Genomic DNA, 107,986 nt, shown 5'->3' with positions numbered 1-107,986 from the left:
TCAAGATGAGATTTCCCAGTATGTAAGACCCCTTGAAGACGACGAGGTTGATAGGTTCGGGGTGGAAGCACAGCAATGTGTGGAGCTGACGAATACTAATCGGTCGAGGGCTTATCCTACACGCTTGATCCGCTCATACAAGCGACAAGCAACAGCTAATAAGGTTCAGCAAACCTTTCGTATCCAGTTTTCAGGGCGCAATCCTTTATAGGATGAAATCCCCCACAGCATGTGGGTTTTTTATTGGCCTTTAGCTCAGCTGGTTAGAGCGCACCCCTGATAAGGGTGAGGTCGGTGGTTCGAGTCCACTAAGGCCAACCATCCATTTTCCCTGATAGCTCAGTTGGTAGAGCACTCGACTGTTAATCGAGTTGTCACAGGTTCGAGTCCTGTTCGGGGAGCCATACAGAGAGGTGTCCGAGTGGTCGAAGGAGCACGATTGGAAATCGTGTATACGTTAACCGCGTATCGTGGGTTCGAATCCCTTCCTCTCTGCCAGTAAGGCCCGTTGGTCAAGGGGTTAAGACACCTCCCTTTCACGGAGGTAACAGGGGTTCGAATCCCCTACGGGTCACCATGATGTGGAGCTGTGGTGTAGAGGCCTAACATGCCTGCCTGTCACGCAGGAGACCGCGGGTTCGAATCCCGTCAGCTCCGCCATTATTTCCCATGAACGATGGGGAATAGACGAAAGTTTCAAATCAAATATGCCGCTGTAGCTCAATTGGTAGAGCAACTGACTTGTAATCAGTAGGTTGGGGGTTCAAGTCCTCTCGGCGGCACCATGTGGCGGTCGTGGCGAAGGGGTTAACGCACCGGTCTGTGGCTCCGGCATTCGTGGGTTCAAGTCCCATCGATCGCCCCATAAATACCTTTTCATATGCGGTTGTGGTGGAATGGCAGACACGCTATCTTGAGGGGGTAGTGGGCGTACGCCCGTGGAGGTTCGAGTCCTCTCAACCGCACCATCATAGTTATGCGGTCATGGCGGAATTGGCAGACGCGCTAGATTCAGGTTCTAGTGGTGTAACAGCCGTGGAGGTTCGAGTCCTCTTGACCGCACCACTAGCGGAAGTGGCTCAGCGGTAGAGCATCGCCTTGCCAAGGCGAGGGTCGCGGGTTCGATTCCCGTCTTCCGCTCCATTTTTTTATTTGCGGCCTTAGCTCAGCTGGATAGAGCGTTTGACTACGAATCAAAAGGTCAGGAGTTCGAATCTCTTAGGCCGCGCCATATCTCGTGAAGTACGAAAAAAAATAAATTGGTCATGTCATCCGACAATTGACCGCCTGACGTCAAAGCTGCCGGTACTACACGGCAGCTTTGTTTAATTTTATTTGTATTTATTGGTCATTGTATTTGAGCTATGATAAATCAAAGAAACATGCGATCATCTATGATAGACGTTAAAATAATGGTAAGACGGAGGAATGAAGGAAATTGGAAGATTTGTTAAGGGAAAAGAATGGTTTGTACGTTTTACCATTGAACCAAACGGCCAAATTAAAGTGGTCTCTCCACTTTCTATTTGGATTCATGGTAGTCGTGTTTCTTGGTTTCATCATGATACCTGGCGATGGCGTGGAAAAAATGATTTTGAACATTTTGTTTCTTGTGTTAGCTTTCTTGATCGGATACCTTTGGCTTGCTATGGCGGTTATTAGAAAGCCTCAATTAACGATTACGAACGAATATCTCGAATATAAATGGTTATTTGGACACAAGGTTATCTTCTTAAAGAGCATCTACAAAACTGAGCTTTTTTCTGAAAGTGGAATTGTAAAATTTGGGATTTGGTCTAATGAAGAGGGGAAAATGTCATTTTGGGAGATCACAGACCGAATGTTCGGCAGGGACTATTCGGTTAGTATCGTTCTTTCTACATTTCAAAATCTAGACTTTGAAAAGTTGGCTCTAACGATAATGTCGAAAGCTGAATCAAATGAAAAAAAGGATCAACCAGATGGAACTGGTTGACCTCATCATGAGAAAAAGTAATTAAAAGCGCAAGTAAACAGCGTTAAACATGCTTAGGCTCGGCAATCTCCAGGGAGCCCGAGGACAACGTTCCTTTGTGGAACACGGCGGTACGTTCTGGCAGACGGGCTACGGCTTCGGCGGAGCAGCTTGCCGGAACGAGCACGCCGGTAGCCTCGTCGCCGATTTTGGGCCAAACCTGCTTGCCGGCTTCGTCGAGCGGCGTAATGCCGCCGGTCGCCAGCGCCAAGGCTCGCGACAAGTTGTATTCGCTGGACCAGCCGTACAGCTGCGAAGCCAGATGCGCCTTTTGCAGGATATCCCCGATGCCGAAAGGCGACCAGTGATCCGTAATGCTGTCGTTGCCCAGCAGGACGTTTACCTTTTGCTTCTGGAGAAGAGGGATTGGCATGACTCTTATTCCGATCGGCACGGATGAAGCGATCGAGATGCCGAGGGAGGCAAGCCGATTGAACAATTCGATGTCGGCGCCTGCCGTAAGCGATGCAAGGGAGAAAGCGTGACTGACCGTTACTTTGCCCTGCAGTCCGGCTTCCTCGGTAAGATCGGCCAGCCGCCAGATCGCTTTATGTCCCGTTTCTCCTCCCTCATGGAGATGAATATCGATTCCCGCCTTGTAATCTACTGCAATTTGTACCATCGTTTGAAGCGACTTCTCCATATCCGCGTCGACCAGCGTCGGATCGAGGCCGCCGACATGCGTTACCCCTAGTTGCATAGCCTCGCGAATCAGCCCGGCCGCATTGGAGCGCAGCAGGCCATGCTGTGGGAACGCGACGATTTCATGAGAAATTTTGTCCGAGTAGTTAGCCAGCGCCTTTTTCAACTGTTCAAGATTGCTGAGTCCAACGATCGGATCGATGTTGCAGTGGCTTCTGACATAGGTAGAGCCGTAGCCGAGCATAAGCTCGATTAGTTTCTCCGCGCGTTCCTGAGCGGTAGGGAGGAGCTCGAGCAGCAACGTTTGCTCCTCGGCGATTCGGTCGAAAATACCGTTATTCGTCGGCCGGACCGCCCGCCAAGGGCCGCCGTAAAAGGTTTTGTCCAAATGGATGTGCATGTCCCGGAAGGACGGCAGGAGCAGCATGCCCTTTGCGTCATAACAATGGATCCCGTTGGAGACCGGTGTTTTAGTATCGGTTATTTTCGCGATTTTCCCGTTCTCGATGAACAGATTGCGCAAAACGCTTTCGGTAGCGGTGACTTGCCCGTTTTCGTATGTGTAGCCGCTTTCCAGGCGGACATTTAGCAGCATATACGAGCTGTCCCCGCCTGGTTTTGCGCTGTTCTGATCGGACAGCTTCTTGCCGTTCTCTTCAAGCTCCATGTTCATAACCCCCCTCGGATTTTCTTCTTCATTCTAATAACCGAAAGTGGATATGTCATTAGATGATCCGTCTATTTATTATCATCTAAATTAGACGATTCGTATAACTAATCCCAGTTTCTTAATCATTCAGAAGGCGTCCATGATCATGCCATTGACCGTACATTTTATTTTCTTTCGTATTCGTAATGAATTTGTCTAATCGACTCTGAAATAATTCTGGCTGATTCTTAACGCTTTGGATTGTGTCGATCCGGACTCTTTGGTAAAGAACAGGAAATGCCATAAAATGCTCATAGGTTTCCTTTTCTTCATTTAGCCGTTGCTCGATAACATGATCTATTTTAAACGAATCATGACCCATATCGGGAAGTACTTTTCTTCCTTCGTCCCTCATCAACCCCAGCTTTTCGAGGCGGCGGACACGTTCTTTATTCAATTCGGTCCATGAGCTTTTTTTGCTTCTGGGAGAGAGTCTCTGCGCCAGCTCCGTTTCGGATACTTTCTTTTTGACGCCATCGATCCATCCAAAGCACAAACATTCTTCAACCGCGTCCAAATATAACAGCGTATCGGGCTTTGGCGTCATACTGACGACGACCCAACAAGATTTTTCGGTCGTACTATTTTCCTGCAACCACCTCCTCAATTCTTCTCTCGATTTTACTTTAATGAAATTTTCCATTTCCATAATCGATTCCATTCTCCCTTCAGACATGAGATTCTGCAGGCTCCTGATACCAAAAAAGCGCATAGTCGGTCATGGTGGAGGCGTAGCCCAGCTGGCGAAACATGGTCGAGACGTTGCCCCGATGATAAGTCCCGTGATTGACCGTATGCAGCACAATCTCCGATAAGCGGGTCCGGCGGGTACCGGCGTACGGATTTTCAAGGAGAATGGTCTGCTCCATATCGGTTTGGCTTCGGAACCATTCTCTGTATTGTTCCGCTAACCTGGCGAAGCGATCGGCGAATTCATCCACGGAATACAAGAGCGTCTCTCTTTCAAGCGGCATGCTTGTTTCCAACGCCTCACGCATACCCGTGCCTTTGAGTACCTGAAGCCAGGAGCTATCAACCGCATAAATATGACCGAATGCTTGGGCGATCGTAGGGAACGAAATGTTCACTTCTTGACGCAGTACAGAGGAAGGAAGTTCTTTGATTTTCCCCAAGAGGGTTTGGTTAGCCCAGGCGTGATAATTAAACATTTGAACTGGATGATTCATTCGTAACGTCTCCTTTGACTTGCAATGGATTTGGGTTGTTACTGATCTCATTATAAAAAAAGAAATATGACAACAGTCTGTCATACTTCCCCATAAATTTTGAGCGTTTTTTGAAGCTGTTCTTTTAAGATATCTCGAAGCGCTGGAGGTTCGAGGACTTCGGCGCCGCTGCCGAAACTCAACAGAATAGACCACAGCCAGCGCGCTTCCAATGGCCTGCAGACTGGAATTCTCATGGTCATACTGCCATCTGGATGAAATTGTTTGTCGACCTGATGAAACTGATCTAATGCTTCCGCCAAAGCCTCCGGTCCCACATGGATCACGACATCCTCTACCTGATCTTGACCTGCTCTGTCTGGATAACCAGCCTCTTCCGGTTCGTGATGCGGCTGAAAGGTTGTTTGTGCCAGCGACAAATCCAACATCCGGGATAGGCGAAACTCCCGATATTCCTGTTTTGTTCGGCAATACCCATAGATGTACCAGTTGCTATGTTTAAAATGAAGCCTTACCGGTTCCAAGTCACGGGTTGTACGTTCGTTTTTTGCATTGATGTAATCAAAACGGACGACATTTCGCTCCGTAATGGCCGTGCGCAAATGACGAAGCGCATCGGGATCCGTACGGCGGGTTTCAAAGTCCACCGTGAGACTTGGAGTCTGATGCTCCGTTCCAATCGTTTGCAGACGTTCAATGGTCCCTTGCGCGCGCTCGTCTTCAAACACGGAGGAGAGGCTGCTGAGCACGGTGATCAGGGAAGTGACATCATAAGAACCGAGCAAGCTTTTATCCATTTTGTAACCTTCCATCATGCCATATCCGCCTTTGTTTCCTTGATACGAGATGACCGGGAAGCCTGCGGCGCAGATCACGTCGATATCCCGATAGATCGTTCTTTGGGATACTTGAAACTCATCAGCCAACATGGAAGCGGACAAAACTTCGTGGTTTAGCAGCTTAAAGATGATTGAAATCATTCGTTCCAGTTTGATAAGTATCCCGCCCGTTATTCGATTTGACTGTTTGGTTATATGAAAACATTACCAGTAGCCATCGATTTCTCGATGGTAATATAGAAGTATAAATGATTATCTCAAAAGGAGCTAAACAATGAAAGCAGGATTGACCATTGAATGCAAGGATATTATTTTGGGCGTATTGGACAACTTCGATTGCGATTAGGCATCACTTCGAAAGCAACAGGGGAGTTTATCGGCTGGTGTTGTACAGGAATGAAAGACGAATTGCCCTATCCCAATAGAGAAATTATGTTTGGAATATCAAACAAATTTACAAATAGAGGGTACACAACACAAGCAGCACAGGGGCTAATCCATTTTTTATTTGAAAATACTTGTGTGAAGGAACTCCTCGCCGTAGCTCTAATTCGTAATCTGCCATCCAATCGTGTATTACAGAAATGCGGTTTCGAATTTCTAGAAACAATTGAGATCGAAAACGAAAAATATCATTACTATAAACTTACGCGAGCAGGAGTGGAGAAGAATGGAATTACATATTTCATACGAGTTGAATAACGATGGCAAAACATATATCAGAAACAAGATGTTTGAGTTCAACTCCATGCACTTCCCTGATCGATTAAAAGGCAGATATCAGGAGGTGAATTTGTTTCTGAAAACTGCTGATGGTCAAATCGTTGGCGGTCTGCTCGGCGAAATATGCTGGAATTGGATGGAGATCCACTACTTATTCGTTGAGGAAGCGTTTCGCAAGTTTGGATATGGAAACAAGTTGTTGGCTGAATCGGAAAAAATCGCAAAGGAAAAAGGCTGCGATTTCATTAAGCTTGATACGTTAAGTTTTCAAGCCTTGGATTTCTACAAAAAACTAGGCTTTGAAGTGTATGGAACGATTCAAAATGCAGGTGGCTACACCCATTCTTATTTAAAAAAAGATATGTAACATAGCGATGATCAATCGCAAAAAAAACCAGCGCCGAGATCCGGGGCTGGTTTTGCTTTTGAACGGAGGAATAGAAAAATATCTGCCGATCCCGCTCATCCTTTAGAATCTCGACTGCTTCGCGGAAGCGCTACGAATGCACGATCTCGCGTTCGCGCAAAAACTTCAGGCTGTCCTGCAAATCCACGTCATCCGTCAAGTCGATGAGCCATTGATAGGTGGCCCGCGCTTTCTCCTCCGCCGTGATGTCCTCGTACAGATCCGCGATCGGATCGCCTTTGGCCTGGATGTAAGCGGCCGACCATGGAACGCCGGAAGCGTTCTGATAGAACAGGGCGTTGTCGTGCCCTGCGTAATGGTCGCCAAGCCCCGCGGCTCTCATCTGCTCCGGCGTCGCGTCTTTGGTCAGCTTGTAGACCATCGTCGCGATCATCTCGAGGCGGACGAATTCCTTGGTTTTTCTAAGATATCAGTCATTTTTTGCCATGGAGTTACTTCATAATATTAAATTAGCGGGCAGGATTGATTGCGTGTTGAAATAAAAGAGACAGTCGGATTACAAAGAACATAGATGTTCTTCAAAGCTAAGTAATGTCGTTTTACAAACCTTTACGGGGTGGACTATACCACCTCACACAACCCCTTTGCAGGACTTTGTTGCGCCATTAGAGTCATCTTGCTCATGAAAAACCTTTTTATTGAAAAAAGGTAATCTCTTAAATAAAGAACCGAATAATCCGATACAAGAGGAGACAAAAAGATCATAAAAAGGGAGAACAAAGATATGACAGAAAAACAAAAGGGTAATAAAAACAACCGGCAGGGGAATCAAGGCAGCCAGCTATTTGCGTCAATCATTACTGCAATCATCTCGGCAGTCGTCTCGGCAGTCGTCGTTGGTTTAATTTCACATTTTTCTTGGAGTGCCCAGTACAAAACTACGTTAGAAGAGAAAATTGACGATAAAAAATTCGAAGTATATAAACAAGTATCTTCAAACATGGCCAAGCACCAATTGCTGCTTTATTCTAAACTGAAAGTAAAACTGACTGCGTATTCGGAGACTATTGGCAAATCTTTAACGGTTGAAGAGTATAAAGCACTAGATGAAAGATTACAAGAGAATTTGCCACTCGAGTACACGGACATGTTAGAGTATGATAAAAACCTACCTGAATTATATGGTTCATTCTATATGGCAGAGGCTATGTTCGGAGACTCAACCGATAAAGCGTTGATAAATTATATGAACAACATTCTAAATAAATCCCCTGAGCAGTATTTGAACGAATTTATTTCGGCTCATAATTTGAAAGCTGGCGAAACGTACACGATAGCTACAAAGGATTTTATTGATTTTGTTGAACCTGTCGTGAATAGTGCTAGAGAACAAGTTATGGAATCGATGAGAGATGATATTGGAGCGTTTAAGTAGAAGATTACATCAGTAGACCATAGGTATGAGAGCGGTAACCATAAGATACAGACGATCCATTCATGCGGATCATGGGACGGAATAAAAGTGGGTAAGGCTGCGGTTTGTGTGTACATTTATGAATGGCAAAAGCTAGTCAAAAATGAGCCGGAATTATTTGGTGAAGATATCCAAGATCTCATGAGGCTGATCGAACGTCTGCTTCGAAGCAAGGTGGTTTATTACGATCCGACGGACGTAGATGGTCAATACCTGTTCAGATAACGAAGCGCGGCCGCAAGCTCGCCGTCGGCGCCCCCGTATTGCTCCATCAGAAACTTGGCCCATAAGCGATTGCATTTGCTTACTTTTACGGGATACTGCAGCTTCTTCTCGTTGACCTACATCGGATCGTTTTCCTCGCGTGTGGGAAGCCTTGTCCGTCCTGTCTGGGTGAATACTGAGGCTAAAAAGTGATTAAGGAGGATTCAAGATGTATGAAGAACTAGATGAATATTTTTCTGGGGTATTTACTGAGGATTATTGGTATGATGAAGGTTTTTCAATAGCTAGAGAGATGCTAGAATCATTCAATATTTATGATTGGGAGAAGCTTTCAAAAAACATATTCTCAAAACCAATAGATTGGCAAATAAAATTTGCTTACAGTACAGACAGAGGTATTAACGATATTGTCATAATTGAGATTTTAACATTGTTATCTAACACAACTGATGAGGAATTATTCGAAAAGTGCGTTGATTCCCTTAGAGTGATTATTGATTCAGAGAATGTTGAATTGTTTTCAAATAAACATACAATTGTACAACGAATCGAAAAAATTCTTCCAAAGTGTGGTGTCCCTACGCGAAAGATATTTGAGGATTTTATAAATAAACTATAGATTCGGCGAAGGACTCCGGACTCAGAAGACCGTCGGAGGCGAGGCTTATTTTATTGCTTCGTACGCCGAGTTTTGCGGCAGATTGGGAGGCTGGAACGTGATGAATAGCTGCGGGGGCACATTATAGCGTTTGACTTTAATCGGCGGGCTTGGATCGTACGGTCCCCTGAAGGGGCGGTGCGTCCGGTATTGATCGCTCGCCCTCATGGGCATGCACCTTTCCTATCGTTCCTCGCCTCACTATATGTGGTGCTGCTTGAGCGATATACAGCAAAACTGAAAAACGAGATTAGCAGGATTTTCCTCGCTTGCCGTCGAAATTTGTGGAGATACATTTTCGAAACGGGGGAGAACATGCTTTGAAGCTGCGAAATGCGATAATGGGCGGGGCTGCCGCCATCATGTTGTTGTCGGGAGTGGGAGATGTCGCAGATGCCGCCACAGTCAGGGCCGGTTCGACGCTCGCCGCCGATGCGGAATCCAGTCAGGATGTATGGAAGCAAGCAAAGGTTGTACATATCGTCGCTGTAACGAACCTGCGCAAGGGGCCGGGAATGGATTACAAGGTTGTGGCTAAGGCGCAAGCCGGAGACAGCTTTACGATAGAAGGCATCGAAGGGGACTGGTTTCAGGTTGCGCTTCCCAGAGGCGGCAAGGCTTACGTCGCCAATTGGGTCGTGGAAACGGATGCACCGGAGCAAGTCGAAAATCCGGGAAGCGGCGGAGGGCAGCAGGCCGACAACAGTCCGGCGGCGACCACGGTTCATATAGTAGGGGTCACCAATTTGCGGAGCGGGCCAGGGATGGATTACAGCGTCGTGGCAAAAGCGCAAAGCGGAGATACCTTCCGAATCGACGGCTCGGAAGGCGAATGGTATCGCATCGTTCTGACGAACGGCGGCAAGGCTTATGTCGCCAAGTGGGTGGTCCAAACGGGAGAGGTGCCGGATAGCGACAGCAAGGTCTATATCTATCATTCCCATAATCGAGAATCTTGGAAAAACGTCGCGCGCAACACCGGCGGCAATGCATATGACGACAAAGAAATCAATATTACGCTGGTAGGCAAACATTTGGCGGACGTCTTGGAGCAGAGAGGCATTTCGTCCATCGCGGAGAACGCGGATATTGCCGCAAGACTGACGGAGCAAAATTTGAACTATTCGCAGTCCTACGCGGAATCCGGCAAAGCCGTAGCCAATGCGATTAGCGCCTATGCCTCCTTGTCTTATTTTTTGGATATCCATCGGGATTCGGATGTGCCGCGCAGCGCAACAACGGTAACGATCGGCAAGACGACTTACGCCCGTGTTATGTTTGTCATTGGCACGGCCAATCCCAAATACAAGGAAAACAAAAAGCTTGCAGATGCTTTGAACGCGCTGTTGAACAAAAAATATCCCGGCTTGTCGAGAGGCGTGTTGCTCAAAGGCTCGAATCAGGGGAACGGCGCGTACAATCAATCGGTATCTAGCGGCAGCCTGCTGCTTGAATTCGGGGGCGTCAACAATACGCTCCAGGAAAATCTGAGTACAGCCGAAGCGTTTGCGGATGTTTTTGCCGACTATTTGAAAAAGTAATACTGAGAACCTCCGGTTTAGTGCCGCGGTCCGACGATTCGGATTGCGGCGCTTTTTTGATCGCAAGAATGGTTTTATGTTCTTATTTATGTTTATTATTTGTTCAGAACAATCCGGTATAATAAGCGTTGATCAAGGAAGCATCATGCAAGTCAAATCGGTTATAATAAAAAAATGTCGAACAATAATGATTGTTCGACATCAATGAGTCCATGTACCTATTTATTTATCGATTATAAACCAATATCGCTGTCAAAACAATACATTTTTCATCATATTTTGCATGCTTTCCGCAACGAAATCGGTCGCGCTTTTTTTCATGAGCTCCACGGTGTGCAGATAACGTTGTGTCGTGTTAATTTGCGCATGGCCAAGCGATTGCTGAACCTGTTGCAGCGAAGCGCCGTTCAGCAGCGCCAATGTGGCGTTCGTATGTCTCAACCAATGAGGCGTAACGTTTTTCGTAATCCCGCATCCTCTGCAGGCCTGATTGACAATCCGCTCTACCTGGCGGCTCGTTATGGCGAAAACCCGGTTATTCCGTTCTCCGCTCGCATTGCCGATCCGCAAGCATTGACGAATGACAGGGTCGTTATGAAGCCTCCAAAGTGCCTCCGGCATTTTTACTTGCCTTGTTTTTCCTCCCTTGCCATTGACGATCGTCAACCATGCGTTCCTTTCCGAAATATCGGTATGAAAGTCGCTCCACCTCATCTGCACCAGCTCCGAAACGCGCAATCCCAATATGACCATGTACAGAACCATCATCCATTCACGCGTGCTCTTCCTGCTTAAAAAAGTCAATAAATTCATGAGCTCCCGTTGGGTCAAAAAGTGGTTGCCGCTTGTGACTTGAACCTTCGGCAAACGAATGCACGAGGCAGGGTTATGTTCGAATAATCCAATATTGACGTTGCTTCCCCACTTATAGAACGAACGCAAAGGGGAGATCAAGGTAGCGATAGCCGAAGCTGAGAGCGGCTTGTTCACAGCTGTTCCATGCTGCAATACCGTCTTGTACAGCTCCAAATCATGCCAGGTCACCTCGGCGAAAGACTTCGCGCCGATGTACATCCGGAAACTGGTAAGCGCTCTCTCGTAGTTACGAATCGTATTGGGACGATGATAACCAGCCAGAAAGCTTTGAACGATGTGCTCATCGCTCATTACGGGCTTATTGCTCGAAATCCGATATGGTTTGGTTTCCGCATTCATGACTTTTCAGTCTCCTTTCGGCTTGACTTCGAACAATCATTATTGTTCGACCTCCAATGTCCGGGCGAATATGCCGCTATGTACACAGGAACAGGATGTGATCATACTATGGCAGAATTGATGTCCGCCGAGCTATTCGCTTTGGGTTTACGCTTAGACCCCGTTACCTTCGATCATTGCGTACGGGTTGGCATGCATGCGAGAGACATGGCCAGGGCCGTCGGAATGTCCGATGCGGAGGAACGGTTGTTCACGGTCGCTTGCTGCTTCCACGATATCGGCAAGCTGCTTATCCCGCATGAATTGCTTGCAAAGCGGCTTCCTCTTGACGTGGACGAGATGGCTCTTATTCGCGAACATCCCGTACTTGGCGTCGAGATGCTGCGAAGCTTGCTCGGATGGCGCGATCCCGATATGCTTGCCATTGTCCGGTCCCATCACGAGCGATGGGATGGAAGAGGTTATCCCGACGGCCTGCGCGGCACGGCAATCCCCGAGTGGGCGCGCATGTGTGCGGTCATGGATGCCTATGACGCGATGACTCGGCATCGTTCGTACAACCGGGTGAAGACGGATGCAGAAGCGAGGGAGGAGCTTAGAAGTCAACGCGGCATTCAATTCGACGGCGTCTATGTCGATCTGTTCCTGGAGACTTCAACCAGTTCTGTTGTCATGATATAGCAAGGCCAGTATAACGATCTTAAAAGGCGGGATTACAATGAAATCTACTACTGCTTACGCGCTTCTACCGGGACAGACGCTTGCCATGCCGGTACTGAATCATAACGGTGTGATCATGCTTGGAGCCGGAACCCGGTTAACCGAAAAATACATAGAACGTCTGCTCAAATTAAACATTACGGAAGTGTATGTGGAGGAAGACGCCTCTGCTGCTGAGATTGCAGCTGCCAACCGGCCAGGCCTCGCGATCACTCCCGCAATACCTTACGAGCAGCTAGCGCACGAAACAAGCTGGCATGATTCCAAGTCCGTCGTGAACGAGATGCTGTCGGATCTTAAAAACAATTCGATGATTCGAGGGCGATTGTCGGTGCCAACACTTGGCGATAAATTTCACCGAATCTATCAAAGCCTGATCGGCGAATTGTCCCGACAAGAGTTTATCAAAGAAAGCCTCGCCCGCATGCATCGGAAAGATCCGTCTCTGTTCGAACACGCTCTCAACGTGGCGACATTGTCCGCCATTATCGGATTTGCGAATAAGTACAGCGAAAGACAACTGTACGAACTGACTACAGCGGCTTTGTTATACGATATAGGCATGCTCGGTCTTCCGAGAGGGATATTGACCAAAAAAGGAAAGCTTACTCTAATAGAGAAAAAACGAATCGAGCAGCATACGATTGAAGGTTATCAAATACTGATCAACCACAGCGATATTCCCAATTCGGCGGCCATCTGTGCCTTGCAGCATCATGAGCGCTACGACGGTTCCGGTTATCCATACAGGAGCAAACATCCCGATATTCATGAATTTGCCGAAATCGTATCGATTGCCGATATCTACGATGCCCTTGTATCGGAACGCTATCATCGCCATTCCTATGCCAGGGGCAACGCCGTCGAATTTCTGCTTGGATCCGGCGACCGATTATTTAATTTATCGCTGGTCAAATTGTTTGTCAGCCACATATCCATCTACCCAATCGGGAGCAAGGTCATGCTGAATAGCGGTCAAATCGCAGTTATAACATCAGTAGATTCCTCCTTTGTTCAACGTCCCGTAGTCAGAATCATTCGGGAAAGCGATGGCAGCCGCGTCACCTCTCCATACGATATCGATTTGAAGGTCCAGCTTGAGCTGGTAATTGTGAATACTATCGTGTAGGTAACGCATTAGACGAAAGGAAACGCCAAAAGACCGTTCCGAATATGGAACGGTCTATTACTCATGCTGTCAATAATCACGTTGAAGGATCCGATCACGTTCGGCGGCTCAGCCGCCATGGGAAACTACCTTTAGGCCTGAAGCTTTGCGTCCCCGACTTTCGTACGGGTTTGCCATTGTCGATATGAATGGTCGTACATAACAGGAATATTATACCTGCAATAATGCAATAAATCAATACTTTAGCACTAGGGACCATAGAACCACGTTGTCTGCACTGGCCCATGCCAAGCTGAAATAGCCTCTTCGACGTTGCTTGGGCGATATGCGATTTTTCGCAATCCGTGGGACTTGCCAACTTAGCAGATATCGAATTAAATAAGAAATGTGATAGGATTCATGACGTCGCCATGAGACTGCTAGCGTTTTCAAATCATAGGCTCGGAATGGGGGAGATGAATTGTCTGCAAAAGAACAATCGTACGTCATCCCGAAGGAAAAAGTGATATTCGCCCATAATTATCCGCTCATCGTCGTCGAGACTATAGGAGTGACAAGCCTCTATCAGCGGATGCATTGGCATGACGTTCTCGAGATCAATCTGATCAAGTCTGGATCGGGCTATTACATTATCAACGGTCAAACGTACGAGTTCGAGCAGGGCGATGTGTTCCTCATCAATTCCAATGACCTGCACTGTGCCTACGAGACGGAGGATCTGGTCATGCTGGTCGTCACCTTCGATCCCAGCTGGCTCGCGCACGGGCTTCGGATGGATCCGGAGCTGCTCAGCCCGTTCCGCGAGATGGGAAAACATTATACGAACCGGCTCCAGCGGGACCACTCGTCCATCGGGCATCTCCGGTCGCTGCTCATGGAGCTGCAGGAGGAGCACGAGGGACAGCGCCGATCTTACAGCACGATGGTGCATTCCTTGCTGCTCCGGTTTCTGGCGACGGTGAATCGGGAGTTCCGCAGCGCCAATCCGCGCAAGAACGGCGGGAACATTAGCGCGCGGCAGCTGGAGCGCATGAGGCAAGTCATTATGGTCATGGAGGAGCGCTACGCGCATCCTTGGACCCAGGAAGAGCTGGCGGCGCTTGTTTTCCTTAGTCCGTCGAGGTTCAGCGACATTTTCAAGCGAGCCGTCGGCATGCCGCCGATGCTGTATCTCATCCATATCCGACTCGAGCGCGCCTTGGCGATGCTGGAGAAAGGCGGGATGAAGATTACGGATATCGCCCTTGAATGTGGGTTCCAAACGTTAACCAACTTTAATAGGCTCTTCAAGAAGCATATCGGGATTACGCCCGGGGCAACGAGGAAGGGCAATGTTAAAAACCAGTGAAATTGTGCTGGTTTTTAATTGTTTTAGCAGAGAAAACGCTCTCTCTGGAGCTTTACAATAAATCTATGGATGTTGCGGTTCGCGTCAACAATTGTTACGCGTAAAAGACTGGATTAAAAGAGAGAGGGGGAACACAATGCCACAGCCCGAATTGCAAAGCGAGAATCGTCCCTATCGCAGACGAGGACCGGTCATTCGATTCATGAAGCAGTGGGACATTCAGCTTATGGCCATACCGGCGTTATTGTTCATTGTGGTCTTCAGCTATATTCCGATGTACGGATTGCTGATGGCTTTCCAAGATTACAGCTTGTTTAAAGGGGTTCTGGACAGTCCATGGGCGGGCTTCAAACATTTCGAAATGTTTTTTGCGGCTCCGGAGTTTTGGAACGTCATGCGCAATACGCTCATCATCAGCATGCTTAAGTTATGCATCGGCTTCCCGGCACCGATTCTGCTTGCTTTAATGCTGAACGAGGTGGGAAGGAAAACCTTCAAACGGTTGGTGCAGACGATCAGCTACTTGCCGCATTTCTTATCCTGGGTCATCGTGTCGGGCTTCGTGCTCTCGATTCTGTCCACGGACAACGGCAGCCTTAACATTCTGCTGCAGAAGCTGAACCTGATCGACGAACCGATCAACTTCATGTCCGAGCCAAGCTACTTCTGGAGCATCCAGGTCGCGACGAATGTATGGAAGGAAATCGGATTCTCCTCCATCGTTTATCTCGCCGCGATCGCCGGCATCAATCCGCATCTGTACGAAGCGGCATCCATTGACGGGGCCAGCCGGATCAGGCAGATTGCCGCCATTACGATCCCGTCGATCATGCCCGTTGTGATCGTGTTCTCGATTCTGGCGATCGGCAACTTCCTGAACGCGGGCTTCGAGGATATCCTCCTGCTGGCGGGCAACCCGGTGCTTCGCGAAGTGAGCGACGTCATCGATACGTACGTGTACCGGATCGGCATCCAGAATAGCCGCTATTCGTACGCGACGGCGGCGGGATTGTTCAAAGCCGTCATCAGCGTGGTGCTGCTCGCCGGAGCGAACTACTTGGCAAGGCGATCGGGGAACAGCTTATGGTAACCGGAAGGAGTGATCGGCTTTGAAGCTTTCGAATGGCGATCGGATGTTTGTAGGCGTCAATTACGTATTGCTGTTTCTGCTAGGGTTCGTCGCTTTTTATCCGTTCTGGAACGCGGCGGTCATCTCGTTTAACGCCGGCAGTGACACGATGCTCGGAGGCATTACGTTCTGGCCGCGCGAGTTCACGCTGTCGAACTACGAGGTCGTATTCAAGGACAAGCGGTTGATCGACGGATTCATCATTTCCGTTCTCCGGACCGTGACGGGTACGGCGCTCTCCATCGTGGCCACCGCGATCTTCGCGTACAGCATGACGAAGCGCGAGCTTATGGGACGCAAGCTGTACATGATCATGTGCATCATCACGATGTATTTCAGCGGTGGTCTCATCCCGAGTTATCTGCTCATTCGCGAGCTCGGACTTATGGATTCGTTCTGGGTCATGGTCATTCCCGGCCTGATCAGCGTTTGGAACATGATTATTTTCCGTACCTTCTTCAAAAGCATTCCGCAAGGGCTGGAGGAATCGGCCCATATTGACGGCGCTTCGAACTGGGGCGTACTGTTCCGGATCGTCTTCCCGCTGTCCGGCCCGGTTATCGCGACATTGGCGCTGTTCACGGCCGTGTACCATTGGAACGACTGGTTCGCGCCAAGCATCTATATTTCGAATATCGATCTGTTGCCGATCCAGACGAAGCTGCAGCAAATCCTGAACTCCAACATTATGCTGGAGCAGATGCAGAACATGGATTCGGCGGCCCAAGGCAGGCTGAACAAGATGAACGCCGTCACGACCAAATCGCTCTCCATGGCGACGATGATGGTGGCCACGGTGCCGATTCTATGCGTGTACCCGTTCGTGCAGAAGTACTTCGTGAAAGGCGTCATGATCGGTTCGTTGAAGGAATAGGCGCGGGGATAAAGCCGCTGGCGGCTTTGACCATAGATAAGAGATCGAAGGGAGATCGAGCTATGAAAAGGTGGAACAAACGGCTTCTTGCTTCAATGTCAGTCACACTAGCGATCGTAACGGCGATGACGGGGTGCTCTGATTCCGGCAACAACGGCAACAAAGGCAATGACGGGGGTAACGATCCTGCGCCTACGGCAACCGAGGGCGAAGTGTCCAACGTATACGAGCTTGGCAAAGAACCGCTCGAATTTTCGTTCTACGGTCACTACGACTGGTACACCATGCCGGAATGGGGCGGCGATCTTGCGACGAAGTGGATCAAAGAGAACAAACAGGTCAACGTCGTTCCGGTCAGCTCTGGCGGCAACGCCAAAAACAAAATGAGCACGATGATCGTCTCCGGCGAGCTTCCGGACGTCATCTGGATGGAGCGGGGAGCGGATGTGGAGAAGCTTCGCGCCGAGGGCATGCTCGTTCCGTTCGACGATTATCTCGACAAATATCCGAATTTGAAAAAATGGGCTGGCGAGTCGACGCTGGACATGCTTCGTTCGCCGGACGGCAAGCTGTATCAATTCCCGAACTGGTATACGACGCAGCCGAACGGCAACGCAGGTTACCTGGTCAACAAAAAGATTTACGAAGAGCTGGGTTCGCCTAGCCTCGAAACAACCGACGACCTGTATGCCTACCTGAATCAGGTTAAGGCGAACTATCCCGACGTTGTGCCGCTCGAAGTAGGCCAAACCGCTGCGGGCGTGGACATTATGGTATCGGCGTTCGCGGAAAACAGACCTTATCTATTCAACCAAATGATCGCCGTGCCGAAAGAGAACGAGCTTGTATCGCTGTTCACGGACCCTGTTTACCGCGAATTGCTGCAATATTCGAGCAAGCTGTACCGGGAGAAGCTGATGACGCAGGATGCGTTCACGCAGAAGCGCGAGCAGGTGGAGCAGAAGGTCGTAACGGGCAAGATTGCCGTATACGTGGCTTCCAGCCCGACGGAATTCGGCGCGATCGGCAACTCGAAGCTTAGCGAACAAGATCCGAATGCGGGATACATCATGGTATGGCCGGTTCATAAGGAAGGGCTCGACCGTAACAAAATTTTCCCTGGCGATTACAAGCAATTGGGCTGGAACGTCAACGTCATTACGAAATCGGCCAAAAATCCGGAAGCGATCTTCGCATTCCTGGATTGGTTCACGGGACCGGAAGGACAGCGCACAATTATGTGGGGACCGGAAGGTCTGTACTGGGACGGCGTGGACAGCGAGGAAGCGCCGCTCTTCACCGAGGCGTTCACAACTGATCTCAAAGGCCGCGACGAGCTGATGAACTCGACCGTCAACTTCCAATGGAACGGCAACACCGTTTATGTTGACAATTCCAAAATAAAATTCGAGTCCACGCTTCCTGAAGAGAAGCGGAACTGGGAAACGCGCTGGCAATCCGAGATTACATGGAAAACGCAATACAATACGACTGAATTCGTGAATCTCGATCCGGCGGGCGATACGGAGGAAGGCATCATCGCACAAAGCGTATTCGAAATCTACGAGCAGGCTAGAGCAAAGGCGATCACGACCGCCAAGACTGACGAGGAAGTGGTCGCGATTCTGGACAAGGCGGAGCAAGACGCCATGAAAGTCGGTTACGAGAAGCTGCTTAAGTTCAAGACGGAGAAGTGGCAAGAAAACGTAAGCAAACTAAATTCCGCGAAATAATCGCCGAAGACAGAGCCGGACCACGACAAGCGCCATGCCGGATCCATTCGTGCATGGAGGGAGGTCGGGGGCCGGCTTCTCCGGTCATGAGGCAAAGGAGAGATCAAACTTGGGTTATTACTTGGGAGTCGACGGAGGCGGCAGCAAGACGCTCGCCATCGTGTCTGACGGGATGGGTCGCATCCTGGGCCGAGGCAGGAGCGGCTGCGGCAATCATCAGGTCGGAGCCGCCTTGGCGGACCGGAATATCCGCAAGGCCGCGGAAGACGCGTTGGCCGAAGCAGGTATAGGCAAAGAAGAGATCAATTTTGCATTGTTCGGCCTCGCCGGCGCGGACCGCGAAGCGGACTTCCGGATTCTGCGACCGATGATAGCGTCTATGGGGTTCGCGAAGACGGACATCGTCTGCGACACGGTCATCGGCATGCGCGCGGGAACGAAACAAAGCGACGGCGTCGTGCTGATCTGCGGCAGCGGAACAAATTGTTACGGCATGAATTCGCGCGGCGATGAACTGCAGGTTGGAGGCTTCGGTTACGCCTATGGCGACTTTGGCGGCGGCAACGAGCTTGCGGTGGAGGTGTTCCGCTCGGTCATACGTTCCTGGGAAGGAAGGGAAGCGGAGACCGCGCTTACGCAATTGACGCTGGAAGCGCTAGGATATCCCGACGTGGAGCGGATGTTCCACGGCACGCTCGACGAATGCGGACGCCCGCCGCATACGCTCGCGAAGCTGCTGTTCGAAGCTTCTCCAACGGACGCGGTTGCCAGGGAAATCCTGCAGCGTCAAGGCACGGAGCTTGGCAAGGCGGCAAGCGCCGTCATCCGGAAGCTAGGCATGGAAGAGGACGCATTCGACGTCGTGCTGGCGGGCAGCGTGCTGTCCAGAGGGAAAGGCGACTTCGTGGTTCCGTTCGTGGAACGCGAAGTGAAGGCGGCGGCTCCGCGCGCCCGGATGCGCGTGCTGGAACTGGAGCCTGCGGCGGGAGCGCTGCTGCTCGCCATGGAGCGTGACGGATTGATAGTCGAAGCAGAGGTGTACGAACAGTTGGAACAATCTTTATCCGTGAAGGCGAGGGACATCGAATGGGCAATGGACTAAAGGTAGCCGTAATTGGCGGAGGTTCTTCCTACACGCCGGAGTTGATCGAAGGCTTCATTAAGAGGCATGAGACATTTCCGGTATCCAAAATCGTGCTGACTGACATCGAAGCAGGCAGACATAAACTCGTAATTGTAGGCGGACTCGCTCAGCGAATGGTGGAGAAAAGCGGTTTGCCGATCGAAGTTGAGCTGACTTTGGATCGCCGCAGGGCGCTGGAAGGGGCGGATTTCGTCTCGACTCAGATGCGCGTCGGTTTGTTGGAGGCAAGGGGCTGGGACGAATCCATTCCTGTCAAATACGGGATGCTCGGTCAGGAGACGACCGGCGCCGGGGGCATGATGAAGGCGCTCCGGACGATTCCGGTGCTGCTGGACATCTGCAAGGACATGGAGGAGCTGTGTCCGGAAGCGTGGCTGCTCAACTTCACGAACCCGGCCGGCATGGTGACCGAGGCGATCATAAATCATTCCGGCATCCGTTCCATTGGCCTCTGCAATTCGCCGATCGCGGCGTACAAGTGGCTGTCCGGATTGTACGGCGTTCCCGAGAGCCGCATCTACTGCGAGTTCGCGGGTCTGAACCATCTGCACTGGATTAGCCGCATCGAGATCGACGGCATGTCGAGGCTGGAGGAGCTGCTCGATAGACAAGGCTCGTACAGCGCGAGCAACGTGCCGCAGCTGGCCTGGAACGACACGCTGATCAGGTCGCTCGGCGCGATCCCGTCCTATTACTTAAAGTATTTTTATCTGCACAGAGAAATGGTCGAAGAAGGCAAAGCCGCTGCCGCAAGGGGAGAGAACCGCGCGGAGACGGTGAAGCGGCTGGAAGAGGAATTGTTCGAAATCTACAAGCAGCCGGAGCTGGCGGAGAAACCGAAGCAGCTGGAGCAGCGCGGCGGCGCCTATTATTCCGAAGCCGCCGTTAAGCTGATGCACTCCATCTATAACGATACGGGGGATGTGCAGGCGCTTAACGTCCGTAATGGAAACACGCTCGACTTCCTGCCGCCGGAGGCGGCGATCGAAGTCAACTGTACGGTCACGCGCCACGGCGCGACGCCCGTTCCCGTCCAGCGCGTGCCGGAAGCCGCCAAAGGTTTGATCAAGGCGGTCAAGACGTACGAAAGCCTAGCCATCGAAGCGGCCGTAACCGGCAGCCGCGATAAGGCTTTGCTTGCGCTGGCGAGCCATCCGCTCATCGATTCGGCGAACGTGGCGGAAGCGATGCTGGAGGAGATGCTGGAGCGGAACAGACCCTTTTTGCCTAGATTTTTTCAAGCCTAATGGCTTCCCCGGTTACACCTTCGAAGAGCCCGCCGCGATCCCGCAGCGGGCTGAACTTCGTTATTCGGCCGCAGCATCCGCGCCGAAGCCGAGCAGCCGCGGCTGCCGAAGCAAGCCGCTGTCCGTAAATTCCAAAGCCGCCACTCGGCATGGGAACGGGACGGAGAGCCAGGCAACGTCGGATTTGCGCATGCCCGGCGTCAATTCGGCGAACGGGCAGATGCCCGTGTTATCCTTCGCGAATCGGTCGAGCAGCGACTTGGACGCTTGATCGAGTCCCGATACGTGACCTATATAGGTGCCGCTTAAGCTGAGCACGAGGCTTGCAACCTGGCCGTTATTCCTCTTAAGGCCGACAACATCGGCAACGAGCCGGATTTCCTTCCGTTTCTTGAACCAATCCTGATGCCGTTTGCCTTCCGTATAAGGGCTGTCCGCGCGTTTCGAGACGACGCCTTCCCATTCCTTCTCGTTCACCCAATCCCACAACGCATTGCCGTCGGCATACAGCTCGGTGACGAATAACTTGGGCTGCTTATCCGGAAATTTGGCGGTCAGCCGTTCGAACCGCTTCAGGAACGGGCGTCCTCGCCAATCACCCCCATCGTCGTGGAGCAGATCGAACAGGACTAGCAGCAGGTTGTCCTTAGCGGAATGCGTGCCTACCGCCAGCTTGCCGCGCTGGAAGTTCGGCCTCTTCCCGTCGAAATAAACGATCTCGCCGTCCAGCACGCAAGGACCGACACCTAGCGGCTTCAGCAACTCCACGATTTCCGGGAACGCGCCGTTCCTCAGCTCCATCTTCTTGGAGAACAGCTCCACGCCGCCGTTGCCGTCCAGCCTCGCGATCGTGCGCACGCCGTCCCATTTGATCTGGTACACCCATTCCGGTCCTTCGGGAATTTGGGGCGAGGCGATCGGCGACATCGGTACTTTGGGCAGCGCCATGGATTCCGGGCCAGGTGATCCGGTTTCTCGGGTCACGCCCGATCGAGTTAACTGCGTTGCGGCATCCGATGTCATGAAGCCGTTCCTTTTTTCGCGGCTTTGCTCGTTTTCGCCTTAGCCGGCTTGGTTTTGGTTTCGGCCTTCGATTCTTTTGCGGCCGGTTTTTTGTCCGCCTTGCCGGAATCCGTCGGAATTTTGACGGCATCCAAGCTGGCCTGCAGCGCGGCCATCAGATCGATGACGTTGCTTCCTTTGTCAGCCGGCGCGGCTACGATATCGATGCTCTCGCCGCTGATCTTATGTTCGATGGCTTCTAGGAGCGCCGAGCGGTAATCATCCGTGTATTTCTCCGGGGAGAACGGCTCGGAGAGCTGCTCGATCAGCAGCTTCGCGACTTGCAGCTCCTTCTCGTTCACGGCCTGCTGCTCGGGCAGATTGGGAACCTGCGAGATGGCCCGGATTTCGTCGGGGAAGTGCATCGTCTCCAGGCATAGGCAATTGTCGACGACGCGTATGGCGGCAAGGCTGCTTTTGCTGCGGATCGAAATTTTGGCGATGCCGATTTTGCCCGTCTGCTTGATCGCTTCCAGCAATAGGCCGTATGCGCCGCCGCCGGCCATGTCGGGCGAGAGATAATAAGGTTTGACGAAATAGATCGGATCGATCTCTTCGAGATTGACGAAGTCCAAAATTTGAATGACGCGCGCCGAGTCCGGCTTCAAGGCGTCGATTTCTTCTTCGCTGAATAAGACGAACTTGCCTCTTTCGTATTCGAAGCCTTTCGCCAGCTCCTCAGGCTCCACGTCCTGATCGCAATGCGCGCATCGGCGCGTCTGCGAGATGGGGGTGCCGCATTTTTTGTGAATCGTACGGAACCGGATGTCCTTGTCTTCCGTCGCCGTGAACATTTTGACCGGGACATGCACGAGGCCGAAGCTGATGGCGCCTTTCCAGACGGTATGCATGAATGTAAGACTCCTCCTTAAGACGGTTATCGTAAGGTTAGGATAACCACCTGTTGGCAAGGAGATGCCTGATGCGCATTTGGGCGATATATCCATTTCGAAACATCTTGGGATAATCGTTGACAGGTCATGCGCCATTTGCTACGTTTAATTCATATAATTCCCATGCGTATACTAAGATATTAATAAGAAGGGGTGGAACATGAATATCGAGAATATAGAAGCCTTTGTGTATGTCATTCATTTCGGAGGCTTTAATAAGGCGGCAGAAGCGTTGTTCCTGTCGCAGCCGTCCGTCACCGCTCGAATTAAGTCACTGGAGCAGGAGCTGAATTGCAAGCTGTTTGAACGGGCAGGCAAACAAGTTCAAATCTCGGAGGATGGCAAGCGGTTCCTGCCTTATGCCCAGCAATTGCTGCTCGTCTACAAGACGGGCAAGCTGCAAATCCATCAGAAGAAATCGCAGCAGAACGAATATCGGATCGGCTGCACGGTGTCCGCGGCCAATTACGTCATTCCCGATCTTCTTCCTTACCTGAACGAAAGATTCCCGCTGGCGAGCTACAAGCTTGTCACGGGAACGTCGGACGATATCGTAGCTAAAGTGCTGAACAAGGATGTCGACATCGCGCTTGTGCGCAAGGCCCATCATCCCGGTCTGCAGTCCGTCAAATTTTACGTGGATCCGATCCGGCTGTACGTTTATCAAGATCATCCGTTTCTCCGACAGGAGCGGATTACCGTGGAGGAGGTCGCCGAACAGCCGCTTGTATTCTTCGAATGCGGATCGCTCGATTGGCTTCGCATTCACCGGGTATTCGAGTCGCTGGAGCAGCCGCCGAATATCCGCATTCAGACGGACAATTCGGAGATGGCGAGGAAGCTCATCGTACGGAAGTCGGGCATCGGCTTCATGCCCGGACTAAGCGTTAGACAAGAAGTCTCGGCGGGTATGCTATATCCGTTATTGCTGCCCGAAACAGAAGGAATCGCGCTGCAGACGAACGTGGTCGTTCTACCCGGAGAACATGCTGAGCTCTTCGAAGCGGTCACTCAATTCGGCAAAATCATTGGTACATTAGATTTTTGAATGTTTATATAGAACTTCTCTATTAGGCAACCCATTGACGCTGGTTAAGGCGGGGTGCTAAAGTTTAGTCATCGCATAATTCACACTTATCAGGTAGGAATTATATGAATAAAATTATGAGTCGAATGCGAGGGAACGACGATGAAAAAAACGACGAAAAAATGGCTTGCTTTATCCATGATGGTTACGCTGGCGGGGGCGCTGGCAGGATGCGGCACGAACGGGGACAACAGTGCGGAGACCGCTCTCGGAAATTCGCAGGCCGCCGAGCCGATCAAGATTGTGGTCGGCACGGGCACACAGTTTCCGAATGTATGCTTTATCGACGAGAATGGCAAGCTGACGGGTTACGACGTGGAATTGGTCCGCGAAATCGATAACCGTCTTGAGGATTACGAATTTGAATTCCAGACGCTGGAGTTCACAAACTTGCTGCTTAGCCTGGAAACGAAGAAAATCGACATGGTCGCGCATGAGATGGAAAAAAATCCGGAGCGCGAGGCGAAATACTTGTTCAACAAAGAGCCTTATTCGCACTGGAAAAACAAAGTCGCTGTCGCAAAAAGCAACGACACCGTGCAAACGATCGACGATCTGAAAGGCAAGAAGGTATTAACGACAGCGACGAGCGCGCAAGCCATCATTCTGGAGAAATACAACAAGGAGAACAACAACGCCATTGAAATCGTGTACCAGAACGGCGGCGCCAATGATACCATTCAGCAGGTCCTAACCGGCCGCGTAGAAGCGTTCTTGTCTGCAGATTTTACATTGCCATTGATTGATCCGAACGGCGACCTGAAGCTGGTCGGTCCTCCTCTTAGCGAATCGAACACGTTGTTCATGTTCCGCAAGGACGATGCGGAGCAGCAGAAGCTGGCCGACCGTGTGGACGACGCTATCAAGGAGATCAAAGCCGACGGCACGCTGAAGAAGCTGAGCGAGCAATGGCTTGGCGCCGACTATACGACTTCGGAAGTTCAATAAACGGGAGAGAGAGAAAGGAGGGCTGCGGCGATGGGAGCGCCATTCGAATTCGGCTTTGTCCTTGACTATCTCGTCAAGCTGATGCCGGCGATCAACATCACGTTAGTGATCGTGGCGTCCTCCATTGTACTCGGGCTGGGCATAGGCTTCGTCGTCGCCCTTCCCCAGCTGTACAATATACCGGTCTTGAAGCGGCTGTCCCAGATCTATCTGTCCTTCTTCCGCGGAACACCGGTCCTCATTCAATTGTTCCTGTTCTACTACGGTCTGCCAGAAATGCTGAAGCTGGTCGCGATTGATGCCGCGAAGGTGCCTGCGCTTTATTTCGTCATCCTGACCTACGCGCTGCATAGCGGTGCATTCATGGCGGAGATGATCCGGGCGGCAGTTGCTTCCGTGGACCGCGGGCAAGTGGAAGCCGCGTATTCCGTCGGGATGTCGGGGCGGCAGGCCTTCGTACGAATCGTACTGCCTCAAGCGCTCGCGACGGCCCTTCCGGTATTCGCCAATCTGGTCATCGCCAATCTGAAGGATACCTCACTGGCGTTCACCATTGGCATCATGGAACTTACGGGCAAGTCCCAGACGCTTGCCGTCATGTCCCGGCATTTCCTCGAGACGTATATCGCGCTTGCTATGATCTACTTCCTAATCAGCTTCGTGCTGGAGAAGCTCTTCCTGCTGCTTGAGCGCAGGCTGCAGAGAAGGGGGCTGGCTGCGATATGAAGCTGGATTTCCAATTTATCTGGACGGCGTTCGTGGCGCTGCTGGGAGCGGTTCCCACGTCGCTCGCGATTACCGTCGTCTCCGTAGGCTGCGGCTTCTTGATCGGAACCGCCGTCGCGCTGTCGCGCCACTTCCGGGTGCCCGTGCTAAGCCAGCTCGGCACAGCCTACGTGACGTTCATCCGGGGAACGCCGATGATTACGCATCTGCTGCTCATTTATTTCGGCTTGCCGGTCCTCGTAGACGCCGCCGCGGAAGGGCTTGGCATCGGATTCCGGTCCGTCTCCATACCGATGATCGGATTCGCTTATATCGCTTTCTCCATTACGGCGGGCGCGTATATGTCGGAGGTCGTGCGCTCCGGTCTGCTCGCGGTGAATCGCGGTCAGTTGGAAGCCGCCTATTCCGTCGGGATGACGACACCGCAGGCGCTGCGGCGGATCGTGCTTCCGCAAGCGCTCGCCGCCAGTCTTCCGAATCTGTCCAACATGCTGATCGGGATGCTTCACGGGTCGACGCTCGCCTTCACGGTTTCGGTCGTTGAGATCAACGCCAAAGCGCAGATCGTGGCGACGACCAACTGGAAGTTTTTTGAGGCTTATCTGGCTGCGGCTCTGCTATTCTGGGGACTCACATTTCTAATCGAGCGGCTGACCGCACTCGCGGAGAAGCGCTTCAGGCTACACGACCAGGGAGGCGTATCATGATTACACTGCGGCAAATACGCAAGAGCTTCGGACGCAACGAAGTGCTGAAGGGTATTGATCTGACGGTAAAGCGCGGCGAAGTGGTCGCGATTCTTGGGCCGAGCGGCTCCGGCAAGACGACGCTGCTGCGATGCATCAATTATTTGGAGAAGCCAGGCTCCGGACACATTACGATCGGAGACTTCCAGTTCGATTGCAAGCATCATAGCAAAAAGGACGTCCATGCGCTTCGGCAAAAATCGGCTATGGTGTTCCAGCAATACAATCTGTTCCGCCACAAGACGGCGCTGGAGAACGTGATGGAAGGTCTCGTCGTCGTTCGCAAGGTGCCCAAGGAGGAAGCGCGCGAGCGAAGTATCGCGTTGCTAGAGAAGGTCGGGCTGGAGAGCAAGCTGAATGCATACCCAAACGAGCTGTCCGGCGGACAGCAGCAACGCGTGGGCATCGCTCGCGCGCTGGCGCTGAACCCGGAAGTTATTCTGTTCGACGAACCGACGTCCGCTCTGGATCCCGAGCTGGTCGGCGAGGTGCTCGCGGTCATCCGCCACATTGCGCAGGAAGGCATCACGATGATCATCGTGACGCACGAGATGGGCTTCGCCCAAGAAGTAGCCAATCACGTTGTGTTCATGGATGGCGGCGTCATTGTGGAAGAGGGCGATCCCAAGCAGCTGTTCCGATCGCCGAAGGAAGAGAGAACGAAACAATTTCTGAAGCGGATTACGCCGGAGAGCGCATATTCGATTTAACGTACAGGGAGGGAACGCCATGTCTTATTCGTTTGGCATATTGGATCAAAGTATCGTTTTTCCAGGGTATACCGCCTCTGAGGCATTAGAGAATACCGTCAAGCTTGCGCGTCTTGCGGAACAGCTTGGTTACGATCGCTTCTGGGTAGCTGAGCATCACGATTCGCCGAGTACGGCGGGGTCGTCGCCGGAAGTTCTTATTTCATATTTGCTGGCGCAAACGGAGAGCATCCGGATCGGCTCGGGCGGCGTCATGCTGCAGCATTACAGCCCTTACAAGGTGGCGGAAAACTTCAATCTCCTAGCCACGCTCGCTCCAGGCCGCGTCGAGCTGGGCATCGGCCGCGCACTCGGCGGACTTCCGCGCTCGACCAAAGCGCTCCAGAAGGGCGTGACGGAGCATGACAGTCTCGAAGCGAAGCTCTCGGAGCTGCGTTCGCTGCTTGTCGGACCAACGGATGAGGGACATCCCCTCGCCGGTTTGACTGCCAGTCCGCTGCCGGCAACGCCGGCAGACGTCTATCTGCTCGGGACCAGCCTATCCAGCGCGGAGCTGGCGGCGGAGCAAGGGCTGCCGTATGCGTTCGCGCTCTTCATTAATAACGATCCAGAAACGGCTGCTGCGGCGTTAGAGCTATACAAGACGCACTTCAATCGCGAAAGGGGCGGCGAACCTAAGCCCATTCTGGCGTTGTCGGTTATCGCGGCGGACACGGAGGCGGAGGCGAGCGAGCTTGCAGGTCAACATAAGAGCGTTCGAGTGACGCTTGGCAGCGGCAAAACGGTTAATGTAGCTACGCTGGAGCAGGCGGCGGAATTCGCCAAGCAAGCCGGCGAAACCTATACGGCAGTCGAACGCGAAGCGGATATTACGCGCGGCACGAAGGAGACGGTACGAGCGAGGCTGGTCGAGCTATCTCGGCAATATGGCGTGGATAGCTTCGTCTTCACGACGATCATTCCGGATTACGCCAAACGGGCACGTTCCTTCGAGCTTCTGAAGGAAGCGTTCGCGGAGGAGTTCGTATGAGCACGTCGGCGACGAGGGAGAATTTGGCGCAGCGTTTGATCGCGATCAGACGGCGTCTGCACGAGTATCCGGAATTGTCCGGTGAAGAGCGCGCGACGACGGAAGCCATCAAGCTGTGGTTATCCGAAGCCGGTATTCGCATCGTCGATTACGGACTCCCGACAGGTGTCATCGCGGAGATCGGCGGCAGCGCCGGGGCTGCTTTTGATGGTCAAGCCGTTGCCCAAGGTTCGGGCACATCGGTGCCGCGGTTTCCCGTCGTTGCGCTGCGAGCGGATATCGACGCGCTGCCGATCCGGGAGGAGACGGGGCTGCCCTATGCATCGAAGGTGGACGGCAAGATGCATGCTTGCGGCCATGACTTTCATACCGCGGCATTGCTTGGAGCGGCATTCGGACTGAAGAAACGGGAGAGTGAGCTGCCTGGCGTCGTTCGGCTTCTGTTCCAACCAGCCGAAGAGAAAGCGAAGGGAGCGCAGCAACTCATTGCCGCCGGCGTTCTTGAAGGTGTGAACGCCATCTACGGCATCCACAATAAACCGGATTTGCCCGTCGGGACGATCGGCGTTCGGGGCGGTCCGCTTATGGCGGCCGCCGACGGCTTCGTCGTCGAGGTTGACGGCATCGGCACGCATGCCGCTTCGCCCGAAGCCGGCTCGGATCCCATCGTAACGGCATCGCATATCATTACGGCGCTGCAATCCATCGTCAGCCGCAATGTCAGCGCGCTCGACAGCGCGGTAATCAGTGTGACGAGACTACACGCAGGCAGCGCTTGGAACGTCATCTCTGAGAAAGCCGTCTTCGACGGAACGATCCGCACGTTCACGGAGCATGTACGCGGAACCGTCCTGCAACGCTTCGAGCAAGTGGTGGCCGGCGTGGCGTTGGCATTCGGCACGACCGCCCGCGTGAAGTGGATCGAAGGTCCGCCCGCTGTCGTGAACGACAATCGCTGGGCGGAAATCGCCAGCAGGACTGCCGCGGCCCAGGGGAACACGGTCGTTGAACCGGCATTGTCTCCGGCCGGAGAGGATTTTGCATTTTATTTGCGGCAAACACCGGGAGCCTTCTTGTTCATTGGTGTCGATGGACCGCAGCAATGGCATCATCCCGCCTTCGATTTGAGCGAGGAAGCGCTGCCCGTCGCCGCGAAGCTGCTCGAAAACTTAGCCTTGGATGCCCTTCGGGAGCTTACTGTGACGGAAGACGCGAAGCAGGAAGACGTCGGCGATTAAGACGCCGGAGCCTGAATCAATTATTTTCAGAATATTGAGGCATTTATTGATGCTTATGACGATTGTTATCGAATAGGGAGGCGGATACGATGGGAAACACGGCAACATCGGCACAATCGACCATCGCGGCATACGTGAAGGCGTACGAGGAGATCGAGAGGGAGATCGCCGGACTGACGGTGGAAGAATTGAGGTGGAAGGCTGCACCTGCTTCTTGGAGCGTTACGGAGGTATTCTCGCATCTGGTGGACCACAGTATCGTCGTATCGTTCCGCATAAGGGAAATATTGGCGGGTTCGACGGTTCGGCTGCCCGCCTTCGATCAAGACGCTTGGGTAGCGGGGCAGAAAGCGAACGAGGAGCATGTCGCGCATATCGCAGCGGCGGCGCATTCGCTCGTGGCGTACAATGCCCGCTTGCTCGCTCGTCTGACGAAGGAAGAATGGTCTGCGGCCGGCGTGAATGCTAAGGGCGACAAAGTGACGATCGCGGACATCATCCCCGCGTTCGTGGCGCATGTGGAGAGACATCTCGGCCAAATTCGCAGAATCAAGGAGCAGGCGGCAAGCGGAAAGGACGTGCGCTGATGGGAGAAAGTGCGATCAGCGGAGCTGGGGAGCTTCAAACGTCCACGCCCACTCATGAGCGGCGTATCGTCATCCGGAACGTATCTGCCGATGATCGTCAGGCACTAGAGGACGTTCTGCTAGACGCATACGGCGAATACGAGCAGAAGCTGTCCGAACAGAAGTGGTCGGAATACAAGGCGAGCATCTTGCATGCGATCGAAGAAGCGCCGACGAGCGCCAGGCTGGTAGCGGAGCTGGACGGCGAAGTAGTTGGCAGCGTGTTCCTGTTCGACTCGGCCGAGAAGGCTTACGGTCATCCGGAGCTGGGCATCGAAACGCCTATCCTTCGGCTACTCGCGGTGTCGCGCAAGGCGCGCGGCGCGGGCGTAGCTACCGAGCTGATCCGGGCAAGCGCCGTCCATGCCAAGGAGCAAGGTGCGGCGACGCTCCATCTGCATACTTCCGATCTGATGGACGCGGCGATCCGCTTGTACGAGCGGCTCGGATTCGAGCGGGCGTACGACAAGGAATTCATGAACGGAGATATTCTGGTGAAGAGCTACCGGCTGCATTTGGCGGACAGTACGCTGTTGCAGCAACATTAAGGAAGCTCAGCACAATTAGGTGATAAGACATGGATAGGGAGGAATTACGATGAGCAATCGAAAACAAATCAAGTTCGGCGCCATCATTCACGGCGTGGGCGGCAATATATCCGGTTGGCGCCATCCTGAGGTGCCCGCTGATGCAAGCGTTAGTCTCGACTTCTACAAACGGCAGGCCGCTACCGCCGAGAAGGGCAAGTTCGATCTTGTATTTATTGCGGACGGCTTGTACATTAACGAAAAATCGATCCCTCACTTTCTGAATCGCTTCGAGCCGATCACCATTTTGTCGGCGCTCGCGACGGTCACGTCCAAGATCGGGTTGGTCGGCACGTTGTCGAGCTCGTACAGCGAACCGTTTAACGTGGCGCGCCAATTCGGTTCCTTGGACCATATCAGCGGCGGCCGCGCAGGCTGGAACGTCGTTACGTCTCCGCTGGAAGGCTCGGCAGGCAACTTCGGAAGGGTCCATCACCCGACTCACGACGAACGTTACGAGATCGCCGAGGAATATCTGGAGGTCGTTCGCGGATTGTGGGACTCCTGGGAGGACGACGCCTTCGTGCGCGACAAGGCATCGGGCGTCTTCTTCGACCCTTCGAAGCTGCACCGCCTCGATTATAAGGGCAAGCACTTCTCCGTGACGGGACCGCTTAATATTGCGCGCTCCAGTCAAGGGCATCCCGTCATTTTCCAAGCGGGCTCGTCGGAGAGCGGCAAAAAATTGGCGGCGAAGGAAGCGGACGCCGTCTTCACCGGCCACGAGAGCATCGAAGAAGCCAAGGCGTTCTATAAGGATGTCAAGGATCGTACGGCGGCAGCTGGCCGCTCGGCGGATGATATCGTTATTTTGCCCGGCATCGGACCCATCATTGGCAGGACGGCGGAGGAGGCCGAGCGCAAGTATGAGGAGTTAGCCGGTCTCGTATCCATCGAGAACGCATTGAACTACCTTGGACGATTTTTCGAGCACCACGATTTCTTGCAATATCCGCTCGACGAGCCGTTCCCGGATCTCGGCGATCTCGGAAGCAACAGCTTTCGCAGCGGCACCGACAAAATCAAAAAGACAGCGAAGGAAAAGGGGCTTACGCTCCGCCAAGTTGCACTACAATCGGCAACACCTCGCACGCCGTTCATTGGCACTCCGGAGAAGATCGCCGATCTCATTCAGCAGTGGCATGAGGAGGAAGCCGCAGACGGATTTATCGTGCATACTCATATCCCAAGCGGGTTGGAGGATTTCGTAGAGCTCGTCGTACCGATCCTGCAGGAGCGCGGCTTGTACCGCGAGGATTACGAGTCGGCCACCCTGCGCGGCAACCTTGGTTTGCCGATTCCAGAGAATCGGTATGTCAAGAACGGGGCTGAGGCGAAACAGATCTAATTAGAGAAAGATGCGCAGACGTCCCGATGGGGGCGTCTTTTCTTTCTTTTGCAGGAAGAGTAAGTTGAAAAAAAATCGGGCGCCCCTTTCGGGACGCCCTTTTCATGGGAGAGGAGAAACCGGACGAAGAGCTTATGGGGAAACGTAAGTCTTCTCCGCGGTTGTCTACGGCATCTTGCGACGCCGATGATTTTATCTTGTCCGCTTTCGGAAAGATTATACATTGCCCTCCGAAAAAAACTTGTCCATGTGAGCTATTCTTTCTTCCCGCAGGGAATGTATGGTACGATAGGCGGAATAGCATTGAAAGGGGTAGTTGCAGTGAGAGTCATCTCCGGAGCGGCCAAAGGCCGCCCGCTCAAAGCCGTGCCCGGCAACAATACGAGGCCGACGACGGATAAAGTGAAGGAAGCGATCTTCAGCATGATCGGTCCTTATTTCGACGGGGGAGCTGCACTCGACTTGTTCGCGGGAACCGGCGGACTCGGCATCGAAGCATGGAGCCGGGGCGTGGAACGGGTCGTATTCGTCGACAGGGAGAAAATCAGCATCGATATCATACGCCATAACGTTGCGGCTGCAGGCGCGGAGCGGGCCGCCGAAATTTATCGCAACGACGCCGAACGGGCGTTGAAGGTGCTTGCGAAACGAAGCTTGAAATTTGATCTCGTTTTCCTCGATCCGCCATACCGAATGACGACAATGGACCAGCTGATGACGGAGATGGCAGAGAAGGACATGCTGGAGCCGGATGCGGTCGTCGTGGTGGAGCACGACGCGGAGGTCGATTATCCGGAGGAGTTGGTTTCGTTCCGTCAAATCAGGCAGGCCAAATACGGTGATACCGCCGTTACCATATATGAATACATAAACAATGAAGACAGCCTTGACAGGAGAGATTCCAATGGTGATGAACAATAACAACGGACAAACGAGCGAAGTGCAACCCGGAACGGGGGACCCGGTAAAAAAAGAACGGATCGCTGTTTATCCCGGCAGCTTCGACCCGGTTACGTTCGGGCATCTAGACATCATCAAACGCTCGGCGAAGCAGTTCGACCGGCTGATCGTCGCCGTCCTTAACAATACGAGCAAAAACCCGCTTTTTACAGTTGAGGAGCGCAAAGAGCTGTTGGCCGAGGTGACGAAGGATATTCCGAACGTGGAGATCGATAGCTTCCGCGACCTGCTCGTCCGTTTTATGCGATCGAAGCAGGCCGACGTTATCATTCGGGGCATCCGTTCGGTGACGGACTTCGAATACGAGCTGCAGCTAGCCTCGACGAACCATCTGCTCGACCAAGATATCGACACGATGTTTATGATGACGAATCCGAAATACTCTTATTTGAGCTCCAGTATCGTCAAGGAAATCGCGATGTTCAGAGGCGAAGTGCACGAGCTGGTGCCGCCAGAGGTCGAGGTTCGGCTCAAGGCGAAGATCGATTCGCGGAAGTAAACGGGCGCAGCAACAGATAAGCCATGATCGCCAGCGAGAATAGAACAACGAAAGTTCCCGCGGCGTAAGGCCATAAGCCGTGCAGTTGTCCGGCGGTAACGGCTTCGGCCGGAAACCGGATGCCGAACGATGAAGCGTGATATTCCCCTCCCGAGATGACGGGGAAGCTTGCGTTCGGCGCCAGCCGCCCGACGAGCGAGCCGACAGGCTTCCAGAGGAGCAGCGTGAGCAAGAACGCGTGCAGGGCATGGTTCAGTCGGTGCAGGGCAAACGGAAGCAGCTTCAAGCCGGTGCCCGCGACGGAATAGCCGGTCTGCAGGATGCCGCTCAGGCCGCCCCAAGCGAGGACGGCGGCGATGACCGCGCATACCATCGCGACGTCAGTGCCCGGCAGCTCCCATACCGCTGCCGCGTAAGCGCCGAGATGTCCTTCGAAGAAGGCGGGGCCGAAGAAAGTTAGCCCAAGCTTGACGGCTGGGGCGTAGAGCGGCTCGGCGAGCTTGGCCAGCATGGAAGCGATGATCATAAACCCTCCGATCATCATCAGCTTCTGGACGCCGACGGTAACGGAATCTCCCAGAACCTTTCCGAAGCTGCGGCCGTCCCGTTCCCTGCCTTCCTGCATGGCCGAGGCCGCCGCGCGGAGCAAGCCTCTCTTCGGCGGCGCGGTTGGTTCCATCGCGGCATTGGCTGATTCCTTCGGAGCTTGATCCGCGAGAGACACTGCCGATCTTCTTATCCTGAACAAGGAAGAGAGGAAAAGCAGCCAAAGCGCGGACACCCAGACGGCTCCGGCGACAAGTACGCCGGCTAGCGGCTTGTGCAGGAAGCCGGCTCCGACGATGACGAGCATGAAGAGCGGGTTCGGCATATGCGCGTACGCGAGCAGCTGCTGGCCTTGGCTGCGGCTGATCAGATCCCGCTTGCGCAGCGAAGCGACGGCCTCGGCGCCGGCCGGATAACCGCCGAGCCAGCCTAAGACGACCGGCAAAGCGGCTTCTCCGGGCAGGCGGAATAGACGGTTCATGGTCGGACGCAGAAGCGCCCCCATGCCGTGGGCAAGCCCGAACGCAAGCATGATTTCATAGAGGACCAGGAAGGGCAGCAACCCAGGGAAGACGATATTCCACCAGACGGTAAGCCCCTTCAGCGATGCTTGGAAGGAAGCGTCCGGCTGCGTGATGATGGAGCCGACGAGCAGGATGGAGAGGATGGCAAGCGTGATCGTTTTGGCCAATGCCGTTCAACTCCTCTTGGACAAACGTATACGTTAATGTGTACGCCGGCCATGGACGAGTTAGACCTGTTGCCGCATATGGCGATTGGGATGGGAAATGAGGGAGAGCAGGATGGGGGAGAAGTGGCCCGCGGCGAGGAGAATGCTGTTGTCGGCGGCCGCGACGGCATTCGCGATGTGGCTGCTGCTGTACGCGCCGTCCCCGTATGTCGTCTACGAGCCCGGCATAGCGGTTCCCGTGGAACCGATGGTCGCATTGGCGGATACGAACGCGCATGCGGATGACGATGAAGAGAAGCCAGGCACGTTCGTACTGACGGCGGTCCGGCTGACGGATCCGAACCTTTGGGGCGTCATTCGGGCCGGCGCCGACCGGAACAAGGACGTGCGTTGGAAGCAGGACGTGTTCGGTGGACGATCGAAAACGCAATATGTGGAACGACTGAACGCGGTGATGAGCGGCTCGCAGGAAGCGGCGGTACAAGCCGCCTATTCCTATGCGGGGGTTCCGTTTCATGTCGATAAAGGCATGGCGGTGCCCGAAAGGGCGGATAAAAGGTTACGGATCCACGCGGATGAAATCGGCGGGCCTTCCGCCGGGCTCGTCTTCGCGCTGCAGGGGGTGGACCTGCTTACGGAAGGCGATCTTGCGCAGGGGCTCCGAATAGCCGCGACGGGCACGATCGATGCCCATGGGAAAGTAGGCGCGATCGGCGGCGTGAAACAAAAGGCGGTCGCCGTAAGTCGCGAGAACGTGGACCTGTTCCTCGTCCCGCAAGCGAACGAGTCGGAAGCCCGGAGGACATCCGGGCGGATGGAAGGCGGCCCCGCGGTCGTAGGCGTCGAGACGCTGGATGAAGCCGTTCGGGCGATTGCCGACTTCGCGACCGCTGGTCGCGGCTAAAGACAGCCAGTCCGATCGGCGCTATACGATGACCGGCATGTCTCTGAAGTCGCGGAATAGATCCACCGCGTTGGCTCCCGGAACGCCGAGCAGGTAAGCGGCGCTGGCGGCCGTGTCGAGGTCGAGGTAGCGGAACCGTTCCGGGGGTCGCGCCGCGCTGAGCAGGACGGGCATGGTCGCGGTTTTCTTCATCTGTTTGAGCAATTGCCGGCCTTTATCGGTGAAGCCGAGTATGCGCAAGTATCCTGCGCCGGAACGTAGCTTGTCCGCGGTGAAATCCGATTTGGCGTGACCGAGCAGCACGGACAAGAGCGCGCGCTGCAGCTTCGTGCGGGTGTATCTTTTTGTTTTGAGCTGAGCCAGAAGCGATTCGAAGCTGACTGTTTCGAGATTCGGCAAGCTTTGAAGAAGACGATGCTCAAGCCCTTCCGACAGCTCGTGCAGCTGGCCCAACTGTTCGGCGCTACTTGTCAGCATGCCGTGCAGGAGCGGATGCATATAATGATCCCATCCGATCGGGGCAAGCCTTTTCTCCACGCAGTCGGACAATAGTTCATAAGTAGAAGCCGGGACGAAGGGTAGAATATCCGTCAAAGAGAGCCCCTCGAACAGTCGTTTTCGGATGGCGGTGGCGCTTGCGATCCGGATGTCCGTAATCGTAGTCTGATTGTATTCCGCTTTCTCCCTGGCGATCGTGAACGGTTCCATACGCCCGCGCAGCCGTCGATGGGCGATCAGGTAATGCAGGCCGAGCGTATGGTTTGGCTGGTCGAACGGGAACGACGAAGCGTCGGCATCGCCTTGCTCCGCCGTATATGCGGCGATCGCCCCGCTGTAGGCCTGCGGATAAGCCATGCCGGTCTCAAGCCGCTGTTTCAGCAAACGCTTGAACGCCTCCGGTTCATCCGAGGCCAGCTCCGCCGCCCGCAGCAGCGGGGAGAGCAGGCCGCTCTCGGTGCCGAAGCAGAACGCATCCACGACGCCGGTCGCTTCGAGCAGCGAGACGGCTCCGTAGGCGAACCATTCGGCGGCTTGGGTCGCATACGCGACGGGCAGCTCGATGACGAGATCGCAGCCTCCTGCGAGCGCCATGCGCGTCCGAGTCCACTTGTCGACGAGGGCTGGCTCTCCGCGCTGCAGGAAGTTGCCGCTCATGACGGCGACGACCGCTTCGGCTCCCGTTATTTTGAGCGATTGCTGCAAATGATAAGAATGTCCGTTGTGGAACGGGTTGTATTCTACGATCAGACCTACTGTCCGCATGATTCCGATCCTCTCTGTTATTGGATGTTCCTTCCACTATAGCACAGAGGCGGCTATTCGATCCAAGAAGCCCGGGTAACGCAGCGCATCTATCGGTTTCCCTAAGGTGCACAACGTGAAATTGTTGACAAAACGATAGGCGAATAGATATAATAATCTTTGTTTGTTTGGGGTGATGATATGTTGTTTCGTATGCAAGAGATGATGTCCAAAGGCTTGAAAGCATCGGTTAAGGAAGAGTTGGATGTAAGCGACCTGTTCAAGGGACGTTCGGACGTGATTCAAGCGGGACCTCTGTCCGTATCGCTTGAAGTGACTGGCCACGACGGATATATCACCGTGGAAGGCGAGATGTCCGCCGATCTAGAGCTGGCTTGCTCGCGTTGCCTGGAGCCGACGAAGGAACATACAGTCATTCCTTTCTACGAGCAGTTCAAGCCAGCGACGAGTGATACGCCAGGCGATGAGGAATCCGATGAAGAAGAAGACGATGAGTTCGTGGAAGTGGCAGGGGATAAGCTGGACCTGAAACCGTACCTGGAAGAATCGCTTCTGCTGTTCATGCCTTTCGCTCCGCTATGCGCGAAGGATTGCAAGGGACTTTGCCAGGTATGCGGGCAGAACCTGAATGAGCACACATGCAGCTGCAAGAACGAGAAGATCGACCCTCGCTTCGCGGCGCTCAAGGATTTGTTTAAGGAGTAGTTTGATTTTGAAATGGAGTATCCCGGATTTCAGCACCGAGAAGGTTGGACGAAGCCGAGAACTGAGGAACGGAGCGTAGCAGAGCTACGTGAGTACCGGAAGTTCCGGCTGAGTTCAAGATTCGACGTCGAGTAAGCTTCCCGAGTTACTTCGTGATCAAATTTGGAACTTCAATTTGTGAAGGAGGTGGGAAAGATGGCAGTACCACAACGTAGAACATCCAAGACTCGCCGCGACAAACGTCGCACGCATTTCAAGCTGGCAGTACCGGGCATGGTGAAATGTGAGCAGTGCGGAGAGCTGAAATTGGCTCACCACGTATGCAAAGTGTGCGGATATTACAAAACGAAAGAGATCATTTCCCAATAGGACGGATCTCGGCGACGGTAGCACTTCATCTCGCGATGGGGTGCTATTTTTTTTGCCGCATTGCGCATGGAGCGTTTTTTTTATATACTGTCTTAGTACCAGGTGATAAAATGTGCTCCTATACATATCCTATAATGAAGCGCAAAGGCGGTGCCGAGCATGGATCGAATGACCAAACGACAGCGGCATCAGCAGCTGGCCCAGCATATAGAAGACAATCCTTTTATAACGGATCGCGAGCTTACCCGCTTGCTCAAGGTCAGCATCCAGACGATCCGGCTCGACCGGATGGAGCTCGGCATTCCGGAGCTAAGGGAAAGAATGAAGCTGATGGCGGAACGTTCTTATGATTCCGTCAAATCGCTTCCGCTACACGAGGTCATCGGCGAAATCGTCGATCTTGAGCTCGACAAGAGCGGCATTTCCATCTTCGAAATCCGCGAGGAGCACGTGTTCTCCAGAACGTCGATCGCGCGGGGCCATCATGTGTTCGCGCAGGCGAACTCGCTGGCGGTCGCCGTTATCGACGACGCCATCGCGCTGACGGTCACGGCGGACATCCGCTTCATTCGGCCGGTGCGGCTGGGGGAGAAGTGCATCGCGAAGGCTTACGTGCGCTCGATCTCGGGCGAGCGAAGCAAGTCCAAGGTGGAGCTATTCACGTACGTGGGCGACGAGATGGTATTTCAGGGGAACTTCGTCATCTTTAGATCGGCAGGAAATTCAGACAATAAAGGAGGCGAGGCACATGCGGATCGCGATTGATGCCATGGGCGGCGACCATGCGCCTGGGCTAATCGTAAAAGGCGCGCTGGAAGCCGCCGCCGAATGGCCGGATACGGAGCTGTTGCTGGTCGGCGACCAGGCGGCGATCGAGCCGCTGCTCGAAGGCGCCAAGCCTTCCAACATTACGATACATCATGCCGACGACGTGATCGGGCCGGACGATGAGCCGGTCCGCGCGGTAAGGCGGAAGAAAGGCGCTTCGATGGTCGTGGCCGGCACGCTCGTGAAGGAAGGCCGCGCGGAAGCGATGCTCTCTGCGGGCAATACGGGCGCGCTTATGGCAACCGGCTTGCTCGTGGTAGGGCGCATGGAAGGTATCGAGCGCCCAGCGCTAGCGCCGATGATGCCGACCATGGACGATAAAGGCGTGCTCGCGCTCGATCTGGGCGCCAATATGGACGCGAAGCCGGAGCATTTGCTCCAGTACGCGATCATGGGCAGCATTTACCGTTCCAAAGTTCATGGCATGGACAAGCCGCGCGTCGGACTACTGAACGTGGGCACGGAAGCGATGAAGGGCAACGAAGTGTCCAAAGCGGCGTACGAATTGCTGGAGAAAGCTCCGATTCATTTTATCGGCAACGTAGAAGCGAGGGACGTGTTGTCCCGCAATTGCGATGTACTCATCTGCGACGGCTTCGCAGGCAATATTATGCTTAAGGCGATGGAAGGAGCCGCAGGAACCATCTTCTCTTCACTGAAGGACGCGTTCGGGCATTCGGTGCTGACCAAGATTGCCGCAGCCATCATGCTGCCGCGGCTCAAGCAATTGAAGAAGAAAATGGACTACAAGGAACATGGAGGCGCTCCGCTGCTTGGCTTGAACGGCCTCGTGGTGAAGTGCCACGGTTCATCCGACGTCGTCGCGGTCAAGAACGCGGTCCGTCAAGCGAGATTGGCTCTACAAGCGAAATTAATCGACTCGATTACCGCAGAAATCAACGGGAAGTGAGTGTTTACCTATGAGTTTGCATCCTGTCGGCATTATCGGCACGGGCAAATATGTGCCCGAGCGCATTCTTACGAATCATGATTTGGAACAAATGGTGGAAACGAACGACGAGTGGATCGTCACCCGGACCGGCATCCGGGAGCGCCGCATGGCAGCGGCGACGGAAGCGACGTCCGATCTAGCCTACGAAGCGTCCAAGCGCGCGCTTGCCGCCGCGGGGCTCACGGCCGAGGATCTTGATTTGATCCTCGTAGCGACGATTACGCCCGATATGTTTTTCCCGTCGACGGCATGCCTGCTCCAGGACAAGCTCGGCGCGAAGAAGGCGGCGGCTTTCGACCTGTCGGCAGCTTGCTCCGGCTTTATTTACGGCCTTGCGACGGCTTCGAACATGATCGCGACCGGCATGTACAAACACGTGCTCGTCGTAGGTGCAGAAACGTTGTCCCGCATCACCGATTATACGGACCGCAACACGTGCATTCTGTTCGGCGATGGCGCGGGCGCCGTCGTGCTAGGACAAGTCGAAGAGGGACGCGGCTTCCTCTCGTTCGAGCTGGGCGCCGACGGAAGCGGCGGAGAGTTGCTGAAGGTCGGCGGCGGCGGGTCGCGATTGCCGGCATCCGCGGACACGATCAGCGAGAAGCAGCATTATATTTACATGGCGGGCAACGATGTGTTCAAATTCGCGGTCCGCATTATGGGCAGCGCCGCCGAGGACGCGCTGGCGAAAGCCGGCAAAACCAAAGAAGACGTGGATTTGCTCGTGCCGCATCAAGCGAATATCCGAATTATCCAATCCGCGCTGAACCGGCTCAACCTGCCGGAAGACAAAGCGATGATCAATCTGGACAAATACGGCAACATGTCCGCCGCTTCGATTCCCGTCGCGCTCGCTGAAGCCGTGGAGCAGAACCGGGTGAACCCTGGCGATTGTCTCGTGTTGGTCGGATTCGGCGGAGGCTTGACTTGGGGATCTTCCGTCCTTATTTGGTAAACAAGATAGAGTTTTGTCATGGGGGGAACTGGCATGGGGAAGACGGCATTTATATTTCCGGGGCAAGGCGCCCAGGCTGTCGGAATGGGCAAGGACGCGTATGAGTCGAGCGAGATTGCTCGATCCGTATTCGAACGCGCGAACGAAGCGTTGGGCTTTGACCTTTCGGGGATGATCTTTGAAGGACCCGACGAGAAACTGAAGCAAACCGCGAACACGCAGCCGGCGCTGCTTACCGTCAGCGTTGCCTATCTGGAGCTACTCAAGGATAGCGGCCTGTGGGCGGATTACGTGGCGGGCCATAGTCTTGGCGAATACAGCGCGCTTGTCGCGGCAGGCGTGATGGGATTCGAGGACGCGGTTCGTACCGTGCGCGCACGCGGCGAGTTCATGGAGCAAGCCGTTCCGGGCGGTCTTGGCGCAATGGCGGCGGTACTGGGCGCTGATCGCGAAGAGCTGGCCAAGCTGTGCGCCGATATTTCGGCGGCAGGTACGGCCGTGGAGCTTGCGAACGTCAATTGCCCGGGCCAGATCGTCGTATCCGGCACGGCAGCCGGCGTTGCGGCCGTAGGCGACAGAGGCAAGGAAGCCGGCGCGAAACGCGTCATTCCTCTTGAAGTTAGCGGACCGTTCCATTCTTCGCTTATGCGGCCTGCGGCCGATCGCCTCAGCGAGAAGCTGGCGGACGTTGCGCTCAGCGATGCGGAGATGCCGATCGTAGCGAACGTAACCGCCAGCGGCACGACATCCGCAAACGATATTCGCAGCCTGCTCGTCGAGCAAGTCTATTCGCCCGTCCTCTGGGAGGACAGCGTGCGTTACTTGATCGGCCAAGGCGTCGATACGTTCGTGGAGATCGGCTCCGGCACGGTGCTCGCCGGCTTGATCAAGAAGATCGACAGGGACGTGCGCGTGTTGTCCGTCAACAGCTTGGCATCCCTCGAGACGCTGCAAGTGAATCAATAACGGCAATCGTTTATTTCGTAAAGGAGGGAAAGGGATGTTTGCAAGCTTGGAAGGCAAAAAAGCGCTTGTGACGGGAGCTTCCCGCGGCATAGGCAGGGCGATCGCGATCGCGCTGGCGGAAGCCGGCGCCGATGTAGCCGTGAACTATTCGGGCAGCGAAGCGGCCGCCGCCGAAACGGCGCAAGCGATCGAAGCGCTGGGACGCCGCGCCGTCATCGTGAAAGCGAATGTCGGCAAGGCGGACGAATTCGACGCGATGGTCAAGGATACCATCGAGAAGCTTGGCGGCCTCGACATTCTGGTGAATAACGCCGGCATTACAAGAGATAATTTAATTATGCGTATGAAGGAAGAGGAGTTCGATCAAGTGATCGAGACGAATCTGAAGGGCGTGTTCAACGGCGTGAAAGCCGTTACCCGCCACATGATGAAGCAGCGTTCCGGCCGGATCATCAACATCTCTTCCGTCGTAGGCGTGCTCGGCAATCCCGGCCAAGCGAACTACGTGGCCGCGAAGGCCGGCGTGATCGGCCTCACCAAAGCAAGCGCGCGCGAGCTCGCGTCGCGCGGCATTACAGTGAACTGCGTGGCGCCGGGCTTCATCCAGACGGATATGACGGACAAGCTGCCGGAAGAGATGAAGGCGTCCCTGTCCGGCCAAATCCCGCTTGCGCGCCTCGGCGACGCTTCCGATATCGCGAATGCGGTAAGGTTCCTCGCGTCCGACGCGGCCGCTTACATGACCGGCCAGACGGTTCACGTCGACGGCGGCATGTATATGTAGGTCAAAAGCGATTTTTTGAACATCATCTAGAGGTAAAGATGGCATTTTGCTTGTAATTCTCGTATAATACGGTGGAGGAGGTGAACCGGATGTCCGAAGTAGTAGATCGCGTAAAACGTATTGTCATCGACCGCCTTGGCGTAGACGAAGCAGAAGTAACGCTTGAAGCTTCCTTCAAAGATGACCTCGGCGCTGACTCTCTTGACGTAGTTGAATTGGTCATGGAGCTGGAAGACGAGTTTGATATGGAAATCTCTGACGAAGACGCAGAGAAAATCACGACGGTGGGAGAAGTTGTAACTTACATACAATCTCATACCTAAGGAAGGACAAGTCCCGTTTCAAGGAGCGGGACTTCTCTCCATGTTAAGCGCTTTTATCTTCCGATTTTCCATGTCAAAGCTGCCGAAGAGACGCATCGCTTTGCTCTAACCGTTACGATTGGCTTAATCGCTATTTATATAGAACGAAACGGCAGGTTGCCGTTATATCGCTGTTTGCAGAGGTGAATGAAGTGAAACATAGAGTAGTCGTGACAGGCATGGGGGTAATGACCTCGTTAGGTTCGAACATCGAACAATTTTGGAACAATCTGCTCGAAGGCAAATCCGGCGTTTCCGTCGTTGAGGCTTTCGACTTCTCCGAATATCCGACGCGCATCGCCGCGGAGGTCAAAAACTTCAATCCGGAAGATTACGGCATCGAGCGCAAGGAAGCGCGCAAGATGGACCGCTTCGTCCAATTCGCGTCCGTAGCCAGCAAGCTGGCCGTCGCGGATGCCGGCCTGGATATCGGCAACAATGCCGACGCTGAACGCGTGGGCGTCATGATCGGTTCCGGCATTGGCGGACTGGGTACATGGGAAGACCAGCATAACGTGTTGCTGGAGAAAGGCCCGAAACGCGTGAGCCCGTTCTTCATCCCAATGATGATCGCGAACATGGCCTCCGGCCAAGTATCGATGCTGACGGGCGCGAAGGGGCCGAACAGCACGGCGGTTACCGCCTGCGCAACCGGTACGCATTCCATCGGCGACTCGTACAAAATGATTCAAAGAGGCGACGCCGACGTGATGATCGCGGGCGGCGCGGAAGCGACGATCCGTCCTACGGGCATGGCGGGCTTCTGCTCGATGCGCGCGATGTCGACGCGCAACGATGAGCCCGAGAAAGCAAGCAGGCCGTTCGACGTAGACCGCGACGGCTTCGTCATGGGCGAAGGCGCGGGCGTGCTCGTGCTGGAGTCGCTGGAGCATGCGAAAGCGCGCGGCGCCAAGATCTACGCCGAAGTGATCGGCTACGGCATGAGCGGCGACGCGTTCCACATGACCGAACCGGATCCTGACGGCGCGGCTCGCTGTATGGCCAAGGCGATCAAAGATGCCGGCATCCAGCCTTCCGAAGTGGATTACATTAACGCGCACGGCACGTCGACGCCGGTCGGCGACCGCTCTGAAACAACGGCGATCAAGCGGACGTTCGGCGACCATGCCTACAAGGTAGCGGTCAGCTCGACCAAGTCGATGACCGGGCATCTGCTCGGAGCGGCAGGCGGCGTGGAGGCGGTCATTCTGGCGCTTACGCTGCAGAATGGCGTCATTGCCCCTACGATCAACCTGGACAACCAGGATCCGGAGCTCGATTTGGACTACGTGCCGAATAAACCGCGTCAAGCGGACGTTCGGGTCGCATTGTCCAATTCCTTCGGCTTCGGCGGGCATAATGCCACGATTGTGATGAAAGCGTATGAAGCGTGATAATTTCGACGAGCTGCAGCAGAAGCTGCAGCTCGATTTCAAAAGAAGCAGGCTGCTGAGGCAGGCGTTCACCCATACGTCTTACGTGAACGAGCACAAACGCGGCTCCGTCCAAGATAACGAGCGTTTGGAGTTCCTTGGCGATGCCGTCCTCCAGCTGCTCGTATCCGAGTATCTATTCGCGACGTATCCGAAGCGGCCGGAGGGCGAACTGACGCGGATGCGCGCATCCGTCGTTTGCGAGCCTTCGCTCGCGTTTTTCGCCGAACGGCTGGAGCTCGGCAAACATGTATTGCTCGGCAGAGGCGAAGAGCAGCTCGGCGGCAGACACCGTCAAGCGCTGCTTGCCGATCTGTTCGAATCGTTTATCGGCGCGCTCTTCCTGGATTCAGGCATTGACCGTACGCGCGAATTTTTGGAGGAGCATATGTTCCCGCATATCGAATCCAACGACTTCGGCCTGCTCATGAAGGACGCCAAGTCTAAGCTTCAGGAGCGCGCGCAGCATTACGGTCTCGGGCCTGTCGAATACCGGATCGTCGAAGAACGCGGTCCTGCCCATGACCGGGAGTTTATCGTCGAGGTATACCTCGGAGAGGAACGTTACGGGCTCGGGGCGGGTCGCACGAAGAAGGAAGCCGAGCAGCGTTCGGCGGCCGAAGCTTGGAACAAGCTGGCTCCGGAATCATGAGCAAAAAACCTTTGGACTTCGCGGTCCAAAGGTTTTTTGTCTTACAAGCGAAGATTAGGTGAATGAGGGCGGCCGGGGAATGTATGCGAGGCGTAGAATGGCGGGAGAAGACCGCCCGAAATGATTAACGCAAATAACGATTATGTGTTACAATGTGGGGTGAGGTGAAAACCAAGACATGTTTTTGAAACGTATCGAATTAGCGGGATTCAAGTCCTTCGCCGATAAGACCGAAATGGAATTTGTAACCGGTATTACGGCGGTGGTAGGGCCGAACGGCTCGGGAAAAAGCAATATCTCCGACGGCATCCGCTGGGTGCTTGGCGAACAAAGCGCGAAGAGCCTTCGCGGCGGCAAGATGGAAGACATCATTTTTGCCGGGAGCGACGCGCGCAAAGCGGTCAATTACGGCGAGGTATCGCTGACGCTCGACAACGCGGACGGCGCACTCCCGCTGGAATATAACGAGGTTACGGTCACGCGGCGGGTTCACCGTAGCGGAGACAGCGAATATTTGATCAACAAACAGCAATGCCGTCTCAAGGATATAACGGAGCTCTTTATGGATACCGGGATCGGCAAGGAAGCGTATTCGATCATCGGCCAGGGCCGGATAGAGGAAATCTTGAGTACGCGCTCCGAGGATCGCAGGGGTATCTTCGAGGAAGCATCGGGCATCGTGAAGTACAAGTCGCGGAAGCGGGAAGCCCAGAAGAAGCTTGACGAGACCGAGCAGAACCTGCTGCGCATCCATGACCTCGTCTCGGAGCTCGAAGATCAAGTGGAGCCGCTTCGCAAGCAATCGGAGAAGGCGATTCACTTCAGGGCGCTAAAGGAAGAGTTGAAGACCAAAGAGATATCCATGTACGTACATAATATCGAGACGGTTCACCGTGCATGGTCGGAAGCGACGGACAAGCTCGAGAAGCTGCAAGAGGAACAGCTGAAGCTGTCGACGGTCGTCAGCAAACACGATGCCCACTTGGAGCAGGACCGGCAGCAGCTTCGCGACATCGAGCTGGAGCTGGACGAGCTTCACGGGGCGATGCTTCAGCTCAGCGAAGACGTGGAGAAATGCGAAGGTTACGGCGAGGTGCTGAAGGAGCGCAAGCGCAACCTGGAGCAGAACAAGCGAGGTCTTGAAGAATCGATGGTCGCGCAGGATGCCCGTATTGCCGCGCTGACGAAGGACGAGGCTGAATTCCGCAGCAAGTCGGCGGCTCTTGAGCTGACGCTCGCGGATCTGCGCGTCAAGCTTGCCGCAGAGGAGTCGAATCTGCTGGGCGTTGCCGGCGGAGCCGTGGTCGATGCGGAAGAGAAACTCAAAAGCGAGCTGTTGGACGTGCTTAGCGCGATGGCGCAGACGCGCAACGAGATCCGGTACGCCGCGCAGCAGCAAGAGACGTTGCAAAGACGCATGGAGCGCATCAGCGACGACGAATCGAAGCGCGCCGAGCAGCAAGCCCGGCTTGACGAGCGGAGAACGCAACTGGAGCAATCGCTGCAGGCGACGCTGGCCGCGCTTGAGAATGCGCGCGGACGTATGCTGGCGGAGACGGAAGGCGGCCGTTCCGTCGCGGCCAGTCTCGAAGAGGTGACGGCCGCGGTTCGGAAGTGGGAGCAGCGGCTCGATAGCCATATCTCCAGACGCGACACGATGAAAGAAATGCAGGATGCGCTCGACGGTTTCATGCAAGGCGTCAAGGAAGTGCTGAAGGCGGCTCGCCGCGGATCCGGCGGCATAGCCGGCGTACACGGCGCGGTCGCGGAGCTGCTTCGCGTGCCGCAGCGCATCGAAGTCGCCGTCGAGACCGCGTTAGGCGGCGCGCTGCAGCATATCGTCATGGAAGACGAACGTTCCGCCCGAGCGGCGATCGGCTTCCTGAAGCAACGCCAGCTCGGTCGGGCAACGTTCTTGCCGCTCGACGTAATCAGAGGCCGCATGGTGCCCGAGAACGACAAGCGGACGGCTTCGTCCGAGGACGGTTTCGTCGGCGTGGCGGCAGACTTGGTCGGATGCGACGAACGTTACCAAGCCATCGTGAACAATTTGCTTGGCAACGTGCTGTTAGCGGAGACGCTGGAGCAGGCGAACCGCATTGCATCGAGATGCCAATACCGTTACCGTGTCGTAACGCTCGAAGGTGACGTCGTTAACGCGGGCGGTTCAATGACGGGCGGCAGTCTGCAGAAGCGCGGTGCGAGCCTGCTCGGGCGCGGCCGTCAGATCGAAGCGCTGGACCAAGAAATCAAGGAAGCGGAATCGACGGTGCAGCAGTTGAAGGCGAAGCTCGGCGATCTCCGCAAGGAGCAATCAATCCGGTCCCAGAACGTTGAGGAGCTTCGCTCCCAGGCGGAGAAGTGTCGCATCGACGAGCAGGGCATTCGGGCCGAGTTGCAGCAGATGAAGTCCGAGGAGAAGCTGCTCACGGAGCAGCGCGAAGTATCATCGTCCGAGAAAACGTCGCAGACGAACGAACGAGAGCTGCTCGCCAAATCGGCCGAGGAAGCGGAGAAGCGTCTCGAGACGTTAATCATCGACGAAGCGCGTCTTCAGGAAGCGATCCGGATGGCAGAGGAGCGCCGCAAGGCAAGCGAATCGGCCAAGGAAGAGCTGCAGGGCCAATTGACCGATCTGAAGATCGCCGTTGCGAAAACGGATCAGGAGAAGCTGAGCTTCGAGGATCAGGCGAATCGCGTCAGAAGCGATATCCAGCGCGCGAAGAATGAGCTGGCAAGTCTGCGAGCGGTGTCCGCGCAGCAGGAGGAAGAGCTGACGCGACACGGCGAAGAAAGCGTGAACCAGATCGCGCAACTCAACGATCTCCGCATCAAGAAGGCGAACTGCGCCGAGCAGACCGATCTGAAGCGCGCCGCGCGCGCGCATCGCATCGCCGAGCTCGACAAGGGCGAAAGCGAGACGAAGGAGCAGCGGGCGCAGCTTCGCGTCGTCGAGGAAAACATGCGGCAGACGGAGATCGCCTTGAACCGGCAGGACGTGGAGCTGGACAACCTGTTGCGCAAGCTGAGCGAAGAATACGAGCTCAGCTACGAGCTGGCCAAGGAACATTATCCGGTGCCTGAGGACGTGTCCGGCACGCAGAACGAGGTCCGCGAGCTGAAGCGCAAGATTACGTCGCTCGGCGACGTCAATCTGGGCGCGATCGAGGAATACGAACGCGTGAAGGAACGATATGAATTCCTCTCCGAACAGAAGGACGACCTGATCGAAGCCAAGACGGCGCTTTATCAGGTCATTAAGGAAATGGACGACGAAATGTCGAAGCGGTTCCGTACGACATTCGAAGCGATCCGCAAACATTTTGTCGTCGTGTTCAGCAAGCTGTTCGGCGGCGGACGAGCCGATCTTGTCCTAGTGGAACCGGACCGCGTGCTCGACACCGGCATCGACATCGTCGCCCAGCCTCCGGGCAAGAAGCTGCAGAACCTGCAGCTTCTCTCCGGCGGCGAGCGGGCGCTGACGGCGATCGCTTTGTTATTCGCGATCCTGCAGGTGAAGCCGGTGCCGTTCTGCGTGCTGGACGAAGTCGAAGCGGCGCTCGACGAAGCGAACGTCGCGCGGTTCGCCCAATATTTACGCGAATTCTCAGGGCTCACCCAGTTCATCGTCGTTACGCATCGCAAGGGCACGATGGAAGAAGCCGACGTCCTCTATGGCGTAACGATGGAGGAAGGCGGCGTGTCGAAGCTCGTATCGGTTCGCCTGGAGGAAGACGGCGGGGACGAGGAGCCGGTTTCCGCATAAAGCTGCTTTGGCGAGCGGAAGCGCGCTGATTTGGGGCATTTGATTAGAATGGATTGTTGAATAGATAGAAAACGGAAGGCAAGGATGGAGGACGGCTCGTATGAGTTTTTTTAAGAAGCTGAAGGAAAGCATCGCCGCCAAGACGGAGGCGGTTACGAACGTATTTAAAGAAGGGTTGACGAAGACCCGGACGGCGTTCGTGGAGAAGGTCGAAGAGTTAATTACCCGCCGCAAAAAAATCGACGAGGAATTTTACGAGGAGCTTGAAGAAATTCTGATCGGCGCGGACGTTGGCGTGAATACGGTCATGACGCTCATCGACGAGCTGCGCGCCGAAGTGAAGAAACGGAAAATCGAGGAAGCGTCCGATCTGCAGCCCATATTGTCAGAGAAGCTCGTCGAACTGCTCAAAGGCGACGACCATGCGGAGCTTCGGATGGCACCCGATGGCCAAATTACGGTCATTCTGTTCGTCGGTGTCAACGGCGTCGGTAAAACGACAACGATCGGAAAGCTGGCGCATAAGTTCAAGAGCGAAGGCAAATCGGTTCTGATGGCGGCTGGCGACACGTTCCGCGCGGGCGCGATCGAGCAGCTCGAGGTATGGGGGCAGCGTGTGGGCGTCGACGTCATCAAGCAGTCGTCCGGCTCCGATCCGGCGGCCGTCATGTTCGATGCCGTACAGGCAGCCAAGCAGCGCAAGGTGGACGTTTTGCTGTGCGATACGGCCGGCCGTCTGCAGAACAAATCGAACCTAATGGAAGAGCTGAACAAAATTTTCCGCGTCATTCAGCGGGAGTTGCCTGAAGCGCCGCACGAAGTATTGCTGGTTCTGGATGCGACCACAGGCCAGAATGCGCTTAGCCAAGCGAAGCTGTTCGGCGAGAAAAGCGGCGTGACAGGCCTCGTGCTGACGAAGCTGGACGGGACGGCCAAAGGCGGCATCGTCGTGGCGATCCGAAACGAACTGAACCTTCCGGTGAAGCTGGTCGGCCTAGGCGAGAAGATGGGCGATTTGCAGCAATTCGATTCAGAGCAGTTCGTGCATGCGCTGTTCGCGGGTCTGATTAGCCGCGACGAAGAACAATCCAGAAGCGCGAATGAATAACTGAGCGTAATGCATGATGGGATGGGGACCGAACGATGGCCCTCGTCCTTTTTTTTCACATTTGCAGGGGCGTGCGTTCTTGTTTGAAGTGACAAGGAAATTAACTTGACAGCGCTTTGGGCGATCGTGTATGATAAGGGACGTTGACATACTGTAAAGGTTTATTCCTTTACGGACGCGAATCGGGATCAGCAAAGGAGGCCTCGGCGATGGGGACGGAACAATCGGATGCCTTAGCCCGAACGACGAGAGTGAATCTCCTCTTCGACTTCTATGAGAGCCTGCTGACCGAGAAACAACGGACCATACTTACGTTTTATTACCACGACGATTTCTCGCTCGGCGAGATCGCATCGGAATTCGGCATAAGCCGGCAAGCCGTATACGACAACATTAAACGTGCCGAAGGCGCGCTCGAGAGTTACGAGGACAAGCTTCTCCTGCTCGAGAAACACGAACGCCTGATGAAAGTCGCGGAACTGTTGGAACGCGGCGTCGAAGAGATCGTAATGAATGATTCAGATAGAAGCAAGCTAATGGCAGCCATCGAACGGCTGAAGGCTGCAGAAGGAACGGCGAGAGAGGGAGGCGAGGATTCATGGCAGCATTTGAAAGCTTGAGCAGCCGATTGCAGAATGTGTTCAGCAAGCTGAAGGGCAAAGGCAAAGTATCCGAAGCCGATGTCAATGAAGCCATGCGCGAAGTTCGGCTGGCCCTGCTGGAAGCCGACGTTAACTTTAAAGTCGTCAAAGACTTCATTGCTAAAGTAAAAGAACAGGCCATCGGCATCGAAGTGTCGAAGAGCTTCACGCCGGGCATGGTCGTCATCGATATCGTCAACAAGGAACTAACCGAGCTCATGGGAGGCACGCAGGCGAAGCTTGCGAAGGCGAACAAGCCGCCCACCGTCATCATGATGGTCGGCTTGCAAGGCGCCGGCAAAACGACGACTTCGGGCAAGCTGGCGAAGTTGCTCCAGAAAGGCAATCACAAGCCGCTCTTGGTCGCCTGCGATATTTATCGTCCTGCCGCCATTAAACAGCTGCAGGTGCTCGGAGAGCAGATCAAGGCTCCGGTATTCGCGCTCGGAGACCAGACGTCGCCGATCGAGATTGCGAAGCAAGGCCTGCAGCATGCCAAGGAGAACGGCAATGACTACGTGATCTTCGATACTGCAGGCCGCTTGCATATCGATGAAACGCTGATGGATGAGCTGAAGCAAATCCACGCGAACGTGAAGCCGGACGAGGTGCTGCTCGTCGTTGACGCGATGACGGGACAAGATGCCGTCAACGTGGCGCAGAGCTTCCACGAGCAGCTCGAGCTGACCGGCGTCGTCTTGACGAAGCTGGACGGCGATACGCGCGGCGGCGCGGCGCTTTCGGTCAAAGCCGTCACGGGACGTCCGATCAAATTCGCGGCGATGGGCGAGAAGATCGATTCTCTCGAGCCTTTCCATCCCGAACGGATGGCTTCCCGCATACTTGGCATGGGCGACATGCTGTCGCTGATCGAGAAAGCCCAGTCGAGCATCGACGCCGAGAAAGCCGCCGAGATGGAACGCAAGATGCGCACTGCGGAATTTACGTTCGACGACTTCCTGGAACAGATGGAGCAGGTACGCAAGCTTGGTCCGCTGGATCAGATCATGGACATGTTGCCCGGGATGGGCAAGATGAAGGGCAACATGAAGGATCTCAAAGTCGACGAGAAACAGATCGGCCGCATCGAAGCCATCGTCCGCTCCATGACGAAGGCAGAGAAACAGAAGCCGGAGCTGCTTAACCATAGCCGCCGCAAGCGCGTCGCGGCAGGCAGCGGAACTACCATCGTCGAAGTGAACCGTTTGATCAAGCAGTTCGACGACATGCGCAAAATGATGAAACAATTTTCGTCCATGATGGGACCGAAAGGTCCCAAAGGCTTGAAGGGCGGCAAGAAAGGCCTGAAAGGCATGCTGGGCAAAAATATGAAGTTCCCGTTCTAATCGGAACCCTAGCTTGATTACTCGAAGGAGGTGAATTGATCATGGCAGTACGTATTCGCTTGAAACGTATGGGCGCTCACAAAGCACCATTCTACCGCGTTGTTGTATCGGATTCCCGTTCGCCGCGTGACGGACGTTTTATTGAAGAAATCGGCACTTACAATCCGGTTGCAGTTCCGGCTCAAGTAACGATTGACGAAGAGAAAGCATTGAAATGGCTGCAGACTGGAGCGCAAGCTTCGGATACTGTTCGCAACTTGCTTTCCAAAGCTGGAGTTTTGAAAAAATTCCACGAACTGAAGCAACAGAAATAATCGTTCAGAGAAGCGGAGGGCTTTGTCATGAAAGATTTAATTCTTGTCATAGCGAAGGCTTTGGTGGATCATCCGGACGATGTGCGCATCCATATGAAGGATGATGACCGCACGACGATTTACGAGCTTTCCGTTCATCCCGAGGATGTCGGCAAAGTGATCGGGAAACAAGGACGCATCGCCAAGGCGATGCGTACGGTCGTAACTTCGGCCTCCGTCAAATCGAGCAAGCGCGTCATTGTCGACATTATTTCATAGGCAGCACGAAGCGGAGGGTCGGGACGAATGTCCTGGCCCTCTTCTGCATGTTATAATAGGGATATTCAACGTGGAAAAGGAATGATGGCATGAACGGCAAATGGTATACGGTCGGCAAGCTTGTGAACACGCATGGTATTCGCGGCGACGTGAAGGTGCTGCCCCAGACGGATTTCGCGGAACAGCGCTTCGCTCCGGGAAGCAAGCTCATGCTTGTGAACGACGAGAACGGCGATCACATGCAGATCAAGGTGACCGGTTCAAGGCTCCAGAAGAACGTCTATGTCCTGAAGTTAGAAGGATTCCAATCGATCAACGAGATCGAGAAATATAAGGGCTGGTCGCTCAAAATTTCCGAAGCGGATCAAGGAAAGCTGGACGAAGGCGAATACTATTATCATGAAATTATCGGCTGCCGCGTAGTGACGGAGGATGGCGAAGCGCTGGGCGAGATTACGGACATCTTAAGTCCCGGAGCCAACGATGTTTGGGTCGTGAAACAAACCGGCGTAAAAAATAAAGAAGTGCTGCTCCCCGTTATCGACGAAGTAGTGTTGAAGGTCGATACGGCGGACAAGCTGGTCACGGTTCGGCTGATGGAAGGATTGATCTGAGCGCATGAGAATCGATGTATTGACGTTGTTCCCGGAAATGTTCGAAGGCGTGTTCGGCGCCAGCATTCTCGGCAAGGCGAAAGAGAAAGGCCTCGTCTCGCTGCAGGCCGTCAACTTCCGCAACTACTCGAACAACAAACATAATACGGTGGACGATTATCCTTACGGCGGAGGCGGCGGGATGGTGCTGAAGCCCGAGCCGGTGTTTGCGGCCGTCGAGGACCTGCAGCTCGATCCCGGCATTCGTCCGCGCGTCATCCTGATGTGCCCGCAAGGAGAGACGTTCACCCAGCACAAGGCGGAAGAGCTGTCGGGTGAGAAACATATCGTGCTGATCTGCGGCCATTACGAAGGGTACGACGAACGGATCCGCGAGCATCTCGTTACCGACGAAATTTCGATCGGTGACTATGTTCTGACAGGAGGCGAGATCCCCGCCATGACCGTCATCGACAGCGTCGTACGGCTGCTGCCAGGCGTGCTTGGCAACGAATCCTCCGCCGTGACCGACTCTTACAGCACGGGACTGCTGGAACATCCGCATTACACGAGACCTCCGGAATTCCGCGGCTGGGGCGTTCCGGATGTATTAATATCGGGGCATCACGCGCGAATCGAGGATTGGCGGCGGGAGCAGTCGCTGCTTCGCACGTTGAAGCGCCGGCCGGAGCTTCTCGAGCGCGTCGAGCTCAGCAAGAAGGAGTGCGTTTGGCTGGAGCAACAGAAACAATCGATGGTCGACAAACAGGCAAACGAATAAGGGAATGCGGCTTCCTGTCGGAGGCTGCATTCCCTTATTCGCATTGACGCGTTAGGACATCTAATCGCAGATTAAGCTTAAGGCGTGTAATAGTCCTGGGTATAATAAATGCCGTATGAACCGCCAAACGCGACGCCAGTTCCAAGTCGTCCGAACTTGCCGTTCAAGATCGTCTCCCGATGGCCGGTCTTCGAATTGAGCAGCATGTAATGGGCGAAAATGCTGTTCGGAAATCCTGCGGCGATATTTTCGGCCGCCAGGGTGTATTTGATGCCGACGGCTTTCATCCGGTCAAAGGGCGATTTGCCGCTTAAGCTTTTGTGGCTGAAGTAGTTTTTTTTCATCATGTCCGCGCTATGCGCCCTGGCGGCCGAACCCGCGAGCGAATCCCACTTCAGTACGCCGATTCCGCGCTGCGCGCGCTCCGCGTTGACCAGATCGAACAAACCTTGCTCCATCGCGGTACGCTCCTTCTCTCCTAGGGCCGATGCTTTGCGCGCGGCTAACGAATCAAGCTGCAGGAGTGAAGCGGCGATGCGATTATTCTCGTGTCCGTCCAGGAATAACACGTGGCGTACGCCGTCCGATCTGTAGTCATAATAGTGATCAGCTTGTTTGGCGTTGCCGGCGGTACCTGCCGGCAACGCGGGAAGTACGGTTGCGAGCGGCTTGTCGACAACGACTCCGTCCGCGTCCCGCCAGCTCCCGGCGTCGTTCGAGAACATCGCCACGATGCGATCGTTGCGAACGCCGAACATCACGAACGCGGAGTAGTCTTTCGGATAGACGTACCATTGGTAGTCGTATTCGCTCGCGTCAATCCGGCCTGGAGCGCCGAGATTGAAGAGGAGTTCCTCGACATAGTCGTTTAACGAGATTCCTCGAAGCGTCGTTCCTGCCGAAGGAATCGTTTTGGGCGAGGGGGAGGCGACTTTTTCCTTCATCATATAAATAAAGGTCAATGCCTCCGCTCTGGTGACTCCGCCGCCGGCTTCGAAGCCGTAGATCGTGGCGGTTGATCGGCCCCGCGAGATGCCTTGATCCAGCAGCCATTGAATCGCGTCGTTCTCGCCGAATGCCCGTCCGTTCGAGGCTGACGCGATCAGCAACGCGGCTTCTCCTCTGCGGAATCCGCCGCGTTTGTTATCGAAGTTGACCGGCCAGCCTAATCGGTAGGCATGGTCGTAATAGCTTTTTTTCCAGTCGGCCCGCTGCTCGTCCTTCTGCGATACGATGCCGTAGGCGCGCAGCATCAAGGCAAGGAATTCGGCTTCGGTGACCGGCTCATCCGGCCGGAAGCTGCCGTCCTCGTAACCTTGGGCCAGACCTTCCTTCACCGCCCAATCGATATAGCCGTTTCCCCAATGCGAAAACGTATCGGGGAAGGAAGCCGCCGATGCCGTATAACCGGTTTGCGGATTGGCAAGAATGAGTATAATAATGAAATGCCATATTCTTAACTTCAAAACGAACCCCCATTTCACATTTATGCCTGCTGGCAATCATAGTCAGTATACCCGATACAGGCATGCATGAGAAATAGGTTGATTTGTGCGCCTAACTATGGTAATATTTCTAATGTTGTTCGTAAAGTCGGACGGTCCGCTATAAGTGTCGAGCGGCTCCGAGGGAGCCAGGAGCTTACATGAACGTCTATGGTGGAAGGAGTGAACTCAATGAATATCGTACAAGCAATTACACAAGAGCAATTGCGTAAAGATCTTCCTAACTTTCGCCCAGGCGACACGCTGAAGGTGCATGTTAAGGTTATCGAGGGTTCGCGCGAGCGTATCCAGTTGTTCGAAGGCGTCGTAATCAAACGTCGCGGCGGCGGAATCAGCGAGACCTTCACGGTTCGTAAGATCTCTTACGGCGTAGGCGTGGAGAGAACGTTCCCGCTTCATTCGCCTAAGATCGACAAGATCGACGTAGCACGTCGCGGTAAAGTGCGTCGCGCTAAGCTGTACTACCTTCGCGAACTGCGTGGTAAAGCTGCTAGAATTAAAGAAATTCGTTAAGATGAAACGACAAGAGGGGCTTGCGCAAACAAGCTCCTTTTCGTTTTCCACGAAGATCCATACATAATACCAGGGACGAAAGAAGGCTGAGCTGATGGATTCGCAATATCGCAATGACGATGGGAACAAGGAGTCGGAAACGGCCGGTTCGCAAGACGAGCGCGTTTCCGCCCCTGAGACGATACAAGGCCGTTCGGCGAGGCATGGTGCGGGAGCAGCCAAAAATAGCGGCGCGTCCAAAGAAATCGTCGAGTGGATCAAAGCGCTTGTCATTGCCGTCGTGCTCGTGTTTATTATTCGCATGTTCTTGTTCGAGCCGTTTATCGTGGACGGGCCGTCGATGCAGCCGAACTTCGAGACTGGCGAACGACTTATCGTAAATAAAATTTTGTATTCGATCAGAGAGCCGAAGTTCGGCGAAGTCGTCGTATTCGACGTGCCGGAACAAGGCCGCAAATTCATTAAGCGCGTCATCGGCGTGCCCGGCGACAAAATCAGGGTGGAAGGCGACGATCTTTACATCAACGACGAGAAGGTCGAGGAGCCGTATATCGCCGAAGCGATCGCGGCGGCCAGGGCCGAAGGCGGCATGTACAACGGCGACGGGCCAAGATACAACTTCCCGAACGACACGGTTACCGAAATGACGGTGCCGGAGGATACGATCTTCGCGATGGGCGACAATCGGAGCAACAGCACGGACAGCCGGATGATCGGTTTCGTCAAGGACGACGAGATCGTAGGCAGGGCCGACGTGATTTTCTGGCCGCTGAACAAAATCGAGTTTATTAAGCATAACTACTAAGCAATCGGGAAGCAACTGAGGTGACAGCATGACCATTCAATGGTTTCCGGGTCATATGACCCGCGCCAAACGGCAGATTCAAGATAAATTAAAGCTGATCGACATCGCGATCGAATTGCTAGATGCCAGGGTTCCGCTATCAAGCCGAAATCCGATGGTGGACGATATTTTGCAAGGGAAACCAAGACTGATCGTCTTGAATAAGTCAGACCTTGCCGACCCGCGCGCGACGGAGCAGTGGATGGCGTATTTCGCCCATGAAGGGCATGAATGCGTATCCGTCGACTCGCAGACGGGCACGAGGGTGAACGAGATTCCGGCGAAAGCGAAGCAAATCCTTCATGAGAAGATCGCCAGGCAAATCGCAAAAGGAATGAATCCGCGCGCGGTTCGAGGATTGATCGTCGGCATTCCGAACGTCGGCAAATCGACGCTCATCAATCGGCTCGCCGGTCGTAACATCGCGGCGACGGGAGATAAGCCGGGCGTGACGAAAGGCCAGCAATGGATCAAAATCGGCACCGAGATGGAATTGCTGGACACGCCGGGCATTCTATGGCCGAAGTTCGAGGACCAGCTCGTCGGGTACAGGCTTGCGATGACCGGAGCGATTAAGGAACAAATACTAAACGTGGACGACATCGCCTTTTTTGCCGTTCGCGAGCTAGTCGGCCGTTATTGGCCGATTATGGAAGAACGATACGGCCTGGAGAAACCTCCGGCGGATATCGAGGATAATGAAGAGATCGTTCGGGTCATGGAGGATATCGGAAGGAAACGCGGCTGCTTGATGGGCGGGGGACGAGTGGACCTGGAGAAAACCTCAGGGATCATCTTGCGCGATTTGCGGGCAGGCAAGCTTGGGCGCATCACGCTTGAAGCGCCTTATGACGATATGCCGTCAAGGGAACCGAGAAGTTAACTCGACCGATCGAGATCTGGACAAGCGATGAACATGGGAGTTTGGGGAAACGGGGGAAGTTGCGGCATGCTGCATTACGAGCAACAAGCATGGGGAAACGGTTACTCCGCGATTGCCGGCGTGGACGAGGTCGGGCGCGGTTGTTTGTTCGGCGACGTGGTCGCGGGAGCGGTCATTTTGCCTCCGCAGCTCGTCATTGAAGGAATTGACGATTCCAAGAAGCTGTCGGAGAAGAAACGTGATCTCTTATACGACATCATCGCGGAGAAAAGCGTCGCTTGGTCGGTTGCCAGAGTCGACGCGTCGACGATCGACAGGCTAAACATTAAGCAAGCCTCGAGACTTGCCATGAAGATGGCGGTCGAAGCGCTGGCGATACCGGCCGATTACATACTGGTGGACGCGGAAGTCGTGGATGTGAACTTGCCTCAGGAGTCGATTATAAAAGGAGACGCGAACAGCCAGTCGATTGCCGCGGCATCCATCATGGCGAAGGTGACGAGGGACAGACTTTGCCTCACGGATTGGGAAGAGAAGTATCCGGCGTACGGCATCGCGATTCACAAAGGCTACGCGACAAAGCTGCATCGCGAGATGCTGCTCGAGCACGGCCCAAGCGAACTTCACCGGCGCACGTTCCTTAGGAAGCTACTGGGAGAGGACGTTTTGTTGGCAGCCCAGTAGCAAGTTTATGATCTAAAGGCATCAGAGACGAACGTTGCGCTCGCGCAACCGCGGAAACGGCCGATCATGGCGATTCAGCGGTTTGGCGGGCGTTTTTTAATGATAAGAAAGTATAAGTTTTGATTCGCTTTCATTGCTCCGATCCATGATTGCCCCTTCACCATAAGCCGTTTAAGGCCGATATAAATCATATCGTAACAAGCGCGGCTAAACCGGATGTACAGTCAGAGGAGTGTTGCTAGTGAATATCGGCCAAATGATGAGGGGCTTGCTGGGGGATGCGACGAGCGGAGAATCCCGGGCGATGGAGCTGAAGGTCGGCCAGATCGTACGCGGCGTCGTGCTGCAGGCGCTGGACAATAACGAAGCGATCGTGAATATTAACGGTGTTCATGTAAGGGCGAAGCTGGAGATGGCGCTCCAACCCGGACAATCGGCGATGCTACAGGTGCAGCCGGAATCGGACGGCTCGCTCGTGCTGCTGAAGGCTGTCGACCTTAGCGCTTCCGGGCTGCTCGACGATACCTTCCGCGATTATGCCAAACTGCTTGGCTTGCCTGATCAGAAGTGGGCACTCGCGATCATTAAGAGCTTGAGGCAAGACGGGTTTGCCATTAACCGTACGACAGCCGCGGTCTTCCAGCAGGCAGCGACCGTTATGCCGAAAGGAGCGGATGCTGAGCAATGGATGACGGCCGCGGCAACCGCCTTCAAGCGAGGGTTGCCGGTGACGCAGGAGACGATCGCTTCCATGAGGCAAGTTATGTTCGGCAAGCCGGCGCATGAGCTGTTGGATACGCTGCGGGCGCAGCTGACGGGAATGGGGTCCAGCGGCGCGGCGGATGGTAATCAAGAAGGAGCTGGGCAGACCTCATCGCGCTTGCTCGGGCTTTTACAGCAGGGAGCATCGCTGTTAGATGAAGCGATAACGACTCCACAGTCTGCCAGAGCGGGTGAGGTTTCGCAGTCGCGGACCGACAGCGTTCATTCGGATGAGACAACAAGCGGCCGATCGCGTACTGACAGCGCTCGGTCGCAGGCGGCGGGAGTAGATGAACCGGCGCAATCCCCGATAGCAAAGGGGGGGGATGTCCGAATCGCGGCAACGCCTGCGAATTGGCTGGGACAGATGATGAAGTGGCTGGGCGTCGACCATGAGCTGCAGCTAGCGAAGGCGGCAACCGAAGCGACGAATCCGCCTCTTTCGGGGGAGCCCCAAACAAAATCGAGTGATAGAACGGCAACGGTTTCCGGGTTGTCGGTTCAGGCCGAAACTTCGGCAACGGCAAAACTAGCCGCTTCGCCTGCTTCCGTTCAGCAGCAGGGAACGGCTTCCGTGTCCTTGTCGCCGGCACAAACATCAAAGTTGACGGCGAACGGATCTTTAGGTGACGCTGACATGCCATCAACCGCGGATGGAGCTGAAGGATTTGTCGCTCCCGTCAAGCCCGATCAGCAGCAAGGAGCTGGAGCGACAGTGAAAGTTCTCGGAGCGATCGCGCAAGACGGACCGGCCGGGCAAGACCTTGCGCAGCCCGGGCAAGGAACGGGATTGGCTAGCGGCCCGGGGCAAGCCGGCGGCGGAATGCAGCAGGAATCGCTGAAGAGCGCGCTCATGAGCCTTGTGAACGGCAGCGACGCGCTGCCGCCGCAAGTGAAGGAAACGGCGCAACAGCTCATCCATCAAATTACGGGGCAGCAGCTGCTTCTCTCGCCGGAGCGCAACAACTCCGTATTTACGCATGTTACGATGTTCATACCGCTCAAGGACGCAAGCGGGGAACAAACGGCATCCGTTCAAATTCAAACAAGACGGGGGCGCAGGGGAGAGCTTGATGCGGATAACTGCAGGCTGCTATTCAATCTGTCGATGCGTTCGCTCGGGGATATGCTCGTGGACGTGCAGGTCACTGACAAGATCGTCAGCCTGAATTTGTGGAACGATCATCCGGCTATCGCCGGACTGATCGAGGGCTCGCGCGAGGAGATGTCGGCAAGGCTGAGCCAAATGGGATACCAGCTGCTCTCGATGCGGACGAAGCCTATGCCGAAAGGCGATGGAGAGTACCAAAGCGATGCGTCTTCCGCAACGAATAAAACGAAACAGTCTTCGCCGCCAAGCTCGGCATTGCTCACGGCCGCTCGTTACAAAGGAGTCGATTATCGGGCATGAACAATGATTGGACGAAAGCCGGGAAGCGGATGCCGGTGCGCAAGGCAGTCGCTCTCAAGTACGAGCCGGGGGATCGGCATGCTCCCGTACTCACCGCCAAAGGAACGGGGCTTATGGCCGAGAGGATCTTGGACAAGGCGAAGGAAAGCGGAGTTCCCGTTCAGGAGGATGCATCATTAGTCGAGGTGTTGTCCAAGCTGGATATTGATCAAGAGATCCCTCCGGAGCTCTATACGCTAGTTGCCGAAATTTTAAGTTTCGTCTACCAATCGGATCGGATAGCGAGGGACTACCGCCATGACGAGTGAACGGTTGCGAATCGGCAAGCTGGGAGAAGCGGAGGCGGGACGCCGTTTGGAGCAAGCGGGTTATGAGATTCGCTCCCGCAATTGGCGCTGCCGAAGCGGAGAAATCGATATCGTTGCGAGACAAGGCGACACGTTTGTATTCGTCGAAGTGAGGAGCCGAGGAGTGGCTAGCGGCGCGCGTTACGGCACGGCCGCGGAATCCGTCGACTTTCGCAAGCAAGCGAAGGTCAGGGGAATTGCCCAGCTCTATTTGCAGCAGCATCGCCTTCACGATGTCCGCGTCAGATTCGATGTGATCGCGATCACGGTCGGCAAGGATGAGGGGATCGAGTCGTATACCCATTACGAAGCCGCTTTCTAGCTTGCCGATTAAGATTGCTGCATATCCAGTCTGCGATATTGGATCGCTTCCGCCACATGCTCCTCCTCAACGCCATCCGAGCCTTCCACGTCGGCGATCGTGCGTGCCAGCTTCAACAACCGATCGTAGGCGCGCATGCTGATTCCGAGCGCGAGGAACGCATCCTCCAATAGTTTGCCGGCTGATGGCCGCAGCTTAGCCGCTTCCCTGAGACTTCTGCCCGACAATTCGCTATTGCACAAGACACCGTAAGGCGCGTTGCGTTCGTGTTGCCTAGAACGGGCTTCCAGGACTTGCTGACGCAGATCCGCCGTTGTAGCGTCCGCCCGATCATGCGAACGGTTAAGGGATAACGGCCTCGGTATTTCGAGCTGCAAGTCGATCCGGTCGAGCAACGGGCCGGACAGCTTGGAGCGATAACGGCTGACGGCAGCCGCGCTGCAGGTGCAGCGTTTCTCTCCGTACTCATGCCCATAATAGCCGCACGGACATGGGTTATAGGATGCCGCGAGCAAGATGCTCGCCGGGAAATGTACGGTCGCTCTTGCCCTGGCGATCGAGACGACCCGGTCTTCGAGCGGCTGCCGGAGCAATTCCAGCACCGACCTTGGAAACTCGGGGAGCTCGTCCAAATATAAGACGCCCCGATGCGCAAGCGTCACTTCGCCCGGCTTTGGCACCGATCCGCCGCCAATCAAACCGCCTGTCGAAATGCTGTGATGCGGAGCGCGGAAAGGGGGATGAACCATCAGCCCACGCGCGTCTTCATGAAGCTTTCCTGCCACACTGTAAATTTTGGTCACTTCAAGCGCTTCTCGCTCGCTAAGCTGGGGTAGTATGCCAGGCAGCCGCCGGATCATCATCGTTTTGCCCGTGCCGGGAGGGCCGCTGAGCAAAATATTGTGTTTCCCAGCAGCTGCGATCAGCATGGCTCGTTTCCCTTGATGCTGGCCGACGATATCCGCGTAATCCTCTGCTTCTTCCGCATGTTCGCGCCGTCTGAGGTTTTCATCCAAACTTCCGTCCCCGATCCGCACGCCGCGCAGCCTGTCCCATGCCGAATCGGCATCGGACGGGTCTCTCAGTTCCTTCAAATGCGAGATGGCGAACAGCTCCATCCCGGATATCCATTCCGCCTCCGCCCGGTTGGGATGCGGGAGCAGAACGCGGCGGATGCCGCAGCGCTTGGCTTCCTCCAGCATCGCCAGGACTCCCGTTACCGGCCGTACCGCGCCGTTCAAGGAAAGCTCGCCAATCAGCAGCGTGCCTGAGAACGGATTCCCATCGAGCTGCCCGCTCGCCGTTAGAATGCCGGCCGCGATCGCTAGGTCGAAGGCAGTTCCTTCCTTGCGCAGATCGGCTGGCGCCAAATTGACCGTGATTCTTTCCATCGGGAATTGAAAACCGCTGTTTTTGATCGCAGCCCGCACGCGTTCGACGGATTCACGTACCGCCGGATCCGGCAATCCGACCACATTGACCTGAGGCAGGCCGTTGCATAGATCGACCTCGACCGAAATTCCCTTGCCTTCCACACCAAATACGCTAGAGCTATGAATCATCGTGAACATAAAAAAAGCACCTCCATAGGCTGATCGAACGAGCCGTCAATGGGGTGCTTCCCTACATTCGCGCATCTATATTTTTAGTAAAAAGAATCAAACGGACAACGTTACGAATTCGTTGATTCGGAGCAATTACCTAACATCATAGTCGCTATACTGAACCGTGTCAATCCTTGCAGCGACAAGGCGATTAATTCTTTAGCAATGGGTCATACTAGTTGGCGTAGCCTGCCTTTAATCTCATTTTGAGATGATATCCATATCAAAAAAGCTTGCGCTTTCAACAAAGAAAAATGCTACAATGAAAAAGGTTTGTGTACATATGACTGATTTGAGTCTGTGAAATGGAGGATTTCAACAATGAATATCCATGAGTATCAAGGCAAAGCGGTGCTGAAGCAGTACGGGGTAGTCGTACCGGAGGGCAAAGTGGCTTTCTCCGTCGACGAAGCCGTCGAAGCGGCACAATCGCTCGGAACGCCAGTCGTCGTCGTGAAGGCGCAAATCCACGCGGGCGGACGCGGCAAAGCGGGCGGCGTTAAAGTCGCGAAAAACCTGGACGAGGTTCGCGCTTACGCTAGCGAAATTTTGGGCAAGGTGCTCGTTACGCACCAAACAGGCCCTGAAGGCAAAGAAGTAAAACGCCTTCTGATTGAGCAAGGCTGCGATATCAAGAAGGAATATTATATCGGCGTAGTACTCGACCGCGGCACGGGCCGTGTGACGATGATGGCATCCGAAGAAGGCGGCACGGAGATCGAGGAAGTTGCCGAGCATTCCCCGGAGAAAATCTTCAAAGAAGTAATTGATCCTGCGGTTGGCATGCAGCCGTTCCAAGCCCGCAAGCTGGCTTACGCGATCAATATCCCGACCGAGCTGGTGAACAAGGCGGTCAAATTTATGCTGGCGCTGTACGCGGCGTTCGTGGAGAAAGACTGCTCCATCGCCGAGATCAACCCGCTTGTCGTGACCGGCGACGGCAACGTCATGGCGCTTGACGCGAAGCTGAACTTCGACTCCAATGCGCTTTACCGCCACAAGGACATCATCGAGCTGCGCGACCTCGACGAGGAAGACGCGAAAGAAATCGAAGCGTCCAAATACGACCTGAGCTACATCGCGCTCGACGGCAACATCGGCTGCATGGTTAACGGCGCAGGTTTGGCGATGGCGACGATGGACATTATCAAATACTACGGCGGCGACCCTGCCAACTTCCTGGACGTAGGGGGCGGCGCTACCAAAGAGAAAGTAACGGAAGCGTTCAAAATCATCCTGTCTGACGAGAAGGTCAAAGGCATTTTCGTCAATATTTTCGGCGGCATCATGAAGTGCGACGTTATCGCGGAAGGCGTAATCGCGGCTGCGAGAGAGCTGGGTCTGGACCGTCCGCTGGTCGTACGCCTCGAAGGCACGAACGTCGAGTTGGGCAAAAAGCTGCTCAACGAATCCGGCCTGAACATCGTTGCGGCCGATTCCATGTCCGACGGCGCTCAGAAGATTGTCGCTCTAGTGAAATAAAGCTGCGATAGCGGCTGACAATAATTTAGAGTTCAAAAAGTTCGGTTTTCAGTACCGAGAATATTGAAAGAAGCTAGAACTGAGGAGCGGAGCGTAGCAGAGCTACGTGAGCACCTGCAATGTTTCCGAAGGAAACATACTTCGAAAGCATAAGCTTAGGTTCGGCTGAGTTCAAGATTCGATGTCGAGTAGGCCACTTGTGTTACTTCGTAATGGGAAGCGGACTTTTTGAACAACCTCGATAAGCATTGAATTCAATCAGGGGATGTGAGTTAAGTTGAGTATTTTGGTCAATAAGGATACAAAGGTCATCACTCAAGGCATCACGGGCAAAACGGGCATGTTCCACGCAAAAGGCGCACTTGACTACGGCACGCAAATGGTAGGCGGCGTAACGCCTGGCAAAGGCGGAACAACCGTGGACATTACGCTGGAGAACGGCTCCGTGGCTACTTTGCCGGTATTTAATACGGTTCTTGAAGCGAAAAACGCAACGGGCGCAACAGCATCCGTTATTTACGTACCGCCGGCATTCGCTGCCGATTCCATCATGGAAGCGGTAGATGCCGAGCTGGATCTCGTCATCTGCATCACGGAGGGCATCCCTGTCCTCGACATGGTTAACGTGAAACGTTACATGGAAGGAAGCAAAACGGTATTGATCGGGCCGAACTGCCCGGGCGTTATCACGCCGGGCGAGTGCAAAATCGGCATCATGCCAGGTTACATCCACACAGTTGGCCATGTAGGCGTCGTGTCCCGTTCCGGGACGTTGACATACGAAGCGGTTCACCAATTAACGACTCGCGGCATCGGTCAATCCTCCGCGGTCGGCATCGGCGGCGACCCTGTCAAGGGTTCCGAGTTCATCGATATTCTTAGCCGTTTCAACGATGATCCGGACACATACGCCGTTATTATGATCGGCGAAATCGGCGGCACGGCCGAAGAAGAAGCGGCCGAGTGGATCAAGGCGAACATGAAGAAGCCTGTCGTCGGCTTCATCGGCGGCGCGACGGCGCCTCCGGGCAAACGGATGGGACATGCTGGCGCCATTATTTCCGGCGGCAAAGGCACGGCGGCAGAAAAGATCGCAACGCTTGAAGCTTGCGGAATCAAAGTCGCTCCTACGCCTTCCGACATGGGCTCCACGCTCGTGAGCGTGCTGGAAGAGCAAGGCCTCCTGGAAAAATGCATCACGCGCAAGTAATCGAATAACTAACGATACAGGTAAGCAACCTTTCTGCCCAATTGGGTCTTGAAGGTTGCTTTTTCTTTTGCTTTCCCAAGCGGCTTAAGCTCAAAAATAAAGGGCGACTTGCATTCTTCCTCCATGTGAAGCAAAATAGATAAGGATGTGAACCTGCCCTAACCATGAGAGGGTTATGGTCAATGAACGATAAACGGAATCGAATACGAACGATGGTACTGGCGTTATACGAGATACCGGGCATAGGTTGGCATGCGATAGACAGGGCAGTGAAGCATAGACTTTGGGCAAAAGAGCGGTGGACGGGCGAAGAGCTGCTGGCTGCCGGCTTCCGCAAGGATCAGGCGGACAGAACGGTTGAGCTATTCCGGAATCGCTCATGGCATTCCGCATTAGATGAAGGAAGGTCTGCCGGAGCCGAGGCGAGAACTTCCGACGCGGGGGCCGTCCTGTTGACGCCCTTCGATGAGGCGTACCCGTTCGTGCTTGGACAAATCGCCCAGCCGCCGTGGGTATTGTACGCAAAGGGACGATTGGAATTGCTGGAACGCCCTGCGGTCGCCATCGTTGGCACGCGTATGCCGACGGCATATGGCAGGCAAACGGCATCTAACATCGCTCAGGAGCTCGCAGAAGCCGGTATTACGGTCGTTAGCGGATTGGCTAGAGGAATCGACAGCAGAGCGCACGAGGCGGCTCTGAACGGCTCTGGGAGCACGATAGCCGTGCTGCCTACCCCTATCGATACCTGTTACCCGCCGCAGAACGAATCCTTATTTCGCAGCATAGCGGAGAGAGGACTGCTGTTATCAGAGACGCCACTCGGGACGAAGCTTCACCCAGGCCAATTCCATCAGCGTAATCGGATCATCGCGGGGCTCGCCTGCGCGACGGTCGTCGTGGAGGGAGCGCAGAAGAGCGGATCCCTTATTACGGCGAAATTCGCATTCGAGATGAATAGGGAATTGTTCGCGGTTCCCGGCCATCATTCATCCCCGAAGAGCGAGGGGCCAAATGCGTTGATCCGCGAGGAGAAAGCTAGGATTCTTACGGGTATCGACGATATTTTCGAACAGCTGCTATGGCTTCGCGAAGCGGCGAAACCATGGGCTAAGATTTCGATGATTGACGAGCCCGGGAAGGATCGGCCTGCCGAACTGACCACGCCCGAAGAGGTCAAACTGCTGGCCCTGCTTAGAGACCGGCCCATGTCGATCGACGAACTTCACGAGCTGTCTGCTATTCCGTTTGGACATTTGAACGCACTTCTGCTAAATTTATGTATAAAACGGAAAATCGAGCTACAGCCTGGTTCCATATATATGATCCTGTAACTTGTCGCAAAGAGAGGAGGCACCTCGCATGGCTGATTCATTAGTCATAGTAGAATCCCCGGCCAAAGCCAAAACGATCGGCAAATACTTAGGCAGCAAATTTATCGTAAAAGCCTCCATGGGCCATATTCGCGATTTGCCGAAGAGCCAGATTGGCGTCGAAGTCGAGAACGACTTTAATCCCAAATATATTACGATCCGCGGCAAAGGCAGCGTGCTGAAAGAACTGAAGGACGCCAGCAAAAAAGTGAAAAACGTTTATCTGGCGGCCGACCCCGATCGCGAAGGCGAGGCGATCGCCTGGCATTTGGCCCATTACCTGGAGCTGAACGAAGGCGATACATGCAGGGTCGTCTTTAATGAAATAACGAAACAAGCGGTCAAGGATGCGTTTAAGCATCCCCGCAAAATCAATATGGACCTGGTCAACGCCCAGCAGGCGCGCCGTATACTTGACCGTCTGGTTGGCTACAAGATCAGCCCGCTTCTCTGGAAGAAGGTGAAGAAGGGATTATCCGCCGGCCGCGTACAATCGGTAGCGGTGAAGCTCATCATCGACCGGGATAACGAAATCGACGCGTTCGTGCCCGAGGAGTATTGGTCCATCACGGCCAAGCTGAAGCAGAAGGGCGTATCGCTCGAATCCAAATATTATTCCGTGAACGGCGAGAAACGGGAGCTAGGCAAGGAAGCCGACGTACAAGAAGTATTAGCCGCAATGAAAGGCGAATCGTTCACCGTCCTGGAAGTGAAAGAGAAGGAAAGACTGCGGAATCCCGCGCCTCCTTTCATTACAAGCTCCTTGCAGCAAGAAGCGGCACGCAAGATCGGCTATCGCGCTTCCAAGACGATGTCCGTCGCCCAGCAGCTGTACGAAGGCGTTGAGCTTGGCAAGGAGGGCACGGTCGGTCTCATTACATACATGAGAACGGATTCGACACGCATCTCGCCGGTCGCGCAAGACGAGGCGAAGGAATATATCACCGAGAAATACGGTCCGGATTACGTGCCGGAGCAGCCGCGGGTGTACACGAAGAAAAACAGCAACGCGCAGGATGCGCACGAAGCGATCCGTCCAACGTCGATCTATCGCGATCCCGAATCGATGAAGCCTTTCCTCTCGCGTGATCAACTGCGGTTATACAAGCTGGTCTGGGAGCGGTTCGCGTCCAGCCAGATGGCATCCGCCGTTCTTGACACGATGACGGTCGACCTGCAATCGGGCGATGCGGTATTCCGCGCGACAGGCTCAAAGATCAAATTCCCCGGCTTCATGAAGGTCTACGTCGAAGGCAATGACGACGGAACGGAAGAAGAGCATAAGTTCCTTCCTCCGCTTGCGATCGGCGATAGGCTGGAGACCGAGTCGGTGGAGCCGAAGCAGCACTTTACGCAGCCGCCGCCGCGTTATACGGAAGCAAGGCTTGTGAAGACGCTGGAGGAGCTCGGCATCGGACGGCCAAGCACGTACGCGCCGACGCTGGAAACGATCCAGAAACGCGGCTATGTCGCGATCGAAGAGAAGAAGTTCATGCCGACGGAGCTCGGCGAACTCGTCATTCAGCTAATGGAAGAATTTTTCCCCGAAATTCTCGACGCCGAGTTCACGGCGAACATGGAGGGGAATCTCGACCATGTGGAAGAGGGAACCGTGGACTGGGTGAAGGTGCTCGCCAACTTCTACGAATCGTTCGAGAAGCGGCTGGAGGTCGCGGAAGACGAAATGAAAGAAATCGAGATCCAGGATGAGGTTTCCGACGAGATCTGCGAGAAATGCGGCAAGCCGCTCGTGTACAAAATGGGTCGGTTCGGCAAATTCCTCGCTTGCTCAGGTTTCCCGGATTGCCGCAATACGAAGCCGATCGTCAAGGATATTGGCGTAAGCTGCCCGAAATGCGGCGAAGGTAAAATCATCGAAAGACGCAGCAAAAAGGGCCGGATTTTCTACGGCTGCGACCAGTATCCGGGCTGCGATTACGTTTCTTGGGATAAGCCGACGGGCAAGCCTTGCCCTAATTGCGACGCCATGCTCGTGGAGAAACGCAGCCGCGCCGGCGTGAAGCTGCAATGTCCGACATGCAGCTATTCGGAAGAAGCGCCGGATGAGGATCAGGAAGAGCAGGCTTAACCGAATGACGAACGTCACTCACGTCCTCCCTTCACGGGGAGGATGATGTCTTTCTCAGCCAATGTGTGCCAATTAACGTCAGAAATTTCAAAAAGTTTTGCCGAAAGGATTGAAGTTACGAATGTCCCAGAGAGTTACCGTCATCGGTGCAGGACTTGCGGGCAGCGAAGCCGCATGGCAGATCGCGTCGCAGGGCGTGCCCGTCACGCTATACGAAATGCGTCCGGCGAAACAAACGCCGGCTCACCATACGAATCAATTCGCAGAATTGGTATGCAGCAACAGCTTGCGCGCCAACGGCTTATCGAACGCCGTAGGCGTGTTGAAGGAAGAGATGCGCCGGTTGAATTCCCTGATCCTCAGCAGTGCCGATCACAACGCCGTACCCGCGGGAGGCGCGCTCGCGGTCGATCGCGACGGCTTCTCGGGCGAAGTAACGAGCAGGCTGCGCGAGCATCCGCTCATTGAAGTGCTGAACGAGGAAGTGACCGAGATCCCGCGAGAAGGCATTGCCGTCATCGCAACGGGGCCGCTCACCGCACCCGCGTTGTCCAAGCAGATTCAAGAGCTGCTGGGCGAGGAGTACTTCTATTTCTACGACGCCGCGGCGCCGATCATCGAGAAGGATTCCATCGACATGAGCAAGGTTTATTTGGCTTCCCGGTATGACAAGGGAGAAGCGGCCTACCTCAATTGTCCGATGACCGAAAAGGAGTTCGACGTCTTCTACGATGCTTTGATTAGCGCGGAGACGGCGGAGCTCAAGGAGTTCGAGAAAGAAATCTATTTCGAGGGCTGCATGCCGATCGAAGTCATGATGAAGCGGGGCAAACAAACCGCGCTGTTCGGTCCCATGAAGCCGGTCGGGTTGATGAATCCGCATACGGGCAAGCTGCCGCATGCCGTCATTCAGCTGCGTCAGGATAACGCGGCGGGCACGTTGTACAACATGGTTGGTTTCCAAACCCATCTGAAGTGGGGCGAACAGAAACGCGTATTTTCGCTTATTCCGGGACTGGAGAACGCCGAATTCGTTCGTTTCGGAGTCATGCACCGCAATACGTTCATTAATTCGCCGAAGCTGCTCAAGCCGACCTACCAGACGCAGTCGAGCGAGACACTGTTTTTCGCCGGGCAGATGACCGGAGTCGAAGGTTACGTCGAATCGGCGGCATCGGGCTTGATCGCGGGTGTGAACGCGGGCAGATTGGCGCGCGGGCTCGAGCCGATCGTTCTGCCGGAGCAGACGACCCTTGGCAGCATGGCGAATTACATTACGACGGCCGACTTTAAACATTTTCAGCCGATGAACGCGAATTTCGGCTTGTTCCCGCCGCTGGAAACGCGAATTCGGAACAAGAAGGACAAAAACGAGGCGATCGCAAACCGGGCGCTTGACGCGATAGAAGCGTTCAAAATGCAACATTTGGAGCATCTTGCCGTACAGTAGACTAGAGCAATGCCGTTAACAGACGGTAAGGGCGGTAAACGTGCTGTTCGACGCTCTGCTCACATAGAGTAGACTAAATGACCTTTTTCACTTCCGGAAATTGCTTTTGCATGCTTAAAACGTTTACGATAACACCTTATGGATGAGGAGGCGGAAGGATGGAAATGCAATTTCATGCCACCACGATCTGCGCGATTCGCCACGAAGGGAAGGGCGCTATCGCCGGCGATGGTCAAATTACCTTCGGGAACAGCATGGTCATGAAAAATACGGCGAAGAAAGTCAGGCGTTTGTACCGAGGACAAGTGGTTGCGGGGTTCGCGGGTTCGGTCGCGGATGCGATCACTTTGTTCGAGAAATTCGAAGCGAAGCTGGAAGAGCATCATGGCAACTTGCAACGGGCTGCGGTCGAAATGGCGAAGGATTGGCGTTCGGACCGAGTGCTCCGAAAGCTTGAGGCGATGATGCTCGTCATGGACAAATCGGGCCTGCTGCTCATCTCCGGCAACGGCGAGATCATCGAGCCGGATGACGGCATACTCGCGATCGGTTCGGGAGGGACATTCGCTTTGTCGGCCGCAAGGGCGCTCAAGCGCCACGCGCCGGGTCTCGAAGCGAAGGAGATGGCTAGGTCTGCGCTCGAAATCGCGGCCGAAATATGCGTCTATACGAATCATAATATTATCGTGGAAGAGATCGTTTAGAAGAATGCGGGAGGCGAGTAGAATGGGGAATGATGCATGGACGCCGCGCCAGATCGTGGCGGAGCTCGACAAGTACATCGTTGGCCAGAAGGATGCGAAACGTTCCGTTGCCGTCGCGCTGCGCAACAGATACCGCAGAAGCCGGCTCGATGAAGCGCTGAGAGACGAAATCGTACCCAAAAATATTCTGATGATCGGCCCGACCGGCGTCGGCAAAACCGAGATCGCGCGCCGTCTCGCGCGCCTCGTGAAAGCGCCGTTCGTCAAGCTCGAAGCGACCAAATTCACGGAGGTCGGCTACGTTGGCCGCGACGTGGAGTCGATGGTCCGCGATTTGGTCGAAACGGCAATCCGCATGGTGAAAGCCGAGAAGACGGAGCAAGTGCGCGAGAAGGCCGAGAAACAAGCCAACGAACGAATCGTCTTGCTGCTCGCGCCGAGCGCGGTGAAAGCGAAGCCGGCCAAAAATCCGTTCGAAATGTTGTTCGGCGGCGGGCAGGAAGAGAAGGAAGAAGAGAAGGACAAGGAACAAGATCAGACGCTGCAGCTGAAACGTTCCCAAATCAGGGAGCAGCTCGCCGCAGGCAAGCTGGAGAACGAGCTGATCGAGATCGAGGTCGAGGATACGACGCCGAATATGATGGATATGCTGGCGAACGGCCAAGGTCCGGAAGGCATGGGCATGAACATGTCGGAGCTGTTTGGCCAATTAATGCCGAAGAAGCCGAAAAAGCGGAAGCTTCCCGTGAAGGAAGCGCGCAAGGCGCTTACGCAGGAAGAAGCGAACAAGCTGATCGATATGGACGACGTCGTGACGGAGTCCGTCTTGCGCGCGGAGCAGAGCGGCATTATTTTCATCGACGAAATCGACAAAATCGCAAGCCCGTCCAGAGGCTCCGGACCCGATGTTTCGCGCGAAGGGGTTCAGAGAGACATTCTGCCGATCGTCGAGGGTTCGACGGTTATGACCAAGTACGGCCCCGTGAAGACGGATTATGTTCTGTTCATCGCCGCGGGCGCGTTCCACATCGCGAAACCTTCGGATCTTATTCCGGAGCTTCAAGGGCGTTTCCCGATTCGGGTCGAGCTGACATCGCTCAGCCTGGACGACTTCATCAGTATACTGACGGAGCCGAAGAACGCACTGACCAAGCAATACACCGCGTTGCTTCAGACGGAAGGCATCGAAGTCGAATTCTCGCCGGAGGCGATAAGGGAGATGGCTTCGATCGCCGCGGACGTGAATCGCAACATGGAGAATATCGGCGCGCGCCGTCTTCATACGATCCTTGAGAAGCTGCTCGAGGATTTAAGCTTCGAAGCGCCCGAGCTATCGCTCGACAAGATGACCATCACGCCGGAATACGTGCGCGAGAAGCTTGGCGGCATAGCGAAGGACCGCGATTTGAGCCAATATATTTTGTAGTCGCTACAGTTCTGGGAGGCACATTGGAAATGAGTTTATTAAACAAAACGAGAACGCTGAACCGGCTGCTCCAGCGAGCGGCCGGCAAGGCCCTTAACTTCAGGGAAATGGCTGAAGTGCTTTGCTCCACCATTCAAAGCAATGTCTTCGTCGTCAGCCGCAGAGGCAAAATATTGGGCTGCGCAGCTGTCGATATTTACGACCACGATTATATCCGTTCCTTGTCGGGGGACGAGCTTCGTTTCTCCCAAGAAAGCAACATTCGATTTCTGGATACGGCCGAATCCATGACGAACGTCGCGCTCGATCCGGGTATCCTGGAAACGTTCTCTAGGCTTGGAGACCAAGAAGTGATGACCGTGGTCCCGATTACAGGCGGCGGAGATCGTTTGGGCACGCTAGTGCTAACCCGGATGTCGGGATCGTTCGACGACGACGACCTGGTGCTTGCGGAGTACGGCTCCACGATCGTAGGCATGGAAATTTTGCGCGAGCGCGCCGACGAAATCGAGCAGGAAGTCAGAAGCCGCGCGGTCGTATCAGTCGCGGTAGGTTCGTTGTCCTTCAGCGAGCTTGAAGCGGTGGAACATATTTTCGAAGAGCTGGATGGGAAGGAAGGCCTACTCGTCGCTTCCAAAATCGCCGACCGCGTCGGCATTACCCGTTCGGTTATCGTCAATGCGCTCCGCAAGCTGGAAAGCGCCGGCGTCATCGAAACCAGGTCGCTTGGAATGAAGGGTACTTACATTCGAATCCTTAATCACCAACTTCTGCAAGAGCTGAAAAAGATCAAATCGTAGTCCTAGTTCCATAAGTACAGGAAAGCCCTATCTTTTTTTAAAGATAGGGCTTTTTTCTCATTGTAATAATTTAGGAAAATAAAGAAGATATTCGTATCAGCAAAAAACGACAGATTGATCTCATTTTTTTAATAATTAATTGTCGAAGAAAGAAGGAATGAGCAGCAATCTGTTGAATACGTTAATTAAGATTTTCATAGCGAAAGTGGTGAAACGTAAAGTGAATTTGTTGAATGGCGCATCATTTGGGCGCTTGGAAGCGGCCGTCTACGCCGCCGAATCAAGGCAGCGCGTTATTTCCAACAATGTCGCCAATGCCGAAACGCCGTACTTCAAGCGTTCCGAGGTGTTATTCGAGGAGCTGCTCGAGCAATCGATGGCCGGCGACGGACTGAGACGTATCTCCGGCAAGAAAACGGATTCGAGGCATATCTCAATCGGGACCGGGGCTGCAAGAATCCCGGAGGCTCAAGTCATCAGTGACAATTCGACATCAATGAATAATAACCAGAATAATGTCGACATCGATCGCGAGATGTCCCTGTTGGCCAAGAATCAGCTCAGCTATAACTTTTATATCCAGCAAATTAATCATGATCTGAAAATGATGAGAACCGGGATTGAAGGGAGGGGTTAATTAGGTGAAGCTTTCAAACGGATTTGATATAAGCGCCTCGGCGTTAACCGCCCAGCGTATGCGGATGGACGTGATCTCCTCCAACATCGCCAATGCCGAAACGACGCGTGGAAGTTACGTGAACGGCAAGTTCGAGCCCTACAAGCGGAAGCTCGTCGTGCTGGAGCCAACGCAGCAGTCGTTCTCTTCGCTTCTCTCTCGGCAAATGGGGGGAGGAGAAAACGTTTCAGGCGTTCGGGTAGCCCGAATTCAGGAGGACCATACGCCTAACAAACTCGTCTATAATCCTACGCACCCGGATGCGGACGAGAACGGATATGTACATATGCCTAACGTGGACGTTGCCAAAGAGATGGTAGATATGATTTCCGCCTCACGAGCTTATGAGTCTAACGTAACGGCAATCAATGCGACAAAAGCCATGTTCGTCAAGGCGCTTGAGATCGGCAAGGCTTAACGTTAATACATAAACGGAGGGAAAATAATGATTCAATCGATGCAGCTTGGGCCTATCGCCCCTGCCAAAACGATCGTTCAGACCAAACCGATTGATCAGTCCACTCCGGCGGAGCTTACGCAATCCTTCGGACAGTATTTGCAAACGGCGCTCGAAAGCGTCAGCAATCAAGAGAAGAAGGTGCATGAGCTGAACGACCAGTATTTGGTCGGCAAGGTGGATGTCACGCAAGTGCTGCTTGCATCGGAGCAAGCGCATCTCAGTTTGCAATTAACCTCACAGGTCCGCAACAAAGTCGTGGAAGCTTACCAGGAAATGATGCGGATGCAAATTTAATCCTACTTTTTAATTAGCACAGTATTTGGGTGAGGTGACAATGTGAACGAGAGATTCGCCCACTATCGCGAAAGGCTCGTGCAGTTCTGGGGCCAGATGGGCAAAAAACAAAAACTATGGTTGGGGGCATCGATTAGTGGATTGTTGTTGACGGTCATTCTGTTAACAATTGTGTTCACCAGGACGGAATACGAACTCGCGTTTCAAAATATGGACGCAACCGACGCCGCGGCTGTCATGGCTTATCTCGATGGCAACGGCATTCCTTATGAGCTCAACAACAATGGCACTAGCATCTCGGTTCCGAGCGCGGTTGCATCAAGAGTGAAGGTCGATGTAGGTTCGCAAGGTTTGGTTCAGAACGGGTCGATCGGTTTCGAAATCTTTACCTCTAATTCCACACAATTCGGCGATACCGAAAATGTATTCGATGTAAAGTATCAAAGCGCGTTAAACGGCGAAGTACAGAAGCTGCTGAACGGCCTTCAAGGCGTCGAAAGCACGAAAGTGCTCATTAACCGTCCGGAAGATAGCGTGTTCCTCACAACGGAAGAGGAGCCGACAGCAAAAGCGGCGATCGTGATGCAATTCATGCCAGGCTACCGTCCTTCGCAGAAGGCCATCGACAGTTACTACAATCTCGTCAAAGCGACGGTCGCGGATCTTGCGATCGAAGACATTACGATCTCCAGCGCGCAAGGCGAGCTGATCTCCTCCGAAGCGGAAGGCGCGGCAACGAGCAACGCCGATGCGGTCGAGATGCAATTCCAAATCCAGAGCAAATACGAAACCGGCCTGAAAAACGAAATTCAACAGTTTCTAGGACGGATCGTCGGCTCGGACAATCTTGTCGTGAGCATCACGAGCTCGATGAATTTCGAGAGGTGGGAGACCGAGGAAAACTTGGTTCAGCCGCTCGAAAACAACGACAACAACGGGATCAAAGTCAGCGAAGAAACAAACAACTCGATTTCGACCGGATCGCAGTCACCTGCGGGCGGTGTGGCCGGTACGGGGGAGACGGATATTCCGGGCTATGAGGCCGGCTCCCAAGGGTCGAACTCGTCGGAAACGAATTCTCAAATTATCAATTGGGATTACAACCGAATTAAAAAATTTATCGAGTCTGCTCCTTACGCATTAGATGACTTATCTATTAGTATCGGCATCGAAGCTTCGCAATTGAATGACGAAAACGCCAGAACGGATATTATGAATTATTTGACCTCCGTCGTGCGCAGCCAACTGGCGGGTTCGAGCCAAGACGTGAACGACGACAACGTCATAGGCAAGAAGGTATCGCTTATCGCGAGCAACTTCGCAGAGAATCCTTCTGCAGCTTCGAACAGCGGGTTATCGACGCCATGGGCGATCGGACTCGGCGCAGCGGCGCTAGCGGTGATCGGCGGCCTAGTCTTCATGATGAACCGCAGACGGAAACTGGCGGCGGTGGAGGAAGTCGAAATGACGCCGGCGTCTACCAAAGTGGAATATCCGACGCTCGATCTGGACAGCGTCAACAACGAAAGCCAAGCTCGCAAAAATCTTGAGACACTCGCCAAACGCAAGCCTGACGAATTCGTCAACCTTCTTCGCACCTGGCTTGTGGATGAATAGAGGTGCCTCCATTGTCCAAGAACATGATGCAAGGATTAACCGGACGTCAGAAAGCGGCTATTTTGCTTATCACGTTAGGACCTGAAGTATCGGCGCAAATCTTCAAGCATTTGCGGGACGACGAGATCGAGCAGCTGACGCTGGAGATCGCGAACGTACGCAAGGTCGACAGCAACGACCGCGAGAACATTCTAAGCGAGTTTCACCAAATTTGCCTGGCTCAGGAATATATTTCGCAAGGCGGGATTAGTTACGCGAAGGACATTCTCGAGAAAGCGCTCGGAGAAGCCAAGGCGCAGGATGTCATTAACCGGTTGACCGCAACGCTGCAGGTAAGGCCGTTCGACTTCGCGAGGAAAGCGGAGCCGACGCAGATCCTGAACTTTATCCAGAACGAAAATTCCCAGACAATCGCGCTTGTATTGTCGTATCTGCAATCCGAACAATCGTCCCAAATTTTGTCCTCGCTTCCGCAAGACAAACAAGCGGATGTGGCGAGAAGAATCGCGCTCATGGATAGCACCTCTCCGGAAGTCATCTCGCAGGTCGAGCGGGTACTGGAACAGAAGCTGTCCGCGACGGTTACGCAGGATTACACGAACGCCGGCGGCATCGATTCCATCGTCCAGATTCTGAACGGCGTAGATCGGGGAACGGAACGCACCATTCTCGACGCGCTCGAGATTCAAGATCCGGAGCTGGCGGAAGAGATCAAGAAACGGATGTTCGTCTTCGAAGATATCGTCAACATCGACAATCGTTCCATCCAACGCATTATCCGCGATATCGAGAACGCCGACCTGCAGCTTGCCCTCAAAGTGGCCAGCGAAGAAGTCCGCGAGGCGATATTCCGCAACATGTCCAAACGGATGGCCGAATCGTTCAAGGAAGAAATGGAATTTATGGGGCCTGTCCGGCTGCGTGATGTTGAAGAAGCCCAGACTCGAATCGTCGCTACGATTCGCAGGTTAGAAGAGTCGGGTGAAATTATTATCGCGCGCGGCGGAGGAGATGATATCATTGTCTAATTTGATCAAGTCCTCCAGCGTCATTTCGTTAGAACAACTGAAACGACTGCAATGGTCAAATCCGTATGCAGCGCCGATCGGCGGCGACCCATCCGCGCAAGCGGAGCCGCAACCACCGGAGCCGGATCAAGAAACAATCGCGTTGCGCGATCAGATTCTGTCCGATGCGGAATCGTTCGCGGAAGAACGGCTACGCGAAACATCGCAGGAATGCGACCGGATGATCGCCGATGCCGAGAGCCAGATCGATGTCTGGTGGCTGCAGAAGCGCGCCGAAGACGAAGCGGCATTCGAACAATCCCGCAAGGAAGGTTACGAGCTTGGATTCGCACAAGGTTCCACGGATGCCGAGCAGCAGCTGCAACGCGACTGGGAAGCCAAACTGGCCGAAGCGGCCGAAGCGCTGAAAGGCGCTTACGCGATGCGGGAACAGATCATCCAAGAAGCGGAGCCGTTCCTTGTCGAACTAAGCTGCGCGATCGCCGAGAAAATTATCGGCCGGCAGCTGACGCTCGCTCCAGAAATTGCGGTCGAGCTGATTCGCAAGTCGCTTTCCCGAAGAAGGGAACAAGGCGTCATTACGCTCTGCGTCGCCCCGGGCCAGCTTGCATTCCTGCAAGCGGCGAGGGAAGAGCTGCATACGGCGATCGACTCGCAAGCCGAGCTTCACATCTTGCCGGATTCAACGGTCAAGGATAGCGGCTGCGTCATTCGCTCCGCTTATGGCAGCATCGACGCCAGGATCGATACCCAGCTGGCCGAGATCAAGCGGGAGTTGATCCAGCTTGCCCATCAGAGCGGCGAGGAGAGAGGCCATCACGATGATCGCGAATAAGCCGCTTGACGTACATAAGTATCTGGAGCACTTGAGACCGATCGATCCAGTCCGCGTGAACGGGAAGGTTACCCAAGTCATCGGGCTGACTGTAGAATCGGAAGGGCCGGATGCAAGCATTGGCGATCTATGTTATATCTATCCTTCCAAATCGGCAAAACCTCTCAAAGCGGAAGTGGTAGGCTTTAGAGACAACAAAGTCATTCTAATGCCGCTTGGCGATCTGCATGCGATCAGCCCCGGCTGCGATGTCGTGGGAACCGGCAAGCCGCTGACTGTTCAAGTCGGCTCCGAGCTCCTCGGCAAGGTGCTGGACGGCCTCGGCAATCCGCTCGACGGGAGTTTCCTGCCTAGCCGAATGCAGCATTACTCGACGCATAATGAACCTAGTAATCCGCTGAATCGGCCGCGGGTGACAAAGCCGCTCAGCATCGGCGTCAGGGCGATCGACGGACTGCTCACCGTAGGGCAAGGTCAACGCGTCGGCATCTTCGCGGGTTCTGGGGTCGGCAAGAGCACGCTGCTCGGCATGATCGCGCGCAACACTTCAGCCGATGTAAACGTCATCGCCCTTATCGGCGAACGCGGCAGGGAAGTGCTGGAGTTTATCGAGAAGGATCTGGGTCCGGAAGGTCTTGCCAGATCCGTTGTCATCGTGGCGACCTCCGATCAACCGGCCCTCATAAGGATGAAAGGCGCCTTGATCGCGACGTCGATCGCCGAATATTTCCGGGACCGCGGACTGAATGTGATGTTAATGATGGATTCCGTTACGCGGTACGCGATGGCGCTGCGCGAAGTCGGACTCGCCATAGGCGAGCCGCCGGCAACCCGGGGCTACACGCCTTCCGTCTTCGCGGCGTTACCCAAGCTGCTAGAACGCGCGGGTACGGGACCTACCGGTTCCATCACCGCGTTCTATACCGTTCTGGTAGACGGCGACGATATGAACGAACCGATCGCCGATGCGGTGCGAGGCATCTTGGACGGCCATATCGTGTTAAGCCGCCATCTTGCCCACAAAGGTCATTTCCCCGCGATCGACGTGCTTGCTTCCGTCAGCCGCGTGATGAAGGAAATCGTCACCGAGCAGCAGCAGGATGCAGCGAACGAATTAAAGCGACTTCTTGCTATATATAAAGATTCGGAAGACCTGATTAATATTGGGGCGTATCAAATCGGTTCCAACAAAGAAATCGACATGGCGATCGAATCGATCGGGGCGATTCACGCTTTCGCGAAACAAAAGACTTCCGAAAAGGTGAATTTAAGCGAAGCGCAGGAACGGTTGATAGAGCAATTCGACAGGAGTTGAATGGATAAGTGGCGTCCTTCCGGTATTCGTTCCAAAAGGTAGTTGATCTGAAAGCCAGCCAGAAGACGCAGGCGGAATGGCTGCTGTCGAACGCGCTGGGCGCTCTCTCCGAGCAGGAGCTTTCGCTTCGCGAATTGGAGCAGGCGAAGGAAGAGTGGGAGCTGAAACTTCAGCAATCCGCGCAGCAAGCCATTCCGTTATCGGAAGTCCGGATGATCGGACAATATCTCGACCATTTGCAGACGTGCATCGATAAGAAGCGTCTGGACGTGAAGCAAGCCGAGCGCGAGGTCGAGCACAGCAGGTCGAAGCTGGCGGACAAGGTGAAGGACGAGAAGGTTTGGCTGAAAGCGAAGGATCACGCCTGGGATCGCTTCCGGCATGCTCTCCAATTGAAGGAGCAGAACGAGCTGGATGAGATGGCCACCGTCCGATTCATGATGCCAACCCCATGAGTGAACGCGTAACACCGGCAGAGGGAGTGAATGGAATTGGCGGATACGGGTGTAGAAAAACAAAATTACAATGCGTTCGAAAGATTTATGTTCCTGATGATTCCGATCTTGTTCGTCATCGTACTGCTAGGCGTCCTGCTGGCGCTATTCGATGCTGACTTTCGCAACAAGGCTTTGCAGGTGGGGGGGAACGTTCCTATTCTTAAGGACGTGCTGCCGGAACCAAAGGTTACAGGCAATTCCATGGACGACGATTCGATCCGCACGATCAAGATGACGGAAAAAATCGATGAGCTGGAAGCCGAGCTTGCGGCCGTCAAAAGCGAGCTAGCCGCTGCGAACGCGGCATCGGCCACGCAGGAGCAGACGGTCAAAGGGCTTGAGGACGAGAATGCGCAGCTGAAGCAGCTGTCGGAGGAGCAATTGCTCGAATCGGAACAGTACACGGCGAAGATCGATGAGCTTGCGAGCATGTTCTCGGACATGACGCCGAGCAAGGCGGCTCCGATCGTTCAAAACATGAACATCGACGAAATCGTATTGCTGTTCGCCTCCATGCGCTCCGACGACCGCGTGCGCATCATGGAGAAGATGGATCCGAAGATTGCCGCGGAAGCGACCATGAAGCTCAAGGACAATACAAGCGTCAAGGATCTTCAAATCGCGGCTTTGCAGGCAAGGCTCGACGAGCAATCGGACACGCCCGAGACGCCTGTCTCGTCAACGCTTAATCAGGATCAGCTCAGCGCGACTTTCGAATCGATGAACGCGAAGAGCGCGGCAGAGATGCTGCTGAAGATGAAGGATATTAGTCCAAGCAAAGTAATCCGCGTCTTGAATTCCGTCAGCAACGAAGCTAGATCGGGCATTTTGACGGAGATGTCGAACAGCGACGAGGCGGCGACCGCGACGATCGTTACGAAGCTGATGGCCGGTTCATAACCGGAAACGGCGAACAACCCCTATTCTTGAGAACGGAAACGAGGAAAGGAGGTGAACAAAACGATGGAAATGATTTTACCGGGCATGATGGCGCCTCAATCGCAACAAATGGCAGCCGTATCGCAGGTGGTCTCGAAAGGTCAAGGCGGCGGCGCGGGAATGGACTTCCAGCAAGCGCTCGTGCAGCAAATTTCAGGCGAAACGGGCAGCGAAGCTGCCGCGGAGCAGTCGACAGCTCTAGTATCTGCTATCGCGCAGCTAGCAGCGCTTGCCGGCGCTGAGGGCGCACCGCAGGAGCCTACGCTAGAAGATCTAATGGCGGCTATCGATGGCTTAATCGATCAATTGGGCGAATCAAGCGAAGACGAAGCACCGGTCACGGAGCAAAAGCTGGAAGAGCTAACCGCGACGCTAGAAGGACTAAATGCTCTACTTGCTTTGCTAGGAGCCCCAATCGTTCAATTGCAGCCGAATGTGAAGCAGCAGCTTGAGCAAGGCATTTCAGTAGAGAATGTGCAGGAAGCCACATCGAGCGTGAAGAGCAGCCTGCAAGACGGGCTCCTCCAATTGCAAGCGACTTTGCTCCAGGGACCGCTGAAGCGGGTGCAAGGTCAGGATTCATTTGCTCTGATCGGCCAACAGCTCCAAGCGATCTCGGCGAAGCTGTCAGGATTCGCGAAGACGGGGGAAACAACGAGCGGCAAAACGGAGCCCGGTCTGCCTTCCTGGCTGAATCTACAGCCAACCGGCGCAAAGGACACGCATACCCATCTGCAACGACTGACTCAACAAGCAACGCATCCGGCTTTTATTCAAGCATCGGCGGAGGCTAAGGCGCTCTTCACGGAAATCGCTACGCAGGGTGAAGCCCAGACGCATGCCGGCGATACCGTTCAATCGGTTCAAATGCCTTTCGTGAGCCCGGACAATGTTCGCGAATTCGCAACGTTGTTGACGAAATCGGCGGCGCCGAGCGCATTCGTGCTCGCCGACGATTTTGCAGATACGATGCAGGGGTTAATCGTTCAAAAGTTCGATATCCGAACGCTGAACGGCGCGTCCGAAGCGAAACTTATGCTTTTCCCCGAACATTTGGGACAAGTCGATGTGAAAATTTCCGTTCAGAACGGCCTATTGACAGCGGTATTCCAGACGGACAACGCGGTAGCCAAGGATATGCTCGAGAATCAGATGGCGCAGTTGAGATCGGCACTGCAGGCCCAAGGATTAAACGTGGATAAGCTTGAAGTATCTCAGAGCAGCTCGGCGGCTCCGATGTCCCAGCAGCATTTTGGCCAGAATCATGGCAATGGTCAGCAATCCGGTGATCGTCATGGATTCCGGCAGGATGAGAACGTGACGGACGCGGCATTCGAGACGGAGATGGTCGAACAAGCGGCGATACAGGGACTTGGCTACGGCCGTTCGATTAACGAAACGGCATAAACCGACCGGTAAGCCGTGTGAAGCTAACGGGGAAGGGATGGAGGTGAAGACATTGACAGACGCAGTGTCGACCCGCAACGTATGGCCGAATTACGACAAGACGAACGTACAGGCGGCAGCGAACAGGAAGCAGACCGACGTGCTCGGCAAAGACCAATTTCTTTCCATTCTCGTGACGCAGCTTCGGAACCAAGATCCGATGCAGCCGATGCAGGATAAGGACTTCATCGCCCAAATGGCTCAGTTCACGTCCGTCGAGCAGCTGATGAACATGGCTGACGAACTCGCGCTCATGCGCCAGAGCATCGGTTCAGCTTCGAGTCTGATCGGCAAATACGTCGAATGGTACGAATACGACGAACAAGGCGAAGTGACTTCGCTGAGCGGCAAAGTCGATTCCATCTTGTCCAAGGACGGCATTCTCTACGCCAAGTCGGGTGACAAGGAAGTCGCGCTCGATTACGTCGTATCTATTTCGGAGACGGAGATTCAGGTTGGAGAGCCTGGGGACGAATCGAGCGAAGAAGGCGCCGAGGGGACGGAAGAGGTGGAAACGTAGTGAGCGAGAGCATGAAAATCGGTCATTTGTTTCCGATCAAGTCAACGCCGCTTCAGCTTGACAAGTCGGACAAAAGCAGCATGTCGCAAGCAGGAAGGCCGGTCTCGACCGAATTCCGGGACTTGCTCGAATCGAAAGTATTAAAGTTCAGCCATCACGCGGAGACGAGGATGGAGCAGCGGGGCATCAAGCTGCAGCCCGAATCGTTATCCCAAATCATGAAAGCGGTCGACGACGCGGCATCGAAGGGCGCCAAGGATTCGCTTATCGTATATCGGGACATCGCCATGATCGTGAACGTGCCCAGCAGGACCGTTGTAACGGCGCTGGACGGGAATCAAATGAAAAGCAACGTATTCACCCAAATCGACAGCGCGATCATATTGAATTGAGGCTGGACCTCGCGGAGGAAGCCGGAGCCGTGGACCGACAGAAGCGGCTGCAAGGAAGGATCGCCATTATATGAACCATTGGAGGAATAGAGGCTATGTTAAGATCGATGTATTCCGGCGTGTCCGGCATGAGGGGCTTCCAAACGAAGCTTGACGTTATCGGCAATAACATCGCGAACGTGAACACGGTAGGCTTCAAAGCAGGCCGAGTCATGTTCCAGGATATCCTTAGCCAGACGGTAGCCGGCGTGACTGCTCCGGAAGAAGGAGAACGAGGCGGCGTGAACGCCAAGCAGATCGGTCTTGGCGTTTCGATCGGCTCGATCGATACCATCCATACGGCGGGCAGCGCGATGACGACGAACCAAGCGACGGATCTTCGAATCGACGGCGACGGATTTTTTGTCGTATCGGCAGGCGAAGACGCGGAGATGCTCTTGACCCGCGCGGGGAACTTCACACTTGATGCCGCAAGGCAGCTTGTAACGTCCGACGGCTTGTTCGTGCTCGGCGCGGACGGCGCTCCGATTGTATTAGACGAAGAAGTCACGGCATTCTCGATCAGCCAGGACGGCACCGTCATCGGCGTTACGGCTGAAGGCCAAGTCGAGGTCGCGCAGCTCGGCGTTGCGAAAGTCGTTAATCCGAGCGGCCTGGAGAAGCTGGGTGGCAACCTGTACCGGATGACGGTCAACGCGAATCCGGACGGCGAGTTCGAGCTGCTGACCGCAAACGATCCCGAATTCGGTACGGGCGCCATCATTTCCGGACAGCTGGAGATGTCGAACGTCGACTTGACCGCCGAGTTCACGGAGATGATCGTCGCGCAGCGCGGCTTCCAAGCTAACTCCAGAATCATTACGACTTCCGACGAAATATTGCAAGAGGTCGTTAACCTGAAACGTTAATCCATAGCCTAAGGGCAAACCAATCGGGAGGACCGCCTTCGCGGCCTCCCCTACATAGCAAGGGGGTAGCTAATGATTACCGTAACGCGATTGAATGGAACCAAAGTCATCATCAACGCGCTTCTCATTGAATTGATTGAAGAGGCTGCTGATACCGTGATTACGCTCACGACAGGCAAGAAGCTGGTGGTGAAGGAGAAATCTTCCGAGCTTCTGCTCTTAAATCAGCAGTTTCTTCAAACAATAGGCCTCGTCGCGGCGGCCCAAAAGAGTGATCAAACGGAGGGTCCTACGTCATGAAAAAAATGTTGCCTTGGTTAATAACGATTTTGTTATCCATTACTTTAATCGCCATCGTATCCATTATCTTGTTCCGTTCGTTGTTCAACGATCCAGCTGACGGGACTGCCGAGAAGGAACCGGTCGAAATCGAAGTGCTTTCGGCCGATGAGCGTGTCGAGGTGACAGCCGAACTCAATGATTTCCGCCGCAATCTGAAGGATCCGGAGAAAGTGGTCATCATTAGCTTTGCGTTCCAGCTTGACGACAAGAAGACGAAAGAAGACTTCGACAAGCTGCTCGAAATCGAAATCAAACCGATGCTCAGCCGCACGCTCGCCGATACGAGCGCGGAAGAATTGAACGGCTCGCAAGGCGAAGACGCTCTCGAATCCAAGCTGCTCAATCTCATTAACCCGGCTCTGCCGAAAGGCAAGCTGATCAAGGTGGAAATAACGGACTTCATCATTACGGAGTTATAGAATTAGATTGTAATAAAATGAAGGTTCAAATTGTCCGGTTTTCAGCACCGAGAAAATTGGACGAATCCGAGAACTGAGAAGCGGAGCGTAGCAGAGCTACGTGAGCATCGGAAGTTCCGGATGAGTTCAAAGTTCGATGTCGAATATGCTTCATGATAAACTTCGTGATCAAAATCGGGCTATTTGAACTACCATATCGAAGGAGGTGAGAGAATTGGTTGACGTACTATCGCAGAACGAGATAGACGCCCTGCTAGCAGCGTTGTCTTCCGGAGAGATGGACGCGGAGGATCTGAAGAAGGAAGAGATTACCCGCAAGGTAAGCGTATATGATTTCAAACGCGCCGTCCGCTTTTCAAAGGACCATATCCGGAGCTTGACTCGCATTCACGAAAACTTCGCGCGATATTTGACAACCTATTTCTCGGCGCAGCTTCGTACCTTTGTACAAATTAATGTGGTAGACGTGGAACAATTGCCCTATGACGAATTCATCCGCTCTATACCGAAGATGACGATTCTGAACATTTTCGAGGCGGAGCCGCTCGAGGGACGGATGGTGCTGGAGGTTCATCCGAACGTCGCCTACGCCATGCTCGATCGTATGCTGGGAGGTCAAGGCACCGCGCCGTCCAAGATCAACAATCTGACCGAAATAGAAACGACCGTCATGGAACGTATTTTTGCCAGAACGTTTGAAAGTTTGCAAGAAGCGTGGAAGACGGTGATCGATATATCGCCAAGGCTGGAAGCGCTGGAGACGAATCCGCAGTTCATGCAGATCGTGTCCCCGAACGAAACGATCGCCCTGATCTCGTTCAGCACGAAGATCGGTGATACGACAGGTATGATCAACCTATGTATCCCCCATGTCGTCATCGAGCCGATCATGCCGCGGTTATCCGTCCATCATTGGTTCGTGTCCCAGAAGAAGGAACGTATTCCCGAAGAAGTCGAGATTCTGGAGCAGCGGGTCAATAAAGCAAAGCTTCCGATCGTGGCCGAGCTGGGCGAGTCGTCCATTACGATCCAGGAATTCCTGTCGCTTGGCGTCGGCGACGTTCTGACGCTGGGCAAGAAGGTCGATGAAGGACTGCGCATCAAAGTCGGGGACAAGCTGAAGTTTATCGGCAGTCCGGGCTCCGTCAAGGATAGGCTGGCCGTTCAGGTAGACGAAATTGTAAGCGAAGGAGCGGAGGAAGATTATGATGAGTAAGGATTATTTGTCACAGGAGGAAATCGACGCGTTGCTTCGTCAATCCTCCAATGAACCGGAAGAGTTCCAAGCCCCTTCCAACGAAGTTCAATTGTCGGATTATCTGTCCTCGATCGAACAAGACGCGCTGGGCGAGATCGGCAATATTACGTTCGGAAGCGCCGCAACGGCGTTGTCCACGCTGCTCGGCAAAAAAGTTGACATTACGACGCCTCAAGTCACGCTGGTGAAAAGGGAAGAGCTGGGAGATATTTTCCCTAAACCTCATGTGGCGGTCAGCGTGCAATATGTGGACGGCTTCGAAGGCATCAACTCCCTGGTCATCCGCACGAAAGACGCTCAGGTCATCGCGGATCTGATGCTTGGCGGAGAAGGACAGGTGGAAGCGGGAGAGCTGAACGAAATTCACATCAGCGCGGTTCAGGAAGCGATGAACCAGATGATGGGCTCCTCGGCGACTTCGATGTCCACGATCTTCAACCGATTCGTCAACATCTCGCCTCCCGGCATCGATATTCTGGACGTCAACAACGGCGACGGCATGGGGCATTTGCCTCCCGTGGACGTCTTCATCAAAATCTCGTTCCATCTGACGATCGGGGAGTTGATCGATTCGACCATCATGCAGCTTCTGCCGGTGTCGTTCGCGAAACAGATGGTATCGACGCTTATGGGTGAAACGGAGCTTCCGGAAGCGCCAGCGGCGCCTGAACCGGCGAGGACGACGGCGGCCGCGGAGCAGCAAGCCGCCATGCAGCAAACGGCAGCGGCAGCCATGATGGCGCCGCCGCAGCCGCAGGCACAACAGCCTATGCATCCGCCGGCCGGATATGGGATTCCGGCAGCAAGCTACGATGGCCACATGGGTTATCCGGGACCTCCAGCGCATGCCCAAAGCCACAATCGGAACGTCAATGTCCAGCCCGTGCAGTTCGCGAATTTCAACAATGCGCCTTTCGTCCCGCAAGACGGCACAAATCTGAATTTATTGCTCGACATACCGCTGAAAGTCACTGTAGAATTAGGTAGAACCCAGAAGCAAATTAAGGATATTCTCGAGCTGTCTCAAGGCTCCATCATCGAGCTGGACAAGCTAGCAGGCGAGCCGGTAGACATTCTGGTCAACAACAAGCTGATTGCCAAAGGCGAGGTTGTTGTCATCGATGAGAACTTCGGCGTCCGCGTCACAGATATCGTCAGCCAATGGGACCGCATTCAAAAATTACAATAACATCCTAGGAGGAAATGAAGATGGCAAACCGCATTCTGATCGTTGACGACGCTGCATTCATGCGTATGATGATTCGCGATATTTTGTCGAAAAATGGCTACGAGGTAGTAGGAGAGGCGCAGGACGGCGCGCAAGCGGTCGAGAAGTACAAGGAATTGAAGCCGGACCTGATCACGATGGACATCACGATGCCCGAGATGGACGGAATTTCGGCGCTTAAGGAAATCAAAAAAATGGACGGCAACGCCAAAGTTATCATGTGTTCCGCCATGGGACAACAAGCAATGGTCATCGATGCGATTCAAGCGGGCGCCAAAGACTTCATCGTCAAACCCTTCCAAGCGGATCGCGTTATCGAAGCGATTAAGAAGACGCTGGGATAAGGCTCCGGCAGCGCTATGAAATTGCAAACATGCTCCGCTGTGCTCGCCGCGGCAGGCCTGTCGGTTTTGCCGGGGGTAGCGGCCGCCAAGCTCGGGGAGAGCGGCGCAAACGGCGATATTCCCAGCACGATCCCCGGATCTGCGCCGGGCGACTTGCTCGGCGGCCTTGTCTGGGTGATCGTGTCGCTGGCGATCGTCATTACGCTAATCGTCCTCGTGATCAAGTGGCTGTCGAATCGCAGCCGCGCTTGGGGCGCTAATCGCTCGATGCGATCGCTCGGGGGAATCGCCCTCGGGCAGAACAGCTCCATGCAAGTCGTGGAGATTGCCGGCAAGATCTACATAGTAGGCGTTGGGGAAACAATCACGCTGCTCGACAAGATGGACGATCCGGATCAAGTCGCGCAAGTAATATCGGCGCTTGAGAAACAAACGGAGAACGTTTGGACGCCTAAGGATGTAGCCTCCATGATCAACCGCTGGCGCGGCAAGAAAGAAGAAGAGAAGCAGCCGGCGAACGAACGCTGGAACGAATCGGCTTCCTTCCAACAATTGCTGCAGAGCAAGCTCAGCCAGCAGGCAGGTCGCAAGGAGCAGATCGAGAATCTATTGAACAAACAAAATACGAACGAACGGTTGATGGATGATGAGAAATAAGAGGTGGATGTCCTTCTTCGCCGTTCTGCTGCTTTCATTGCTGCTTCAGAGCCAAGCATTCGCGGAGCCGCTGCCCGATATTTCGATCAACATCGGCGATAACGGCGGTCAAGGGGAACAGCCCGGTACCAGCGCGCTGTCGCTGCTGCTCATCATTACGGTATTAAGCGTAGCGCCGGCGATCATGGTGCTGATGACCAGCTTTACCCGAATCGTCATCGTATTGGGTTTCGTGCGTACGTCGTTAGGCACGCAGCAGATGCCGCCCAACCAGGTGTTGATCGGTTTGGCCATGTTCCTAACATTCTTCATTATGGCGCCTACCTTCGGGCAAGTGAATGAAGTCGCGCTCCAGCCTTACATGAAGGGCGAGCTGACCCAGACGCAAGCATTCGAAGCAGCGGCCGTTCCGATGAAGAAATTTATGTTCTCCCATACAAGGGAGAAGGATTTGCTGTTGTTCATGAATTACACGCAAACCGAGAAGCCGTCGTCTTACGAGGAGATCCCTCTGACGGTACTCATTCCGGCCTATGCCATCAGCGAACTGAAGACTGCATTTCAGATGGGCTTTATGATTTTTATCCCGTTTCTGGTTATTGACATGATCGTTGCAAGCACGTTGATGGCGATGGGTATGATGATGCTGCCTCCGATCATGATATCGTTGCCGTTCAAGCTGCTGCTCTTCGTGTTAGTAGACGGGTGGTACCTGATCGTCAAGTCGCTGCTGCTCAGCTTCAACACATGATGACACACGGAGGGAACCGCGCATGAGTGCCGACTTCGTCATCGGTTTGGCAAGCGAAGCGGTCTATACGGTTCTGAAAGCCAGCGCTCCAATGCTGGTTCTCGCTTTGGTCGTTGGTTTGCTGATCAGCATATTCCAGGCGACGACTCAGATCCAAGAGCAGACGCTCGCTTTCGTTCCGAAGATCGTGGCCGTTTTTATCGCAATCATTGTTTTTGGTCCATGGATACTGAATACGGTTGTCGACTTCACTTACCGGCTGCTGAACAATCTTCATAATTACATCGGTTAGGTTGTGAGAGTCGATGAGTGCAATCGTTCAAGGGTTTCCTATTTTTTTGCTTATTTTTTGTCGAATGACTGCGTTTTTCGTCGTTGCACCTGTCTTTTCTTCGCGAGGCGTGCCGAATGTTTTTAAGATCGGTTTGGGATTTTTTATTTCGTTTATCGTATTTCTGTCCTACGGGATCGATCAGACGATCGTGACGGATGCGCAATACTTGCTCGTCGTCATTCGAGAAATTCTTATCGGCGTATTGCTAGGTTTCGTAGTTTACTTGTTTTTCTCGATCGTGCAGACGGCGGGCTCATTGATGGATTTGCAGATCGGCTTCGCCATGGCGAACGTCGTCGACCCGCATACGGGCGTATCCGCTCCGCTGCTCGGCAACTTCAAATATATGCTGATGCTGCTCGTGTTCCTTATGATGAACGGCCACCATTACATGCTGACGGGGCTGATGGACAGCTATCAATGGCTGCCGCTGTCGAACGACATGTTCAGCCGGATGATGAGCGGCAACGTGACCGAATTTTTGACCCGTACGTTCAGCAATACGTTTCTTCTGGCGCTGCAAGTGTCCGCCCCCCTTGTGGTCGCGATGTTCTTGACCGATCTGGGTTTAGGTTTCCTCACCAAAACAGCGCCGCAATTTAACATATTCGTCATTGGCATCCCGCTCAAAATAATCGTCGGCCTTATTCTTCTCATCTTGCTTCTGCCGGGAATGGCGGCGTTATTCGAGAAGTTGTTCGCGATTATGTTCCAGTCCTTGGAGCAGTTGCTTGGAATCGTGCAAGGACCGCCCGATGCGCAATAGGAGGCTGTAGCCCTTGCGAACCTACCGTTTGAAGCTGGACCTGCAGCTGTTCAGTCAAGAAAAAACCGAGAAGGCAACCCCCAAGAAACGGGATGAATCCCGTAAGAAAGGCCAGGTTGCCAAATCGACGGATTTGCCCGGCGCGCTCATCCTGCTGTTCGTTTCGGCGTCCTTCATGATGCTTGGAGGTTACTACAAGACCAAGATCGTTGCTCTGTTCGGCAGTTTGTTTCAAGACTGGCTGACGATGGAGCTGACGACAGAGAACGTGATGGACCTGTTCTTGAATCTCGTGTGGCAATCCTTGCTGTTCCTGCTGCCGATCTTCGCGATCGTCATGGTGATCGGCGTGGTAGGGAACATTGCGCAGTTCGGCTTCCTATTAACAGGCGAGCCGCTCAAAATGCAGTTAAACAAACTGAACCCGATTGAAGGATTCAAACGGATTTTTTCCATGCGAAGCATGGTCGAATTTTTGAAAAGCATTCTGAAAGTTTGCATTATCGGAATTTTGGTATTTTCGGCAATCTCCCAAGAATGGGACAGACTGCTTACCTTATCAATGCAGCCGCTCGAGTCGATCTTCACTTTCACGGCGGGGCTAACGCTTCGGCTAGGCATCGAGATCGGCGCTGTACTCGTCGTACTCGCGTTTCTCGACTTTATGTATCAGAAGTACGAACACGAGAAGAGCATCAAAATGTCAAAGCAGGACATCAAAGACGAATACAAGAAAACGGAAGGTGATCCTCTTATCAAGGGGCGCATTCGTGAACGACAGCGCAAAATGGCTCTGCAGCGCATGATGCAGGATGTGCCGAAAGCTGATGTCATCATTACGAACCCGACCCACTTTGCCATTGCGCTCAAATACGACGCATCCAAGATGGAAGCGCCGACGATTCTCGCGAAGGGGATGGATCATGTCGCACTAAGAATCAAAGAAATCGCCAAGGAACACGGCGTCATAACGATGGAAAACAAGCCGCTGGCAAGAGCGCTGTACGACCGGGCAGAAATCGGAGATGTCATTCCGGGAGATCTGTTCCAAGCCGTGGCGGAAGTGCTGGCGTATGTCTATAAATTGAAAGGCCGAGTCAAGTAAACGGCACGCGGCGGGAGGAGGCAGCATCATGAAAGCAAAGGATTTATTCATCATACTTGGTATTATCGGAATCGTGCTCATGATGATTATCCCGATCCCGATCTTCCTAATCGACTTATTGCTGATCTTGAATATATCGATCGCGCTCATGATTTTGTTGGTCGCGATGAATACGAAGGAAGCGCTGGACTTCTCGATTTTCCCGGCGATTCTGCTCATCACTACGTTATTCCGTCTTGCGCTAAGCGTATCGACGACTCGAAGCATCCTGCAGCATGCGGAAGCCGGCGAGGTTATCGCGACCTTCGGCAGCTGGGTAGGCGGCGGGGAAGTGGCTATCGGGTTTATCGTCTTCCTCATTCTTGTCGTCGTTCAATTCATCGTCATTACGAAAGGCTCCGAGCGGGTAGCCGAAGTTGCCGCGAGATTCACGCTAGACGCGATGCCGGGCAAGCAGATGAGCATCGACGCGGACCTGAACTCCGGTCTTATCAATGAACAGCAGGCTCGCGAACGCCGCTCCAAGATCGAGAAGGAAGCGGATTTCTACGGCGCGATGGACGGCGCCAGCAAGTTCGTGAAGGGCGATGCCATCGCTACGATTATTATCCTGATCATCAACCTGATCGGCGGCTTTATCGTCGGTATGGCCATGCACGACATGAGCTTCGGAGAATCGCTCGAGACGTTCTCGATCTTAACGATCGGCGACGGACTCGTCGCTCAAATCCCGGCCTTGCTCATCTCGACCGCAGCCGGCCTGATTGTTACGAGAGCGGCATCCGAAGGCAACCTGTCGGATGACATAACCGGGCAGCTGCTTCGTTATCCGAAGATGCTCTATATCGCGGCAGGTACGATCGCCGTACTCGGCTTGACGCCGATCGGCATTCTGAGCACCTGGCCGTATGCGATCATTTTAGCGATCGGCGCCTACCTGATGCAGAAGCGGCTCAACAAGCAACAAGAGCAAGAGGAGCTGCTCGTGGAAGAACAGCAAATCGAGGAAGTTCGGAGCCCGGAGAGCGTCATCAGTCTCTTGCAGGTCGATCCGATCGAATTCGAATTCGGCTACGGTCTCATTCCGCTTGCGGATACGCAGCAGGGCGGGGACCTGCTCGACCGGATTATCATGATTCGAAGGCAATGCGCGCTCGAGCTTGGACTCGTCGTTCCGGTGATCCGCATCCGGGACAATATTCAGTTAAAGCCCAACGAATACGTCATCAAGATTAAGGGAAACACCGTTGCAAGAGGCGACTTGCTGCTGAATCATTACTTGGCGATGAGCCCTGGCTTCGAAGACGATTCCGTCATCGGCATCGAGACGACGGAGCCCGCGTTCGGATTGCCGGCGATCTGGATCGACGAAGCGATGAAAGAGAGAGCGGAGCTCTCCGGCTATACGGTCGTTGACCCGCCATCGGTCGTCGCGACCCATCTTACGGAAATCATTAAACGCCATGCCCATGAGCTAATCGGTCGCCAAGAAGCGAAGATGCTCGTCGAGAACGTCAAGGAATCGTATCCTGCCCTGGTCGATGAGTTGATTCCTTCTATTCTGACGGTTGGCGATGTTCAGAAAGTGCTTGCCAAGCTGCTCAAAGAAAAGGTATCGATCCGCGATCTCGTCACGATTTTCGAATCGCTTGCGGATCACGGCGCGTACACGAAGGACCCCGATATTCTGACGGAATACGTCCGGCAATCGTTGTCGCGTCAAATTACGCAGCAGTTTTCGCCGGGCGGGGATACGCTTCGCGTCATTACCGTCGGACCTCAGCTCGAGAAAAAAATCGCGGAGTCTGTGCAGCAGACCGACCAAGGAAGCTACATCGCGCTTGACCCGATCTCGACGCAGCAAATCTATCAAAAGATCGGCGAGCATGTCAGCAGGCAAATCCAATCGGGGCAACAGCCGATCGTGCTTGCATCACCGACGATTCGCATGTACTTGAGACAAATCATCGAACGCACGATGCAGGAAGTGCCGGTGTTGTCCTATAGCGAGCTTGAGCCCAACATTGAAGTCCAGAGCGTAGGAGTGGTGAATCTATGAGGGTGAAACGGTATATCGTCAGCGCTTTGCCCGAAGCGGTGTCGATGATCCGGACGGATCTCGGCAGCGACGCGGTTATCCTGGACACGAAGGAAGTCAAGGTTGGCGGCTTTATGGGCATGTTCCGCAAGAAGAAGATGGAAGTGATCGCCGCCGTGGAGTCCGGCGGAGCGAAGCCGAGCGAACCGTCGCAGCGCCGTTCGCAGCCGGAGGTGTCCGCGATGGTGGAACAAATCCTGCAAACCGCCCAAAGATCGGGTTCAGCCACGGCCACGGCCACGATGGAACCGCCTCCGGCGATTCTGCCGACAAACAGGGGCATGCAGATGGCATATCAAGCATCGGCCGCTACGCAGGCTCAACCCGTTGAACCCGCTCAGCTTCGGCCGACTGCGCCAGCGGCGGACGAAAACCGGAGGCTCGAGAAAGAACAGTTCATCATCAATGAAATCCGCGATTTGCGGGAGTACATGGTGAAGCTTACGAAAGGGCAGCAGGAACTGCAAACGTTATCCGAACCGCTTCTAGCGCTTAAGGAACGAATGTCGCTGCAAGAGATCGACCCGGCTTGGATCGACAGGCTTTTGGACACGATGAAGGAACTTGAGCAGGCCGAGGGCATCTCCTTGGACCACGCGGAGACGTGGCGCAGAGCGGCTTCGCAGCTTGAAGAGTGGATGCTGCCATATTGCTTCTCGGGCATTCGAGCCGATGCGAAGGTGTTGCATTTCGTAGGCCCGACGGGGGTTGGCAAAACGACTACGATCGCGAAGCTCGCCGCCGAATACACGATCAAGCAAGGACGCCGGGTTGGATTCATCACATCGGACACATACCGAATCGCCGCGGTCGATCAGCTGCGAACGTACGCCAATATTTTGAATGTGCCGCTCGAAGTGGTTTTCTCGCCGATGGATTTGCCGAAAGCGCACCATGCGCTCGGAGAACGGGACATTATCCTAATGGATACCGCGGGTCGCAATTTTAGGAGCGAGCTTCATGTATCCGAAGTGAACAGCCTGCTGCAAGCGAACGAGCCTAACGAAACGATCCTGGTCGTCAGCCTAACCGGCAAGACGGCCGACATGGTCGCCATCGCGGAGCGGTTCAAGAAGTTCGGCGTATCGAAAGTACTGTTCACCAAGCTCGATGAAACATCCGTTTACGGCGCGATTTTTAATCTCGTCATGAATGTAGAACTACTGCCGACCTACTTGGCTAGCGGACAGAACGTTCCGGATGACATCGCAATATTCGATTGCAAAACCTATGTTCGCATCCTGTTAGGAGAGCCTGCCCATGAATGATCAGGCGGAAGCTCTGCGGTATTTGGTCAAGCAGCAAGGGAAAAGCCGGACGGATACGCGAATTCTGACGGTGACGAGCGGCAAGGGGGGCGTCGGCAAGTCGAACTTCAGCTTGAACTTCGCGCTTGCACTACGGCGGCTGGGCAAGAAAGTGCTCGTATTCGACGCCGATATCGGAATGGCCAATATCGACGTGTTGATGGGTACCTCGTCGTCCTACAGCCTCTATCATCTGCTGAAACAAGAGAAAACGATTTGGGATATTATCCAGCTTGGCACGGAGGGCATTCATTATATCGCGGGAGGTTCCGGTTTCAGGGATCTCCTGGAGCTATCTTCCGAGCAAGTGGACCGTTTCGCAACCGAAGTCGAGAAGCTGCACGGCGAATATGACGTGATCTTATTCGACACCGGCGCGGGACTGTCCAAGGAAACGGTCCGATTCATCTCGGCCGCGCAAGAGACGATCGTCGTGACGACGCCTGAGCCGACATCCATCACCGATGCGTATGCCTTGATCAAGATGGTTAAGTCGATGGGGATCGACGCGAATTTCAAGCTGATCGTCAATCGGGCTTCCGATGCGAGAGAAGGGAAGGACACGGCACAGAAGATCAGCCTCGTGGCAAGTCGGTTCCTCGATTCGGAGCTGCCGTCGCTCGGTTACATCCCCGACGATGTCCATGTTTCCAAAGCAGTGAAGAAACAAGTGCCGTTTTTGGTCGCTTTCCCGACTAGCGAAGCGGCGCTCGCACTTGGACGGATCGCCGAGTCGTTCCTCGACATCCCCGCAACGGGAGAAGGGAATGGCGGCGTCAAAGGATTTTTAACAAAATTATTCAGACTAGCAAGGTAATCCTTTGTTGTTGAGGAGGAATACGAATGGCTCCTTATCGCGTATTGGTCGTGGACGATTCGGCCTTCATGCGTGCGATCATCAGTGATCTTATCGTGCAGGACAAGCGGTTTACGATTGCCGCTACAGCTTCTAACGGCATGGAAGCGATCGCCTCCGTCAGGGAACATCAGCCCGATGTCATAACGATGGATCTCGAAATGCCCCAAATGAACGGGCTCGAAGCCCTTCAATTCATCATGAAGGAAAATCCGAGGCCGATCATCATGTTATCCGGAATAAGCGAGGATAACACCCGGGATACGATCAAGGCGCTTCAATTCGGCGCGTTCGACTTTATCCGTAAGCCTTCCGGAGTCGGCTCGGACGACATTCATGCCGTTGGCGAGCAGCTGCTGGAGAAGTTAAGGACGGCAGCTTACGTCAAGACAATCAAGGAAGCGCAATCGTCTAGAAACTCCTTAGTCCAGGAGACGAGCGAAGCGCATGCGGCCGGTCAACTGCCCGAAACTTCGGAAAGCGCAGCTCGCGCCCATGCAACGACTCGGTTAGCGCCTTCTCCCCCGGCGGATGCCGACCTACATAATCCGAAGAACGATCCGAGAATAGACCTGAACGGGAGAAACGCTAAACCGGTTATTCGCGACGCCGGAAAGCAACATGACGTTCTTGCGAAGGCCGGCTTAGTCTCTCAGACACCTAAGCTAATGAAGTCGCCTGCCGAGCCGAAGCCTGAAGTCAAGGGGACGAAACCGCCGGCAGCGTCGAAACCGGAGAAGAAGATTTCAAATCCGGATGTCGGGCCTAAGGCGAATGCTTCTGATTTGGGAGTCGGAAAAGGAGTCCAACCATCGCACCAGCAGGGTGCAAGGCCGTCGCAGGTACAAGCAAGCGGAACATTCCGCGATCTGGTGGCGATCGGCACTTCGACGGGAGGGCCAAGGGCGCTGCATGAGGTGATCTGCTCCTTGCCCGGAGACTTTCCCGCACCTGTGCTTGTCGTCCAGCATATGCCGCCGAAGTTCACGAAATCGCTCGCGCAGCGGCTGGACAGCTTTAGCCAGCTTACCGTCGTAGAGGCGGAGCAAGGAATGAAGGTAAAAGCCGGCATCGTCTACGTTGCTCCAGGCGGTTATCATATGGAGCTGGCGCGAGACGACGGGGGTTACGCCATTCGGCTTGGGGAACAGCCTCAGCGCAACGGACACCGACCATCGGTGGACGTCATGTTCGAATCGCTGGCGCCGTTCCGCGAGCTGAGTAGACATGCGGTCATCATGACCGGAATGGGCAGCGACGGCGCGAAAGGCATGAAGCTCCTCGCCGAGCAAGGCGCGGCATCGTTGATCGCGGAATCGGAAGAAACGTGCATCGTCTACGGAATGCCGAGATGCGCGGTAGAGGGCGGTTTCGTGCAAGAAGTCCTGCCGCTAGGACAAATCGCTTCGCAACTGGTGAAAGCCGTAACGAAATAACAATAGAAATACGGAGAATGAACGATCATCCTATCAGGAGGTGCATGTGAATGGATATGAATGCTTATCTGTCCATGTTTATCGACGAATCAAACGATCATCTTCAATCCTTGAACGAAAACCTGCTTCAATTGGAAGGCAATCCTGAGGATCTGAGCATCGTGCAGTCGATATTCCGATCGGCCCATACGCTCAAAGGCATGTCCGCTACGATGGGCTTCGAAGACTTGGCTGCCTTGACGCACGAGATGGAGAACGTGCTGGATCTGGTCCGCAATGGCAAGCTCAAGATGGACAGCTTTATCTTCGATACGTTGTTCAAAGGGCTCGACGCTCTCGAAGCCATGGTGCAGGACATCGTCGGCGGCGGCACTGGCAAAGCGGATGTTACGTCTATCGTCGCCTCGCTCCAAACCATACTGAAAGGCGATTACAAAACGGTTTCTTCGGCGGCGCAAGCAGCAGCTAAGGAAACGGTCGCGCCAAGCGGAAGCGCTGGAAGAGCTTCTGGCTCCGTATTGCTTGACGAATTCCAATCTTCGATTCTTCTCCAATCGATGGAATCGGGGCATCAGCCCTATTACGTGCAGGTTAGCGTCGAAGAGAGCTGCGTGCTGAAAGCGGCTAGAGCGTACATGGTATTCGATCTGCTGGAGCGTAATGGCGAAATCGTCAAATCCGATCCATCCGTACAAGATTTGGAGCAGGAAAAATTCGACCGCTCGTTCACCGTGTTTACGATTTCCACGTTATCGGCCGATCAGCTGAACGAGCAAATAACGAACATCTCCGAAATCGCCTCCGTCACGGTGACCCCGCTGGATGCCGAGTCGCTCGCCGCGCTCACGAGCGCACCGGCCGCGGCTGCGGTCGAAGCGCCGGAGAAACCTGCAGCCGCGGAGCCGGAAGCCGATGCGAAAGCAAGCGGCGGAAGCGAACTGTCCCGCAAGGCGGCACCGAGCACGCAAAGCGCGCCAGCGGCGATGAACAAGACGATCCGCGTCGACATCGACAGGCTGGATACGCTCATGAACCTGTTCAGCGAGCTGTTGATCGACCGTGTTCGACTGGAGCAGCTCGCAAGCGAGATCAAGCGCAGCGAATTAACGGAAACGGTAGAGCATATGTCCAGGGTCAGCTCCGATCTGCAGAACATCGTGCTGAAGCTGCGCATGGTTCCCGTGGATTCGGTATTCAACAGGTTCCCGCGCCTCGTGCGCGACCTTGCCAAGTCACTCGATAAGAAGATGGAGCTAGTCATAACGGGCGCCGACACCGAGTTAGACCGTACGGTCATCGACGAGATCGGCGATCCTCTTGTCCATCTCATCCGCAATTCGGGCGATCATGGAATCGAATCGGTGGAAGAGCGGGTTGCCGCCGGCAAGCCGGAGACGGGCACGATCCATCTCCGCGCGTACCATAGCGGCAATCATGTTTTCATCGAGGTAGAGGAAGACGGAAGGGGCATCAACCAAGCGAAGGTGCTGCAGACGGCGATCAAGAACGGCGTCGTGACGGAGGAACAAGCGCGCAACCTAACGTCGGAAGAGATTCAAATGCTGATTTTTGCGCCGGGCTTCAGCACAGCGGACAAAATTTCGGATATTTCCGGACGCGGGGTAGGGCTCGATGTCGTCAAGACGAAAATCACTTCGCTCGGCGGCAATGTCACCGTGACGTCTGCCGAGGGCAAGGGGACAAAGTTCTCCGTCCAGCTGCCGCTGACACTTTCGATTATTTCGGCGATGCTGATCAAACTCGGTTCGGAGAAATACGCGATTCCGCTGTCGTCGATCGTGGAGACCGGAATTATCCAGCGCGAGAACATCCTGAACGTGCACGGCAACCGGATGATCCAGTTCCGCAATTCCATTATTCCGATCATATCGCTTAGCGGCGTGCTGCAGTCGCCGGATTACGACGAGAGCCAGGAGCAAGAGACGGAGATCGTCGTCATCCGCAAAGGAGACAAGATAGCGGCCGTCATGGTTGACGAGTTCATTGGACAAAGCGAGATTGTGCTTAAGACGTTGGGCAAATATTTGACGAATGTATATGCGATATCCGGGGCTACGATTCTTGGCGACGGGTACGTGGCGCTTATCATCGATCCGAACGCATTGATCAAATAGGGAGGTTTTACCGATGGGAGAAGAATTGAAGGTTATCGTATTTGCGCTTGGCAAAGAAGAGTATGGCATTGAAGTTGATAAAGTGCGCACGATCGAGCGATTGACGCCGATCACCCGCGTTCCCAAAACGGCTGCTTTCATTAAAGGCGTCATTAACCTGCGCGGCGTCGTCGTGCCTGTCATCGATCTCAGAGGCAGATTCAATCTGAGCGAAACCGAGCCGTCCGAGAACTCCCGCATCATTGTCGTCGCGGTGAATGACCTTGAGGTCGGATTCATCGTCGACTCCGCGAACGACGTCATCGATATCGACACGGATACGATCGATAATCCGCCCGAGATCGTAGGCGGCATCAAAGCCAAATATTTGCGCGGAATCGCCAAGCTCGGCGAAGGGCGTTTGCTCATCATGCTGAATCTGTCCGAGGTGCTGAACAAAAACGAGATTATCCAGCTCGAGCAGCTGGAGGTATAATCGGTGGCCGAATTTAATTCTTTTGAAGCTTTCGAGCTGGACGTGTTGAAGGAAGTAGGCAACATCGGCGCAGGCAATGCGGCTACAGCTTTATCCAAGCTGCTGAACAAGCCGGTAGACATGGCTGTGCCGAAAGTAAGCTTGTTGCCGTTCGAAGAAATTGCCGAGCTCGTGGGGGGCGCTGAGCAGATCGTTCTGGCGGTGTTCTTACGGGTCGAAGGCGAAGCGCCCGGGAATATGTTTTTTATCATCGAAGAGCTGTCCGCGAAACGGATGCTGAACCAGCTGCTATCGATTCGTCATGGGGAAGAGGAGTCCGGTTATTCCGAGATGGAGCTATCCGCCTTATGCGAGATTGGCAATATTTTAGCAGGCTCGTATCTGTCGTCGCTAGCCGATTTTACGCAGCTTCCCATGGTGCCTTCTGTACCCGCAATCGCGCACGACATGGCCGGAGCCATACTTAGCTACGGGCTCATGCAATACGGCGAGATGGGCGATTCCGCCTTGTTGATCGAAACGACGTTCCTAGAAGATCATCAATCGTTGGAAGGCCATTTCTTCCTCATTCCCGATCCCGGCTCCTTCGGCAAAATATTCAAATCACTGGGAGTCGGTCAAGAATGACGGGACAGACAATGGTTAAAGTAGGGATGGCGGATTTGAACGCCGCGGCGGACGGCGCGGTACTGAAGACGACGGGTCTTGGCTCTTGCGTCGGGTTAACGTTATACGATGCAAGGTCCAAGGTTGCGGGAATGGCGCATGTCATGCTGCCGTCGTCAGACATTGCGCGCGAAGCGCAAATCAATCTGGCGAAATACGCGGATACCGCAATTCCCGAGCTGCTAAGCCGCATGTCCGCGATGGGAGCGAGGCTGGACCGTTTGGAAGCCAAGATGGCGGGAGGCGCGCAAATGTTCGCGTTCGCTGGCCAGACCGACACGCTCCGCATTGGACCTCGCAACGTCGAGTCATGCATCATCGTGCTCGAGAGCCATCGGATTCCGATTGTATCCCAGGATACGGGCGGAAATTACGGTCGCACGATCGAATTTGACAGCGGGAGCGGCAAATTGATGATCCGAAGCGTGCAGTTTGGAATAAAGGAGATTTAACGATGCTGGGAAATTGGAGATGGAACGCAGGATTCGGTATTGCGGGGGTCGGTCTTACCGTGTTGTTCTCCCTGGGCAACAATCCAATGTCCGTCATACTGACGAGAAGCTTATACGCATTCCTGGCTTTTTTTGTTGTTGCTTACGTTGCCCGTTTCGTACTGGGCATGATTCTTCGCCCTCCGGCGATCGCGATGCAGACTCATGACGGCAATTCCGAGACGCGAGGCGCGGAGCTGGATTTGAGAACGCCGGACGAGTCGGAGGATTTGAATGAATTGCTGAAGTCGCAGCTTCATAACGGAGCTGTCCCATCCGCGCAAGCGGCGATCGAGCCGCGCGCGGCGGGCATGAATGAAGGGACGGCGGCATTTAAGCCTTTGTCTCCGCCGCAACTCGTATCTACCGCTAACAAACAACCAGAGGAATTGGCGAAAGCCGTACGTCATCTGACAGGAGAGTGAGTCAATGCCAGAGCTGAAGTCGCCTCATTTGACGAACATCCAGATGTGGCAAGCATGGAAAGAGCATGGGGATATCGAAGCCAAAAAAAGCCTGATCGAAAATTATTTGCCGCTCGTCGACTTCGTGACGAACCGCATGGCGATCGGCTTGCCTAAAAACGTGATCAAGGACGATCTGGCGAGCAACGGCGTAATGGGACTGATCGACGCGATCGAGAAGTTCGATTACAAGCGCGGCTTGCAGTTCGAGACCTATGCTTCGTGGCGGATTCGCGGCTCCATAATCGACGGCCTCAGGCAAGGCGATTGGGTTCCGAGATCCGTTCGCGAGAAGGCGAAGCGGGTAGAGGATGCTTACCAGCACTTGGAACAGCAGTATATGCGCTCCGTCTCCGACGCCGAGGTTAGCCGTTACTTGCAAATTACGGAGAAGGAATTCACGACCATGCTGCAAGATATCTCCGTCACTTCGATCTGTTCGCTCGAGGATCCGATCCGCGAGGAAGAGTCCGAGACCCGGATGACGCTGCTTGTCGACGAGAAAGCCAAAAACCCGGATCATACGGTACACGAGGTTTATTTGAAAGAATCGTTAGTAAAAGGGATCGAGCGGTTGACGGAGAAGGAACGTACGGTCGTATCGTTATTTTATTATGAAGAGCTTTCGCTGAGCGAAATAGCCGAGGTTATGTCGCTATCACCATCGAGAATTTCCCAACTCCATTCGAAGGCCATCTTGCGGCTTCGCGGGGCTTTGGCTAAACATAAAGATCAATTAATGCAGCACTAGAGAGGGGGGAGTCAGGTGGACAATCAACAATTGGATTCATATCTTCGCGTTCAAATATCGGCAGACAGGCTGACTGCCTTCATCACGTTTAGTAGAATAACGGACGAGTTTTCTTGCAGCGCTGATGAATTGGAACTCTTCGTTCGAAGCAAGGGGGTTGTCCATAGCCTCCGATCCGATGTGCTGGACCAGATCAGCAGAAATCCGCTTGCCTACTGCAGAGAGCAAACGTTATTCGCACAAGGGTTGAATCCAAGTCCAGGCAGAGACGGAATGATACGTTTCGTATTTGATATGGACAATGACGAGCGGCGGCCGGCCGAGGACGAAGACGGGAAGGTTGACTTGAAGCAAGTCAACCAGTTGAAGAACGTCAAACGGGGGCAATTGATCGCGGAGTTAGTCGAACCGATCGCCGGACCTCCGGGAATGACGGTAACGGGGGAAGAGATTCCTCCGAAGTACGGCAAACGCGCCCACTTCAAAGTAGGCAAAAACGTCGTCTTGAACGGCGATGGATCGGCTATGTACGCGGCGATCGACGGATTGATCACATTAACCGATAAAGCCAAGATCAACGTATTCCCCGTCTACGAAGTGAATGGGGACGTCGATTACAGAGTCGGAAATATCGACTTTGTCGGCACTGTCGTTATTCGAGGCAACGTGCTTAATGGCTTCCGCGTCAAAGCCTCGGGTGATATTCGGGTCATTGGCGGCGTTGAAGGAGCGGAACTGGAGTCGGATGGCTCGATCGAAATTACGGGCGGCATCATGGCCAGCAATAAAGGCTACGTGAGAGCGCAGGGGAATGTTCGAAGCTCGTTCATTCAAGATGGCAACGTGATTGCCGGCGGAGACGTCTTCGTCTCTCAAAGTATCATGCATTCCCATGTGAAAGCTGGAAATAGCGTCGTATGCTCCGGTGCGAAAGGGCTCATCGTCGGCGGGATCGTTCAAGCGGGCGAATTGATTGTGGCAAGAACGATCGGCAACGCGATGTCGACCGCAACGGTTCTGGAGGCGGGGGTAAACCCCCAACTGAGGGATGAATTGCTGGAGCTACGCTCAGGCATTAGACAAGCAGTCGAAAGCTTGGACAAGACGGAGAAGGCTCTTGTCATACTCGATCAATTAGCCGCGGCTGGCCAATTGTCTCCCGACCGGCTTGCAATGCGCGTAAAGCTGAGTGCGACAAAACGGCAGACGTACGCAAGCATCGAGGAATCGAAGGATCGGACGCTCGAAATCGAGAAGATGCTGGAGGATACCGGACGTTCAAGAGTAGATGTCGGCGGCACGATATTCGGCGGCGTCAAGATCGTCATCGGCCGCTATACCAAATTCGTAAAAGACAGCGCGCAGCGCGTCTCGTTCCGATTAATGGAAGGCGACATCGCGCTCGTGCCGTATCATCCGTAGCCCGATCCCGGAGATCAGGCTCAATACGGAGGGAGGATTCCGATGACGTTTAAGCCATTAGATCTCCAAATGTCCGTTCCGAGGCTGCAAGAGTACAGCGGCTTGCAGCAGCAGGCAGCCCAGCGGCCGGTCACCGAACAAAACATGCTTGCGAACCAAGCGCAGAAACATACCGAGGAGCAGCGCATCCAAAGCGCCGCGGTCGAGCAATCGACCAATTCCGGCGTGAAGGCGGATCAGGAAGGTAGCCAAGGCGGCGATCCGCGCTATCCGAACCGCGCCCGCGGCCAAGCGAAAGAAGATTCTTCGAAGGAAACGCAGCCGGAATCGCCGCATCCGTACAAAGGACATCGGGTCGACATCAAATGGTGACAATGGAAGGGTAAGAATGAGGGGTGAGTAACGATGGAGCCATGGCACTATATCGCTTTGCTTGGTGCTGTAGTGGCGGTCGGCGCGCTTAGCATGCCAAGGAACAAAACAACAAATCCAACAAATCCATCCTCGCAATCCGTGCAAAACATGGAGACTGCGCTCGAGCAATTTATGGAGAATATGGAGAAGGACAACGAGGAGCTCTTTCAGATGGTCGCCAAAACGCAAGCTGACGCCAAACAAGAGGATGACCGCAAGGATATGCGTATAGCGGCATTGGAGCAGCGTTGCGAATCGTTGAGCCTGCAGCTACGGCAGGCACTGGATCATCTGGAGACTACGCGGGCATCTTCCGCGACGTCCTCGACCGCAATGCAAGGTCCCGAACCGACATCGATCACAGCGGCGGATTCCTTCAAGGCTGCTGAAGCGGAGGGTTCGGAGAACGCCGGCGAATCCAAGTCAACTTCGGTTCCGGTCGACCCGCAACCGGCGGAACATTCGATCGCGTCCAGATATTCGGAGTTGTTCCGCCTGTACAAGGGTGGGAAATCCATCGAAGCGATCGCGAAGAAGCTTGGCATGAACAAAGGCGAGGTACAACTGATCATCGGGCTTGCGAAGCAGGAAGGAGCAAGCCATGTTTAACAAACGTTCATTCGTATTGGGTCTTGGCATCGGCATGATCGTCGGCGCCATGCTTCTTCAGCTGTTCTACCTGGGCGAAGACAGCCAGAAGCAATTGGACCAGATCGGACAGCAAGTCGAGCAAGGCGGATTGCGTTCGGCTGAGCTGACGCCAACCTCCGGCACGGAGCCCGAAAGCACGGAACAACCCACCGCCCAGCCGTCTCCGAAAGTGACGGAACCTCCGCCGACGAAACAGCCGGAAGCATCAGCCGAACCTGCCAAGGAGGATTTAAGTGCCTCGGATCCGTTCGTCGTGCGGATCGAGCCGGGCATGAGCTTGACCGAAACCGCGGAGCTGCTGGCGCAAGCAGGAGCGATCAGCGAACCCAATCCATTTATAGACGAAATGAAGTCTTCCGGACTGCGGGTACGCGCCGGTTATTTTTTGTTTGCAAAAGGTCCGGTTGACGCCAAGGAAGCGGCGGCGATCGTCTCGGGCGAGCCGATTAGCGAGAAGAATTGAACCGCTACAAGGTAGAGAAACAAGAATCATAGCGAAATTCGTCAAAAGTCGCGTTATGCTTGTTGCACCCGGCATTCGGATGTGATATATTAAATGACGGTGTTAAAAACACACGCCGATCAATTCCGTTGACGGTGCTTTCGCCCGGCGAAAGTTTCGACGGAAAACGCGAACGGCGGAGGGACACACAAAAAACCATTACAGGAGGTGTTGAAGAAATGGCGGTTATTTCCATGAAACAGCTTCTCGAAGCTGGGGTACACTTCGGTCACCAAACTCGTCGCTGGAACCCTAAGATGGATCGTTATATCTTCACAGAAAGAAACGGAATTTACATTATCGACTTGCAAAAAACGGTTAAGAAAGTTGACGAAGCGTACAACTTTGTTAAATCGATCGCGGCTGAAGGCGGCACGATGCTGTTCGTAGGCACGAAGAAGCAAGCTCAAGATTCGGTGAAAGAAGAAGCTGAACGTTGCGGCAACTTCTACATTAACCAACGTTGGCTCGGCGGCACGCTGACGAACTTCCAAACGATTCAGAAGCGTATCGATCGCCTGAAACAATTGGAAAAGTGGGAAGAGGACGGCACTTTCGAGGTTCTGCCTAAGAAAGAAGTTATCATCCTTCGCAAAGAAAAAGATCGTCTTCAGAAGTTCCTGGGCGGCATCAAAGGCATGAAAGGCCTGCCAAGCGCATTGTTCATTATCGACCCACGCAAAGAGCGTATCGCGGTAGCGGAAGCTCGCAAGCTTGGTATCCCAATCGTAGGCATCGTCGACACGAACTGCGATCCGGACGAAATCGACTATGTGATCCCTGGTAACGACGACGCGATCCGCGCCGTTAAGCTTCTGACAGCTAAGATGGCTGACGCAATCGTTGAAGCGAACCAAGGCGAACAAACAACGGCTTAAGCTTGAAGCTTAACTGACAATTTCGCAAACAACAAAGGGTGGTCAGACGGTGCAAACCTCTCACTGCCCTTTTTTTGAACAAAATTCGGATGTAAACTTTTAGGAGGGTTTTTCATGGCAGTTAGCGCTAGCGCAGTTAAAGAGCTTCGTGAGAGAACGGGAGCAGGCATGCTTGATTGCAAAAAAGCATTGGACGAAACAGGCGGCGACGTTGACAAAGCGATCGCATTGCTTCGCGAGAAGGGCCTTGCGGCAGCAGCGAACAAAGCTGGCCGTATCGCTACCGAGGGCGTAGTCGAGTCTTACATCCATGCAGGCGGCCGTATTGGCGTTATTGTCGAAGTAAACTGCGAGACGGACTTCGTTGCAAAGACGGATCAGTTCCGCGAGTTCGCTAAAGATATCGCAATGCAAATCGCTGCAGCAAATCCGAAATTCGTTCGTCGTGAAGAAGTTCCTGGCGACGAGATCGAAAAAGAAAAAGAAATTCTTAAAAACCAAGCCCTCAACGAAGGCAAGCCTGAAAAAATCGTTGAAAAAATGGTTGAAGGCCGTATCTCGAAGTACTACGAAGAGTACTGCTTGCTGGAGCAAAGCTTCATTAAAGATCCGGACAAAACAATTAACGAGCTGCTGAACGAAAAAATCAGCAAAATCGGCGAAAACATCTCGATCCGTCGTTTCGTTCGTTACGAACTGGGCGAAGGCCTCGAGAAAAAAGTCGACAATTTCGTAGAAGAAGTTATGGCTCAAGCAAAACTGTAATCCGAACGCGAGAGGCGGGGCGGGGCGTCCGCCCCGCCTCCGTTTTTTTCAAATATAAGATAGAATATGGGCAAAGATTGTTTAGAGGTTTTCTAAACACAAATAGAAGGACCTCACCCGAGGTGCATGATGGAGGTTAACATGTTGGAGCATCCTGTATATAAACGCATCGTGTTGAAAGTAAGCGGAGAGTCCTTGTCCGGCCAGGAAGGCTACGGCATCGAGGCGTCGGTCATTTCATCGATCGCCAATCAAGTGAAAGAGGTTGTTGATCTTGGCGTAGAGGTTGCGATCGTCGTAGGCGGCGGCAACATCTGGAGAGGCATTGCCGGAACGGCCAAAGGAATCGATCGCGCCACTGCCGATTACATGGGCATGCTGGCAACCGTCATGAATTCGCTTGCGCTTCAAGACGCGCTGGAGCAAATCGATGTGCCAACTCGCGTTCAAACTTCGATCGCCATGCAACAAATCGCGGAGCCGTACATTCGCCGCCGCGCAATCCGCCACCTGGAGAAGGGACGCGTCGTTATTTTCGCGGCAGGCACGGGCAACCCGTTCTTCTCCACGGATACGACGGCAGCGTTACGCGCAGCCGAAATCGAAGCCGAAGTCATTCTGATGGCGAAGAACAAGGTAGACGGCGTTTACTCCGCGGATCCTTTCAAAGACGAAACGGCCGAAAAATTCGAAGAACTGACTTACATGGATATGCTGAATCGCAATCTAGGCGTTATGGACTCCACCGCATCTTCGCTTTGCATGGATAACAATATACCGTTGATCGTATTCTCGATTACGGAGAATGGAAACATTAAACGCGTCGTGCTCGGCGAGAAGATCGGCACGATCATAAAAGGGAGTGCAAAATAATGCCGCAATCCATTAAGAAAAGCGCGGATGAGCGCATGGACAAAGCAATTGGCGCGTTCAGACGCGACCTCTCCACGCTTCGCGCGGGCAAAGCGAGCCCCGCTTTGTTCGACCGCATTCAAGTCGAATATTACGGCGCAATGACGCCGCTCAACCAATTGGCCAACATCAACACGCCTGACAGCCGCACGCTGATGATTCAGCCGTGGGACAAATCGTCATTAGCCGCGATCGAAAAAGCGATCCTGAAGTCCGATCTCGGACTGACGCCTTCCAACGACGGAGCGTCGATCCGCATTTCGGTACCGCCGCTGACGGAAGAGCGCCGCGCTGATTTGGTGAAGACCGCGAAGAAATTTGCCGAAGAGGCGAAAGTCGCGATCCGCAACATCCGCCGCGATGCGAACGACGATATTAAAAAGCTAGAGAAAACAGACATCTCCGAAGATGAATCCCGTCGCCACCAAGAAGATATCCAGAAGTCGACGGATAAATTTATCGCCGAAGTCGAGAAAGTATTGTCCGCCAAAGAAAAAGAGATCATGGAAGTTTAATTGGCGATGAACCTGCCTCTACACGCGGCCGCAGATTACGATGTGGCACCGATAGAGGTTTTCTCAAATTCTAAGCGAGAAACGCTTGCGTCCCCCGACAAGGACGCTCCGGC

At 54.2% G+C, this 107,986-nt stretch carries 113 protein-coding genes, 11 tRNA genes, 1 rRNA gene, 2 pseudogenes and 1 riboswitch; of the genes and pseudogenes, 114 read left to right on the top strand and 13 right to left on the bottom strand.

All coding sequences use genetic code 11. The annotated features are described in order from the left end of the window. From RB620_RS07820 to RB620_RS07760, 13 genes are all read left to right on the top strand, one after another. A 23S ribosomal RNA gene (locus tag RB620_RS07820) occupies positions 1 to 119 on the top strand; the annotation flags it as partial. A gap of 125 nt (positions 120 to 244) precedes the next feature. Then, positions 245 to 321, top strand: a tRNA-Ile gene (locus RB620_RS07815). Between the two features lie 7 nt (positions 322 to 328). Further along, positions 329 to 404, top strand: a tRNA-Asn gene (locus RB620_RS07810). A gap of 3 nt (positions 405 to 407) precedes the next feature. Next, positions 408 to 498: transfer RNA gene (locus RB620_RS07805), tRNA-Ser, on the top strand. 4 nt (positions 499 to 502) lie between these two features. Beyond that, positions 503 to 577 (top strand) — tRNA-Glu (locus tag RB620_RS07800). 6 nt (positions 578 to 583) lie between these two features. After that, a tRNA-Asp gene (locus RB620_RS07795) sits at positions 584 to 660 on the top strand. A gap of 49 nt (positions 661 to 709) precedes the next feature. After that, positions 710 to 785 (top strand) — tRNA-Thr (locus tag RB620_RS07790). Positions 786 to 789: 4 nt separating this feature from the next. Beyond that, positions 790 to 865: transfer RNA gene (locus RB620_RS07785), tRNA-His, on the top strand. Between the two features lie 17 nt (positions 866 to 882). Further along, a tRNA-Leu gene (locus RB620_RS07780) sits at positions 883 to 968 on the top strand. 10 nt (positions 969 to 978) lie between these two features. Further along, positions 979 to 1,065: transfer RNA gene (locus RB620_RS07775), tRNA-Leu, on the top strand. 3 nt (positions 1,066 to 1,068) lie between these two features. Continuing rightward, positions 1,069 to 1,143 (top strand) — tRNA-Gly (locus RB620_RS07770). 11 nt (positions 1,144 to 1,154) lie between these two features. Further along, positions 1,155 to 1,231, top strand: a tRNA-Arg gene (locus RB620_RS07765). 207 nt (positions 1,232 to 1,438) lie between these two features. Then, complete coding sequence (locus tag RB620_RS07760; RefSeq protein WP_308093226.1) at positions 1,439 to 1,975, top strand: hypothetical protein; 537 nt, start codon at positions 1,439 to 1,441, stop codon at positions 1,973 to 1,975. 43 nt (positions 1,976 to 2,018) lie between these two features. Here RB620_RS07760 and RB620_RS07755 read toward each other — a convergent pair whose 3' ends face one another. The 4 genes from RB620_RS07755 to RB620_RS07740 all read right to left on the bottom strand — a co-directional run bounded on the left by RB620_RS07755 (position 2,019) and on the right by RB620_RS07740 (position 5,547). Next, positions 2,019 to 3,251, bottom strand: a complete 1,233-nt coding sequence (locus tag RB620_RS07755) for an amidohydrolase (RefSeq protein WP_308093250.1) — start codon at positions 3,249 to 3,251, stop codon at positions 2,019 to 2,021. 193 nt (positions 3,252 to 3,444) lie between these two features. Then, complete coding sequence (locus tag RB620_RS07750; protein ID WP_308093249.1) at positions 3,445 to 4,014, bottom strand: YdeI/OmpD-associated family protein; 570 nt, start codon at positions 4,012 to 4,014, stop codon at positions 3,445 to 3,447. A gap of 19 nt (positions 4,015 to 4,033) precedes the next feature. Then, a complete protein-coding gene (locus tag RB620_RS07745; RefSeq protein ID WP_308093224.1) occupies positions 4,034 to 4,552 on the bottom strand; it encodes a DinB family protein in 519 nt (172 codons plus the stop codon). Positions 4,553 to 4,632: 80 nt separating this feature from the next. Then, positions 4,633 to 5,547 (bottom strand): helix-turn-helix transcriptional regulator, encoded by a 915-nt coding sequence (locus tag RB620_RS07740; protein ID WP_308093247.1) that lies wholly within the window; start codon positions 5,545 to 5,547, stop codon positions 4,633 to 4,635. 141 nt (positions 5,548 to 5,688) lie between these two features. On the opposite strand from RB620_RS07740, the gene RB620_RS07735 reads away from it, so the two are divergent. Then, entirely contained in the window at positions 5,689 to 6,093 is a 405-nt protein-coding gene (locus tag RB620_RS07735; protein WP_308093222.1) for a GNAT family N-acetyltransferase, read from the top strand. Further along, positions 6,062 to 6,481 carry a GNAT family N-acetyltransferase gene (locus tag RB620_RS07730; protein ID WP_308093221.1) on the top strand — a complete coding sequence of 140 codons (420 nt, stop codon included), beginning with the start codon at positions 6,062 to 6,064 and terminating at the stop codon, positions 6,479 to 6,481. Before RB620_RS07735 ends, RB620_RS07730 begins: the two co-directional genes overlap by 32 nt. Positions 6,482 to 6,611: 130 nt before the next feature. Here RB620_RS07730 and RB620_RS07725 read toward each other — a convergent pair. Then, positions 6,612 to 6,938: pseudogene (locus tag RB620_RS07725) on the bottom strand (manganese catalase family protein); the annotation flags it as partial. Positions 6,939 to 7,265: 327 nt separating this feature from the next. On the opposite strand from RB620_RS07725, the gene RB620_RS07720 reads away from it, so the two are divergent. Together RB620_RS07720 and RB620_RS07715 are read left to right on the top strand one after the other, a co-directional pair. Then, a complete protein-coding gene (locus RB620_RS07720) occupies positions 7,266 to 7,916 on the top strand; it encodes a hypothetical protein (RefSeq protein ID WP_308093219.1) in 651 nt (216 codons plus the stop codon). Positions 7,917 to 8,024: 108 nt separating this feature from the next. Then, positions 8,025 to 8,180, top strand: coding sequence for a hypothetical protein (locus RB620_RS07715; protein ID WP_308093218.1), 156 nt, complete (start codon positions 8,025 to 8,027; stop codon positions 8,178 to 8,180). On the opposite strand, the pseudogene RB620_RS07710 reads toward RB620_RS07715, so the two are convergent. After that, positions 8,168 to 8,281 (bottom strand): annotated as a pseudogene (locus RB620_RS07710) (manganese catalase family protein); the annotation flags it as partial. The gene RB620_RS07715 and the pseudogene RB620_RS07710 overlap by 13 nt on opposite strands. Before the next feature lie 107 nt (positions 8,282 to 8,388). Between RB620_RS07710 and RB620_RS07705 the strand changes: the two are divergent. Together RB620_RS07705 and spoIIP are read left to right on the top strand one after the other, a co-directional pair. Further along, on the top strand, positions 8,389 to 8,799 hold the full coding sequence (locus RB620_RS07705) for a hypothetical protein (RefSeq protein ID WP_308093217.1): 411 nt from the start codon (positions 8,389 to 8,391) through the stop codon (positions 8,797 to 8,799). Between the two features lie 359 nt (positions 8,800 to 9,158). Beyond that, on the top strand, positions 9,159 to 10,379 hold the full coding sequence (gene spoIIP, locus RB620_RS07700) for a stage II sporulation protein P (RefSeq protein ID WP_308093215.1): 1,221 nt from the start codon (positions 9,159 to 9,161) through the stop codon (positions 10,377 to 10,379). A 252-nt stretch (positions 10,380 to 10,631) separates the two neighbouring features. Here spoIIP and RB620_RS07695 read toward each other — a convergent pair whose 3' ends face one another. Beyond that, on the bottom strand, positions 10,632 to 11,594 hold the full coding sequence (locus RB620_RS07695) for a tyrosine-type recombinase/integrase (protein WP_308093213.1): 963 nt from the start codon (positions 11,592 to 11,594) through the stop codon (positions 10,632 to 10,634). A gap of 108 nt (positions 11,595 to 11,702) precedes the next feature. Between RB620_RS07695 and RB620_RS07690 the strand changes: the two genes are divergently transcribed. The 8 genes from RB620_RS07690 to RB620_RS07655 all read left to right on the top strand — a co-directional run bounded on the left by RB620_RS07690 (position 11,703) and on the right by RB620_RS07655 (position 20,918). After that, positions 11,703 to 12,275, top strand: coding sequence for an HD-GYP domain-containing protein (locus RB620_RS07690; protein WP_308093211.1), 573 nt, complete (start codon positions 11,703 to 11,705; stop codon positions 12,273 to 12,275). Between the two features lie 37 nt (positions 12,276 to 12,312). Further along, positions 12,313 to 13,443, top strand: a complete 1,131-nt coding sequence (locus RB620_RS07685; RefSeq protein WP_308093210.1) for an HD-GYP domain-containing protein — start codon at positions 12,313 to 12,315, stop codon at positions 13,441 to 13,443. A 99-nt stretch (positions 13,444 to 13,542) separates the two neighbouring features. Next, positions 13,543 to 13,628, bottom strand: a riboswitch (cyclic di-GMP riboswitch). Between the two features lie 275 nt (positions 13,629 to 13,903). Next, a complete protein-coding gene (locus tag RB620_RS07680) occupies positions 13,904 to 14,791 on the top strand; it encodes an AraC family transcriptional regulator (protein ID WP_308093208.1) in 888 nt (295 codons plus the stop codon). A 136-nt stretch (positions 14,792 to 14,927) separates the two neighbouring features. Further along, the gene (locus RB620_RS07675) at positions 14,928 to 15,881 is read left to right on the top strand and encodes an ABC transporter permease (RefSeq protein ID WP_308093207.1); all 954 of its coding nucleotides are present in this window, start codon (positions 14,928 to 14,930) and stop codon (positions 15,879 to 15,881) included. Positions 15,882 to 15,924: 43 nt separating this feature from the next. Further along, complete coding sequence (locus RB620_RS07670) at positions 15,925 to 16,794, top strand: carbohydrate ABC transporter permease (RefSeq protein ID WP_374121377.1); 870 nt, start codon at positions 15,925 to 15,927, stop codon at positions 16,792 to 16,794. A 62-nt stretch (positions 16,795 to 16,856) separates the two neighbouring features. Then, positions 16,857 to 18,527 carry an extracellular solute-binding protein gene (locus RB620_RS07665; RefSeq protein ID WP_308093205.1) on the top strand — a complete coding sequence of 557 codons (1,671 nt, stop codon included), beginning with the start codon at positions 16,857 to 16,859 and terminating at the stop codon, positions 18,525 to 18,527. Between the two features lie 109 nt (positions 18,528 to 18,636). Further along, complete coding sequence (locus RB620_RS07660) at positions 18,637 to 19,629, top strand: N-acetylglucosamine kinase (RefSeq protein ID WP_308093204.1); 993 nt, start codon at positions 18,637 to 18,639, stop codon at positions 19,627 to 19,629. Continuing rightward, on the top strand, positions 19,614 to 20,918 hold the full coding sequence (locus RB620_RS07655; protein WP_308093203.1) for a 6-phospho-beta-glucosidase: 1,305 nt from the start codon (positions 19,614 to 19,616) through the stop codon (positions 20,916 to 20,918). Before RB620_RS07660 ends, RB620_RS07655 begins: the two co-directional genes overlap by 16 nt. A 60-nt stretch (positions 20,919 to 20,978) precedes the next feature. Here the strand turns inward: RB620_RS07655 and RB620_RS07650 are convergent, their stop codons facing one another. Then, positions 20,979 to 21,941, bottom strand: coding sequence for an ATP-dependent DNA ligase (locus RB620_RS07650; RefSeq protein WP_308093202.1), 963 nt, complete (start codon positions 21,939 to 21,941; stop codon positions 20,979 to 20,981). Beyond that, positions 21,938 to 22,831, bottom strand: a complete 894-nt coding sequence (ku, locus tag RB620_RS07645) for a non-homologous end joining protein Ku (RefSeq protein ID WP_308093201.1) — start codon at positions 22,829 to 22,831, stop codon at positions 21,938 to 21,940. The genes RB620_RS07650 and ku overlap by 4 nt, the downstream gene beginning before the upstream one ends. 202 nt (positions 22,832 to 23,033) lie before the next feature. Between ku and RB620_RS07640 the strand changes: the two genes are divergently transcribed. The 12 genes from RB620_RS07640 to coaD all read left to right on the top strand — a co-directional run bounded on the left by RB620_RS07640 (position 23,034) and on the right by coaD (position 33,378). After that, a complete protein-coding gene (locus RB620_RS07640) occupies positions 23,034 to 23,921 on the top strand; it encodes a LysR family transcriptional regulator (RefSeq protein WP_308093200.1) in 888 nt (295 codons plus the stop codon). A gap of 141 nt (positions 23,922 to 24,062) precedes the next feature. After that, complete coding sequence (locus RB620_RS07635) at positions 24,063 to 24,908, top strand: transporter substrate-binding domain-containing protein (RefSeq protein WP_308093198.1); 846 nt, start codon at positions 24,063 to 24,065, stop codon at positions 24,906 to 24,908. A 30-nt stretch (positions 24,909 to 24,938) separates the two neighbouring features. Then, entirely contained in the window at positions 24,939 to 25,634 is a 696-nt protein-coding gene (locus RB620_RS07630; RefSeq protein ID WP_308093197.1) for an amino acid ABC transporter permease, read from the top strand. Further along, on the top strand, positions 25,631 to 26,341 hold the full coding sequence (locus RB620_RS07625; RefSeq protein WP_308093195.1) for an amino acid ABC transporter permease: 711 nt from the start codon (positions 25,631 to 25,633) through the stop codon (positions 26,339 to 26,341). Before RB620_RS07630 ends, RB620_RS07625 begins: the two co-directional genes overlap by 4 nt. Then, positions 26,338 to 27,090, top strand: coding sequence for an amino acid ABC transporter ATP-binding protein (locus tag RB620_RS07620; protein WP_308093194.1), 753 nt, complete (start codon positions 26,338 to 26,340; stop codon positions 27,088 to 27,090). Before RB620_RS07625 ends, RB620_RS07620 begins: the two co-directional genes overlap by 4 nt. A 19-nt stretch (positions 27,091 to 27,109) precedes the next feature. Continuing rightward, positions 27,110 to 28,120 carry an LLM class flavin-dependent oxidoreductase gene (locus RB620_RS07615; RefSeq protein WP_308093191.1) on the top strand — a complete coding sequence of 337 codons (1,011 nt, stop codon included), beginning with the start codon at positions 27,110 to 27,112 and terminating at the stop codon, positions 28,118 to 28,120. After that, positions 28,117 to 29,358, top strand: coding sequence for an amidohydrolase (locus tag RB620_RS07610; RefSeq protein ID WP_308093189.1), 1,242 nt, complete (start codon positions 28,117 to 28,119; stop codon positions 29,356 to 29,358). Before RB620_RS07615 ends, RB620_RS07610 begins: the two co-directional genes overlap by 4 nt. Before the next feature lie 89 nt (positions 29,359 to 29,447). After that, complete coding sequence (locus RB620_RS07605) at positions 29,448 to 29,945, top strand: DinB family protein (RefSeq protein ID WP_308093187.1); 498 nt, start codon at positions 29,448 to 29,450, stop codon at positions 29,943 to 29,945. Then, a complete protein-coding gene (locus tag RB620_RS07600) occupies positions 29,945 to 30,532 on the top strand; it encodes a GNAT family N-acetyltransferase (protein WP_308093186.1) in 588 nt (195 codons plus the stop codon). The genes RB620_RS07605 and RB620_RS07600 overlap by 1 nt, the downstream gene beginning before the upstream one ends. 49 nt (positions 30,533 to 30,581) lie before the next feature. Continuing rightward, positions 30,582 to 31,919: an LLM class flavin-dependent oxidoreductase gene (locus tag RB620_RS07595; protein WP_308093185.1), complete on the top strand. Its 1,338-nt coding sequence runs from the start codon at positions 30,582 to 30,584 to the stop codon at positions 31,917 to 31,919. 321 nt (positions 31,920 to 32,240) lie between these two features. Continuing rightward, positions 32,241 to 32,840: a 16S rRNA (guanine(966)-N(2))-methyltransferase RsmD gene (rsmD, locus tag RB620_RS07590; RefSeq protein ID WP_308093245.1), complete on the top strand. Its 600-nt coding sequence runs from the start codon at positions 32,241 to 32,243 to the stop codon at positions 32,838 to 32,840. Then, the gene (gene coaD, locus RB620_RS07585; RefSeq protein WP_308093243.1) at positions 32,830 to 33,378 is read left to right on the top strand and encodes a pantetheine-phosphate adenylyltransferase; all 549 of its coding nucleotides are present in this window, start codon (positions 32,830 to 32,832) and stop codon (positions 33,376 to 33,378) included. Before rsmD ends, coaD begins: the two co-directional genes overlap by 11 nt. On the opposite strand, the gene RB620_RS07580 is transcribed toward coaD, so the two are convergent. Next, positions 33,350 to 34,615 carry a nucleoside recognition domain-containing protein gene (locus tag RB620_RS07580; protein ID WP_308093183.1) on the bottom strand — a complete coding sequence of 422 codons (1,266 nt, stop codon included), beginning with the start codon at positions 34,613 to 34,615 and terminating at the stop codon, positions 33,350 to 33,352. The genes coaD and RB620_RS07580 overlap by 29 nt on opposite strands. A 112-nt stretch (positions 34,616 to 34,727) precedes the next feature. Between RB620_RS07580 and RB620_RS07575 the strand changes: the two genes are divergently transcribed. After that, positions 34,728 to 35,519: a S16 family serine protease gene (locus tag RB620_RS07575; RefSeq protein ID WP_308093182.1), complete on the top strand. Its 792-nt coding sequence runs from the start codon at positions 34,728 to 34,730 to the stop codon at positions 35,517 to 35,519. Positions 35,520 to 35,540: 21 nt separating this feature from the next. Here the strand turns inward: RB620_RS07575 and RB620_RS07570 are convergent, their stop codons facing one another. Further along, entirely contained in the window at positions 35,541 to 36,782 is a 1,242-nt protein-coding gene (locus tag RB620_RS07570; protein ID WP_308093180.1) for a nucleotidyltransferase, read from the bottom strand. 180 nt (positions 36,783 to 36,962) lie between these two features. Here RB620_RS07570 and RB620_RS07565 point away from each other — a divergent pair, with 180 nt between their 5' ends. From RB620_RS07565 to trmD, 18 genes are all read left to right on the top strand, one after another. Next, positions 36,963 to 37,487: a YceD family protein gene (locus RB620_RS07565; RefSeq protein ID WP_308093179.1), complete on the top strand. Its 525-nt coding sequence runs from the start codon at positions 36,963 to 36,965 to the stop codon at positions 37,485 to 37,487. Between the two features lie 195 nt (positions 37,488 to 37,682). Continuing rightward, positions 37,683 to 37,856 (top strand): 50S ribosomal protein L32, encoded by a 174-nt coding sequence (rpmF, locus tag RB620_RS07560; RefSeq protein WP_006036546.1) that lies wholly within the window; start codon positions 37,683 to 37,685, stop codon positions 37,854 to 37,856. Positions 37,857 to 38,024: 168 nt separating this feature from the next. Continuing rightward, complete coding sequence (fapR, locus tag RB620_RS07555) at positions 38,025 to 38,621, top strand: transcription factor FapR (protein WP_308093242.1); 597 nt, start codon at positions 38,025 to 38,027, stop codon at positions 38,619 to 38,621. Then, positions 38,605 to 39,594 (top strand): phosphate acyltransferase PlsX, encoded by a 990-nt coding sequence (gene plsX / locus RB620_RS07550; protein ID WP_308093172.1) that lies wholly within the window; start codon positions 38,605 to 38,607, stop codon positions 39,592 to 39,594. The genes fapR and plsX overlap by 17 nt, the downstream gene beginning before the upstream one ends. Before the next feature lie 10 nt (positions 39,595 to 39,604). Continuing rightward, entirely contained in the window at positions 39,605 to 40,591 is a 987-nt protein-coding gene (locus tag RB620_RS07545) for a beta-ketoacyl-ACP synthase III (protein WP_308093170.1), read from the top strand. A gap of 33 nt (positions 40,592 to 40,624) precedes the next feature. Continuing rightward, positions 40,625 to 41,557: an ACP S-malonyltransferase gene (gene fabD, locus RB620_RS07540; RefSeq protein WP_308093169.1), complete on the top strand. Its 933-nt coding sequence runs from the start codon at positions 40,625 to 40,627 to the stop codon at positions 41,555 to 41,557. 34 nt (positions 41,558 to 41,591) lie between these two features. Then, the gene (gene fabG, locus RB620_RS07535; protein ID WP_308093167.1) at positions 41,592 to 42,341 is read left to right on the top strand and encodes a 3-oxoacyl-[acyl-carrier-protein] reductase; all 750 of its coding nucleotides are present in this window, start codon (positions 41,592 to 41,594) and stop codon (positions 42,339 to 42,341) included. 89 nt (positions 42,342 to 42,430) lie between these two features. Next, positions 42,431 to 42,664: an acyl carrier protein gene (gene acpP, locus RB620_RS07530; protein WP_087572610.1), complete on the top strand. Its 234-nt coding sequence runs from the start codon at positions 42,431 to 42,433 to the stop codon at positions 42,662 to 42,664. A gap of 191 nt (positions 42,665 to 42,855) precedes the next feature. Next, a complete protein-coding gene (gene fabF, locus RB620_RS07525) occupies positions 42,856 to 44,097 on the top strand; it encodes a beta-ketoacyl-ACP synthase II (protein ID WP_308093164.1) in 1,242 nt (413 codons plus the stop codon). Then, on the top strand, positions 44,087 to 44,788 hold the full coding sequence (gene rnc, locus RB620_RS07520) for a ribonuclease III (RefSeq protein WP_308093162.1): 702 nt from the start codon (positions 44,087 to 44,089) through the stop codon (positions 44,786 to 44,788). Before fabF ends, rnc begins: the two co-directional genes overlap by 11 nt. A 178-nt stretch (positions 44,789 to 44,966) precedes the next feature. After that, positions 44,967 to 48,554, top strand: a complete 3,588-nt coding sequence (gene smc, locus RB620_RS07515; protein WP_308093161.1) for a chromosome segregation protein SMC — start codon at positions 44,967 to 44,969, stop codon at positions 48,552 to 48,554. 100 nt (positions 48,555 to 48,654) lie between these two features. Beyond that, positions 48,655 to 49,662 (top strand): signal recognition particle-docking protein FtsY, encoded by a 1,008-nt coding sequence (ftsY, locus tag RB620_RS07510; RefSeq protein WP_308093158.1) that lies wholly within the window; start codon positions 48,655 to 48,657, stop codon positions 49,660 to 49,662. Positions 49,663 to 49,871: 209 nt separating this feature from the next. After that, complete coding sequence (locus RB620_RS07505; protein WP_308093156.1) at positions 49,872 to 50,282, top strand: putative DNA-binding protein; 411 nt, start codon at positions 49,872 to 49,874, stop codon at positions 50,280 to 50,282. Beyond that, on the top strand, positions 50,261 to 51,649 hold the full coding sequence (gene ffh / locus RB620_RS07500) for a signal recognition particle protein (RefSeq protein WP_308093154.1): 1,389 nt from the start codon (positions 50,261 to 50,263) through the stop codon (positions 51,647 to 51,649). The genes RB620_RS07505 and ffh overlap by 22 nt, the downstream gene beginning before the upstream one ends. A gap of 41 nt (positions 51,650 to 51,690) precedes the next feature. Continuing rightward, on the top strand, positions 51,691 to 51,963 hold the full coding sequence (rpsP, locus tag RB620_RS07495) for a 30S ribosomal protein S16 (RefSeq protein ID WP_068686962.1): 273 nt from the start codon (positions 51,691 to 51,693) through the stop codon (positions 51,961 to 51,963). A 27-nt stretch (positions 51,964 to 51,990) separates the two neighbouring features. Beyond that, positions 51,991 to 52,221, top strand: coding sequence for a KH domain-containing protein (locus tag RB620_RS07490; protein WP_308093152.1), 231 nt, complete (start codon positions 51,991 to 51,993; stop codon positions 52,219 to 52,221). Between the two features lie 89 nt (positions 52,222 to 52,310). Next, the gene (gene rimM / locus RB620_RS07485) at positions 52,311 to 52,835 is read left to right on the top strand and encodes a ribosome maturation factor RimM (RefSeq protein WP_308093151.1); all 525 of its coding nucleotides are present in this window, start codon (positions 52,311 to 52,313) and stop codon (positions 52,833 to 52,835) included. A gap of 4 nt (positions 52,836 to 52,839) precedes the next feature. Next, entirely contained in the window at positions 52,840 to 53,595 is a 756-nt protein-coding gene (trmD, locus tag RB620_RS07480) for a tRNA (guanosine(37)-N1)-methyltransferase TrmD (RefSeq protein ID WP_308093150.1), read from the top strand. 77 nt (positions 53,596 to 53,672) lie between these two features. Here trmD and RB620_RS07475 read toward each other — a convergent pair whose 3' ends face one another. Then, complete coding sequence (locus RB620_RS07475) at positions 53,673 to 55,061, bottom strand: S-layer homology domain-containing protein (protein ID WP_308093148.1); 1,389 nt, start codon at positions 55,059 to 55,061, stop codon at positions 53,673 to 53,675. A 210-nt stretch (positions 55,062 to 55,271) separates the two neighbouring features. Between RB620_RS07475 and rplS the strand changes: the two genes are divergently transcribed. From rplS to RB620_RS07440, 7 genes are all read left to right on the top strand, one after another. Next, positions 55,272 to 55,613 (top strand): 50S ribosomal protein L19, encoded by a 342-nt coding sequence (gene rplS / locus RB620_RS07470; RefSeq protein ID WP_308093146.1) that lies wholly within the window; start codon positions 55,272 to 55,274, stop codon positions 55,611 to 55,613. Positions 55,614 to 55,707: 94 nt separating this feature from the next. Then, positions 55,708 to 56,418, top strand: a complete 711-nt coding sequence (gene lepB / locus RB620_RS07465) for a signal peptidase I (protein ID WP_308093145.1) — start codon at positions 55,708 to 55,710, stop codon at positions 56,416 to 56,418. 28 nt (positions 56,419 to 56,446) lie between these two features. Further along, positions 56,447 to 57,340: a ribosome biogenesis GTPase YlqF gene (gene ylqF, locus RB620_RS07460; protein ID WP_308093143.1), complete on the top strand. Its 894-nt coding sequence runs from the start codon at positions 56,447 to 56,449 to the stop codon at positions 57,338 to 57,340. Between the two features lie 66 nt (positions 57,341 to 57,406). Then, positions 57,407 to 58,024 (top strand): ribonuclease HII, encoded by a 618-nt coding sequence (locus tag RB620_RS07455; RefSeq protein ID WP_308093141.1) that lies wholly within the window; start codon positions 57,407 to 57,409, stop codon positions 58,022 to 58,024. A 241-nt stretch (positions 58,025 to 58,265) separates the two neighbouring features. Continuing rightward, the gene (fliK, locus tag RB620_RS07450; RefSeq protein ID WP_308093139.1) at positions 58,266 to 60,197 is read left to right on the top strand and encodes a flagellar hook-length control protein FliK; all 1,932 of its coding nucleotides are present in this window, start codon (positions 58,266 to 58,268) and stop codon (positions 60,195 to 60,197) included. Continuing rightward, positions 60,194 to 60,505: an EscU/YscU/HrcU family type III secretion system export apparatus switch protein gene (locus tag RB620_RS07445; RefSeq protein ID WP_308093137.1), complete on the top strand. Its 312-nt coding sequence runs from the start codon at positions 60,194 to 60,196 to the stop codon at positions 60,503 to 60,505. Before fliK ends, RB620_RS07445 begins: the two co-directional genes overlap by 4 nt. Continuing rightward, on the top strand, positions 60,495 to 60,866 hold the full coding sequence (locus RB620_RS07440; protein ID WP_308093136.1) for a YraN family protein: 372 nt from the start codon (positions 60,495 to 60,497) through the stop codon (positions 60,864 to 60,866). Before RB620_RS07445 ends, RB620_RS07440 begins: the two co-directional genes overlap by 11 nt. An 8-nt stretch (positions 60,867 to 60,874) precedes the next feature. Here RB620_RS07440 and RB620_RS07435 read toward each other — a convergent pair whose 3' ends face one another. Then, positions 60,875 to 62,437 carry a YifB family Mg chelatase-like AAA ATPase gene (locus RB620_RS07435; RefSeq protein WP_308093135.1) on the bottom strand — a complete coding sequence of 521 codons (1,563 nt, stop codon included), beginning with the start codon at positions 62,435 to 62,437 and terminating at the stop codon, positions 60,875 to 60,877. A 354-nt stretch (positions 62,438 to 62,791) separates the two neighbouring features. Between RB620_RS07435 and sucC the strand changes: the two genes are divergently transcribed. The 49 genes from sucC (at position 62,792) to frr (ending at position 107,873) form a co-directional block, all read left to right on the top strand. Further along, positions 62,792 to 63,952, top strand: coding sequence for an ADP-forming succinate--CoA ligase subunit beta (sucC, locus tag RB620_RS07430; RefSeq protein ID WP_308093133.1), 1,161 nt, complete (start codon positions 62,792 to 62,794; stop codon positions 63,950 to 63,952). Between the two features lie 277 nt (positions 63,953 to 64,229). Continuing rightward, positions 64,230 to 65,162 carry a succinate--CoA ligase subunit alpha gene (gene sucD / locus RB620_RS07425; protein ID WP_308093132.1) on the top strand — a complete coding sequence of 311 codons (933 nt, stop codon included), beginning with the start codon at positions 64,230 to 64,232 and terminating at the stop codon, positions 65,160 to 65,162. Positions 65,163 to 65,344: 182 nt separating this feature from the next. Continuing rightward, positions 65,345 to 66,496 carry a DNA-processing protein DprA gene (gene dprA / locus RB620_RS07420; protein ID WP_308093131.1) on the top strand — a complete coding sequence of 384 codons (1,152 nt, stop codon included), beginning with the start codon at positions 65,345 to 65,347 and terminating at the stop codon, positions 66,494 to 66,496. A gap of 28 nt (positions 66,497 to 66,524) precedes the next feature. Then, a complete protein-coding gene (topA, locus tag RB620_RS07415; RefSeq protein ID WP_308093130.1) occupies positions 66,525 to 68,624 on the top strand; it encodes a type I DNA topoisomerase in 2,100 nt (699 codons plus the stop codon). A 121-nt stretch (positions 68,625 to 68,745) separates the two neighbouring features. Next, positions 68,746 to 70,074 (top strand): FADH(2)-oxidizing methylenetetrahydrofolate--tRNA-(uracil(54)-C(5))-methyltransferase TrmFO, encoded by a 1,329-nt coding sequence (trmFO, locus tag RB620_RS07410; RefSeq protein ID WP_308093129.1) that lies wholly within the window; start codon positions 68,746 to 68,748, stop codon positions 70,072 to 70,074. A 158-nt stretch (positions 70,075 to 70,232) separates the two neighbouring features. After that, on the top strand, positions 70,233 to 70,778 hold the full coding sequence (hslV, locus tag RB620_RS07405) for an ATP-dependent protease subunit HslV (RefSeq protein ID WP_308093128.1): 546 nt from the start codon (positions 70,233 to 70,235) through the stop codon (positions 70,776 to 70,778). 22 nt (positions 70,779 to 70,800) lie between these two features. Further along, the gene (gene hslU, locus RB620_RS07400; protein WP_308093126.1) at positions 70,801 to 72,204 is read left to right on the top strand and encodes an ATP-dependent protease ATPase subunit HslU; all 1,404 of its coding nucleotides are present in this window, start codon (positions 70,801 to 70,803) and stop codon (positions 72,202 to 72,204) included. Between the two features lie 29 nt (positions 72,205 to 72,233). After that, the gene (codY, locus tag RB620_RS07395; RefSeq protein ID WP_308093125.1) at positions 72,234 to 73,004 is read left to right on the top strand and encodes a GTP-sensing pleiotropic transcriptional regulator CodY; all 771 of its coding nucleotides are present in this window, start codon (positions 72,234 to 72,236) and stop codon (positions 73,002 to 73,004) included. Between the two features lie 220 nt (positions 73,005 to 73,224). After that, positions 73,225 to 73,641, top strand: coding sequence for a flagellar basal body rod protein FlgB (gene flgB / locus RB620_RS07390; RefSeq protein ID WP_308093241.1), 417 nt, complete (start codon positions 73,225 to 73,227; stop codon positions 73,639 to 73,641). 4 nt (positions 73,642 to 73,645) lie between these two features. Then, positions 73,646 to 74,098, top strand: coding sequence for a flagellar basal body rod protein FlgC (gene flgC, locus RB620_RS07385; RefSeq protein WP_308093124.1), 453 nt, complete (start codon positions 73,646 to 73,648; stop codon positions 74,096 to 74,098). Positions 74,099 to 74,125: 27 nt separating this feature from the next. Further along, positions 74,126 to 74,434, top strand: a complete 309-nt coding sequence (fliE, locus tag RB620_RS07380) for a flagellar hook-basal body complex protein FliE (protein WP_308093123.1) — start codon at positions 74,126 to 74,128, stop codon at positions 74,432 to 74,434. Positions 74,435 to 74,476: 42 nt separating this feature from the next. Next, entirely contained in the window at positions 74,477 to 76,051 is a 1,575-nt protein-coding gene (fliF, locus tag RB620_RS07375) for a flagellar basal-body MS-ring/collar protein FliF (RefSeq protein ID WP_308093122.1), read from the top strand. A gap of 23 nt (positions 76,052 to 76,074) precedes the next feature. Continuing rightward, positions 76,075 to 77,079, top strand: a complete 1,005-nt coding sequence (gene fliG / locus RB620_RS07370) for a flagellar motor switch protein FliG (protein ID WP_308093239.1) — start codon at positions 76,075 to 76,077, stop codon at positions 77,077 to 77,079. Next, the gene (locus RB620_RS07365; protein ID WP_308093121.1) at positions 77,072 to 77,914 is read left to right on the top strand and encodes a FliH/SctL family protein; all 843 of its coding nucleotides are present in this window, start codon (positions 77,072 to 77,074) and stop codon (positions 77,912 to 77,914) included. Before fliG ends, RB620_RS07365 begins: the two co-directional genes overlap by 8 nt. After that, positions 77,901 to 79,229, top strand: coding sequence for a flagellar protein export ATPase FliI (gene fliI / locus RB620_RS07360; protein WP_308093237.1), 1,329 nt, complete (start codon positions 77,901 to 77,903; stop codon positions 79,227 to 79,229). The genes RB620_RS07365 and fliI overlap by 14 nt, the downstream gene beginning before the upstream one ends. 8 nt (positions 79,230 to 79,237) lie before the next feature. Then, positions 79,238 to 79,684, top strand: coding sequence for a flagellar export protein FliJ (gene fliJ, locus RB620_RS07355; RefSeq protein ID WP_308093120.1), 447 nt, complete (start codon positions 79,238 to 79,240; stop codon positions 79,682 to 79,684). Positions 79,685 to 79,714: 30 nt separating this feature from the next. After that, positions 79,715 to 80,626, top strand: a complete 912-nt coding sequence (locus RB620_RS07350) for a magnesium transporter MgtE N-terminal domain-containing protein (RefSeq protein ID WP_308093118.1) — start codon at positions 79,715 to 79,717, stop codon at positions 80,624 to 80,626. Positions 80,627 to 80,689: 63 nt separating this feature from the next. Next, a complete protein-coding gene (locus RB620_RS07345) occupies positions 80,690 to 82,072 on the top strand; it encodes a flagellar hook-length control protein FliK (protein WP_308093116.1) in 1,383 nt (460 codons plus the stop codon). Positions 82,073 to 82,115: 43 nt separating this feature from the next. Further along, positions 82,116 to 82,631, top strand: coding sequence for a flagellar hook capping FlgD N-terminal domain-containing protein (locus RB620_RS07340; protein WP_374121375.1), 516 nt, complete (start codon positions 82,116 to 82,118; stop codon positions 82,629 to 82,631). Next, positions 82,631 to 83,023 (top strand): TIGR02530 family flagellar biosynthesis protein, encoded by a 393-nt coding sequence (locus tag RB620_RS07335; protein WP_308093113.1) that lies wholly within the window; start codon positions 82,631 to 82,633, stop codon positions 83,021 to 83,023. Before RB620_RS07340 ends, RB620_RS07335 begins: the two co-directional genes overlap by 1 nt. A gap of 95 nt (positions 83,024 to 83,118) precedes the next feature. Continuing rightward, on the top strand, positions 83,119 to 83,931 hold the full coding sequence (flgG, locus tag RB620_RS07330; protein ID WP_308093111.1) for a flagellar basal body rod protein FlgG: 813 nt from the start codon (positions 83,119 to 83,121) through the stop codon (positions 83,929 to 83,931). A gap of 72 nt (positions 83,932 to 84,003) precedes the next feature. Continuing rightward, complete coding sequence (locus tag RB620_RS07325) at positions 84,004 to 84,231, top strand: flagellar FlbD family protein (RefSeq protein ID WP_308093109.1); 228 nt, start codon at positions 84,004 to 84,006, stop codon at positions 84,229 to 84,231. Continuing rightward, positions 84,228 to 84,692 (top strand): flagellar basal body-associated FliL family protein, encoded by a 465-nt coding sequence (locus RB620_RS07320; protein ID WP_308093108.1) that lies wholly within the window; start codon positions 84,228 to 84,230, stop codon positions 84,690 to 84,692. Before RB620_RS07325 ends, RB620_RS07320 begins: the two co-directional genes overlap by 4 nt. A gap of 214 nt (positions 84,693 to 84,906) precedes the next feature. After that, positions 84,907 to 85,908, top strand: coding sequence for a flagellar motor switch protein FliM (fliM, locus tag RB620_RS07315; protein WP_308093105.1), 1,002 nt, complete (start codon positions 84,907 to 84,909; stop codon positions 85,906 to 85,908). Next, entirely contained in the window at positions 85,898 to 87,139 is a 1,242-nt protein-coding gene (gene fliY, locus RB620_RS07310) for a flagellar motor switch phosphatase FliY (protein ID WP_308093104.1), read from the top strand. The genes fliM and fliY overlap by 11 nt, the downstream gene beginning before the upstream one ends. Before the next feature lie 20 nt (positions 87,140 to 87,159). Continuing rightward, positions 87,160 to 87,522: a response regulator gene (locus RB620_RS07305; RefSeq protein ID WP_087570964.1), complete on the top strand. Its 363-nt coding sequence runs from the start codon at positions 87,160 to 87,162 to the stop codon at positions 87,520 to 87,522. A 15-nt stretch (positions 87,523 to 87,537) separates the two neighbouring features. After that, the gene (locus RB620_RS07300; RefSeq protein WP_308093102.1) at positions 87,538 to 88,179 is read left to right on the top strand and encodes a flagellar biosynthetic protein FliO; all 642 of its coding nucleotides are present in this window, start codon (positions 87,538 to 87,540) and stop codon (positions 88,177 to 88,179) included. A 7-nt stretch (positions 88,180 to 88,186) separates the two neighbouring features. Beyond that, positions 88,187 to 88,930, top strand: a complete 744-nt coding sequence (gene fliP, locus RB620_RS07295; protein ID WP_374121376.1) for a flagellar type III secretion system pore protein FliP — start codon at positions 88,187 to 88,189, stop codon at positions 88,928 to 88,930. A 22-nt stretch (positions 88,931 to 88,952) separates the two neighbouring features. Beyond that, on the top strand, positions 88,953 to 89,222 hold the full coding sequence (gene fliQ, locus RB620_RS07290; protein WP_308093099.1) for a flagellar biosynthesis protein FliQ: 270 nt from the start codon (positions 88,953 to 88,955) through the stop codon (positions 89,220 to 89,222). Between the two features lie 13 nt (positions 89,223 to 89,235). Next, entirely contained in the window at positions 89,236 to 90,030 is a 795-nt protein-coding gene (gene fliR, locus RB620_RS07285) for a flagellar biosynthetic protein FliR (protein ID WP_308093097.1), read from the top strand. Positions 90,031 to 90,043: 13 nt separating this feature from the next. After that, positions 90,044 to 91,135, top strand: coding sequence for a flagellar biosynthesis protein FlhB (gene flhB / locus RB620_RS07280; protein ID WP_308093095.1), 1,092 nt, complete (start codon positions 90,044 to 90,046; stop codon positions 91,133 to 91,135). A 28-nt stretch (positions 91,136 to 91,163) separates the two neighbouring features. Continuing rightward, on the top strand, positions 91,164 to 93,194 hold the full coding sequence (gene flhA / locus RB620_RS07275) for a flagellar biosynthesis protein FlhA (RefSeq protein WP_308093093.1): 2,031 nt from the start codon (positions 91,164 to 91,166) through the stop codon (positions 93,192 to 93,194). Further along, positions 93,191 to 94,501, top strand: coding sequence for a flagellar biosynthesis GTPase FlhF (gene flhF, locus RB620_RS07270; RefSeq protein ID WP_308093091.1), 1,311 nt, complete (start codon positions 93,191 to 93,193; stop codon positions 94,499 to 94,501). The genes flhA and flhF overlap by 4 nt, the downstream gene beginning before the upstream one ends. Beyond that, on the top strand, positions 94,494 to 95,357 hold the full coding sequence (locus RB620_RS07265) for a MinD/ParA family protein (RefSeq protein ID WP_308093089.1): 864 nt from the start codon (positions 94,494 to 94,496) through the stop codon (positions 95,355 to 95,357). Before flhF ends, RB620_RS07265 begins: the two co-directional genes overlap by 8 nt. 26 nt (positions 95,358 to 95,383) lie before the next feature. After that, positions 95,384 to 96,832, top strand: a complete 1,449-nt coding sequence (locus RB620_RS07260; RefSeq protein WP_308093087.1) for a protein-glutamate methylesterase/protein-glutamine glutaminase — start codon at positions 95,384 to 95,386, stop codon at positions 96,830 to 96,832. A gap of 50 nt (positions 96,833 to 96,882) precedes the next feature. Beyond that, positions 96,883 to 98,967 carry a chemotaxis protein CheA gene (locus RB620_RS07255; protein WP_308093085.1) on the top strand — a complete coding sequence of 695 codons (2,085 nt, stop codon included), beginning with the start codon at positions 96,883 to 96,885 and terminating at the stop codon, positions 98,965 to 98,967. Between the two features lie 13 nt (positions 98,968 to 98,980). Next, positions 98,981 to 99,442, top strand: coding sequence for a chemotaxis protein CheW (locus RB620_RS07250; protein ID WP_308093084.1), 462 nt, complete (start codon positions 98,981 to 98,983; stop codon positions 99,440 to 99,442). Positions 99,443 to 99,445: 3 nt separating this feature from the next. Further along, a complete protein-coding gene (locus RB620_RS07245) occupies positions 99,446 to 100,069 on the top strand; it encodes a chemotaxis protein CheC (RefSeq protein WP_308093082.1) in 624 nt (207 codons plus the stop codon). Beyond that, entirely contained in the window at positions 100,066 to 100,560 is a 495-nt protein-coding gene (locus RB620_RS07240) for a chemotaxis protein CheD (protein ID WP_308093080.1), read from the top strand. Before RB620_RS07245 ends, RB620_RS07240 begins: the two co-directional genes overlap by 4 nt. 2 nt (positions 100,561 to 100,562) lie before the next feature. Then, the gene (locus RB620_RS07235; protein WP_308093079.1) at positions 100,563 to 101,024 is read left to right on the top strand and encodes a hypothetical protein; all 462 of its coding nucleotides are present in this window, start codon (positions 100,563 to 100,565) and stop codon (positions 101,022 to 101,024) included. A 4-nt stretch (positions 101,025 to 101,028) separates the two neighbouring features. Next, complete coding sequence (locus tag RB620_RS07230) at positions 101,029 to 101,814, top strand: FliA/WhiG family RNA polymerase sigma factor (RefSeq protein ID WP_308093078.1); 786 nt, start codon at positions 101,029 to 101,031, stop codon at positions 101,812 to 101,814. A 15-nt stretch (positions 101,815 to 101,829) separates the two neighbouring features. Continuing rightward, positions 101,830 to 103,236 (top strand): flagellar assembly protein A, encoded by a 1,407-nt coding sequence (locus RB620_RS07225; protein ID WP_308093077.1) that lies wholly within the window; start codon positions 101,830 to 101,832, stop codon positions 103,234 to 103,236. A gap of 42 nt (positions 103,237 to 103,278) precedes the next feature. After that, positions 103,279 to 103,608 carry a hypothetical protein gene (locus RB620_RS07220; protein WP_308093076.1) on the top strand — a complete coding sequence of 110 codons (330 nt, stop codon included), beginning with the start codon at positions 103,279 to 103,281 and terminating at the stop codon, positions 103,606 to 103,608. A 33-nt stretch (positions 103,609 to 103,641) separates the two neighbouring features. After that, positions 103,642 to 104,259 carry a DUF6115 domain-containing protein gene (locus RB620_RS07215; protein WP_308093075.1) on the top strand — a complete coding sequence of 206 codons (618 nt, stop codon included), beginning with the start codon at positions 103,642 to 103,644 and terminating at the stop codon, positions 104,257 to 104,259. Continuing rightward, the gene (locus RB620_RS07210) at positions 104,252 to 104,764 is read left to right on the top strand and encodes a hypothetical protein (RefSeq protein WP_308093074.1); all 513 of its coding nucleotides are present in this window, start codon (positions 104,252 to 104,254) and stop codon (positions 104,762 to 104,764) included. The genes RB620_RS07215 and RB620_RS07210 overlap by 8 nt, the downstream gene beginning before the upstream one ends. A gap of 218 nt (positions 104,765 to 104,982) precedes the next feature. Next, positions 104,983 to 105,681 carry a 30S ribosomal protein S2 gene (gene rpsB / locus RB620_RS07205; RefSeq protein ID WP_308093073.1) on the top strand — a complete coding sequence of 233 codons (699 nt, stop codon included), beginning with the start codon at positions 104,983 to 104,985 and terminating at the stop codon, positions 105,679 to 105,681. 114 nt (positions 105,682 to 105,795) lie between these two features. Further along, the gene (gene tsf, locus RB620_RS07200) at positions 105,796 to 106,446 is read left to right on the top strand and encodes a translation elongation factor Ts (RefSeq protein WP_308093072.1); all 651 of its coding nucleotides are present in this window, start codon (positions 105,796 to 105,798) and stop codon (positions 106,444 to 106,446) included. 144 nt (positions 106,447 to 106,590) lie between these two features. Beyond that, positions 106,591 to 107,319 carry a UMP kinase gene (gene pyrH / locus RB620_RS07195; protein ID WP_308093236.1) on the top strand — a complete coding sequence of 243 codons (729 nt, stop codon included), beginning with the start codon at positions 106,591 to 106,593 and terminating at the stop codon, positions 107,317 to 107,319. Next, a complete protein-coding gene (gene frr / locus RB620_RS07190; protein WP_308093071.1) occupies positions 107,319 to 107,873 on the top strand; it encodes a ribosome recycling factor in 555 nt (184 codons plus the stop codon). Before pyrH ends, frr begins: the two co-directional genes overlap by 1 nt. The last annotated feature ends 113 nt before the right edge of the window (positions 107,874 to 107,986 follow it).

The sequence above is a fragment of the Paenibacillus sp. LHD-117 genome (assembly GCF_030929555.1).
Lineage (GTDB): Bacteria > Bacillota > Bacilli > Paenibacillales > Paenibacillaceae > Pristimantibacillus.
Note: the sequence above shows the minus strand (reverse complement) of the source record. Positions and strands in the feature narration are given on the sequence as shown.

Coding starts and splice junctions, on each gene's coding strand:
- RB620_RS07490 (WP_308093152.1), top strand. CDS start 51,991: ATGAAAGATTTAATTCTTGTCATAGCGAAGGCTTTGGTGGATCATCCG.
- rplS (WP_308093146.1), top strand. CDS start 55,272: ATGAATATCGTACAAGCAATTACACAAGAGCAATTGCGTAAAGATCTT.
- fliG (WP_308093239.1), top strand. CDS start 76,075: ATGATGCAAGGATTAACCGGACGTCAGAAAGCGGCTATTTTGCTTATC.
- RB620_RS07570 (WP_308093180.1), bottom strand. CDS start 36,782: ATGCGGACAGTAGGTCTGATCGTAGAATACAACCCGTTCCACAACGGA.
- RB620_RS07750 (WP_308093249.1), bottom strand. CDS start 4,014: ATGGAAATGGAAAATTTCATTAAAGTAAAATCGAGAGAAGAATTGAGG.
- RB620_RS07755 (WP_308093250.1), bottom strand. CDS start 3,251: ATGCTGCTAAATGTCCGCCTGGAAAGCGGCTACACATACGAAAACGGG.
- topA (WP_308093130.1), top strand. CDS start 66,525: ATGGCTGATTCATTAGTCATAGTAGAATCCCCGGCCAAAGCCAAAACG.
- fliP (WP_374121376.1), top strand. CDS start 88,187: ATGTCCTTCTTCGCCGTTCTGCTGCTTTCATTGCTGCTTCAGAGCCAA.
- RB620_RS07265 (WP_308093089.1), top strand. CDS start 94,494: ATGAATGATCAGGCGGAAGCTCTGCGGTATTTGGTCAAGCAGCAAGGG.
- RB620_RS07445 (WP_308093137.1), top strand. CDS start 60,194: ATGAACAATGATTGGACGAAAGCCGGGAAGCGGATGCCGGTGCGCAAG.
- ylqF (WP_308093143.1), top strand. CDS start 56,447: ATGACCATTCAATGGTTTCCGGGTCATATGACCCGCGCCAAACGGCAG.
- RB620_RS07735 (WP_308093222.1), top strand. CDS start 5,689: ATGCAAGGATATTATTTTGGGCGTATTGGACAACTTCGATTGCGATTA.
- RB620_RS07505 (WP_308093156.1), top strand. CDS start 49,872: ATGGGGACGGAACAATCGGATGCCTTAGCCCGAACGACGAGAGTGAAT.
- RB620_RS07210 (WP_308093074.1), top strand. CDS start 104,252: ATGTTTAACAAACGTTCATTCGTATTGGGTCTTGGCATCGGCATGATC.
- RB620_RS07595 (WP_308093185.1), top strand. CDS start 30,582: ATGAGCAATCGAAAACAAATCAAGTTCGGCGCCATCATTCACGGCGTG.
- plsX (WP_308093172.1), top strand. CDS start 38,605: ATGCGGATCGCGATTGATGCCATGGGCGGCGACCATGCGCCTGGGCTA.
- RB620_RS07705 (WP_308093217.1), top strand. CDS start 8,389: ATGTATGAAGAACTAGATGAATATTTTTCTGGGGTATTTACTGAGGAT.
- RB620_RS07605 (WP_308093187.1), top strand. CDS start 29,448: ATGGGAAACACGGCAACATCGGCACAATCGACCATCGCGGCATACGTG.
- RB620_RS07695 (WP_308093213.1), bottom strand. CDS start 11,594: ATGAATGCGGAAACCAAACCATATCGGATTTCGAGCAATAAGCCCGTA.
- RB620_RS07300 (WP_308093102.1), top strand. CDS start 87,538: ATGAAATTGCAAACATGCTCCGCTGTGCTCGCCGCGGCAGGCCTGTCG.
- RB620_RS07235 (WP_308093079.1), top strand. CDS start 100,563: ATGCTGGGAAATTGGAGATGGAACGCAGGATTCGGTATTGCGGGGGTC.
- rpsP (WP_068686962.1), top strand. CDS start 51,691: ATGGCAGTACGTATTCGCTTGAAACGTATGGGCGCTCACAAAGCACCA.
- trmFO (WP_308093129.1), top strand. CDS start 68,746: ATGTCCCAGAGAGTTACCGTCATCGGTGCAGGACTTGCGGGCAGCGAA.
- RB620_RS07685 (WP_308093210.1), top strand. CDS start 12,313: ATGAAATCTACTACTGCTTACGCGCTTCTACCGGGACAGACGCTTGCC.
- smc (WP_308093161.1), top strand. CDS start 44,967: ATGTTTTTGAAACGTATCGAATTAGCGGGATTCAAGTCCTTCGCCGAT.
- RB620_RS07670 (WP_374121377.1), top strand. CDS start 15,925: ATGTTTGTAGGCGTCAATTACGTATTGCTGTTTCTGCTAGGGTTCGTC.
- RB620_RS07675 (WP_308093207.1), top strand. CDS start 14,928: ATGCCACAGCCCGAATTGCAAAGCGAGAATCGTCCCTATCGCAGACGA.
- fliQ (WP_308093099.1), top strand. CDS start 88,953: ATGAGTGCCGACTTCGTCATCGGTTTGGCAAGCGAAGCGGTCTATACG.
- RB620_RS07630 (WP_308093197.1), top strand. CDS start 24,939: ATGGGAGCGCCATTCGAATTCGGCTTTGTCCTTGACTATCTCGTCAAG.
- RB620_RS07690 (WP_308093211.1), top strand. CDS start 11,703: ATGGCAGAATTGATGTCCGCCGAGCTATTCGCTTTGGGTTTACGCTTA.
- trmD (WP_308093150.1), top strand. CDS start 52,840: ATGAGAATCGATGTATTGACGTTGTTCCCGGAAATGTTCGAAGGCGTG.
- RB620_RS07305 (WP_087570964.1), top strand. CDS start 87,160: ATGGCAAACCGCATTCTGATCGTTGACGACGCTGCATTCATGCGTATG.
- RB620_RS07655 (WP_308093203.1), top strand. CDS start 19,614: ATGGGCAATGGACTAAAGGTAGCCGTAATTGGCGGAGGTTCTTCCTAC.
- RB620_RS07440 (WP_308093136.1), top strand. CDS start 60,495: ATGACGAGTGAACGGTTGCGAATCGGCAAGCTGGGAGAAGCGGAGGCG.
- fabD (WP_308093169.1), top strand. CDS start 40,625: ATGGGGAAGACGGCATTTATATTTCCGGGGCAAGGCGCCCAGGCTGTC.
- hslU (WP_308093126.1), top strand. CDS start 70,801: ATGGGGAATGATGCATGGACGCCGCGCCAGATCGTGGCGGAGCTCGAC.
- RB620_RS07565 (WP_308093179.1), top strand. CDS start 36,963: ATGTTGTTTCGTATGCAAGAGATGATGTCCAAAGGCTTGAAAGCATCG.
- RB620_RS07455 (WP_308093141.1), top strand. CDS start 57,407: ATGCTGCATTACGAGCAACAAGCATGGGGAAACGGTTACTCCGCGATT.
- flhF (WP_308093091.1), top strand. CDS start 93,191: ATGAGGGTGAAACGGTATATCGTCAGCGCTTTGCCCGAAGCGGTGTCG.
- RB620_RS07665 (WP_308093205.1), top strand. CDS start 16,857: ATGAAAAGGTGGAACAAACGGCTTCTTGCTTCAATGTCAGTCACACTA.
- RB620_RS07745 (WP_308093224.1), bottom strand. CDS start 4,552: ATGAATCATCCAGTTCAAATGTTTAATTATCACGCCTGGGCTAACCAA.
- RB620_RS07730 (WP_308093221.1), top strand. CDS start 6,062: ATGGAATTACATATTTCATACGAGTTGAATAACGATGGCAAAACATAT.
- fabG (WP_308093167.1), top strand. CDS start 41,592: ATGTTTGCAAGCTTGGAAGGCAAAAAAGCGCTTGTGACGGGAGCTTCC.
- fliI (WP_308093237.1), top strand. CDS start 77,901: ATGATCGCGAATAAGCCGCTTGACGTACATAAGTATCTGGAGCACTTG.
- fapR (WP_308093242.1), top strand. CDS start 38,025: ATGACCAAACGACAGCGGCATCAGCAGCTGGCCCAGCATATAGAAGAC.
- RB620_RS07610 (WP_308093189.1), top strand. CDS start 28,117: ATGAGCACGTCGGCGACGAGGGAGAATTTGGCGCAGCGTTTGATCGCG.
- coaD (WP_308093243.1), top strand. CDS start 32,830: ATGAACAATAACAACGGACAAACGAGCGAAGTGCAACCCGGAACGGGG.
- codY (WP_308093125.1), top strand. CDS start 72,234: ATGAGTTTATTAAACAAAACGAGAACGCTGAACCGGCTGCTCCAGCGA.
- ftsY (WP_308093158.1), top strand. CDS start 48,655: ATGAGTTTTTTTAAGAAGCTGAAGGAAAGCATCGCCGCCAAGACGGAG.
- sucC (WP_308093133.1), top strand. CDS start 62,792: ATGAATATCCATGAGTATCAAGGCAAAGCGGTGCTGAAGCAGTACGGG.
- ffh (WP_308093154.1), top strand. CDS start 50,261: ATGGCAGCATTTGAAAGCTTGAGCAGCCGATTGCAGAATGTGTTCAGC.
- RB620_RS07260 (WP_308093087.1), top strand. CDS start 95,384: ATGGCTCCTTATCGCGTATTGGTCGTGGACGATTCGGCCTTCATGCGT.
- RB620_RS07240 (WP_308093080.1), top strand. CDS start 100,066: ATGACGGGACAGACAATGGTTAAAGTAGGGATGGCGGATTTGAACGCC.
- RB620_RS07640 (WP_308093200.1), top strand. CDS start 23,034: ATGAATATCGAGAATATAGAAGCCTTTGTGTATGTCATTCATTTCGGA.
- RB620_RS07600 (WP_308093186.1), top strand. CDS start 29,945: ATGGGAGAAAGTGCGATCAGCGGAGCTGGGGAGCTTCAAACGTCCACG.
- tsf (WP_308093072.1), top strand. CDS start 105,796: ATGGCAGTTAGCGCTAGCGCAGTTAAAGAGCTTCGTGAGAGAACGGGA.
- RB620_RS07255 (WP_308093085.1), top strand. CDS start 96,883: ATGGATATGAATGCTTATCTGTCCATGTTTATCGACGAATCAAACGAT.
- RB620_RS07230 (WP_308093078.1), top strand. CDS start 101,029: ATGCCAGAGCTGAAGTCGCCTCATTTGACGAACATCCAGATGTGGCAA.
- RB620_RS07650 (WP_308093202.1), bottom strand. CDS start 21,941: ATGACATCGGATGCCGCAACGCAGTTAACTCGATCGGGCGTGACCCGA.
- lepB (WP_308093145.1), top strand. CDS start 55,708: ATGGATTCGCAATATCGCAATGACGATGGGAACAAGGAGTCGGAAACG.
- acpP (WP_087572610.1), top strand. CDS start 42,431: ATGTCCGAAGTAGTAGATCGCGTAAAACGTATTGTCATCGACCGCCTT.
- RB620_RS07215 (WP_308093075.1), top strand. CDS start 103,642: ATGGAGCCATGGCACTATATCGCTTTGCTTGGTGCTGTAGTGGCGGTC.
- RB620_RS07345 (WP_308093116.1), top strand. CDS start 80,690: ATGGAAATGATTTTACCGGGCATGATGGCGCCTCAATCGCAACAAATG.
- hslV (WP_308093128.1), top strand. CDS start 70,233: ATGGAAATGCAATTTCATGCCACCACGATCTGCGCGATTCGCCACGAA.
- RB620_RS07625 (WP_308093195.1), top strand. CDS start 25,631: ATGAAGCTGGATTTCCAATTTATCTGGACGGCGTTCGTGGCGCTGCTG.
- RB620_RS07545 (WP_308093170.1), top strand. CDS start 39,605: ATGAGTTTGCATCCTGTCGGCATTATCGGCACGGGCAAATATGTGCCC.
- rimM (WP_308093151.1), top strand. CDS start 52,311: ATGAACGGCAAATGGTATACGGTCGGCAAGCTTGTGAACACGCATGGT.
- fliR (WP_308093097.1), top strand. CDS start 89,236: ATGAGTGCAATCGTTCAAGGGTTTCCTATTTTTTTGCTTATTTTTTGT.
- rnc (WP_308093162.1), top strand. CDS start 44,087: ATGAAGCGTGATAATTTCGACGAGCTGCAGCAGAAGCTGCAGCTCGAT.
- dprA (WP_308093131.1), top strand. CDS start 65,345: ATGAACGATAAACGGAATCGAATACGAACGATGGTACTGGCGTTATAC.
- RB620_RS07720 (WP_308093219.1), top strand. CDS start 7,266: ATGACAGAAAAACAAAAGGGTAATAAAAACAACCGGCAGGGGAATCAA.
- RB620_RS07575 (WP_308093182.1), top strand. CDS start 34,728: ATGGGGGAGAAGTGGCCCGCGGCGAGGAGAATGCTGTTGTCGGCGGCC.
- fliY (WP_308093104.1), top strand. CDS start 85,898: ATGATGAGTAAGGATTATTTGTCACAGGAGGAAATCGACGCGTTGCTT.
- RB620_RS07250 (WP_308093084.1), top strand. CDS start 98,981: ATGGGAGAAGAATTGAAGGTTATCGTATTTGCGCTTGGCAAAGAAGAG.
- ku (WP_308093201.1), bottom strand. CDS start 22,831: ATGCATACCGTCTGGAAAGGCGCCATCAGCTTCGGCCTCGTGCATGTC.
- frr (WP_308093071.1), top strand. CDS start 107,319: ATGCCGCAATCCATTAAGAAAAGCGCGGATGAGCGCATGGACAAAGCA.
- RB620_RS07325 (WP_308093109.1), top strand. CDS start 84,004: ATGATTACCGTAACGCGATTGAATGGAACCAAAGTCATCATCAACGCG.
- RB620_RS07615 (WP_308093191.1), top strand. CDS start 27,110: ATGTCTTATTCGTTTGGCATATTGGATCAAAGTATCGTTTTTCCAGGG.
- RB620_RS07220 (WP_308093076.1), top strand. CDS start 103,279: ATGACGTTTAAGCCATTAGATCTCCAAATGTCCGTTCCGAGGCTGCAA.
- rpsB (WP_308093073.1), top strand. CDS start 104,983: ATGGCGGTTATTTCCATGAAACAGCTTCTCGAAGCTGGGGTACACTTC.
- RB620_RS07350 (WP_308093118.1), top strand. CDS start 79,715: ATGGAATTGGCGGATACGGGTGTAGAAAAACAAAATTACAATGCGTTC.
- rpmF (WP_006036546.1), top strand. CDS start 37,683: ATGGCAGTACCACAACGTAGAACATCCAAGACTCGCCGCGACAAACGT.
- fliE (WP_308093123.1), top strand. CDS start 74,126: ATGATTCAATCGATGCAGCTTGGGCCTATCGCCCCTGCCAAAACGATC.
- RB620_RS07620 (WP_308093194.1), top strand. CDS start 26,338: ATGATTACACTGCGGCAAATACGCAAGAGCTTCGGACGCAACGAAGTG.
- flhA (WP_308093093.1), top strand. CDS start 91,164: ATGAAAGCAAAGGATTTATTCATCATACTTGGTATTATCGGAATCGTG.
- RB620_RS07320 (WP_308093108.1), top strand. CDS start 84,228: ATGAAAAAAATGTTGCCTTGGTTAATAACGATTTTGTTATCCATTACT.
- RB620_RS07435 (WP_308093135.1), bottom strand. CDS start 62,437: ATGTTCACGATGATTCATAGCTCTAGCGTATTTGGTGTGGAAGGCAAG.
- flgG (WP_308093111.1), top strand. CDS start 83,119: ATGTTAAGATCGATGTATTCCGGCGTGTCCGGCATGAGGGGCTTCCAA.
- RB620_RS07635 (WP_308093198.1), top strand. CDS start 24,063: ATGAAAAAAACGACGAAAAAATGGCTTGCTTTATCCATGATGGTTACG.